This is a genomic window from Staphylococcus arlettae (genome assembly GCF_002902345.1).
Taxonomy (GTDB): domain Bacteria; phylum Bacillota; class Bacilli; order Staphylococcales; family Staphylococcaceae; genus Staphylococcus; species Staphylococcus arlettae.
Window position 1 is genome coordinate 151185 of sequence record NZ_PPQB01000010.1, and the last position, 105814, is coordinate 256998.

The 105814-nt window shown below is 32.6% G+C and carries 116 protein-coding genes, 1 tRNA gene, 1 other RNA gene and 1 riboswitch; of the genes, 88 read left to right on the top strand and 30 right to left on the bottom strand.

The annotated features are described in order from the left end of the window. Positions 1-227: 227 nt before the first annotated feature. From CD036_RS04430 to CD036_RS04445, 4 genes are all read left to right on the top strand, one after another. Positions 228-1196 (top strand): ABC transporter permease, encoded by a 969-nt coding sequence (locus CD036_RS04430; RefSeq protein WP_002509864.1) that lies wholly within the window; start codon positions 228-230, stop codon positions 1194-1196. Next, positions 1186-2145, top strand: coding sequence for an iron chelate uptake ABC transporter family permease subunit (locus tag CD036_RS04435; RefSeq protein ID WP_002509863.1), 960 nt, complete (start codon positions 1186-1188; stop codon positions 2143-2145). The genes CD036_RS04430 and CD036_RS04435 overlap by 11 nt, the downstream gene beginning before the upstream one ends. Beyond that, positions 2142-2936: an iron ABC transporter ATP-binding protein gene (locus tag CD036_RS04440; RefSeq protein WP_103388064.1), complete on the top strand. Its 795-nt coding sequence runs from the start codon at positions 2142-2144 to the stop codon at positions 2934-2936. Before CD036_RS04435 ends, CD036_RS04440 begins: the two co-directional genes overlap by 4 nt. 104 nt (positions 2937-3040) lie before the next feature. Then, positions 3041-4084 (top strand): ferrated catecholamine ABC transporter substrate-binding lipoprotein SstD, encoded by a 1044-nt coding sequence (locus CD036_RS04445; protein ID WP_002509862.1) that lies wholly within the window; start codon positions 3041-3043, stop codon positions 4082-4084. 379 nt (positions 4085-4463) lie between these two features. Here the strand turns inward: CD036_RS04445 and CD036_RS04450 are convergent, their stop codons facing one another. From CD036_RS04450 to CD036_RS04460, 3 genes are all read right to left on the bottom strand, one after another. Beyond that, positions 4464-4778, bottom strand: coding sequence for a CHY zinc finger protein (locus tag CD036_RS04450; protein ID WP_002509861.1), 315 nt, complete (start codon positions 4776-4778; stop codon positions 4464-4466). An 11-nt stretch (positions 4779-4789) separates the two neighbouring features. Continuing rightward, positions 4790-5713, bottom strand: a complete 924-nt coding sequence (gene murB / locus CD036_RS04455) for a UDP-N-acetylmuramate dehydrogenase (protein WP_021459140.1) — start codon at positions 5711-5713, stop codon at positions 4790-4792. A gap of 129 nt (positions 5714-5842) precedes the next feature. Then, positions 5843-6358: a GrpB family protein gene (locus tag CD036_RS04460; RefSeq protein ID WP_002509858.1), complete on the bottom strand. Its 516-nt coding sequence runs from the start codon at positions 6356-6358 to the stop codon at positions 5843-5845. 116 nt (positions 6359-6474) lie between these two features. On the opposite strand from CD036_RS04460, the gene CD036_RS04465 reads away from it, so the two are divergent. From CD036_RS04465 to CD036_RS04475, 3 genes are all read left to right on the top strand, one after another. Further along, a complete protein-coding gene (locus tag CD036_RS04465) occupies positions 6475-7356 on the top strand; it encodes an EMYY motif lipoprotein (RefSeq protein ID WP_103388065.1) in 882 nt (293 codons plus the stop codon). 167 nt (positions 7357-7523) lie between these two features. Beyond that, positions 7524-7844, top strand: coding sequence for a bacillithiol system redox-active protein YtxJ (gene ytxJ / locus CD036_RS04470; protein WP_002509856.1), 321 nt, complete (start codon positions 7524-7526; stop codon positions 7842-7844). Between the two features lie 259 nt (positions 7845-8103). After that, the gene (locus CD036_RS04475) at positions 8104-9219 is read left to right on the top strand and encodes a glycerate kinase (protein ID WP_103388066.1); all 1116 of its coding nucleotides are present in this window, start codon (positions 8104-8106) and stop codon (positions 9217-9219) included. Between the two features lie 69 nt (positions 9220-9288). Here the strand turns inward: CD036_RS04475 and pepT are convergent, their stop codons facing one another. From pepT to gdpS, 4 genes are all read right to left on the bottom strand, one after another. After that, complete coding sequence (pepT, locus tag CD036_RS04480; protein ID WP_103388067.1) at positions 9289-10524, bottom strand: peptidase T; 1236 nt, start codon at positions 10522-10524, stop codon at positions 9289-9291. 12 nt (positions 10525-10536) lie between these two features. Then, positions 10537-11031 (bottom strand): threonine/serine exporter family protein, encoded by a 495-nt coding sequence (locus tag CD036_RS04485; protein WP_103388187.1) that lies wholly within the window; start codon positions 11029-11031, stop codon positions 10537-10539. Positions 11032-11049: 18 nt separating this feature from the next. After that, positions 11050-11811 (bottom strand): threonine/serine exporter family protein, encoded by a 762-nt coding sequence (locus tag CD036_RS04490; protein WP_002509852.1) that lies wholly within the window; start codon positions 11809-11811, stop codon positions 11050-11052. Between the two features lie 165 nt (positions 11812-11976). Then, positions 11977-13047: a GGDEF domain-containing protein GdpS gene (gene gdpS / locus CD036_RS04495; protein WP_002509851.1), complete on the bottom strand. Its 1071-nt coding sequence runs from the start codon at positions 13045-13047 to the stop codon at positions 11977-11979. 391 nt (positions 13048-13438) lie between these two features. On the opposite strand from gdpS, the gene CD036_RS04500 reads away from it, so the two are divergent. Further along, entirely contained in the window at positions 13439-14491 is a 1053-nt protein-coding gene (locus CD036_RS04500) for a glycosyltransferase family 4 protein (protein ID WP_002509850.1), read from the top strand. A gap of 105 nt (positions 14492-14596) precedes the next feature. On the opposite strand, the gene CD036_RS04505 is transcribed toward CD036_RS04500, so the two are convergent. Then, on the bottom strand, positions 14597-15235 hold the full coding sequence (locus CD036_RS04505; RefSeq protein WP_002509849.1) for a YigZ family protein: 639 nt from the start codon (positions 15233-15235) through the stop codon (positions 14597-14599). A gap of 211 nt (positions 15236-15446) precedes the next feature. On the opposite strand from CD036_RS04505, the gene fakB1 reads away from it, so the two are divergent. From fakB1 to CD036_RS04635, 26 genes are all read left to right on the top strand, one after another. Next, positions 15447-16310 (top strand): fatty acid kinase binding subunit FakB1, encoded by an 864-nt coding sequence (gene fakB1 / locus CD036_RS04510; RefSeq protein ID WP_002509848.1) that lies wholly within the window; start codon positions 15447-15449, stop codon positions 16308-16310. Positions 16311-16455: 145 nt separating this feature from the next. After that, complete coding sequence (locus tag CD036_RS04515) at positions 16456-17691, top strand: DEAD/DEAH box helicase family protein (protein ID WP_343283664.1); 1236 nt, start codon at positions 16456-16458, stop codon at positions 17689-17691. After that, positions 17684-18355 carry a ComF family protein gene (locus CD036_RS04520; RefSeq protein ID WP_103388069.1) on the top strand — a complete coding sequence of 224 codons (672 nt, stop codon included), beginning with the start codon at positions 17684-17686 and terminating at the stop codon, positions 18353-18355. Before CD036_RS04515 ends, CD036_RS04520 begins: the two co-directional genes overlap by 8 nt. Before the next feature lie 66 nt (positions 18356-18421). Further along, complete coding sequence (hpf, locus tag CD036_RS04525) at positions 18422-18991, top strand: ribosome hibernation-promoting factor, HPF/YfiA family (protein ID WP_002509845.1); 570 nt, start codon at positions 18422-18424, stop codon at positions 18989-18991. A 277-nt stretch (positions 18992-19268) separates the two neighbouring features. Next, a complete protein-coding gene (gene secA / locus CD036_RS04530) occupies positions 19269-21800 on the top strand; it encodes a preprotein translocase subunit SecA (RefSeq protein WP_103388070.1) in 2532 nt (843 codons plus the stop codon). A 250-nt stretch (positions 21801-22050) separates the two neighbouring features. Further along, positions 22051-23167, top strand: a protein-coding gene (prfB, locus tag CD036_RS04535) for a peptide chain release factor 2 (protein WP_103388071.1) whose coding sequence is annotated in 2 segments (ribosomal slippage) — positions 22051-22122 and positions 22124-23167 — 1116 coding nt in all. Because the reading frame shifts where the segments join, the coding sequence is not laid out codon by codon here. A gap of 295 nt (positions 23168-23462) precedes the next feature. Beyond that, a complete protein-coding gene (locus CD036_RS04540; protein WP_002509842.1) occupies positions 23463-24104 on the top strand; it encodes a YfbR-like 5'-deoxynucleotidase in 642 nt (213 codons plus the stop codon). A 5-nt stretch (positions 24105-24109) separates the two neighbouring features. Continuing rightward, positions 24110-24343: a CsbA family protein gene (locus CD036_RS04545; protein ID WP_002509841.1), complete on the top strand. Its 234-nt coding sequence runs from the start codon at positions 24110-24112 to the stop codon at positions 24341-24343. A gap of 297 nt (positions 24344-24640) precedes the next feature. Next, positions 24641-26623, top strand: a complete 1983-nt coding sequence (gene uvrB / locus CD036_RS04550) for an excinuclease ABC subunit UvrB (protein WP_021459135.1) — start codon at positions 24641-24643, stop codon at positions 26621-26623. An 8-nt stretch (positions 26624-26631) separates the two neighbouring features. Further along, the gene (gene uvrA / locus CD036_RS04555; protein ID WP_103388072.1) at positions 26632-29475 is read left to right on the top strand and encodes an excinuclease ABC subunit UvrA; all 2844 of its coding nucleotides are present in this window, start codon (positions 26632-26634) and stop codon (positions 29473-29475) included. 134 nt (positions 29476-29609) lie between these two features. Then, positions 29610-31733 (top strand): BglG family transcription antiterminator, encoded by a 2124-nt coding sequence (locus CD036_RS04560; RefSeq protein ID WP_103388073.1) that lies wholly within the window; start codon positions 29610-29612, stop codon positions 31731-31733. Positions 31734-31750: 17 nt separating this feature from the next. Then, positions 31751-32215, top strand: coding sequence for a PTS sugar transporter subunit IIA (locus CD036_RS04565; protein ID WP_002509837.1), 465 nt, complete (start codon positions 31751-31753; stop codon positions 32213-32215). A 94-nt stretch (positions 32216-32309) separates the two neighbouring features. Beyond that, a complete protein-coding gene (locus CD036_RS04570; protein ID WP_002509836.1) occupies positions 32310-32588 on the top strand; it encodes a PTS sugar transporter subunit IIB in 279 nt (92 codons plus the stop codon). A 119-nt stretch (positions 32589-32707) separates the two neighbouring features. After that, on the top strand, positions 32708-33967 hold the full coding sequence (locus CD036_RS04575; RefSeq protein WP_002509835.1) for a PTS galactitol transporter subunit IIC: 1260 nt from the start codon (positions 32708-32710) through the stop codon (positions 33965-33967). A 17-nt stretch (positions 33968-33984) separates the two neighbouring features. Beyond that, entirely contained in the window at positions 33985-35016 is a 1032-nt protein-coding gene (locus CD036_RS04580; protein ID WP_002509834.1) for a zinc-binding dehydrogenase, read from the top strand. A gap of 23 nt (positions 35017-35039) precedes the next feature. After that, entirely contained in the window at positions 35040-35195 is a 156-nt protein-coding gene (locus tag CD036_RS13130; RefSeq protein WP_002509833.1) for a hypothetical protein, read from the top strand. Between the two features lie 53 nt (positions 35196-35248). After that, complete coding sequence (locus tag CD036_RS04585; RefSeq protein ID WP_103388074.1) at positions 35249-36289, top strand: galactitol-1-phosphate 5-dehydrogenase; 1041 nt, start codon at positions 35249-35251, stop codon at positions 36287-36289. A 290-nt stretch (positions 36290-36579) separates the two neighbouring features. Then, positions 36580-37524 (top strand): HPr(Ser) kinase/phosphatase, encoded by a 945-nt coding sequence (gene hprK / locus CD036_RS04590; protein WP_021459130.1) that lies wholly within the window; start codon positions 36580-36582, stop codon positions 37522-37524. Further along, the gene (lgt, locus tag CD036_RS04595) at positions 37521-38354 is read left to right on the top strand and encodes a prolipoprotein diacylglyceryl transferase (RefSeq protein WP_002509830.1); all 834 of its coding nucleotides are present in this window, start codon (positions 37521-37523) and stop codon (positions 38352-38354) included. The genes hprK and lgt overlap by 4 nt, the downstream gene beginning before the upstream one ends. Before the next feature lie 8 nt (positions 38355-38362). Then, positions 38363-38842: an acyltransferase gene (locus CD036_RS04600; protein WP_002509829.1), complete on the top strand. Its 480-nt coding sequence runs from the start codon at positions 38363-38365 to the stop codon at positions 38840-38842. Between the two features lie 29 nt (positions 38843-38871). Continuing rightward, the gene (locus CD036_RS04605) at positions 38872-40308 is read left to right on the top strand and encodes a tetratricopeptide repeat protein (RefSeq protein ID WP_021459129.1); all 1437 of its coding nucleotides are present in this window, start codon (positions 38872-38874) and stop codon (positions 40306-40308) included. Between the two features lie 62 nt (positions 40309-40370). Continuing rightward, positions 40371-41315 (top strand): thioredoxin-disulfide reductase, encoded by a 945-nt coding sequence (gene trxB, locus CD036_RS04610; protein WP_002509827.1) that lies wholly within the window; start codon positions 40371-40373, stop codon positions 41313-41315. A 190-nt stretch (positions 41316-41505) separates the two neighbouring features. Beyond that, positions 41506-42426: an RNase adapter RapZ gene (gene rapZ, locus CD036_RS04615; RefSeq protein ID WP_002509826.1), complete on the top strand. Its 921-nt coding sequence runs from the start codon at positions 41506-41508 to the stop codon at positions 42424-42426. Continuing rightward, positions 42413-43414, top strand: a complete 1002-nt coding sequence (locus CD036_RS04620; protein WP_002509825.1) for a gluconeogenesis factor YvcK family protein — start codon at positions 42413-42415, stop codon at positions 43412-43414. The genes rapZ and CD036_RS04620 overlap by 14 nt, the downstream gene beginning before the upstream one ends. A 30-nt stretch (positions 43415-43444) precedes the next feature. Next, on the top strand, positions 43445-44386 hold the full coding sequence (gene whiA / locus CD036_RS04625) for a DNA-binding protein WhiA (RefSeq protein ID WP_002509824.1): 942 nt from the start codon (positions 43445-43447) through the stop codon (positions 44384-44386). 633 nt (positions 44387-45019) lie between these two features. After that, complete coding sequence (locus CD036_RS04635; protein ID WP_002509822.1) at positions 45020-45244, top strand: hypothetical protein; 225 nt, start codon at positions 45020-45022, stop codon at positions 45242-45244. Between the two features lie 502 nt (positions 45245-45746). Here the strand turns inward: CD036_RS04635 and CD036_RS04640 are convergent. Then, a tRNA-Arg gene (locus CD036_RS04640) sits at positions 45747-45818 on the bottom strand. Positions 45819-45967: 149 nt separating this feature from the next. On the opposite strand from CD036_RS04640, the gene clpP reads away from it, so the two are divergent. Next, positions 45968-46552 (top strand): ATP-dependent Clp endopeptidase proteolytic subunit ClpP, encoded by a 585-nt coding sequence (clpP, locus tag CD036_RS04645; protein ID WP_002509821.1) that lies wholly within the window; start codon positions 45968-45970, stop codon positions 46550-46552. A 64-nt stretch (positions 46553-46616) separates the two neighbouring features. Here clpP and CD036_RS04650 read toward each other — a convergent pair whose 3' ends face one another. Continuing rightward, positions 46617-47510, bottom strand: a complete 894-nt coding sequence (locus CD036_RS04650) for a TIGR01777 family oxidoreductase (protein ID WP_002509820.1) — start codon at positions 47508-47510, stop codon at positions 46617-46619. A gap of 232 nt (positions 47511-47742) precedes the next feature. Then, positions 47743-47931: a hypothetical protein gene (locus tag CD036_RS04655; RefSeq protein ID WP_002510692.1), complete on the bottom strand. Its 189-nt coding sequence runs from the start codon at positions 47929-47931 to the stop codon at positions 47743-47745. 315 nt (positions 47932-48246) lie between these two features. Between CD036_RS04655 and CD036_RS04660 the strand changes: the two genes are divergently transcribed. Then, positions 48247-48876, top strand: coding sequence for a DUF4887 domain-containing protein (locus tag CD036_RS04660; RefSeq protein ID WP_031266603.1), 630 nt, complete (start codon positions 48247-48249; stop codon positions 48874-48876). A 41-nt stretch (positions 48877-48917) separates the two neighbouring features. Here the strand turns inward: CD036_RS04660 and CD036_RS04665 are convergent, their stop codons facing one another. Further along, positions 48918-49136 (bottom strand): hypothetical protein, encoded by a 219-nt coding sequence (locus tag CD036_RS04665; RefSeq protein WP_002510535.1) that lies wholly within the window; start codon positions 49134-49136, stop codon positions 48918-48920. A 331-nt stretch (positions 49137-49467) separates the two neighbouring features. On the opposite strand from CD036_RS04665, the gene CD036_RS04670 reads away from it, so the two are divergent. From CD036_RS04670 to CD036_RS04735, 13 genes are all read left to right on the top strand, one after another. After that, complete coding sequence (locus tag CD036_RS04670) at positions 49468-50496, top strand: sugar-binding transcriptional regulator (RefSeq protein ID WP_002510534.1); 1029 nt, start codon at positions 49468-49470, stop codon at positions 50494-50496. Positions 50497-50536: 40 nt separating this feature from the next. Continuing rightward, positions 50537-51544 carry a type I glyceraldehyde-3-phosphate dehydrogenase gene (gap, locus tag CD036_RS04675; RefSeq protein ID WP_002510533.1) on the top strand — a complete coding sequence of 336 codons (1008 nt, stop codon included), beginning with the start codon at positions 50537-50539 and terminating at the stop codon, positions 51542-51544. Positions 51545-51677: 133 nt separating this feature from the next. Continuing rightward, entirely contained in the window at positions 51678-52868 is a 1191-nt protein-coding gene (locus CD036_RS04680; protein ID WP_002510532.1) for a phosphoglycerate kinase, read from the top strand. A 71-nt stretch (positions 52869-52939) separates the two neighbouring features. Next, positions 52940-53701, top strand: a complete 762-nt coding sequence (gene tpiA / locus CD036_RS04685) for a triose-phosphate isomerase (protein ID WP_002510531.1) — start codon at positions 52940-52942, stop codon at positions 53699-53701. 1 nt (position 53702) lies between these two features. Beyond that, complete coding sequence (gene gpmI / locus CD036_RS04690; RefSeq protein WP_002510530.1) at positions 53703-55226, top strand: 2,3-bisphosphoglycerate-independent phosphoglycerate mutase; 1524 nt, start codon at positions 53703-53705, stop codon at positions 55224-55226. A gap of 194 nt (positions 55227-55420) precedes the next feature. Next, on the top strand, positions 55421-56725 hold the full coding sequence (eno, locus tag CD036_RS04695; RefSeq protein WP_002510529.1) for a surface-displayed alpha-enolase: 1305 nt from the start codon (positions 55421-55423) through the stop codon (positions 56723-56725). Positions 56726-56885: 160 nt separating this feature from the next. Next, positions 56886-57347: a hypothetical protein gene (locus tag CD036_RS04700; protein WP_002510528.1), complete on the top strand. Its 462-nt coding sequence runs from the start codon at positions 56886-56888 to the stop codon at positions 57345-57347. A 68-nt stretch (positions 57348-57415) separates the two neighbouring features. Continuing rightward, on the top strand, positions 57416-57649 hold the full coding sequence (gene secG, locus CD036_RS04705; protein WP_002510527.1) for a preprotein translocase subunit SecG: 234 nt from the start codon (positions 57416-57418) through the stop codon (positions 57647-57649). 134 nt (positions 57650-57783) lie between these two features. After that, positions 57784-58524, top strand: coding sequence for an alpha/beta hydrolase (locus tag CD036_RS04710; protein ID WP_031266601.1), 741 nt, complete (start codon positions 57784-57786; stop codon positions 58522-58524). A gap of 36 nt (positions 58525-58560) precedes the next feature. Further along, entirely contained in the window at positions 58561-60948 is a 2388-nt protein-coding gene (gene rnr, locus CD036_RS04715) for a ribonuclease R (protein ID WP_103388075.1), read from the top strand. 22 nt (positions 60949-60970) lie between these two features. Further along, complete coding sequence (gene smpB / locus CD036_RS04720) at positions 60971-61435, top strand: SsrA-binding protein SmpB (RefSeq protein ID WP_021459122.1); 465 nt, start codon at positions 60971-60973, stop codon at positions 61433-61435. A 101-nt stretch (positions 61436-61536) separates the two neighbouring features. Further along, positions 61537-61897: a transfer-messenger RNA gene (ssrA, locus tag CD036_RS04725) on the top strand. Positions 61898-62583: 686 nt separating this feature from the next. Continuing rightward, a complete protein-coding gene (locus CD036_RS04735; RefSeq protein WP_021459120.1) occupies positions 62584-62799 on the top strand; it encodes a hypothetical protein in 216 nt (71 codons plus the stop codon). Positions 62800-62897: 98 nt separating this feature from the next. On the opposite strand, the gene CD036_RS04740 is transcribed toward CD036_RS04735, so the two are convergent. Continuing rightward, positions 62898-63251 carry a DUF3969 family protein gene (locus CD036_RS04740; RefSeq protein ID WP_103388076.1) on the bottom strand — a complete coding sequence of 118 codons (354 nt, stop codon included), beginning with the start codon at positions 63249-63251 and terminating at the stop codon, positions 62898-62900. Between the two features lie 166 nt (positions 63252-63417). Continuing rightward, the gene (locus CD036_RS04745; RefSeq protein WP_103388077.1) at positions 63418-63732 is read right to left on the bottom strand and encodes a hypothetical protein; all 315 of its coding nucleotides are present in this window, start codon (positions 63730-63732) and stop codon (positions 63418-63420) included. 399 nt (positions 63733-64131) lie between these two features. Here CD036_RS04745 and CD036_RS04750 point away from each other — a divergent pair, with 399 nt between their 5' ends. After that, on the top strand, positions 64132-64563 hold the full coding sequence (locus tag CD036_RS04750) for a GNAT family N-acetyltransferase (RefSeq protein WP_103388078.1): 432 nt from the start codon (positions 64132-64134) through the stop codon (positions 64561-64563). A gap of 95 nt (positions 64564-64658) precedes the next feature. Here CD036_RS04750 and CD036_RS04755 read toward each other — a convergent pair whose 3' ends face one another. Next, complete coding sequence (locus CD036_RS04755) at positions 64659-65339, bottom strand: HAD family hydrolase (protein WP_103388079.1); 681 nt, start codon at positions 65337-65339, stop codon at positions 64659-64661. Positions 65340-65435: 96 nt separating this feature from the next. Between CD036_RS04755 and CD036_RS04760 the strand changes: the two genes are divergently transcribed. The 3 genes from CD036_RS04760 to CD036_RS13015 all read left to right on the top strand — a co-directional run bounded on the left by CD036_RS04760 (position 65436) and on the right by CD036_RS13015 (position 66636). Continuing rightward, positions 65436-65906, top strand: a complete 471-nt coding sequence (locus CD036_RS04760) for a GNAT family N-acetyltransferase (RefSeq protein WP_103388080.1) — start codon at positions 65436-65438, stop codon at positions 65904-65906. A 26-nt stretch (positions 65907-65932) separates the two neighbouring features. Further along, positions 65933-66355 carry a FosB/FosD family fosfomycin resistance bacillithiol transferase gene (gene fosB, locus CD036_RS04765; RefSeq protein ID WP_103388081.1) on the top strand — a complete coding sequence of 141 codons (423 nt, stop codon included), beginning with the start codon at positions 65933-65935 and terminating at the stop codon, positions 66353-66355. 107 nt (positions 66356-66462) lie between these two features. Then, positions 66463-66636 (top strand): VraH family peptide resistance protein, encoded by a 174-nt coding sequence (locus tag CD036_RS13015; protein ID WP_142385141.1) that lies wholly within the window; start codon positions 66463-66465, stop codon positions 66634-66636. Positions 66637-67046: 410 nt separating this feature from the next. Here the strand turns inward: CD036_RS13015 and CD036_RS04775 are convergent, their stop codons facing one another. Continuing rightward, complete coding sequence (locus CD036_RS04775; RefSeq protein ID WP_232192378.1) at positions 67047-67391, bottom strand: hypothetical protein; 345 nt, start codon at positions 67389-67391, stop codon at positions 67047-67049. Between the two features lie 357 nt (positions 67392-67748). Between CD036_RS04775 and CD036_RS04780 the strand changes: the two genes are divergently transcribed. The 7 genes from CD036_RS04780 to CD036_RS04810 all read left to right on the top strand — a co-directional run bounded on the left by CD036_RS04780 (position 67749) and on the right by CD036_RS04810 (position 71827). Continuing rightward, entirely contained in the window at positions 67749-68087 is a 339-nt protein-coding gene (locus CD036_RS04780; RefSeq protein ID WP_142671756.1) for a hypothetical protein, read from the top strand. A gap of 36 nt (positions 68088-68123) precedes the next feature. Continuing rightward, positions 68124-68411: a DUF3885 domain-containing protein gene (locus tag CD036_RS04785; RefSeq protein ID WP_103388084.1), complete on the top strand. Its 288-nt coding sequence runs from the start codon at positions 68124-68126 to the stop codon at positions 68409-68411. A 208-nt stretch (positions 68412-68619) separates the two neighbouring features. Beyond that, entirely contained in the window at positions 68620-69105 is a 486-nt protein-coding gene (isaB, locus tag CD036_RS04790) for an immunodominant staphylococcal antigen IsaB family protein (protein ID WP_103388085.1), read from the top strand. Between the two features lie 254 nt (positions 69106-69359). Then, a complete protein-coding gene (locus CD036_RS04795; RefSeq protein WP_103388086.1) occupies positions 69360-69701 on the top strand; it encodes a hypothetical protein in 342 nt (113 codons plus the stop codon). Positions 69702-69813: 112 nt separating this feature from the next. Further along, the gene (locus CD036_RS04800) at positions 69814-70263 is read left to right on the top strand and encodes a GNAT family N-acetyltransferase (protein ID WP_103388087.1); all 450 of its coding nucleotides are present in this window, start codon (positions 69814-69816) and stop codon (positions 70261-70263) included. 119 nt (positions 70264-70382) lie between these two features. After that, entirely contained in the window at positions 70383-70748 is a 366-nt protein-coding gene (locus CD036_RS04805; protein ID WP_103388088.1) for a DoxX family protein, read from the top strand. Between the two features lie 353 nt (positions 70749-71101). Next, on the top strand, positions 71102-71827 hold the full coding sequence (locus CD036_RS04810) for a sulfite exporter TauE/SafE family protein (protein WP_103388089.1): 726 nt from the start codon (positions 71102-71104) through the stop codon (positions 71825-71827). A 172-nt stretch (positions 71828-71999) separates the two neighbouring features. On the opposite strand, the gene CD036_RS13390 is transcribed toward CD036_RS04810, so the two are convergent. Next, positions 72000-72116 carry a hypothetical protein gene (locus CD036_RS13390; protein ID WP_115291416.1) on the bottom strand — a complete coding sequence of 39 codons (117 nt, stop codon included), beginning with the start codon at positions 72114-72116 and terminating at the stop codon, positions 72000-72002. A gap of 495 nt (positions 72117-72611) precedes the next feature. Between CD036_RS13390 and CD036_RS04815 the strand changes: the two genes are divergently transcribed. From CD036_RS04815 to CD036_RS04830, 4 genes are all read left to right on the top strand, one after another. Further along, on the top strand, positions 72612-73610 hold the full coding sequence (locus tag CD036_RS04815; protein WP_172606424.1) for a DUF418 domain-containing protein: 999 nt from the start codon (positions 72612-72614) through the stop codon (positions 73608-73610). Between the two features lie 455 nt (positions 73611-74065). After that, positions 74066-75067: a Delta(5) desaturase DesA gene (gene desA / locus CD036_RS04820; protein WP_103388091.1), complete on the top strand. Its 1002-nt coding sequence runs from the start codon at positions 74066-74068 to the stop codon at positions 75065-75067. Positions 75068-75337: 270 nt separating this feature from the next. Further along, positions 75338-76612, top strand: a complete 1275-nt coding sequence (locus tag CD036_RS04825; protein WP_002510407.1) for a cation:dicarboxylate symporter family transporter — start codon at positions 75338-75340, stop codon at positions 76610-76612. Positions 76613-76733: 121 nt separating this feature from the next. Beyond that, on the top strand, positions 76734-77204 hold the full coding sequence (locus CD036_RS04830; RefSeq protein ID WP_002510408.1) for a GNAT family N-acetyltransferase: 471 nt from the start codon (positions 76734-76736) through the stop codon (positions 77202-77204). Positions 77205-77495: 291 nt separating this feature from the next. Here the strand turns inward: CD036_RS04830 and CD036_RS13135 are convergent, their stop codons facing one another. Then, positions 77496-77645: a hypothetical protein gene (locus tag CD036_RS13135; protein ID WP_172606423.1), complete on the bottom strand. Its 150-nt coding sequence runs from the start codon at positions 77643-77645 to the stop codon at positions 77496-77498. Between the two features lie 590 nt (positions 77646-78235). Between CD036_RS13135 and CD036_RS04835 the strand changes: the two genes are divergently transcribed. From CD036_RS04835 to CD036_RS04850, 4 genes are all read left to right on the top strand, one after another. Next, positions 78236-79048 carry an oxidoreductase gene (locus CD036_RS04835; RefSeq protein ID WP_103388092.1) on the top strand — a complete coding sequence of 271 codons (813 nt, stop codon included), beginning with the start codon at positions 78236-78238 and terminating at the stop codon, positions 79046-79048. A 171-nt stretch (positions 79049-79219) separates the two neighbouring features. After that, positions 79220-79420 carry a cold-shock protein gene (locus CD036_RS04840; RefSeq protein WP_002510410.1) on the top strand — a complete coding sequence of 67 codons (201 nt, stop codon included), beginning with the start codon at positions 79220-79222 and terminating at the stop codon, positions 79418-79420. Between the two features lie 173 nt (positions 79421-79593). Continuing rightward, the gene (locus tag CD036_RS04845; RefSeq protein ID WP_002510411.1) at positions 79594-80025 is read left to right on the top strand and encodes a VOC family protein; all 432 of its coding nucleotides are present in this window, start codon (positions 79594-79596) and stop codon (positions 80023-80025) included. A gap of 424 nt (positions 80026-80449) precedes the next feature. Continuing rightward, positions 80450-80884: a GNAT family N-acetyltransferase gene (locus tag CD036_RS04850; RefSeq protein ID WP_103388093.1), complete on the top strand. Its 435-nt coding sequence runs from the start codon at positions 80450-80452 to the stop codon at positions 80882-80884. Between the two features lie 174 nt (positions 80885-81058). On the opposite strand, the gene CD036_RS04855 is transcribed toward CD036_RS04850, so the two are convergent. The 3 genes from CD036_RS04855 to CD036_RS04860 form a co-directional block, all read right to left on the bottom strand. Further along, the gene (locus CD036_RS04855; RefSeq protein WP_002510413.1) at positions 81059-82021 is read right to left on the bottom strand and encodes an arsenic resistance protein; all 963 of its coding nucleotides are present in this window, start codon (positions 82019-82021) and stop codon (positions 81059-81061) included. A 127-nt stretch (positions 82022-82148) separates the two neighbouring features. After that, entirely contained in the window at positions 82149-82277 is a 129-nt protein-coding gene (locus tag CD036_RS13280) for a hypothetical protein (protein WP_021459111.1), read from the bottom strand. Positions 82278-82656: 379 nt separating this feature from the next. Beyond that, the gene (locus tag CD036_RS04860) at positions 82657-82905 is read right to left on the bottom strand and encodes a hypothetical protein (RefSeq protein WP_002510414.1); all 249 of its coding nucleotides are present in this window, start codon (positions 82903-82905) and stop codon (positions 82657-82659) included. Between the two features lie 180 nt (positions 82906-83085). Here CD036_RS04860 and CD036_RS04865 point away from each other — a divergent pair, with 180 nt between their 5' ends. Beyond that, complete coding sequence (locus CD036_RS04865; RefSeq protein WP_002510415.1) at positions 83086-83295, top strand: hypothetical protein; 210 nt, start codon at positions 83086-83088, stop codon at positions 83293-83295. Between the two features lie 119 nt (positions 83296-83414). Here CD036_RS04865 and tsaT read toward each other — a convergent pair whose 3' ends face one another. Next, positions 83415-83597: a type II toxin-antitoxin system toxin TsaT gene (gene tsaT, locus CD036_RS04870; RefSeq protein ID WP_002510416.1), complete on the bottom strand. Its 183-nt coding sequence runs from the start codon at positions 83595-83597 to the stop codon at positions 83415-83417. Between the two features lie 191 nt (positions 83598-83788). Between tsaT and CD036_RS04875 the strand changes: the two genes are divergently transcribed. The 3 genes from CD036_RS04875 to CD036_RS04885 all read left to right on the top strand — a co-directional run bounded on the left by CD036_RS04875 (position 83789) and on the right by CD036_RS04885 (position 84991). Then, the gene (locus CD036_RS04875) at positions 83789-84286 is read left to right on the top strand and encodes a hypothetical protein (RefSeq protein ID WP_103388094.1); all 498 of its coding nucleotides are present in this window, start codon (positions 83789-83791) and stop codon (positions 84284-84286) included. Positions 84287-84311: 25 nt separating this feature from the next. Next, the gene (locus tag CD036_RS04880) at positions 84312-84518 is read left to right on the top strand and encodes a TM2 domain-containing protein (protein ID WP_002510418.1); all 207 of its coding nucleotides are present in this window, start codon (positions 84312-84314) and stop codon (positions 84516-84518) included. A 263-nt stretch (positions 84519-84781) separates the two neighbouring features. Next, complete coding sequence (locus tag CD036_RS04885; RefSeq protein WP_002510419.1) at positions 84782-84991, top strand: YozE family protein; 210 nt, start codon at positions 84782-84784, stop codon at positions 84989-84991. A gap of 5 nt (positions 84992-84996) precedes the next feature. On the opposite strand, the gene CD036_RS04890 is transcribed toward CD036_RS04885, so the two are convergent. The 5 genes from CD036_RS04890 to CD036_RS04910 form a co-directional block, all read right to left on the bottom strand. Continuing rightward, positions 84997-85233: a hypothetical protein gene (locus CD036_RS04890; RefSeq protein ID WP_021459109.1), complete on the bottom strand. Its 237-nt coding sequence runs from the start codon at positions 85231-85233 to the stop codon at positions 84997-84999. Positions 85234-85440: 207 nt separating this feature from the next. Further along, entirely contained in the window at positions 85441-86736 is a 1296-nt protein-coding gene (locus tag CD036_RS04895) for a CitMHS family transporter (RefSeq protein WP_103388095.1), read from the bottom strand. Between the two features lie 166 nt (positions 86737-86902). Continuing rightward, positions 86903-87166: a hypothetical protein gene (locus tag CD036_RS04900; protein ID WP_002510422.1), complete on the bottom strand. Its 264-nt coding sequence runs from the start codon at positions 87164-87166 to the stop codon at positions 86903-86905. A gap of 169 nt (positions 87167-87335) precedes the next feature. Beyond that, a complete protein-coding gene (locus CD036_RS04905; protein ID WP_103388096.1) occupies positions 87336-87860 on the bottom strand; it encodes a GNAT family N-acetyltransferase in 525 nt (174 codons plus the stop codon). Positions 87861-88198: 338 nt separating this feature from the next. Further along, complete coding sequence (locus CD036_RS04910) at positions 88199-88624, bottom strand: organic hydroperoxide resistance protein (RefSeq protein ID WP_002510424.1); 426 nt, start codon at positions 88622-88624, stop codon at positions 88199-88201. Positions 88625-88792: 168 nt separating this feature from the next. On the opposite strand from CD036_RS04910, the gene aroD reads away from it, so the two are divergent. Next, the gene (gene aroD / locus CD036_RS04915; RefSeq protein WP_103388097.1) at positions 88793-89512 is read left to right on the top strand and encodes a type I 3-dehydroquinate dehydratase; all 720 of its coding nucleotides are present in this window, start codon (positions 88793-88795) and stop codon (positions 89510-89512) included. A 65-nt stretch (positions 89513-89577) separates the two neighbouring features. Then, positions 89578-90117, top strand: a complete 540-nt coding sequence (locus CD036_RS04920) for a nitroreductase family protein (protein ID WP_103388098.1) — start codon at positions 89578-89580, stop codon at positions 90115-90117. A 407-nt stretch (positions 90118-90524) separates the two neighbouring features. Here CD036_RS04920 and CD036_RS04925 read toward each other — a convergent pair whose 3' ends face one another. Further along, entirely contained in the window at positions 90525-90845 is a 321-nt protein-coding gene (locus CD036_RS04925; RefSeq protein ID WP_103388099.1) for a thioredoxin family protein, read from the bottom strand. Positions 90846-90983: 138 nt separating this feature from the next. On the opposite strand from CD036_RS04925, the gene CD036_RS04930 reads away from it, so the two are divergent. The 7 genes from CD036_RS04930 to CD036_RS04960 all read left to right on the top strand — a co-directional run bounded on the left by CD036_RS04930 (position 90984) and on the right by CD036_RS04960 (position 95628). Further along, the gene (locus CD036_RS04930; protein WP_002509392.1) at positions 90984-91337 is read left to right on the top strand and encodes an arsenate reductase family protein; all 354 of its coding nucleotides are present in this window, start codon (positions 90984-90986) and stop codon (positions 91335-91337) included. A 181-nt stretch (positions 91338-91518) separates the two neighbouring features. Then, positions 91519-91899, top strand: coding sequence for a glycine cleavage system protein GcvH (gene gcvH, locus CD036_RS04935; protein WP_002509391.1), 381 nt, complete (start codon positions 91519-91521; stop codon positions 91897-91899). Between the two features lie 249 nt (positions 91900-92148). Continuing rightward, positions 92149-92541 (top strand): toprim domain-containing protein, encoded by a 393-nt coding sequence (locus CD036_RS04940; RefSeq protein WP_002509390.1) that lies wholly within the window; start codon positions 92149-92151, stop codon positions 92539-92541. After that, positions 92538-92840 carry a thioredoxin family protein gene (locus CD036_RS04945; RefSeq protein WP_002509389.1) on the top strand — a complete coding sequence of 101 codons (303 nt, stop codon included), beginning with the start codon at positions 92538-92540 and terminating at the stop codon, positions 92838-92840. Before CD036_RS04940 ends, CD036_RS04945 begins: the two co-directional genes overlap by 4 nt. Before the next feature lie 55 nt (positions 92841-92895). Continuing rightward, positions 92896-93003, top strand: a riboswitch (SAM riboswitch). A gap of 78 nt (positions 93004-93081) precedes the next feature. After that, positions 93082-94107, top strand: a complete 1026-nt coding sequence (locus CD036_RS04950) for a methionine ABC transporter ATP-binding protein (RefSeq protein WP_002509388.1) — start codon at positions 93082-93084, stop codon at positions 94105-94107. After that, positions 94100-94795 (top strand): methionine ABC transporter permease, encoded by a 696-nt coding sequence (locus tag CD036_RS04955; RefSeq protein ID WP_002509387.1) that lies wholly within the window; start codon positions 94100-94102, stop codon positions 94793-94795. Before CD036_RS04950 ends, CD036_RS04955 begins: the two co-directional genes overlap by 8 nt. 20 nt (positions 94796-94815) lie before the next feature. Further along, positions 94816-95628, top strand: coding sequence for a MetQ/NlpA family ABC transporter substrate-binding protein (locus CD036_RS04960; RefSeq protein ID WP_002509386.1), 813 nt, complete (start codon positions 94816-94818; stop codon positions 95626-95628). A gap of 307 nt (positions 95629-95935) precedes the next feature. On the opposite strand, the gene CD036_RS04965 is transcribed toward CD036_RS04960, so the two are convergent. Both CD036_RS04965 and popT read right to left on the bottom strand, forming a co-directional pair. Beyond that, a complete protein-coding gene (locus CD036_RS04965) occupies positions 95936-96961 on the bottom strand; it encodes a hemolysin family protein (RefSeq protein WP_002509385.1) in 1026 nt (341 codons plus the stop codon). Positions 96962-97142: 181 nt separating this feature from the next. Next, complete coding sequence (gene popT / locus CD036_RS04970) at positions 97143-97979, bottom strand: polyprenyl-phosphate transporter PopT (protein ID WP_031266508.1); 837 nt, start codon at positions 97977-97979, stop codon at positions 97143-97145. A gap of 340 nt (positions 97980-98319) precedes the next feature. Between popT and sufC the strand changes: the two genes are divergently transcribed. From sufC to CD036_RS13285, 7 genes are all read left to right on the top strand, one after another. After that, positions 98320-99081, top strand: coding sequence for a Fe-S cluster assembly ATPase SufC (gene sufC, locus CD036_RS04975; RefSeq protein WP_002509383.1), 762 nt, complete (start codon positions 98320-98322; stop codon positions 99079-99081). Between the two features lie 97 nt (positions 99082-99178). After that, entirely contained in the window at positions 99179-100486 is a 1308-nt protein-coding gene (sufD, locus tag CD036_RS04980) for a Fe-S cluster assembly protein SufD (protein ID WP_002509382.1), read from the top strand. Between the two features lie 139 nt (positions 100487-100625). Then, on the top strand, positions 100626-101873 hold the full coding sequence (locus CD036_RS04985; RefSeq protein ID WP_021458896.1) for a cysteine desulfurase: 1248 nt from the start codon (positions 100626-100628) through the stop codon (positions 101871-101873). Next, positions 101863-102312: a Fe-S cluster assembly sulfur transfer protein SufU gene (gene sufU / locus CD036_RS04990; RefSeq protein ID WP_002509380.1), complete on the top strand. Its 450-nt coding sequence runs from the start codon at positions 101863-101865 to the stop codon at positions 102310-102312. Before CD036_RS04985 ends, sufU begins: the two co-directional genes overlap by 11 nt. Before the next feature lie 195 nt (positions 102313-102507). After that, on the top strand, positions 102508-103905 hold the full coding sequence (gene sufB, locus CD036_RS04995) for a Fe-S cluster assembly protein SufB (protein ID WP_002509379.1): 1398 nt from the start codon (positions 102508-102510) through the stop codon (positions 103903-103905). Positions 103906-104127: 222 nt separating this feature from the next. Beyond that, positions 104128-105156, top strand: a complete 1029-nt coding sequence (locus tag CD036_RS05000; protein ID WP_167868010.1) for a hemolysin family protein — start codon at positions 104128-104130, stop codon at positions 105154-105156. Between the two features lie 12 nt (positions 105157-105168). Beyond that, positions 105169-105814, top strand: a 646-nt coding sequence (locus CD036_RS13285; RefSeq protein WP_373364867.1) for an NAD(P)H-dependent flavin oxidoreductase, incomplete at its 3' end; no start/stop codon positions are given.

The window sequence follows — 105814 nt, forward strand, 5'->3', positions numbered from 1 at the left end:
ATCGATATTATTGAGCGATATAAAGAAATTATTTAAAAAAATTAGTGACAATTTCCAGATACAGGTACTTTGTAAATACTGTAAAAAATACATCTACTCTAAAATTATGTTATAAGCTATTGAAATTATTGATAAAGATGATAAAATTTTAAATATACATATGATAATGATTATCAACATCATTGATTGCAATTATCATTAGATTTTGGGGGAAGAGGTACCATGATATGAAATTTTTACTAAATGGTATGAGCTTAGCGATTATGTTGATATTACTAACAATATTGTCATTGTTTGTTGGTGTTAGTAAAGTTTCCATTACTGATATTTTTCATTTAACGCAAGAACAACGTAATATCATCATCTCTAGTAGAATACCTAGGACAGTCAGCATTATCATCTCAGGAAGTACACTGGCATTATCTGGACTTATTATGCAACAAATGATGCAAAATAAGTTTGTAAGTCCCACAACAGCGGGAACAATGGACTGGGCCAAATTAGGTATCTTAATCTCACTTATTTGGTTCCCACAAGAAAATATTATGATTAAATTGGCATTTGCAGTGCTTCTAAGTGTAGGAGGTACATTTTTATTTGTTAAATTAGTCCAACTGATTCGCTTTAAAGATGTAATTTTTATTCCGTTATTAGGGATTATGTTAGGTGGAATTGTATCCAGTTTTGCTACATTTATTGCCTTGAAAACGAACACCGTACAGAGCATAGGCAACTGGTTAACAGGCAATTTTGCCATTATTACAAGTGGACGCTATGAAATTTTATACTTAAGTATACCTTTGTTAATACTTACATATATATTTGCTAACCATTTTACTATTGCAGGCATGGGCAAAGATTTTAGCAATAATCTAGGTGTCAATTATGACAGAATTATCAATCTAGGACTATTCATTTCAGCTACAATTACAGCTTTAGTAGTTGTAACTGTAGGCACATTACCGTTCTTAGGTTTAATCGTACCTAATATTATCTCTATCTTTCGTGGTGATCATTTAAAAAATGCTTTACCACACACAGCAATGTTAGGCGCTATATTTGTCATGTTTTCAGATATCATTGGTAGATTAATTGTGTATCCTTATGAAATTAATATTGGTTTAACGATAGGGGTCTTTGGCACAATTATCTTTTTAACTCTACTTATGAAAGGAAGACATCATTATGCAAATTAGTGCGAATAAAAAAATAATGATTATGCTTGGTGTGACAGTACTAATTGGTGCATTATATCTAGTTGCAGGCATTGATTTCGAAATATTTCGATATCAATTGTCGAGTAAATTACGAAAATTAGTTTTAATGTTGATTGTAGGTGCTGCCATTGGCGCGTCAGTCGTAGTCTTTCAAGCAGTGACTACTAATAGATTATTAACACCATCAATTATGGGGTTAGATGCAGTTTATCTATTTATCAAAGTATTGCTAGTTTTTGCATTTGGTGTGCAATCTTTCTTAGTGACAAATTTATATGTGAACTTCTTTATTACATTAATTGTTATGATTATATTTTCATTATTGCTATTTCAAGGTGTATTTCGAATTGGCAATGTTTCGGTATATTTTATTTTGCTCATTGGTGTAATATTAGGAACTTTCTTTAGAAGTATTACTAGCTTTTTAGAATTGATTATTAATCCAGAAGACTTTTTAGCAGTCCAAAGTTCAATGTTTGCTAACTTTGATGCTTCTAATGAAAAACTAGTAACAGTAAGTGGTATTTTATTAATCATTTTAATTATTATTGTTGTGATGTTGATACCGTATTTAGATGTTTTACTGTTAGGTAGATCCCAAGCCATTAATTTAGGTGTTTCTTATGAAACGATGACACGTATCCTTATGATTTTAGTAGCTGTATTAGTATCCGTGTCTACAGCATTAGTTGGTCCGATAACATTCTTAGGGTTATTAACTGTGAACTTAGCACATGAGATTATGAAAACTTATGAACACAAGTATATTTTACCGGCAACGATTTGTTTAAGTTGGATTAGTTTATTTTTAGCACAAGGCATAGTCGAAAATTTATTTGAAGCAACGACGCAAGTGAGTATTATCATTGATTTAGTAGGTGGAAGTTACTTTATTTACTTACTAATTAAAAGGAGAAATGCAAATTGATTAGTGTACATAACGTTAATAAAACAATTCAAGATAAACAAATACTAAGCGATATTTCTGTAGATATACAACCAGGACGTTTAACAACTATGATTGGACCCAATGGGGCAGGGAAAAGTACATTGTTATCGGCAATAACACGTATGATTGAACATGATGGTGGCGATATTGCTATTGAAGGTCGTGATATTCATAGTTATAAAAGTAACGATTTAGCAAAAAAACTGTCCATTTTAAAACAAACGAATCATACAGAATTGAATATAACGGTAGAACAACTTGTTAATTTTGGGCGTTTTCCTTATTCGAAAGGGCATTTAAAACAAGAAGATAAAGATCAAGTAGAATATGCCTTAGATTTATTGAAATTACAAGATATACGATATCAATCAATAAAAACACTTTCTGGAGGTCAACGTCAACGCGCATATGTTGCTATGACCATTGCACAAGATACAGAATATATTTTATTAGATGAACCATTAAACAATTTAGATATGAATCACTCTGTTCAAATTATGCAGACGTTACGTCGTTTAACACGTGATTTAAATAAAACGATAGTAGTTGTCATTCATGATATTAACTTTGCTTCATGTTATTCCGACGATATTATTGCCTTAAAAGATGGTGAGTTAGTCAAAGCTGGTACAAAAGATGAAGTTATTCAAGAAGAAGTGTTAAGCACACTATATGATATGGACTTGAGTATAGAAAATATTAGAGGTCAACGTATTTGTATCTATTTCGATGAACTGACAACAGTGAAAGAATATGAAATGGCCTTGTAACAGTTTTTAATTCTTTGAAGGGAGTGATGTAACCATTAAAGCAACAAAGTTTTTTTGGTGTATAAAAGGAAGGAATAATTATTTAATAGGAGGATTTAAGTAACATGAAAAAAATCGCTTTAGTAATCTTAGTAGGTTTAATGTTTTTATTAGTAGCTTGTAGTAATTCAGAAGATCAAAAGAGTTCGGACAGTAAGTCTGATGATAAATCATCAGATAAAACAGTAACTGTTAAAAATAGTTATGAAGCAAGTGGTGAAGAACGCGATGGTAGTGATGCAGAAAAAGTAAATGATACAGTGAAAGTGCCAGTAAATCCGAAAAATGCTGTAGTCTTTGATTACGGTGCATTAGATACTATGAAAGAACTAGGACTAAAAGATAAAGTTAAAGCTGTACCAAAAGGTGAAGATGGAGAATCATTACCTGATTTCTTAAGTGATTTTAAAGATAAAAAATATCTTAATACTGGAAGTTTGAAAGAAGTTAATTTTGATAAAGTTGCAGCAGCAAAACCTGAAGTAGTCTTTATTTCTGGTAGAACAGCTAATCAAAAAATTCTAGATGAACTTGAAAAAGCAGCTCCAGATGCAAAAGTAGTTTACATAGGTGCTGATGAAGAAAATTCAGCAAAATCAATGAAGAAAAACACTGAAATCTTAGGTAAAATATACGAAAAAGAAGATAAAGCCAAAGAATTGAACAAAGAATTCGATGATAAAGTTGCAAGCATTAAAGATAAAACAAAAGAATTCAAAGATCAAACAGCAGCATTCTTGTTAGTGAATGAAGGAGAATTATCAACTTTTGGTGCTAATGAACGTTTCGGTTCAATGATCTTTAATACTATGGGCTTTAAACCAGTCGATGAAAGTATTAAAAATAGTCAACATGGTCAAAACATTACAAATGAATATCTTGTAGAGAAAAACCCTGATATGATTTTTGCCATGGATAGAGGACAAGCTATTGGTGGTAAATCAACAGCGAAAAAAGCACTAGGTAATGATGTCATTAAAGATGTCGATGCAGTTAAAAATGACAAAGTTTATGAATTAGACCCTAAATTGTGGTATTTTGCTAGTGGTTCAACAACAACTTCTGTAAAACAAATTGAAGAAGTAGAAAAAGCTATAGATAAAAATTAATTACTCTACCGTGGGGGTTCAATAATTAATGATTAAACTAAACCGAATGACTTATGGCGTTGAAACGTTCATAAGGCATTCGGTTTTTTAATTTCGATTGAAGGTAAAGTGCCATTGACTGATAGAACTAAAAGTGGAAAAGTGAATAAGCCGTTGTTTAATAGAGACTAAATGAATTTTATAGTTATGGTTCAATATTATAAACGTTCATTCATATACTACTCCCAGTTGGCTAGCACGTGACTAAAATGTTATCAATGATTCAAATAAACTACAAAGGTCTATATAAACAAAGAAAACGTCAATTTCTATTTGAATAAAATAGAAATTGACGCTTTTATTTAACTAAAGTTATTTATATCTCAATTCGTTAAATTAATTAAACTGAAAAATAGTGATGATAATGAAATTTACATCTATTATTAAAATGTGCATCACAAGAAGGACAAGTTTCGGTCATCATATATTCGTTAATAGTCAACTCGTGGTGACAGACACCACAAAGTATAGCCCGCTCATTAAACTGATCTGTTGACCATCGTTGAATATTATGAGATTCATGTTCATTGTGACATTTGAAGCACGGATAGTATTTATTGCAACATTTAAACTTGATGGCAATAATGTCTAATGGTGTTTGGTAATGCGTACAACGTGATTCGTCGTCAACGAGTGAACCGTATAGTTTAGTCATATTAAATACTCCTATTGTTTTGAAGGATACTCTCCGATAATGCGAACTTCAGGATGTAAATCAATTTCAAATTTGTCTTTTACTACTTGTTGGACATAGTGTATTAGATCTTCATAATCTGTTGCTGTTCCGTTATCAACATTTACCATAAAACCAGCATGCTTTGTAGAGACTTCTACACCGCCAATACGATGGCCTTGTAACTCACTATCTTGGATTAATTTACCAGCAAAGTGACCTGGTGGTCTTTGGAAAACACTACCACAAGAAGGGTACTCTAAAGGTTGCTTAGTTTCACGACGTTCTGTTAAATCATCCATTTTAGTTTGGATTTCGTGCTGATTACCAGGCGTTAATGAAAATGAAGCTTCGAGAACTACTAAATGTTGTTTCTGAACAATACTATTTCGGTAATCTAATTCTAATTCTTGGTTAGTTAATTGGATTAAGTCACCTTGTTCGTTAACACATAGGGCATAGTCGATACAATCTTTGACTTCGCCACCATAAGCGCCAGCGTTCATAAAAACAGCGCCACCAATTGAGCCGGGAATGCCACAAGCAAATTCTAAGCCAGTCAACGCATAATCTCTAGCTTTACGTGAGACATCGATGATTGCAGCACCGCTACCAGTAATAATGACGTTGTCGGAAACTTCAATATGATCGAGTGATAATAAACTAATGACGATACCTCTAATACCACCTTCACGGATAATTATATTAGAGCCATTGCCTAAATAAGTAATCGGAATTTCATGGTGATTGGCAAATTTTACAATAGCTTGAACGTGTTCATATTTTGTCGGTGATAGATAATAGTCAGCTTGTCCGCCAGTTTCAGTGTAAGTATAACGTTTAAGAGGTTCATCCACTTTGATAATATTTGATGGAACAATTGCTTCTAACGCTTTTAAGATGTCTTCTTTATGCAAGTGTAGTACATCCTTTCTTCTTGAATTCATTTTTTATTATATCAAGTATTTCCATAATTTGCTAAATAGTCTAATACAAATATACAATGATTTATAATAGCGCATAGCATTGTATTAGTATAGGTATATTTATAATTGTTGATATAAGTGTGCAAATATTTGTTGTTTACCATTTTCATAATCTCGAATGGTATGAGTTGTTTGAGTTAATTCTAATTTCTGTTGCTCAAACTGTTGGATAATATATTGATTATGTTCGAGTGCATCATCCATAGCTAAGTATTGATTGTATAGGTCGCTATCTCTTTGGATAATGTGTAGTCTAGTCTGTTGTTTTAAATCAATTAAATTATTGAATTGGGCCATGACTACTTTTTTCTTATAATGATGATGAAGGCGATAAAAATTTTCATAATTTAAACGTTTTTCATCTAAAGCAGTAATATCATGCAAATTATTAACACCTACGAGAATATCTAATATTGGTTCTGTTTGATAGTTGAAATGACGTGTACCACCAATGTGATAAGTCGTTTTTACTGGGGTGTCTAATAGTTGTTTCAGTGTACGTGCAATATGATTATAACATTGGTGATAAGTTGCTTCACTATCGGAAATAATAAAGGGTTGGACTGTACTGTACATACTACATCTATGCTCCTTAAAATAATTGTGATTTAAAAAGTCTGAATTAATATATCATATATCATTTTCAATATAAATATCTTTATGTATAATACGTTATGATAAGGAGTGCAGAAATGAAAAAAATATTATATCTTGTATTATTATGCTGCATTGTTTTTTCCTTAGCGGCATGTGGCAATAAAGAAGATTCAAGCATTAAAGATTTTGAATCAACCTTAAAGCTATCACAAAATAAAGGCCATGCATTAAAAACAACGGTTGATGAACTGAACATTGAACAATTAGATGAGTTAAGTAATAAAGAAACAACTGATAAAAATAAACGTGAAATTAATCAACTACAAAATGATATTAATAATAAACTTGTGCCGAAAATGACTGCTTATGAAGATTCTATTAAAAATATCAAAGCTTCATCTGAACAGGCAAAATCATTAAAAAAATCATATCGTAAAACGGTTGAACAACAAATAAATGCGTTAAAAGAGTTACAAACTTTTGTTAGTCTATGTAATCAATCTATTAAAGCAAATGAAGATATTTTAGATTATACAAGGTTATTTGAAAAAAATCGTTCTAAAGTAGAAAAAAATATGGATAATGCCTCCGCTGCTGGAAGTACTACTGAGGTACATATTCTCACTAAAAAATTGGAATCAAATAGTCGTGAGCTGAAAGCAACAGCTCAAAAAAATGTTGATACAAATAATGATAAAGAAGCTAAAGCACAAATTGAAAATGACATTATGCCTTTGATAGAAAGTCAAATTAAAGATTTAAATCAAACAACAATTAGCGATAGTAATGTGAATGCAGCACGTAAAAATACTATAGAAATGTATTATAGTTTGCAAAATTATTATGAAACACGAAAAGAAACGATTACTATAGGTGAGAAACTCGATAAAATTGACTATAACAAATTACCTAAAAATGGGAAGGATTTAGAACAATACGAAAAACCATTTGAGCAAGAGCTTAAAGAAGTTGAGTAGGGTGCAATTAAATAATTCCCCAAGATTAATAAAACGATTTTCGAATAAGTGGTTAACAATAAAAAGTTATTTGTGTATAATGGGAACCATTGATAAGAATATTATCGAGTCGCTTACACCTAGAAATTAACTAGGGTGTGTGTTAAATACTTTTAGAGGTGAATAGAATGGCTATAAAGCTGAGTTCGATTGACCAGTTTGAACAAGTTTTAAATGAAAATAAATATGTATTTGTATTTAAACATAGTGAAACATGTCCAATTTCGGCAAATGCATATGATCAATTCAACAAATTTTTATATGAGAGGGACATGGATGGTTATTATTTAGTAGTTCAACAAGAACGCAAACTATCCGATTATATTGAAGACAAAACTAATATAAAACATGAATCACCACAAGCATTTTATTTTGTGGACGGTAAAGCAATATGGAATGCAAGTCATAATGATATTAATGTTTCATCATTAGCGACAGCAGAAGAATAACAATTAAATAGATAACAGGGCGCTGGTTATGTACACAAAAAGATTTGTCGATAACAAGCGCCCTTTTAATGTGAAATATTTCTGTAAGGCATGTATAATGTAACAATGAATGTTAATGTAGAATGCTACATAAAATCTAAACGCTTAAATATTGCGATACATGTATGATTGTGGAATGTAAGATGTTTTGGGAATGTTTGAAGGTAATAATAATCATACTGCATATTTAAATGAGTATTAATTTATGAGGTGACAAGAAATGAAAGTATTAGTTGCTATGGATGAATTTAATGGAATAATCTCTAGTTATCAAGCTAATAGATATGTTGAAGAAGCTGTCGCAAGTAAAATACAATCCGCAGACATAGTTCAAGTGCCGTTATTTAATGGTCGCCATGAGTTGATGGATTCGGTATTTTTATGGCAGTCAGGTACTAAATATAAAGTGATGGCACATGATGCGGTAATGAATCCAGTTGAAGCAATATATGGTATTACAGAAAGTAATATGACCGTCATCGAAGGAAATTTGTTTTTAAAAGGTGAAGGTGATATCACGCATTGCTCAAGTTATGGTTTGGGAGAAGTAATGTACGATGCATTAGAAAATCAAGCAAAACATCTAGTCATATCATTAGGTGGTATTGATAGTTTCGACGGCGGTGCAGGTATGCTACAAGCTTTAGGAGCTAAGTTTTATGATGATGAAGGTGAAGAAGTTGATACAAGACAAGGAAGTCGTGTATTAAAATTTATACGAACTGTTGATTTTAAAGGCTTGCATCCGCGTTTACAAGAAGTGCGATTACAATTGATGTCAGATTTTGATAGTAAACTTTATGGTAAGCATAGTGAAATTATGCAAATTTATAAAAATAAACAAGTGACATATACAGAAGCGGTGGAGATTGATAACCTCATTTGGTATTTTAGTGAAATTGTGAAAAATGAAGTTCAACAATCTTTAGGACTCATTGAACGTGGAGGTGCTGGGGGTGGCATAGCCGCAGTCCTACATCAATTATATCAAGCAGAAATTTTAACTAGTCATGAACTTGTCGATCAAATAACCCATTTGGAATCATTAATTCAACAAGCAGATTTAATCATCTTTGGTGAAGGGGTAAATGAAGAGGATCAAATTTTAGAAACAACTACGATACGTATAGCTGAATTAAGCACAAAATATGATAAACCAGCAATTGCTATTTGTGCTACAAGTGATAAATTTGACCAATTTGAATCCTTAGGTGTTACCGCTATGTTTAACACATTTATTGAAATGCCAGAAAGCTTTACTGACTTTAAAATGGGCATTCAAATTAGACATTATACTGTCCAAGCGCTTAAACTATTACAGCGAGCATTTGATTAAATTTATATAAAGCAATCGCCAATGTCAGTGTTCTAAGAACCTCGGCATTGGCGATTTTTATGTTAGTTATTAATTTTCTTCATAATAGTGAACGACTTCTTGAGCGATATTAACGACTACATGTACAGCTTGTTCCATAACATCAATTGAAGCGTATTCGAAAGGTCCATGGAAATTTGCACAACCTGTAAAAATATTTGGCGTAGGTAAACCTTTGAAGGATAGTTGAGATCCGTCTGTGCCGCCTCGAATAGGGTCTGTATTTGGTACTATGTCTAAGTTGTTAAAAGCACGTTTAGCGATCTCTATTACATGTGGATTTTGGTTTATTTGCTCGCCCATATTATAATATTGATCATTAATAGTGACCGTAATCGGATCATCTTCAAAATGGTCATTAATCGTCTCTTTAAGTTCAATCATATGTTTTTTTCGCACATCGAAATTTTTACTATCATGGTCACGAATAATATAATGTAAAGATGCTTTTTCAACATCACCATTAAATTGCATTAAATGATAAAAGCCTTCATAACCCTCTGTGCGTTCTGGCACTTCATTTTGCGGTAATAGCGAATGATATTGGTGTCCAAGAGACAGTGCATTAATCATCGCATTTTTAGCTGAACCAGGGTGGACATTAACGCCGTATGCAGTGACAATCGCTTCAGCTGCATTAAAGCTTTCATATTGTAATTCTCCTAATTCGCTACCGTCCATAGTAAAAGCAAATGCCGCATTAAAACGATCGACATCAAATTTGTGTGGGCCACGGCCAATTTCTTCGTCCGGCGTAAATCCTACACGAATAGGGCCATGTTTAATCTCTGGATGGTCAATTAAATACTTGAGTGCTTCCATAATTTCTACTACGCCAGCTTTGTCATCTGCACCTAATAACGATGTACCGTCAGTAATCATTAATGTATGACCTTCAACATTTTTCATAGCAGGGAAGGTTTCTTGGCTTAATACCCGATTTGTATCTCCCAATTTAATCGGTGTACCATCATATTCTTGGATAATTTGAGGATTAACATTTGTGGCATTGAAATCTGGTGACGTATCGACATGTGCTAAGAAACCGACAGTAGGTAACTCATATGAAACATTGCTGTCGAGTGTTGCAAATAAGTAACCATTGTCATCTACATCTGTAGTTAAGCCAAACGCTTGTAATTCGCTTTCCAGCACGCGCAATAAGTCCCATTGTTTTGCTGTTGACGGTGTTGTTGTGGACTCTGGGTCTGACTGTGTGTCTATTGTGACATATCGCGTTAATCGTTCAATAATTTGTGATTTCATGTAAAACACCCCTTAAGCTCTGTTGTTTATATCATAAGATTTCTTATATGTTTTGCCTTTCATTTTACCATAATATTGTTTAATACGCGTATAGAGAAAATACAATATTTCAGCACATAAAATTCCAAAAGCGATAGCTCCTGATATTAAAGTAACTTCTAAAAAGGTATTTACAGCATGTGTATATTGATTGGTAACGAGTAGGCGTGTTGCTTCATACGCAAGACCTCCGGGGACCAAAGGGATAATACCTGGAACGATAAAGATAATAACCGGTCGTTTATAGTGACGACTCATAGTGTGACTCATAATACCTAAGATGAGGCTACCAAGAAATGCAGCCATAACTTTACCTAAATCCATATCTACTGTAAATTTATAAATTGTCCAGCCCATCGCACCTACAAAACCACAGGCAAATAGGAGACGTCGAGGTGCATTGAAAATAATAGAAAATAGTGTGGTAGCAATAAAACTAATAGCAAATTGTGCTAAGTAATATAGCAATATCATGACTGTCACCTCCTAAAATAAAAGTAAGACTATAGCAACACCAGCTCCGATGGCGAAAGCTGTAATTGCTGCTTCGACACCACGTGACATACCTGCAAGCAATTCACCAGCAAGTAAATCACGTATTGCGTTGGTGATTAATATACCAGGTACTAAAGGCATAACACCGGCAATAGTTATAGTATCCTGATTGATTGCTAATCCGAGTTTAGTACTAATAGCTGCAATACTTATTACCACTGCAGCACTAATAAATTCTGAAAAGAACTTGATTTGTATAAAACGTTGGACAAAATCAAAAGTTAAAAAGGCGCCGGCTCCTGCTAAAACTGCAAAGATAAAGTCATGTGCAACGCCACCGAACATGAATAAGAAAAAACCACAGGCAACCATCGCAGCAATAAATTGTGTTACAAATGAGTATTGTAACGAGGCGTGGTGTAGTTGAAACAATTCCTCTTTGGCTTCATCTATTGTAAGTTCATTATTCGAAATTTTTCGAGATAAACTATTAGTTAAAGCAATTTTTTCTAAATCTGTCGTACGTTCTCGAATACGTATTAAGCGAGTATTGGTACGATCGTTTAAAGAAAAGATAATTGCTGTTGAAGTTACAAAACTATATGTATCATCTAGGCCATAACTTGCTGCCATACGATTCATTGTATCTTCAACACGATATGTTTCAGCACCACTTTCAAGTAAAATTCTACCTGCAATGAGTACTAAATCAATCACTTTATTTTCATCAATAATTGTGATTGAGTCAGACATTGTCGCCACCTCCAAATAATGTGTTGAACAATTGAAAGTTTACAGTCTCTTTGTACAACTTTCAATAGTTAATGTGGTTAGTCATATAGATTTAATATTATATTTGACAATATATAAAAACAATCCGTAAATTTTATAATTACGGATTGTTTATACATTAAATAATTAAAGTTTAATGATTGGGTTGAACATAACTTGATTTCGGCCTTCTTGTTTAGCTACATGCAACATATCATCTGCATCTTTAAAGACTTTACGTTGTGACTTATAATCATCTTGTGTTAAGAAACCAACACCAATAGATACAGATAATTTTATTACTTCTTTATTTGGCAAGTGGAATGATGATTGCTCTACACCATTGCGTATAGCTTCACTTAACTTAACGCATTGATCTAAACTATAATCTCTCAGTACGATTGAAAATTCTTCGCCACCATTGCGGTAAATATTGAAATGTGTTGGAACGTAATTAATAAGTAACTGTGACATTTGTCTTAACACTGCATCGCCAGCTTGATGAGAGTATTGGTCATTCACATCTTTAAACCCATCAATATCAATAAGTAACAGTCCCAAGCTTTCTTGATGTTGCTCCGCTTCACGTGAAACTTTATTCAGATGACGATCAAATTCTTTTACGTTTCCAAGTCCGGTTAGATAATCGATACTGTCTTCATTTTCATAGCGGTTAACTAACGAAAAGAAATGCCAAATATCAACAAAGGTAACTGATGAAGTAATAGTTAATACAAAGGATATAGGAATTAAGAATAAGACTTCCATCCAATCGACATATGGGCTTATAAGTGCTAACATTGCATAAATGATTAGACTAATTGTGTTTAATATCTGGATAGAAACAATGTCGCTTTGTTTTAAAAATGGGCCGATCATACTGACAATAATTGCAATTACAAGTAAGATAACCCCATTTATAATAGAGTGGTCAAATATAAAAATGCTTACTAAGGAAACAATAATTGCAGCTAGTACAGTATATATTAAGTTGGTATACCTACCTATGAAGAGTAACGGTATAAACGTTAATTCAATGATATATGCATCAAATAATGGGATAGGGTAGGCAGACAGTAATAAAGCAACAATTGTCATTAATACTGTAACGTAAGCTTTGGAAAATATCATGATTCTATTTTCTGAGTATTGTAAACGGTGAAATAAATAGATACCGGCTACAGTAACAGAAATATTATATATTATTGCTTCAAACATTTTATTAAACGCTCCTTTAAAATAACACTTTGTCATTGTAAGTGAAAACTTACAATTTGTCATCATCATTTCTATACAAATTCACAAAAAACCCGTTTTTTAATGTTAAAATGAACTAGCGAATGATATTATAATAAAATGAATAAACATTCGAGAAATCTGATAAAAAGGTTTTGTTAATATTATACTTATTTCGATTTGTAATCTTAAATAGTTTTAAGGTATGATTACTAAAGTAAATATTAAACGTAAATTAAATGTATACACTTGTTATGTATATTAAATTATTATACAGTAATAAGCATTATACAACTGTTATAAATAGGACATACAGATGTTGGATTCAGAGTGAAATTACAACATTTAGAATTAAATTAATGAAGGTGAACTGATGTATACATTATTATTAATCATTTTTTCAATGATAGTCAGTTTAATACTTACACCAATAATAATCAAAATTTCACATAAAATGGGGATTGTTGATAAACCAAACTTCAGAAAAGTGCACACGAAACCTGTTTCTGTGTTAGGTGGTACTGTCATATTGTTTTCGTTTTTACTTGGCATATGGTTGGGTCACCCAATTGAAACTGAAGTTAAGCCTCTAGTGATTGGCGCTGTAATAATGTATCTTGTTGGATTAGTCGATGATATTTATGACTTGAAACCCGTAATTAAATTACTTGGTCAAATTATTGCAGCATTAGTCGTTGTTTATTATGGTATAACTATTGATTTTATATCGCTACCCATAGGTCCTACAATTCATTTTGGTGTTTTAGGTATTCCTATTACTGTAATTTGGATTGTAGCTATTACAAATGCAATTAATTTAATAGATGGTTTGGACGGTTTAGCATCAGGCGTATCTGCCATAGCATTAGCAACAATCGGTTTTATAGCTATACTTCAAGCGAATGTGTTAATTATTATGATATGTAGCGTCCTGATAGGTGCTTTATTAGGCTTTTTATGCTTTAATTTTCACCCTGCTAAAATATTTTTAGGTGACAGTGGTGCACTTTTAATTGGCTTTATTGTTGGCTTTTTATCATTACTTGGGTTTAAAAATATTACATTCGTTTCGTTATTCTTCCCAATTGTTATTTTAGCGGTACCGTTTATCGATACGCTATTTGCAATGATACGTCGTGTGAAAAAAGGTCAACATATTATGCAAGCAGATAAGTCGCACCTACATCACAAACTGCTAGAACTAGGTTATTCACATAGACAAACTGTAACCTTAATTTATTCCATCGCACTATTATTTAGTTTATCCAGTATTATTTTGTATTTATCACAACCATGGGGCGTTGTAATGATGTTAATCTTAATAGTTGTTACGATTGAACTAATTGTGGAATTTACTGGCTTAATTGATGATGACTATAGACCGATATTGAAACTGATTGAAAAGAAAGATCACAACGAAAAATAGCATAATAAAAAGAGTTCTGAGACTAAATGATTGCTCGACCTATGTATTCTTACTTAGTTTAGATTACGTAGCCCAAGTTAATGATTTAATCTCAGAATTTTTTAGTTATGTGGTTATATCAAATGGTAGGTGTTTAACCTCACCTTCGATTAAATCGAATTTGCCAGCAGTCGTGCGATTTAAGAATGCTAAAAATGCGTCATATTCTGTGGCAACAACGTCAATGCTATAACTTACTTTATCAGTATATTGCGTATCACGTAACAGAAATGAAGTAGAAGCTAGTTCATATTCAAATTTACCAGTTAAATCATAATTAATCGCAACTGTAACAGGGACTGCCTCTTTTAGCGCTACGCGGCCGATATCATAAATTACATCTCGTACTGCGCCACTATATGCACGAATCAGTCCGCCTCCACCTAATTTGATACCTCCAAAATAACGTGTTACTACGACACAGACATTATGAGTCTCTAATTTTTTAAGTATATCCAACATAGGAACACCAGCCGTACCACTTGGTTCACCATCATCATTTGCTTTTTGGATATTCATTTGATTACCTATCGTATAAGCTGAACAATTATGAGTTGCCTCTTTATGTTCTTGTTTAACCTCAGCTATGAATGACTTTGCTTCGTCTTCATCCGCTACTGGTTTAATATGGGCTATAAATCTAGATTTATTTATAACATTTTCGATTTGATGTTCAGCTTTTATCGTAATAATTGGTTCTTCCATGTATGATTCCACCTCTATTTTTGACGCTCTAAATTTGGAAATTCTAATCTTTATACCACTAGAATGCTATAAAGGTAGTAGAATTACAAAAGCTAAATGTGTTACTTTCTATTATACTATAATACAAACAACAATTATAATTACATAAAGGAATTTTCTTTTGTTAGAAATTACGGTATGATAAATGTGAGTATAATTGAGGAGGATTATGATGAAGATTGCTGTCTTGACAGATTCCACAAGCTATCTATCTCAATCAATGATTGATAAATATAATATTAAAGTAGCTCCGTTAAGTGTAACTTTTGATAATGGTGATAATTTTATTGAAAACGAAACTATTTTTGCACCTGAATTTTATGAACGAATGAAAACATCTAAAACGATACCAACAACGAGTCAACCTGCGATAGGTGTCTATTTAGAATTGTATGAAGCCTTGCGTGAAGAAGGGTATACTGATGTTGTTGCTGTAATGATGTCATCAGGAATTAGTGGTAGTTATCAAACTGCAACACAAGCCGCTGAAATGGTTGAAGGTATTAAGGTGCATACGTTTGATTCCAAATTAGCTGCAATGGTTGAAGGTGCTTATGTATTAAGAGCAATAGAATTAATTAAGCTAGATTATAAACCTGAAGCTATTATTGCTGATTTAGAAAATATGCGTGAGCAAACTGGAGCAGTTTTAATGGTAGATGATTTAAAAAATTTACAAAAAAGTGGACGTATCACGGGTGCTCAAGCATGGATTGGTACAATGTTAAAAATGAAGCCTGTACTAAAATTCGAAGATGGTAAAATTTTACCAGAAGAGAAAGTACGTACCAAAAAGCGTGCTTTAAAGGCGTTAGAACAAAAAGTATTGGACCAAGTTAATGGACTTGAAGAATTTACACTATTTATTATTGGTGGAGATAAAAAAGAAGATTCAAAATGGCTTTACGAAGATTTAAAAGCGGCGCATCCAGATTATAATATTATTTTTTCTGAATTTGGGCCGGTAATCGCAGCGCATTTAGGTTCTGGCGGTATAGGTTTAGGATATACTTGCCGTACAATTACAGAAAAATAAATATAAGACGTTATTAGAGACTAGAACAATATGAGGGTGTTACAGTAGTTAACATTTAATATGGCTCTAGTCTTTTTTGAGGTGATGAACAATCAAACTATATGGTAGGTTAGTTACCAATCATGCTTTGCTGACAACTGAAAAGGTGATTTATTGTGGGCCAGGCATTACGCAAGAACGAAGTGTAACGACTTGTTTGCAGTGCGGTTCTATCTATAGACGTCACATTCACAGTTATTACTCACCACTATTACAACGTGATATATTATATTGTCGCTATTGCCTCCAATTAGGACGTATGGATAGTCTGTCGGATGTTTATATAACACAAACATATAATGTAGCTACATCTGCAGAATTTAATATACCTTTTAAGTTATCTCCACAACAACATTATGGTGCAACAGCGTTATTAGAAGCTGTTAAGTCAAGGCAAGATCAACTGTTACACGCTGTGACTGGAGCGGGTAAAACAGAAATGATGTTTCCAGCATTGCAATATGCAAGGCAACAAGGACTAAATGTTGCAGTAGTATCACCACGCACTGACGTAGTTATAGAGCTTACTCTGAGGTTACGAGCAGCATTTCAACAAGAATGCATAGATGTACTGTATCGAGGGCAACCTCAACGATTTAATGGTCATTTTGTTATTGCTACTGTGCATCAATTGCTACGTTTTAAACAGCATTTTCAACTAGTTATTGTAGATGAGGTAGATGCGTTTCCACTAGCAATGGATAGAGTATTGCAACATTCAATAACGTTAGCATCGACACACGACCGATGTCATATTTATATGACTGCAACGCCTCCCAAATCACTTTTAAGACAATTTAAAGCTTCGAATATAATTACATTACCTGCACGTTTTCATCGACAACCATTACCGATACCACAATTTCAATATTTTAAATTGACACCACAACGACCGCAAACCAACCTTGTACGACTACTATGTCGACAACAAGCAGCGGGGAGAATAACACTTGTATTTGTTCATAGTATTAAGCTATTAAGACAGTTAGAGCATACGTATCAAAAGGTGCTAGTACAGTCAGCATTTGTGTCGAGTGACGATGCACTACGCATGACCAAAGTACAAGAATTGAGAGCAGGGAAATATGTTAGCGTGTTTACTACTACTATCTTAGAAAGAGGGTTTACACTAGCTAAGTTAGACGTTGTTGTATTAAATAGCCACACTTTTACACAGCATGTATTAATTCAAATGTCAGGACGTGTAGGACGTAAAACTGAAGCTCCTACAGGTAATGTTTGGTTTTATCATCAAGGAATATCTACACAGATGTTAAAAGCAAAGCACGCGCTAAAACGAATGAATCGCATAGCACAACAACGGGGATGGATTGATGGTTAATTGTCTATGGTGTGATGCGCAAATTAATGAGGCGTTAACGATTACAAACTTTTACGCCCGTCCTGTACTAATATGTGAGGCGTGTGACGATGCTTTGCAACAATGTAAAATTCAGACAAAAGCGTGTTGTACTACTTGTTTAAAACCAATATCAGATAATCAAAGCCAATGTATGGATTGTGCTATGTTGGCTAAGCGCTATCAACGCATCAATCAACTATATTGTAATTTTCAGTACAAAGGAATGATGAAAGCAGTGTTACAACAATACAAATTCAACAGAGATTACGTACTTTGTACATTGATAGCACGATATATACAGTTACCGCGTATGCATTATGACTATATTATCCCGATTCCTTCTCATAGCTCTAGAGATCGTTGGCGGACATTTAATCCAGTGACTGCAGTGTTAGCATGTATGCATGTTAAATATACTAACTGTTTAACAATGCAGTATGATCGTAAACAATCATCTTTAACCAAACGTCAACGTTTAAGTCAGCCTAATCCATTTATAATTACAGCAGATTTGGACTTTACTAATAAAAATATTTTGTTAGTAGATGACATCTATACTACTGGAATTACTGTTCATCAAGCAGCATGTAAATTTTTTGTAAGAAAAATCAGAAAATTCGATGTCTTTACATTTGCACGCTAACGTAAACGTGGTATTATGAGAGTAAGCAACATTACCAATATAGAGGTTTTAAAGGAGTCGATTACTATGTTTAGATTTGAAATTCACGGAGAGAACCTCACTATTACAGATGCAATCCGTAACTATATTGAGGATAAAATTGGTAAACTCGAACGTTACTTTAACAATGTTCCAAACGCTATCGCACATGTTAAAGTCAAAACGTATCAAAACTCAGCTACTAAAATTGAAGTAACAATTCCATTAAAAAATGTAACATTAAGAGCTGAAGAAAGACATGACGACTTATATGCGGGTATAGATTTAATTAATAATAAACTTGAACGTCAAGTAAGAAAATATAAAACTCGTGTGAATCGTAAAAGTAGAGACAAAGGGGATCAAGAAGTTTTTGCTGAAATTGTAGAAGATAATAAAGCAGATGCTTTAGATGATACAAGTCAGGAAAATGACTTCGAAATTATTCGTTCTAAACAATTTAGCTTAAAGCCAATGGATTCTGAAGAAGCGGTGTTGCAGATGGATTTATTGGGTCATGATTTCTTTATTTTTACAGATCGTGAAACTGACGGAACAAGTATTGTTTATAAACGTAAAGATGGAAAATATGGTTTAATAGAAACAACAGAACAATAACTAACTATAAGTGTTGAAGCGTTCATGATTAAGTTAAATCGTGGACGCTTCTTTTATGTTATGTTAGTATGAAATAATTTGATAGCACAAAGACTAAGTTGTGCTAGGATAAGCGAGTTATTATATAGAACAGTATGAAATGTAAAGTATATTAACAACAGCAAAGGAAATGTAAATATATTTATAACAATAATCCTATAAGTGTAATTTTAAGCTAATTAATGGTATTATAAATTGTTGTAAGTAATAGAGTTATTAAGCTAAAGGAGCGAACAGAATGGGTTTTTTATCAAAGATAGCTGATGGTAATAATAAAGAAGTAAAGCGCCTTGGTAAATTAGCAGACAAAGTTCTCAAGTTAGAAGAGGACATGTCTATATTAACTGATGAAGAAATAAAAGAAAAAACAAAATCGTTTCAAGATAAAGTACAGGCAGAAGAAGATGTACAGAAGCAAAATAAAATATTAGACGAGATTTTACCAGAAGCTTTTGCCTTAGTAAGAGAAGGTTCAAAACGTGTCTATAATATGATACCGTACCGTGTTCAAATTATGGGTGGTTTAGCAATCCATAAAGGTGATATTGCTGAAATGCGTACAGGTGAAGGTAAAACGTTAACCGCTACAATGCCGACATATTTAAATGCCTTAGCAGGTCGTGGTGTTCATGTTATTACAGTCAATGAATACTTAGCGAGCAGTCAAAGTGAAGAAATGGCAGAACTATATAATTTCTTAGGGTTGTCAGTAGGCGTAAATTTAAACAGCAAAACAACAGCTGAAAAACGAGAAGCATACGCATGTGATATCACTTATAGTACGAATAATGAATTAGGATTTGACTATTTGCGTGATAATATGGTGAATTATGCTGAAGAACGCGTTATGCGTCCACTACATTACGCTATTATTGACGAAGTCGATTCTATTTTAATTGATGAAGCACGTACACCATTGATTATTTCAGGAGAAGCTGAAAAATCAACGTCATTATATACACAAACAAACGTCTTTGCGAAGATGTTAAAAAGTGAAGATGACTTTAATTATGATGAAAAAACTAAAGCAGTGCAATTAACAGAACAAGGTATTGATAAAGCAGAACGTATGTTTAAAATCGATAACCTTTATGACGTTAAGAATGTTGATATTATTAGTCACATTAATACTGCTTTACGTGCACACGTGACACTTCAACGCGATGTTGATTATATGGTCAATAATGGAGAAGTATTAATTGTCGACCAATTTACTGGTCGTACGATGCCTGGACGTAGATTCTCTGAAGGCTTACATCAAGCGATTGAAGCTAAAGAAGGCGTTAAAATTCAAAATGAATCTAAAACTATGGCGTCAATTACTTTCCAAAACTACTTCCGTATGTATAATAAATTAGCTGGTATGACCGGAACAGCTAAAACGGAAGAAGAAGAATTTCGTAACATTTACAATATGACAGTGACACAAATTCCAACGAATAAACCTGTACAACGTGTCGATAAACCTGACTTAATTTACATTAGTCAAAAAGGTAAGTTTGATGCAGTTGTAGATGATGTCATTGACAAACATAAACAAGGACAACCTGTATTGCTAGGTACAGTTGCAGTTGAAACAAGTGAATATATTTCTAACTTACTAAAAAAACATGGTATTCGTCATGATGTGTTAAACGCCAAAAACCATGAACGCGAAGCCGATATAGTTGCAGGTGCTGGTCAAAAAGGTGCAATTACTATTGCGACAAATATGGCTGGACGTGGTACAGATATCAAGCTTGGTGATGGCGTAGAAGAATTAGGTGGTTTAGCAGTCATTGGTACGGAACGACATGAATCACGTCGTATTGATGATCAATTACGTGGTCGTTCTGGTCGTCAAGGTGACAAAGGTGATAGTCGATTTTATTTATCGCTACAAGATGAATTGATGGTCCGCTTCGGTTCAGAAAGATTGCAAAAAATGATGAATCGCTTAGGTATGGATGACTCTACTCCTATTGAATCCAAAATGGTATCACGTGCTGTAGAATCTGCACAAAAACGAGTAGAAGGTAATAACTTTGATACTCGTAAACGTATTCTTGAATATGATGATGTACTACGTAAACAACGTGAAATTATTTATGGCGAACGTAATAATATCATTGATAACGAGAATAGTTCAGAGTTAGTCAATGCCATGTTGCAATCAACATTACAACGTAGCGTGACATATTATATTAATGATGATGAGGAAGAACCAGATTATGAACCATTTATCAACTACATTGATGATGTGTTCCTTAATGAAGGTGAACTTAAAGTATCTGATGTTAAAGGAAAAGACAGTGAAGATATTTATAATCTTGTTTGGCAAAAAGTTGAAGCTGCATTGGCAGAACAAAAAACAGAGATTGGCGATCAATTCCCTGAGTTTGAACGTATGATTTTATTACGTTCAATTGATACGCACTGGACTGATCATATAGATACTATGGATCAATTAAGACAAGGTATTCACTTACGTTCCTATGGTCAACAAAACCCATTACGTGACTATCAAAACGAAGGTCATCAATTGTTTGATAGCATGATGGAAAATATTGAAGAAGATGTAAGTAAATACATCTTGAAATCTGTAGTATCGGTTGAAGATGATATTGAAAGAGATAAAACAACAGACTTCGGTAAAGCGGAGCATGTTTCGGCAGAAGATGGTAAAGAAAAAGCTAAAGCACAACCATTTGTGAAAGATGAACATATTGGTCGTAATGACCCTTGTCCATGTGGTAGTGGTAAAAAATATAAAAATTGTCACGGTGCTTAATGCTGTCGTGTAGAGCCTGGAGCATATTATTGTTCTAGGTTCTTTTGTATCGTTGAAAGTTATCACTAAACAAGAAATTGATGACACAGAGTGTCATGCACAAGCAACGTTAGAGGCATCATCAATGCTAATTACAGTAATAATTTATTGACTGAGGGACTAGGAGAATAAACTTACACAATGTAGACTATAATTAGAAGTGACAATTTATGTTAAAATATTAATAAAACGTTATTTAGGAGCGATGACTATGGAATTATCAGAAATAAAACGTAATATAGAGCACAATGCTGACAAGTTAGAACAACTTAGGGGGTCTCTTTGACTTAGAAGAAAAAGAGACAAATATTCAAGAATATGAAGAAATGATGACTGACCCTAACTTTTGGGATGACCAAAATACGGCGCAGAGCGTCATTGATAAAAATAATGCTCTAAAATCTGTAGTAACCGAATTTAGAAAGTTAGAATCACAGCTAGAGGATATGGATGCTACACGCGAATTACTTGCAGAAGAACAAGATGAAGATATGCAAGCAGACCTAGTAACGCAAGTTCAAGCATTTAAAGGTGATTTAGATCAATTTGAATTACAATTATTATTAGATGGACCTTATGACGCAAATAATGCAATCTTAGAATTACATCCAGGTGCTGGTGGTACTGAATCACAAGATTGGACGAGTATGCTATTAAGAATGTACCAACGTTATTGTGAACAAAAAGGCTTTAAAGTTGAAACTGCCGATTATTTACCCGGTGATGAAGCGGGCGTGAAAAGTGTAACAATAGTCGTTAAAGGTCATAATGCTTACGGCTATTTGAAAGCAGAAAAAGGCGTTCACCGACTCGTTCGTATATCACCGTTTGATTCTTCAGGTAGACGTCATACGTCATTTGCATCGTGTGATGTAATTCCAGAATTTAATAATACAGAAATTGAAATTGATATTAATCCAGATGATATTACCGTAGATACGTTCCGTGCATCAGGAGCTGGTGGTCAGCACATTAACAAAACTGAATCAGCGATACGTATTACTCATCACCCTACAGGTATAGTAGTAAATAACCAAAATGAACGTTCACAAATTAAAAACCGTGAAGCTGCTATGAAGATGTTAAAATCTAAATTATATCAACTTAAATTAGAAGAACAAGAGCAAGAAATGGCAGCAATTCGAGGAGAACAAAAAGAAATAGGCTGGGGCAGTCAAATTCGTTCTTATGTTTTCCATCCATATTCTATGGTTAAAGACCATCGTACAAATAAAGAAACAGCTAAAGTAGATGCTGTGATGGATGGTGACATAGGGCCATTTATCGAAGCATACCTAAGAAGTCAAATGGATCAAGCTGAAGAGTAATACATTAATAGTTCCAACAGTAGACTTTGAAATATAGGATTAACAATTTACCTTATAGCGATAAACGACTATGTAAGTGCAATACTTTGCGATGACATACGTGATGATGGATTTAATAATTAAGCAAGCAATATATTGCTTGCTATGACTTTTCCACTTTTAAATTTTTGAAATATCAATGAATAGAAGGCATAATTTAAGTAACTTTAATAATTAAGTTGGTATGAAAATTGATTTTCTTGTTTGTTATAATAAAAGCAAGTATAATCATTGTTTAAACAAGGAGGCGTATGTCATGGGTGTACATCAATATTTTAAACGCTTATCCGATTTGGAAAAGTTAATCAGACTACCAGGAAAATTTAAATATTTTGAGCATAATGTAGCTGCGCATTCATTTAAAGTTACAAAAATCGCGCAATATTTAGCAACTGTGGAAGAGTATAACGGCAACGAAGTGGATTGGAAAAGCTTATATGAAAAAGCATTAAACCATGACTTTGCTGAAATTTTCACAGGAGATATTAAAACTCCGGTGAAATACGCTAGTGGCGAATTGAAAAAATTGTTTTCTCAAGTTGAAGAAGAAATGGTAGATACTTTTATTAGTGAAGAAATACCTACACCTTATCAAGATGTTTATCGAGAACGATTACAGGAAGGTAAGGATGATTCATTAGAAGGACAAATATTATCAGTTGCTGATAAAATTGACTTATTATATGAAACTTTCGGAGAAATTCAAAAACGTAACCCGGAACAGCTCTTCTTTGAAATTTATGAAATGTCTTTAGAAACAATTATGCAATTTGACCATTTAAGTTCGGTACAAGATTTCATAGACAACGTAATTCCTGAAATGTTAACTGAGAAATTTATTCCAAAATCTGAATTGCGTGAAACAACAATGGCAATTTTAAATAAAAGAAATGAGTGACATATATGATTTGGTATATACTCGCATCATTCTTCCCGTGTATACTTGTCATTTTATTTAGTGTGGTGACTAGAAGTAAATGGGTTGGTACAATTTTAGTACTCGTCTTAATCGGTGCATCGATTCAAAAAGGTTTTTTTCATAATGAGTGGATTATCTTTATTGATGTAGTATCCATACTTGCAGGGTACGTGATTATTGACCAATTACAATTGCATAAAAAAGAAGATGAAGATTAACGGGTATATACAATGTATAAACAGTTCGATTGCAATAAATGCTGTTTAATAAGTATACTTATATAACTCAATAACAAACATGAAAAAACAAACATAGTGTGAACTGTGTTTGTTTTTTTCTATGTGTGAGTGAGAGTAATCATTTTAAACGAACAAATGTTTGTATATTTCGAACAGAATCTGTTAAAATAGTATGCAAGTGAAATAGATTTTAAACAATTGATATAATTAATAATCTACAGTATGAGCAATGAATTAACTAACGTTAAACGTAATATATAGGAGGAATGTGTCACTATGGAACATTATCCATTCAAATTAGTTTCCGACTTTGAACCAGAAGGTGACCAACCGGAAGCAATTCGAAAAATTGTCAATGGTGTGAATGCAGGAGAACGACATCAAACCTTACTAGGTGCTACAGGTACAGGAAAAACATTTACGATGAGTAATGTAATTAAGGAAGTGGGCAAACCGACCTTGATTATTGCCCATAATAAAACCTTAGCAGGACAATTATACAGTGAATTTAAAGAATTTTTTCCAGAAAATAGAGTAGAGTATTTTGTAAGTTATTACGATTATTATCAACCAGAAGCATATGTACCTTCTACCGATACATTTATTGAAAAAGATGCTTCAATCAATGATGAAATAGACCAATTGCGACATTCTGCAACAAGTGCCTTATTTGAACGTGATGACGTTATAATTATTGCCAGTGTTAGTTGTATTTATGGTTTAGGTAATCCAGATGAATATCGTGATTTAGTTGTGAGTGTACGTGTTGGTATGGAAATGGATCGTAGTGAACTATTGCGCAAATTAGTAGATGTACAATATACGAGAAATGATATTGATTTTAGACGTGGAACATTTAGAGTGAGAGGCGATGTTGTAGAAATTTTCCCAGCCTCACGTGAAGAAATGTGTATCCGCGTTGAGTTTTTTGGAGATGAAATAGATCGCATTCGTGAAGTGAATTATTTAACAGGTGAAGTATTGAGAGAACGAGATCATTTTGCGATTTTCCCAGCTTCTCACTTCGTTACACGTGAAGAAAAAATGAAATCAGCAATACAACGTATCGAAAATGAATTAGCTGAACAATTAGAAAAATTACGCAGTGAAAATAAATTATTAGAAGCACAGCGTTTAGAACAACGTACCAATTATGATTTAGAAATGATGCGAGAAATGGGCTTTTGTTCTGGTATTGAAAACTATTCGGTGCACTTAACATTGAGACCGTTAGGCTCCACACCATACACATTATTAGATTATTTTGGAGACGACTGGTTAGTTATGATTGATGAGTCTCATGTTACTTTGCCTCAAATAAGAGGTATGTATAATGGTGACCGTGCACGTAAGCAAGTATTGGTGGATCATGGATTTAGACTACCTAGTGCACTTGATAATAGACCGCTCCAATTTGAAGAATTTGAGTCTAAAACACGTCAACTCGTTTATGTTTCTGCTACGCCAGGGCCATATGAATTAGAACATACCGATGAAATGGTCGAACAAATTATTAGGCCAACTGGTCTATTAGATCCAAAAATTGATGTACGCCCTACAGAAAATCAAATTGATGATTTATTAGGTGAAATCCAAGGACGTATTGAAAATGATGAACGTGTACTTATTACGACATTGACTAAAAAAATGAGTGAAGATTTAACGACCTATCTGAAAGAAGCGGGTATTAAAGTAAACTATCTTCATTCAGAAATTAAAACATTAGAACGTATTGAAATAATACGAGATTTACGTATGGGTACGTATGATGTCGTTGTAGGTATTAACTTATTACGTGAAGGTATAGATATACCAGAAGTATCCTTAGTTGTTATATTAGATGCTGATAAAGAAGGGTTCTTGCGTTCTGAACGTTCCCTTGTACAAACGATAGGTCGTGCAGCACGTAACAGTAAAGGTGAAGTTATTATGTACGGTGATAAGATAACGGATTCTATGCAATATGCTTTAGATGAAACAGAACGTAGACGTCAAATACAAATGGCTTACAATGAAAAACATAATATTACACCGACGACAATCAATAAGAAAATTCATGATGTTATTAGTGCTACGGTAGATTCAGATGAAACAAATGAACAACAACAAACAGAAGTACCGAAAAAACTTACGAAAAAAGAACGCGAAAAAACGATTCAAAATATCGAAAAAGAAATGAAGCAAGCAGCTAAAGACTTAGACTTTGAAAGAGCAACAGAATTACGTGACATGTTATTCGAATTAAAAGCAGAAGGGTGACATAAAGTATGAAAGAGCCATCAATTGTAGTAAGAGGGGCGAGAGCCCATAATTTGAAAGATGTTGATATCGAGATACCGAAAAATAAATTAATAGTGATGACAGGCCTTTCAGGTTCAGGTAAATCATCATTAGCATTTGATACGATTTATGCAGAGGGACAAAGACGTTACGTAGAATCATTAAGTGCTTATGCACGTCAATTTTTAGGACAGATGGATAAACCAGATGTAGATACGATTGAAGGTTTGTCACCAGCAATTTCAATCGATCAAAAAACAACAAGTAAAAATCCTAGATCTATCGTTGCAACTGTTACTGAAATTTATGATTATATTCGTTTACTTTATGCACGTGTAGGCAAGGCATACTGTCCAAATCATCATATCGAAATTGAATCGCAAACCGTACAACAAATGGTGGATCGTATTTTAGAATTAGAAGAACGTACAAAAATTCAACTATTAGCACCAATTGTCAATCATCGCAAAGGATCCCACGAAAAATTAATTGACGATATAAGTAAAAAAGGTTACGTGCGTGTGCGTGTAGATGGCAACATTATAGATGTAAATGATGTTCCTCAATTAGATAAAAATAAAAATCACACGATAGAAGTAGTCATTGACAGATTAGTGGTCAAATCAGGTATTGAAGCACGTCTTGCCGATTCAATTGAGACAGCATTAAATTTGGCGGAAGGGAATTTAGTCGTTGATATTATAGATGGCGATGAACTTAAGTTTTCTGAAAACCATGCTTGTCCGATTTGTGGATTCTCTATCGGTGAATTAGAACCACGTATGTTTAGTTTTAATAGTCCTTTCGGTGCTTGTCCTACCTGTGATGGTTTAGGTCAAAAATTAATGGTGGATTTAGATTTAGTAGTGCCAGATAAAAACGCTACATTAAATGATGGCGCAATTTTACCGTGGGAGCCTACTAGCTCTGATTATTACCCAACATTGTTAAAACGTGTATGCAAAGTTTATAAAATAAATATGGATAAACCATATAAAAAGTTAACAGATAGACAAAAAGATATTTTGATGTATGGTTCGAAAGGTAAAGAAATTGAATTTACTTTTGAACAACGTAACGGTCAAAAGCGTACACGTACGATGGAGTTTGAAGGGGTAGTTAACAACATCAATCGTCGTTATCACGAATCACCTTCAGAATATGTGAGAGAAATGATGAGTAAATACATGACTGAGTTACCATGTGAAACTTGTCATGGTCAACGTCTAAGTAAAGAAGCATTAGCAGTCTATGTAGCTGATTTAAATATCGGTGAAGTTATAAATAAATCAATTAAAGATGCATTGCACTTTTATGAAACGATTGAATTGTCAGCACAAGATCGTACAATTGCTGACCAAATATTAAAAGAAATCATTTCAAGATTGAAGTTTTTATTTAATGTTGGCTTAGAATATTTGACGTTAAATCGTTCTTCAGGCACTTTGTCTGGTGGTGAGGCGCAACGTATTAGATTAGCGACTCAAATCGGTTCACGACTATCAGGTGTCTTGTATGTATTAGACGAACCATCCATCGGTTTGCATCAACGAGACAATGATCGATTAATTGAGACATTGAAAGAAATGCGTGATTTAGGTAATACTTTAATCGTGGTTGAACATGATGATGATACTATGCGCGCAGCAGATTATTTAGTAGATGTTGGTCCGGGTGCTGGTAATCATGGTGGTGAGATTGTTGCGAGCGGTACACCGCAACAAGTTATGCAAGAAGCGCAATCTTTAACTGGTCAATATTTAAGTGGTAAAAAACAAATCGATGTACCTGAACATCGTCGAGAAATTACGCAACGACAAATTCACGTTACTGGTGCACGTAGTAATAACTTAAAAAATGTAGATGTATCATTCCCATTATCAACAATGACTGTAGTTACAGGTGTATCTGGTTCTGGTAAGAGTTCATTAGTTAATGAAGTTTTATATAAATCTTTAGCTAAAGAAATTAATAAGTCAAAAGTTAAACCGGGTGATTGTGACGCAGTGACTGGTATTGAAGAATTAGATCGTATTATAGATATTGACCAATCACCTATTGGGCGTACACCACGTTCAAACCCTGCTACTTATACAGGGGTTTTTGATAATATCCGTGATATTTTTGCACAAACTAATGAAGCCAAAATACGAGGTTATAATAAAGGACGCTTCAGTTTTAATGTCAAAGGTGGACGTTGCGAAGCATGTAAAGGTGATGGTATTATCAAGATTGAGATGCACTTTTTACCGGATGTATATGTTCCGTGCGAAGTTTGTGATGGTTCCCGTTATAATCGTGAAACATTAGAAGTAACATATAAAGGGAAAAATATCGCAGATGTATTGAACATGACCGCGGAAGAAGCGACTTATTTCTTTGAAAATGTACCTAAAATTCATCGCAAATTAAAGACACTTGTAGATGTTGGTTTAGGGTATGTGACTCTGGGTCAACCAGCTACGACGTTATCTGGCGGGGAAGCACAACGTGTGAAATTAGCTTCAGAGTTGCATAAACGTTCTACTGGTCGTTCGATTTATATATTAGATGAACCTACGACTGGATTACATGTAGATGATATTAGTCGACTTTTATCTGTACTTAATACGTTAGTTGAAAATGGCGATACAGTTGTCATTATTGAACATAATTTAGATGTCATTAAAACTGCTGATCACCTGATTGATTTAGGACCTGAAGGTGGCGATGGCGGTGGTACAATTATTGCTACTGGTACACCTGAAGATATAGCGGAAGTATCAGAAAGTTACACTGGACATTATTTAAAAACAGTATTAGCACGTGATAAAGCTAACCAAAAATCATAAGAATTTTAATTTAGAGCAAAGTAGTCATTTGATATAGCAAATGGCTACTTTGCTCTTTTTATGTGTCAGGACAAGGTTTATGAGACAAGGTCACAACGATGTACAACGCGAAAGCGCCTTTTTGTGACTAATCCATGTACCACCGTTGGTTGAATTATGGTAAGTTGAATTTAACCAATAAAGGGGGGATAAAAATTATAGAAACAGAAAATTATAAAATTATTCTTCAAATTGTCAAGAACCCCGCAATTAAAAGTAAAACCTTAGAAACGCAATTTAATTTGTCACGTCGGCAATTAAGTTACAGAATTGACAAAATTAATCAATGGCTTAGTAAAGCTTCATATGAACAAATAACACGGACGAAGCAAGGTCATTTTATCGTTGATCCTACTGTTAAGGAAGCGCTCAACATTGATGATGTCGATATATCTGTAAATGACAAAGAATTTTACAATGTAGAGCAACGTCAGTACATTATTTTATTAATGTTATTTAACTCTACACCTTATTTATCATTAGATCATTTTGCGTTAGATCTTAAAGTAAGTAAAAATACTGTGCTTAATGATATAAAAAAAGTGAAAACACAGTTAGCTCAATACAATTTAACGTTACGTTATTCTCGAAAACAAGGATATGCCTTAATGGGTGATGAATTACAAACACGTAAATTGGCGATCAAACTTATTATTAACAGTACACATACACAATTGTCTAGTCACGAGATGAGACATTTTCTAGGTGTAACTGAAGATGATATGACGATAATTAATAAGCAAATGACCAAGATTGAAAGTTTTTTACGGAAAAAGTATGTAGATCATAGTTTAAATCTGTTCCCATATTTACTGAATATATTTTTTAATCGTATTGAACAAGGTTACATCATTAACCATTTTAAAATAGATTATAGTGCTTTGTCAGATACACAAGAATACAAAGCTACAGAAATTTTATTGGAGCCATTTTCTGATGTACCTATGGAAGAAAGGTTATATGTTACTTTGCACTTACTATCAACGAGCATGCAATGGTCAGAACAGCCAGAAACTACTGCTTTTCCACAATTGAAGTCAGTGCTTATTACTACACTACAACGATTTGAACAAATAACCTGTATTCAATTTGAGAATAAAGATCAACTTTTGAAACAATTACTATGGCATATGAAACCCGCATTTTATCGTATTAAATATCAATTATCTGATATCCAAGAGTTAGAAAATCCATTACATGGAGAATATCGAGAGCTGTTTCATTTAGTAAAGCAATCGATCCAACCGCTTGAACATTATTTAGGTCAAACATTGCCTGATAATGAAATTGCATATTTAACAATGCTTATCGGTGGCAGTCTGAGACGACAAGATATTGATATTGAACAAAGCTTAAAAGCAGTTGTAGTGTGCACGCAAGGGCATTCTGTATCACAGATGATGTTGCAAGAACTTAGAGGCCTATTTCCAGAAATTATCTTTTTAGATGCTTTGTCATTATCAGCATTTAATAATTATTCTTTAGATTATGATATCGTCTTTGCGCCCATGCATGTGATGACTACAAAAACATTATTTATTACAAAATCGTTTTTAAATGCGCAGGAGAAAAAATTATTGCGACAAGAAGTGTTGAAAACGTTTGGAGATTCTACGGAAAATACAATGAATGTTGAAGCCTTTATGGAAACGATTAAAGCACATGCCAATGTGTTTGATGAGGAAGGATTATACGAACGTATTAAAGATCATTTAGCTTATCTCCAACCAATAAGTACGATTAATTCAGCAACATTATCTTTAAATAATGAATTGAATTTAAAAGATTTATTACCTACAACACATATAAAGCAATGTAATGAAGTTAAAACGATGGACGAAGCGATTGCATTAGCAAGTGAGCCATTATTAAGCGCACAATATATAGAACCTCAATATGTAGAAGCAATGCAACAACATTTTGATGATACTTATATGGTAATTCAAAATAACATCGCTATTCCACATGCCATGAGTGACGGTGGTGTAAAACGTACAGCTATGAGTATGCTCGTATTACAAGAGCCACTCATTATTAATAAGCAACATCCAATTCATATTATTGTTGTGATTGCTGCAACGGATAAGGTAAAACACTTGAGACCTTTGTTACAGCTAAGAGATTTGGCACAAAGCAACCAAGATATCAACTGTATTCAAGAAGCACAAACAATACAAGAAATCGTTCAAATTATTGAACAGTATTCCAAAATTGAATAAAAATGAGGTGCGCTTAGATGACAAAAATAAGTATTGAATCATCTAATGTTTTATTAGATGTACAAGTAGAATCAGCGTCTGAAGCTTTGCAGCAATTATCGCAAACGCTTTTTCAAAATGGTTATGTCAAAGCAAGTTATGAGTCAGCCGTAATAGCACGAGAACAAGAATTTCCGACAGGTTTGCCAACGAATTATTGTGGTGTTGCTATTCCACATACAGACCCACAACATGTAAATGATAAAGCAATCGGTATTGCTGTATTGGCAGAAGCAGTTCCTTTCGTAATGATGGGGGAAACTGAAGCAACAACACCAGTAAAAATAATTTTTATGTTAGCTATGGACAAAGGTGATGCACAACTAACATTATTACAAAAACTCATGTCCCTTTTGCAAAATGATGAAACATTAGCAACGTTAGCCGAAGCAACAAATAAGGAAACGATTGTCAGAGTGATAGAACAACAATTAGCAGAATAATTTATTATGTTCTGGTGATACAACACCAGAAAAAATATTCGAATATTCTGAAATTAAATTATCAATAAATAGTTAATATTAGGAGGAGTTATTTATGAAACAAGTATTAGTAGCATGTGGTGCAGGTATTGCAACTTCAACGGTGGTAAATAATGCAATTGAGGAAATGGCAAAAGAACACAATATCAAGGTGGATTTGAAGCAAATTAAAATTACCGAAGTTGGACCTTATGAAGATACAGCAGATTTATTAGTTACTACTGCAATGACGAAAAAAGAATATCATTTCCCAGTAATTAATGCACGTAATTTCTTAACAGGTATTGGTGTTGAAGATACTAAAAAAGAAATTTTAGAAGTGTTAAAACAATAACAACTCAATAAATTAGTAAAAAGGATCATTCAAAAATCATACTAGATAAACATAACGCATTATATTGTGATACAACCTAGTAAAAATGATCCTTTTTTATAAAGGGATGGAGCGATTATATGGATACTTTTGTAGATTTTATTAAAGGGTTTTTAGATTTAGGAGCAACAGTAATTTTGCCTATCGTTATATTTTTATTGGGGCTCTTCTTTAGACAAAAGGTTGGCGCAGCATTTCGTTCAGGTTTGACGATTGGTGTAGCATTTGTCGGTATCTTTTTAGTAATTGATTTACTTGTGAAAAATTTAGGTCCTGCAGCACAAGCGATGGTTAAGAATTTAGGTGTTAGCTTAAATGTAATTGATGTAGGTTGGCCTGCCACTTCATCTATAGCATGGGCATCTAGTATTGCAGCCTTTATTATACCTTTAGGTATTTTAATCAATGTGGCTATGTTACTTACGAAAACAACTAAAACAATGAACGTTGATATTTGGAACTTTTGGCATTATACATTTTGTGGTGCCATGGTGTATGCAGTGTCGGGTAGTATTTGGCAAGCCTTAGTGGCAGCTGTAATTTTCCAAATTGTCTGCTTAAAAGTAGCAGATTGGACAGCGCCAATGATGAGTGAATTCTTTGATTTACCGGGAGTGTCATTAGCTACTGGTAGTACAATTTCATACGCTCCAGGAATCTTCTTAGTTAAAGGGCTTCAAAAAATACCTGGCTTAAAAAAATTAGAAGCAGACCCGGATACAATTCAAAAACGTTTTGGTGCTTTTGGTGAATCTATTTTTGTTGGACTGGTATTAGGTCTAGCTATTGGTATTTTGGCCGGTTATGATCCAGGTAAAGTTATTAATTTAGGGATGTCAATGGCAGCAGTAATGGTATTAATGCCACGTATGGTAAAAATTTTAATGGAAGGTTTAATGCCTGTCTCGGAATCTGCACGTACTTGGTTGAATAAGCGATTTGGAGAACGTGAAATCTATATCGGACTAGATGCGGCAGTAGCACTCGGTCATCCAGCAGTCATTTCTACAGCATTAATTTTAGTGCCAGTTACAGTATTACTAGCAGTTATATTACCTGGTAACCAAGTATTACCTTTTGGTGACTTAGCAACGATACCTTTTGTTGTAGCGTTTATCGTAGGAGCTGCACGTGGAAATATTATACATTCAGTTATTGTAGGTGCAATTATGATTGCAATCTCTTTATATATTGCTACAGATGTTGCTCCGATATTTACAGAAATGGCAAGTGGCACAAATGTTGAAATGCCTAAGGGTAGTTCGCAAATTTCAAGTATTGACCAAGGCGGTAACATACTAAATTGGATTATTTATAAATTCTTCAATTTATTTAACTAGTGGAGGAGTGAGACATAATGAAAGGTTTAGTAAAAACGCAAGCTGGGTTTGGACATTTAGCATTACAAGAGCAAACAATTGCTGCTCTAGGTGACGACGAGATTAAAATAAAAGTACATTATGCGGGTGTATGTGGTACAGATATTCATACGTATGAGGGACACTACAACGTAAATTATCCAGTGACATTAGGTCATGAATTTGCTGGTGAAATTGTGGAATTAGGCAACAATGTAGAAGGCTTTAACATTGGTGACCGTGTGACATCAGAGACAACGTATTATATTTGTGGACAATGCCAATATTGTGCTACAGGTGACTATAATTTATGCAGTAAAAGAAGGGGACTAGGAACGCAACAAGACGGTGCATTTGCTCCGTTTGTTATTGCACGAGCGGCAAGTGTACATCGATTACCAGACAACGTCACTTATCAAGCTGCTGCAATGACTGAACCACTAGCTTGTGCACATCATGCCGTTGCTAAAATTGATGTTAAAAAAGGTGATAAAGCGGTAATTATGGGGCCCGGACCGATTGGATTATTAGTTGCTCAAGTTGTGAAAAGCAAAGGTGCAGAGATTATTATTACTGGCTTAGACAATGATCAAGCGCGATTAGATAAAGCAGCTGCGTTACAACTAGACCATGTTGTAAATTTGCAACATACCAATTTGCAACAATACACTGACGATCTAACTTCAGGTTATGGTGTTGACATAGTTATTGAATGTTCAGGTGCGGTTCCAGCAGCTAACCAAGGATTATCCTTATTAAGAAAAAAAGGTAGTTTTGTACAATTAGGTATATTTAAAGACGATAAAATTGAATTTGATATGGATAAAGTAATTCAAAAAGAGATTACGGTGGTAGGTAGTCGAAGTCAAAAGCCAGCGGATTGGGAGCCATCATTACAATTACTTAGCGATGGTTCGGTCAACGCTGAGACTTTAGTTACTAAAATTTTGAACATTAGTGAATGGGATACCGCATACCAACATATAAAAAGTGGAGAAGGAATTAAAGTTTTACTCAAACCAGTGGAATAATACGTTAAGAGGGAGACGATACTATGGTCGAAGCTATGTTAGATTTTATGATTGGACCGATGAGACAGCTTACAGACGTCTATATGGAACATCAATTGATATGTAATACTGCTGTGATTGCGAGTTATTTTGCAGCTATATTTGTGAAAAAACAAAGGGTAAAGCAAGATAATAGTTAAAATAAGATAGCACCGGTGTGTTTTAAGCTACCTTTTAGGGAAAGAGGGATGATATGAAGGCTTTGAATTTATATGGTGTTGAGGATATCAGATGCGAAGAGACAGTAATGCCAACGATTGTTAATCCAGATGATATACTGATAGAGGTTAAAGCAACGGGTATTTGCGGTTCTGATAGTTCAAGATATAAAAAATTAGGACCTTATATTAAAGGTATGACGTTTGGTCATGAATTTTCAGGGGTTGTCGCTGCTGTAGGGGCAGATGTGTCAACGGTGAATAAAGGTGATGCAGTCGTTGGTTGTCCTGCCATCGTTTGTTATGAGTGTGAATACTGTGAAAGAGGTGAGTATGCACGCTGTAACAATTTATTTGTGACAGGCTCATATCGACCAGGATCATTTGCTCAATATATTTGCTTGCCAGAAAGTAATGTCTTACCTATGGATGAAGCTATTGGATTTGAGCAAGGTGCTATGATAGAGCCGTCCGCAGTGGTGGCACATGGTTTTTATCAGTCACAAATTAAACCTGGAGATACAGTTGCGATAATAGGTTGTGGTAGCATTGGCTTACTTGCAGTACAATGGGCAAAAATATTTGGTGCAGCACAAATCATTGCCATAGATATTGATGATAATAAATTGACGCTTGCACAACAATTCGGTGCCGATATTTTAATTAATTCACACACACAATCATTGGCACAACAAAAAGAGCAATTGTTTCCCTCTGGTGTTGATTTAGCTGTTGAATCTGCGGGGGCGCCACAAACGATAAACGATGCCTTGATGTTGCCCCAAAAAGGTGGCGAAGTAATCTTAATAGGTATTCCTTATGCTGATATGGTTATTGAACGTCAATACTTTGAAAAAATATTACGCAATGAATTAAATGTTATAGGTTCTTGGAATGGTATATCTAGTCCGTTTCCAGGTAAAGAATGGAAAGTCACATTACATTATATGGCTACAGGTGACTTAAATGTAAAACCAATGATTACCACAAGAGTGGCTTTAGATGAAGGACCAGAAATATTTGATAAACTCGTAAATCATAAAGAAAAGTACAATAAAATTATGTTTATTCCATAACTAACAAAAAACCAGTGCTATATTTTATCATTATAAAATGTGGCGCTGTTTTTTATTGTTATAAAGAGGATGATTGCTAAATCTTAAAAAATTTTATAATTTAGAAGTTAGTTTGTATAAAGCATATTTTTTTATGTATAATGAAGTGTCTAATAACGTTACCATTTACGATGCACATTGATTTATAATAAATAGAAAATTTTAAAGATAGTTTTTTATATGGATAATCGCATCTTTTTGATATGATATTAACATGATAAGAATAGGAAAAACATTATTGAGGTGAACCTATGTTAACGACTAAAAATTTAGTGGAACGGTTTGATTTGGAATTAATTGCAGGGGAAGCGGGTTTAGAAAATCAGATTAAAAACACTGATATTTCCAGACCAGGATTAGAAATGGCAGGTTATTTCTCTCACTATGCATCAGATCGTATTCAATTATTAGGAACAACTGAATTGTCATTTTATAATCTATTGCCCGATGAGGAACGTAAAGGCAGAATGCGCAAATTGTGCCGTCCAGAAACACCAGCAATTATTATAACACGTGACTTAGAACCACCAGAGGAATTAGTAGAAGCAGCGAAAGAATTAGATACGCCGTTAATTACATCAAAAGATGCGACAACACAATTGATGAGCCGTCTAACGACTTATTTGGAGCATGAATTAGCACGTACAACATCACTACATGGCGTGCTTGTTGATGTTTATGGTGTAGGAGTTTTAATTACAGGTGATTCTGGTATTGGGAAAAGTGAAACTGCATTAGAGCTTGTGAAGCGCGGTCACCGTTTAGTAGCAGACGATAATGTTGAAATTAGAGAAATTAGTAAAGATGAATTAATAGGAAAGCCACCGAAATTAATCGAACATTTATTAGAAATCCGAGGTTTAGGTATTATTAATGTTATGACATTGTTTGGTGCAGGTGCCATTTTAACGGAAAAACGTATTCGTTTAAATATTCATTTGGAAAATTGGCATGAAGATAAATTGTATGATCGTGTTGGTTTGAATGAAGAAAAATTACAAATTTTAGATAACGAAATTACTAAAAAGACGATACCAGTTCGACCGGGCCGAAATGTCGCTGTTATTTTAGAAGTTGCAGCTATGAACTATCGTTTGAATATTATGGGGATTAATACTGCTGAAGAATTTAACGACCGTTTAAATGCAGAGATTTTACGAAATGGTAATCAGAATGAGAGGGACTCAAAAGAATGATGTTAAGCTATATAGATCCCATTGCATTTGAACTAGGGCCATTAGCTGTACGATGGTATGGTGTGATAATTGCTGTAGGCATATTACTAGGCTATTTTATTGCACAGGCAAGTGTGCAACGTGTTGGCCATGATAAAGATACACTTGTAGATATAATCTTTTGGAGTGCTATTTTTGGATTTATAGTAGCACGTTTATACTTTGTTATATTCCAATGGCCGTATTATATACAAAACCCTATAGAAATACCGATGATTTGGCATGGTGGTATTGCAATACACGGTGGATTAATAGGTGGTTTTGTTACCGGTATTATTTTATGTAAAATTAAAAATTTAAATCCTTTTCAAATTGGTGATGTTATAGCGCCAAGTATGATTTTAGGTCAAGGTATAGGTAGATGGGGAAACTTTGTAAACCATGAAGCACACGGTGGTCCAGTGTCACGTACATTTTTAGAAAATTTACATATACCGGATTTTATAATCAACAACATGTATATTGATGGTAAATATTACCATCCTACATTCTTATATGAATCTGTATGGGATATTTTAGGTTTCATAGTATTAATTGTATTACGCAAACATTTAAGAGTTGGAGATACATTCTGTCTATACCTTATCTGGTATTCAATTGGACGATTCTTTGTAGAAGGTATGAGAACGGATAGTCTGATGTTGACAGAAGGTATACGTGTAGCGCAATTGATGTCTGTTATATTAATTATTGTTGGCATTGCAATCATGATTATCAGACGTGTGAAATACGACTCACCGCGTTATCGTGAAGCGGGAGCACTAAGTTGGCCAACTAAAAAGGCGAAGTGAGATAAAACATGAGAAATGTTAAAAAAATAGCTGTATTAGGGAAAAATCCACTATGGCACATGTATCGATATGTTAAAAAAGTTAAGATCTTTAAACAAACTATAGTCATTGAACTATGTCGCTTTGTACCAAGTGTACGTTTGAAACATTTTCTTTATCGACATGTCTTGCATATGAAAGTAGGTGCTAATACTGCATTTGCTTATAAAGTGATACCGGATATTTTGTACCCAGAATACATTACAATTGGAAAAAATTGTGTTGTCGGTTACAATACTACAATTTTAACGCATGAATTTTTAGTAGATGAGTTTAGAACAGGTAAAGTAATTATCGGGAACGATACTTTAATTGGTGCGAATTGTACGATATTGCCTGGTGTGGTCATAGGTTCAAATGTTAAGGTGGGTGCTGGAGCTGTTGTAAGTAAAGACATACCTGACAATGCATTTGCCTATGGAAATCCATTGCATATTGTGAAACAATAAAAAGAACTTGCTAAAGGAGGTGAGCATGGATGGCACATAACGACAAAATTATATCAATGAAGTTAGACGCTGATTTTTATAAACGCAGAGGCGAATCAAAATTTGAACAACAGGATTATAATAAAGCGGCAACGTTTTTTAGAAAAGTGCTTGAAATGTCACCTCAAGATTTTGATGTTAAAGTCAGTTATGCCACGTGTTTAGTGAAATTAGGTCAAGGCCAAAGAGCTGAAAGACTGTTTTATGAAAGTGTTGCACAAAATGAATTTGTTGCCGAAAGTTTCTATCAATTAAGTCAGTTAAACATTGAGTTAAATGAACCAAACAAGGCTTTCTTGTTTGGTATTAATTATGTATTAGTTTCAAATGATGACGAATACCAAACGCAACTAGATGAAATGTTTGAAGTGTCGTATAGTTCAGAGCACGATATTGAACAAGAAAGTCAACTCTTTGCAATACAACTAATTTTTCAATATTTATTTTCACAAGGACGTTTACCAGAAGCGAAAGCATATATTCTACGTCAGAATGCAGTGATTCAACAACATAAAATTATTCGTAATTTATTAGCAATGTGTTATTTGTATTTAAACGAATATGATATAGCTAAGACTATGTTTGAACAATTATTATCTGAAGATGCTACAGATATGCACGCGTTGTGTCATTACACGTTGTTACTATACAACACTAAAGAAAAAGAAAAATATCAACAATATTTAAAGTTACTAGGAAAAGTAGTGCCAATGAATGAAGATGAAGCTTTTAAATTAGGCATCGTCTTAAGTTATTTGAAAGAATATCAAGCTTCGCAAAACCTCTTATTGCCTCTTTATAAAAAAGGTAAGTTTCTGTCGATTCAAATGTATAATGCTTTAAGTTTTAATCATTATTATTTAGATCAGTTAGAGGATAGTAAATTCTTTTGGTCAAAACTTCAAGAAATATCAAAAGTAGACATGGGCTATGCCCCGTGGAAAATTGAAGAAAGTAAAGATTATTTTAACAATCAAATTCTACCTTTATTGTTGAATGATGATAGTCATCATCGATTATATGGCATATTTTTACTAAATCAATTAAAGGGCAGAGAAGTATTGCTCACGGAAGAAATATGGTCGATTTTAGAAACAATGAATGATTATGAAAAATTGTATCTCACATATTTAATCCAAGGATTGAAATTAACAAAATTAGATTTTATTCACCGTGGATTGTTAAAACTATATGAAACACAACACTTGAAACAAGATGAAGAATTGTTTATTGTATGGATTGATCAAGCCGAAGCAATAATCGCAGACAATAAAGATTTAACACATGTTGAATGGTATCTTGCAGCATTTGCATATATACATTATCAACATAAAAATAAAAAATTAACGAAACAACAAGTTATGGATTGGTTCGAAGTGACACGCTATCGCTTAGATCAAACCATTCAATATCTCATGAGCATATAAGTTTAAGAAATGCAAGAAATAATATATAATGCGCATAATGAATATAAATAGGAGGCAATGAAATGACTGAACAAGTAGACTTTGATGTTGCTATAATTGGTGCAGGACCAGCTGGTATGACTGCAGCTGTATATGCATCACGTGCGAATTTAAGTACAGTAATGATAGAAAGAGGTATGCCAGGCGGTCAAATGGCAAATACAGAAGAAGTAGAAAATTTCCCAGGTTTTGAAATGGTTACGGGACCAGATTTATCTACTAAAATGTTTGAACATGCGAAAAAGTTTGGTGCTAAATACCAATATGGTGATATTAAATCAGTCGAAGACAAAGGTGACTATAAAGTTGTAGATTTAGGCAATAGCCAAATTACAGCACACGTAGTTATCATCACTACTGGTGCCGAATACAAAAAAATTGGAGTACCAGGTGAACAAGAGCTTGGAGGTCGTGGTGTCAGCTATTGTGCAGTATGTGACGGAGCATTCTTTAAAGGTAAAAAACTATTCGTTATCGGTGGCGGAGATTCAGCAGTTGAAGAAGGTACATTCTTAACTAAATTTGCTGATAGTGTTACTATCGTACACAGAAGAGATGAATTACGTGCACAAAAAATATTGCAAGATCGTGCATTCAAAAATGATAAAATTGATTTCATTTGGAGTCATACGCTAAAAACAATTAATGAAAAAGATGGCAAAGTAGGTTCAGTTACGTTAGCATCAACTGTAGATGGAACTGAACAAACATTAGATGCTGACGGTGTATTTGTTTATATCGGCATGAAGCCACTAACTGCACCTTTCCAAAATCTTGGTATTACCAATGATGTAGGATATATCTTAACAGACGAAGAAATGCAAACATCTATACCAGGTATTTACGCGGCTGGCGATGTACGAGAAAAAGGTTTACGTCAAATCGTAACTGCGACTGGTGACGGTAGTATTGCTGCACAAAATGCGCAAGCATATATTGAAGAATTAAAAGATCGAATTGAAGCGTAATTAGCAACTAAGAAATAGCTAGTGTGAGGACTTACAGTTAAAGTAACGTAAACTTGCACTAGCTTTTTTATGTTTTGCTGTCCATCATGTAGTAAAATTACTATCGTGCAATTGAAATTTGTTGTAAAATATATTACGATAGCATGATTGTGTCCAAATAACATATTAAACAATGGATGGTGTATAACAAATGCAACATAAAGAAAAGGAAATCGTAAAAAGTGAATTATTAGTGATTACTGGCTTATCCGGAGCTGGAAAGTCTTTAGTAATTCAAAGTTTAGAAGATATTGGTTATTTTTGTGTCGATAATTTACCGCCGATATTATTGCCTAAATTTGTAGAATTAATGGAACAAGGTAATCCATCACTACAAAAGGTTGCCATCGCCATTGATTTAAGAGGAAAAGAACTGTTCAAATCATTAGTGCAGGAAATGGACCAAATTAAAAGTCGTGGAGACGTTATTGTTGATTTAATGTTTTTAGAAGCTACTACGGAAAAGTTAGTATCTCGTTATAAAGAAACCCGTAGAGCGCATCCACTTAATGATAACGGTCAACGCCCACTTATGGAATCTATTGAGGAAGAACGCTATCTGCTTACTGAAATTCGCAGCTTAGCGAATTACATTATTGATACATCAAATATTAAACCTAAAGAACTTAAAAGTCGTGTGAATGATTATTTTAATAATGATAATTTTGAAACGTTTAGTATTAATGTAACGAGTTTTGGTTTTAAACACGGTATGCAAATCGATGCTGATTTAGTGTTTGATGTTCGCTTTTTACCTAATCCGTACTATGTAGAATCTTTAAGACCACTAACAGGTGAAGATGAGGCAGTTTATAAATATGTTATGAAATGGAAAGAAACAACTATTTTTTATGAGAAATTGATGGACTTATTAAAATTTATGATTCCAGGATATAAAAAAGAAGGGAAGACACAGCTTGTGATTGCTTTAGGTTGTACAGGCGGACAGCATCGCTCCGTCGCTTTAGCGAAACGTATTGGAGAATCGCTAAGAGAAAGTTTTGACTATAACGTTTATGTTCATCATAGAGATGCACATATTGAAAGTGGCGAACAAAATGGAAAAAATTAAGCTCGTACTCATCGGTGGCGGTACAGGACTTTCTGTCTTAGCACGTGGACTTAGAGATTACAATATAGATATCACAACTATTGTAACTGTGGCAGATGATGGGGGAAGCACTGGTAAAATTCGTAATGAAATGAATATTCCTGCACCCGGTGACATCCGAAATGTAATTTCAGCGTTAAGTGAAGCAGAACCTATGATTGATGCTTTATTTAAATACCGTTTCCAAGAAAATCAAATAGAAGGTCACGCACTAGGAAATTTACTTATTGCTGCCTTGACAAATATAACGGATGACTTTGGTCATGCGGTTAAAGAATTGAGTAAAATTTTAAATATTAAAGGTCAGGTTATCCCATCAACTAACGAAAGTGTGCGTTTAAATGCAGTGATGGAAGATGGCGAAATTGTCCATGGAGAGTCTAATATACCAAAGAAAAATAAGAAAATTAAACAAGTTTTTCTTGAACCTCAAGATGTAAAACCTATGGCAGAAGCAACTCAAGCATTAAAAGATGCTGATTTAATTGTATTAGGACCTGGTTCACTTTACACCAGTGTGATATCTAATTTGTGTGTTGAGGGAATTGCGCAAACATTGGTGGAAAGCGAAGCGCCAAAACTTTATGTTACTAATGTGATGACGCAAGCTGGTGAAACGAATGATTACACGGCGTATGATCATATTAAAGCTATACATGATCATGTTGGACAGGCATTTATTGATAGTACGATTTGTGGACCGCAAACATACAATAAAGAAGTATTAGAACGATATATCCAAGAGAATGCAACGCCGGTAATATGTGATTATGAAGTATTAGAGAATGAAAATATTGCAGTCTACACACATCCCGACTTAGTGCAAATTTCATCTGAGTATTATGTTAGGCATAATACTAAAGTATTGTCGAAAATGATTTATGAAATTGCCTTAGATACAACAAGAACGATTAAATTTAATCCCAAAAAAGAAGACGATGAATTGTAATATGTAATATAAGAAAAGGAATGGATAGCTATGAGCTTTGCATCAGACATGAAAAATGAATTAACAAGAATTGAAGTTGATATAGACAACGCAAAAGCAGAGCTCAGTGCTTTGATCCGAATGAATGGTGCGTTGAGTCTAGCAAATCAACAGTTTGTAATAAATGTGCAAACTGAGAATGCTACAACTGCAAGACGTATATATTCATTAATAAAAAAAGTATTCCAAGTAGAGGTTGAAATCCTTGTAAGAAAGAAAATGAAATTAAAGAAAAATAATATTTATATTTGTCGAATAAAAATGCAATCACGTAAAATATTGGCAGACTTAGGTATATTGAAAGATGGTGTCTTTACCCACGAAATAGATGAATCTATGATAGCAGATGATGAAATGCGTCGTAGTTATTTGCGAGGAGCATTTTTAGCAGGTGGTTCGGTAAATAATCCTGAAACATCATCGTATCATTTAGAAATATTTTCATTATATGAAAGCCATTCAGAAGGATTAACGAAATTAATGAATGAATATGACCTTAATGGTAAACATTTAGAACGTAAAAAAGGAAGTATCGTTTATCTGAAGGAAGCTGAAAAAATATCTGATTTTCTTAGTTTAATTGGTGGTTACCAAGCGCTACTTAAGTTTGAAGATGTTAGAATTGTGCGTGATATGAGAAATTCAGTAAATAGGCTTGTGAACTGTGAAACTGCGAACTTAAATAAAACCGTAAGTGCTGCAATGAAACAAGTTGAAAGTATTCAATTGATAGACAAGGAAGTCGGTTTAGATAATTTACCTGATCGCCTAAGAGAAATAGCTAAATTACGTGTTGAGCATCAAGATGTGTCGTTAAAAGAATTAGGTGAAATGATGTCTACTGGTGCCATTTCAAAATCTGGAGTTAACCATCGTTTAAGAAAATTAAACGAAATGGCTGATAAAATACGCAGTGGCGAACAGATTGATTAAATAATAGTGCAATAGAGAAATCTACAGAGAGAGTAATAATATGGCTAATTTACTAATGTATCTAGCTTTCGTGTTATTTTTCGTATTAATCATACTTATTGTTTTGAGTGAGATTTTTACCATGACACCCGCCGGGAAAATTTTCGTAACTATGTTAATGATAGTATTAATTATTGGCATAGTCGTTTCCTATCAAAAGGGTTCAGATATGAGGAAACATGAAATCGATCCAATAGAATATCACAAAGTTTAATAGTTTAAATATAAACAAAGATACTTCCATAAAATGAAGATATCTTTCAGACTGTCGACAAAATTTCTGACTTTGTTGGCAGTTTTTTTTATGCACGCTTTCCGCGGGCACTGCCTTAGCCTGTAGTCTTCGGCAAGTGCTCTTCCCGCAGGAGTTGGCATAAATCGTTAGCCAATATAATACTAAAATATTACTTATTCAATGATTGTTTGTCATCAAGTCAATGAGACAAACAATCAAAGCAATAAAAACATCTATTCCTTTAGTATAAAAATTAATTGTCATAGTAAAACATAAAATATATCAATTATAGGTATACATGTTAGAATTGATATTAAGTTATTATAAAAGGAATTAGTTGTATAAGGAGCGTTAACGTAGTGAAAATTTTAGCTTATTTAAGACTTATCGCGATGGTGCTCATCATTTTTTGGGTTGTACGCGGCGTCATCATGATGATAGGTGATTTTATGGGAGTTGTTGCTTATAATCAACAACTTGTCATCGTAGGTTTAGCAACAATATTATTAAGTGAGTTTTATAGAGGGCGAAAGGCTTCGACTGCATTATTTGCAGTTGGCTTTTTATTAATCATTTTTGGTTAAGTAAAATATAAGAACGAAAAAGCAGAAACAAACATGTAATCAATTATGTGTTTGTTTTTTATTTATATGTCGCAGTTATATTGTATTTATAAAAAACAGTACAATCGGTACTTTTAAATATGTCTATTTAGCGCACTTACAGCATTTGTCAGAATGAGTGCAGAGTGGTTTCTAGCTATGAATTTAGTACCTGTAGCTTATCTTTAGTGAAATATTATATGCCGTATTGAAAAGTAAAAAGAAAGTTAATTTGGTATATAACTTATAAGCTACATGCTATAATCACTTTTATAAGGTATAGTAGTTGTGTTATATAAATAATAAAATGGATTAAACTACTTTTTAAGTTAATGTTATTAATAAAAAAACTACCTAAAAAATAGGTAGAAATTAAATGTTTTGATAGCATCTCAAATGTATAAATATATAAAGTGCCCAACGACGATTAATAAAACTTCTTAAAGCTTGTGGTAGCAAGAAGTAACGTTGAACACTAACTTAGCCCCCTCGAAGGGAATCGAACCCCTATTGTAAGAACCGGAATCTTAAGTGTTATCCATTACACTACGAGGGGTAAAATAAACAATACTTTAAGTTTACAAATCTTCAAAGTAATGGTCAATACACTTTTTAAAAAGAATAAAAAACATGAGTTTATTTTTTGACCATTTTTGACTTTTAGGTTAAAATAAATTCAACAGTTATAAATAAGGAGGAAATATTATGAATTTAATTCCTACAGTAATCGAAACAACAAATCGTGGTGAACGTGCTTATGACATTTACTCACGTTTATTAAAAGACCGCATAATTATGTTAGGTTCACAAATTGATGACAATGTTGCAAACTCAATTGTTTCTCAATTATTATTCTTACAAGCACAAGATGCTGAAAAAGATATTTACTTATATATCAATTCACCTGGTGGTAGTGTAACAGCTGGTTTTGCGATTTATGATACAATTCAACATATTAAACCAGATGTACAAACAATTTGTATTGGTATGGCTGCATCAATGGGTTCATTCTTATTATCAGCTGGTGCTAAAGGTAAACGTTTTGCGTTACCTAATGCTGAAGTTATGATTCACCAACCATTAGGTGGTGCCCAAGGTCAAGCGACAGAAATAGAAATTGCTGCGAACCATATCTTAAAAACAAGAGCTAAATTAAATAAAATTTTAGCTGAACGTACAGGTCAATCAATTGAAAAAATTGAAAAAGACACAGACCGTGATAATTTCTTATCTGCTGACGAAGCAAAAGAATATGGTTTAATTGACCATGTTATGGAACCAGAAGCATAAATAATTAAAACCAGTCCTATATAGGACTGGTTTTTTAATGTTTTATTCAATGATAATTAACTATTTAAATTAACTCTTCCACAGCTAATTTTAAATTTGGATAATTAAATTCAAAACCTAAAGCTTCTAATTTTGTTGGAATTACTTTTTGAGTATCTAAAGCGATTGTTGACATTTGACCTAACATGAGACGTATTAATGGTGATGGCACCCAAGTCCAATGTGGCTTATGACTAATTCTTGCTATCGTATAACCAAAAAGATTTTGACGTTCAACAACTGGTGCGGTTAAATTGAATGGTCCGCTTGCTCGTTCGTTATTAATGAGATATAAAATCGCACGTGTTAAGTCGTTAATATGAATCCATGAATACCATTGTTGGCCGGAACCTAACTTACCACCAACATTTAAATCATATGGTAATTTCATAAGTGGGAATGCACCACCTTGATTAGATAACACCATTCCAAAACGACCAATAACGACACGTGTACCAAACGACTCAAACTGTTTAGCTATACGTTCCCATTGATATACTACTTCTGATAAAAAATCAAAAGGTAATGACTGATATAATTCAGTGTAAGTTTGGTAAGCGTCAGGGCGGTAATAACCGACGGCACTCGCATTGAAGAATATCTCTGGTTTATGAGATCTATTACTAAATAAATTTACTAATGCTTGTGTTGATTGAATTCTACTTAGCATAATCGTTCTTTTGTATGATGGCGTCCAACGTTTATTTAACGTTGCGCCAGCTAAATTGATAACAATATCAATATCAGGCACGTTATTTTCCCAATTAGATTTAGACCAATTAACATAACGGATGTTAGAGTGAGTTGCACGTTGATCATGGCGAGTGAGGATAGTTATGTGTGCATCACTTTCGACGATTGCGTTCACGAGTTGGGTACCGATCATACCAGTACCACCTGTGATTAAATAGTGTTTCATAATATCACCTCTTATGTAGTTTGACGCTAATATTTCACTATTACAAGAATCACATAATATTTTGAATGAAAATTAGGTATATTTCAAATTGCTTAATTAATAAATATTGTAAAAGCGATGATTTTTATTAAAGTCATCGTGAAATTACTTGATTGTTTTAGTATACATTATATTTTTAAAGATAAGTTAAAGATTTGTTTTATAAGATATGATATTTGTAGATTTATGTAAATTACGTCAAAATTAAAATAATACCAATTATAAAGAAAACAATAAAAATAAATAGTATAAGTGTAATGACGAATTTAACAGTTGACGATTTGTGATTATCATTTGCCTCATTTTCAAGCATCATAGTTTTTACATTATTATGTTTTTTATTTGTATGTTGTGAATCATTGAAAGGATCTATTTGTTTCAAAATAAGCACCTCGCATTTAGATTAATGAATGACATAGTGAAAAATATTTAAATTTAGTTGTGTAGTCTTTGTATTATTAATAGTACTTCAACTCGTTTGTTAATTTATTTTACTACAAAATGTTTTGAAAATAAGCCAGGAGGTAATTTTAAATTAAAGAGTTTAATAAAATCCCTGAATAGTGTAAAATATAGTTTCGTACTTCAATAATCAAATACGCATAAAATGCATAGCATAAACGCAATATAATACTGAAAAGTGAGGGGGAAGTAAATGCACATCAAAAATTAATTTTGATGATAAGCATAAAAAAATATGAGTAATTTGTCGAAAATTATAAGTGGAATAATTGTATTGTTATTACTTGGTGGCCTGATTTTTGCAATTTTTGCTTTTGTAGATCATTCTAATAAAGCTAATGAACGCTTATCTGATCAAAAACAAGAACAACAAGACAAAGATAAGAAAAAAGATAAAGATAAAGAAAAAAAGAAAAAAGATACTGAAGAGTCTACTCAAGAAACGCAACAAACACAACAAACGCAACAAACACAGCAAACTCAGCAAACACAACAAGTTCCTCAAACTACAGAAGAGACGAGACAGCCAGCGACAACAGAAGAACGTACGTCTGAGCCAAAAACAAAAGAACCAAAGACCGAAGAACCTAAGACCAAAGAGCCATCTACAGAGGAACCAAAGACAGAAGAGCCAAAGACCAAAGAGCCGTCTACTGAAGAACCAAAGACAGAGGAACCAAAGACCGAAGAACCTGAAACAGAAGAACCATCTACAGAAGAGCCGTCTACTGAAGAACCGTCTACCGAAGAACCAAAGACCGAAGAACCGAAAACTCAAGATAAACCATCAACAAATAATAGTTCCCAAAACAGCGAAGGTTCATCACAACAAAGTAATCAGTCTAGCTCATCAGAAGATGATTAATAATAAACGCCTTAAGCAATCTGCTTAGGCGTTTTTTTGAATTAAAATATCCAATTTAAAATATAACTTACTAATGATGAAATTAGGAATAAGAGAAAAATGAGTGTGAAACAGCCGCAACCAATTGGACCACAACCACAATTAAAAGTTTTAATATAACCTCTTGATTGATAGTGACCGTTTTGGTTATTAAAATAATCATCATTTCGATATCGTTGATCACCTGGTTCAATAACTTCATTTTGTTTTTCTTTGGACAAATTATGCCCCTCCACTTCACAAGAATAAAAATTTAATTATACTTAAATTATGATGGACAGTGTCTCTGTGGGTCAATTTATTTCACTGCAAATTTGTAGTTTAGTGATGATTAGATTTAAGTAATAAGGGTATTATTGATAACGTAAGACCTTATAGCAATGATGTAAGCACATTCATTTTAAAGGGGTAGTTCTTATGCTTGCAATTCTCTAGATATAGTAGTAGTATTGCAATTGTAAATGGTTATATTTTTTTGTCCCACTAGGGACGGAAAAAGTCAACCTATGGTTGTAAGATGACCCTTTATTTTGGAATTGGAGGAGGATAGTAGTGAAAGACTTGATAAATATTCAACAGAAGTTAGTGCCTGAAATTGTTGAAAAAATGTATCGTCGTTTTTCTATATTAACTACTATCGCTAAAAATCAACCTGTAGGTAGACGAAGTTTAAGTGAGTATATGGATTTAACAGAGCGGGTATTGCGTTCCGAAACAGATATGTTAAAGAAGCAAGAACTTATCAAAGTTAAACCAACAGGAATGGAAATTACAGCTGAAGGTGAACTGACAATACAACAATTAAATAGTTATTTTAATGTGTATTCAGATAGTCATCATTTAGCACAAGGCATTAAAGAGCAATATGGTATTCGCGATGTTTATGTGATACCTGGTGATACAGATAATGAGCGTTCCGTTAAAATTGAGTTAGCAAGACAAGCTGGTCAATTATTGGAAAATAGTCTGTATGAAAATTCAGTTGTATCAGTTACGGGTGGTTCCACAATGGCTTATGTCAGTGAAGCTATGCATCAACAACCATACAATGTCTTTTTTGTTCCAGCTCGAGGTGGTCTCGGTGAAAATGTTGTGTATCAGGCAAACACCATTGCTGCAAGCATGGCTCAGCAAACAAATGGTGAATATACCACACTTTATGTACCGGATAATGTAAGTGAAACAACGTATAATACATTATTAAATGAACCATCAGTAATTCATACACTTGAAAAAATTAGAGAATCAAATATTACAATTCACGGTATTGGTGATGCGCTGAAAATGGCTAAAAGACGCCAGTCTCCGCAAGAAATTGTGGATAAACTTCAACATCATAATGCCGTCGGAGAAGCATTTGGTTATTACTTCGATGATCGAGGCGATGTAGTGCATAGAGTTAAAACAATTGGACTACAGTTAGAAGACCTTGAGTCAAAAAGGTTTATTTTTGCCGTCGCTGGGGGTAAGTCAAAAGGAGAAGCAATTAAAGCTTACCTATCAATTGCCCCTGCCAACACTGTATTAATTACAGATGAAGGTGCGGCAGAAGTTATTTCAGATTATAGTAATAAAAAGTGATTTCACTTTTTAAATATCATTTTTAAAGGAGGCCATTATAATGGCAGTTAAAGTAGCAATTAATGGTTTTGGTAGAATCGGTCGTTTAGCATTTAGAAGAATTCAAAACGTTGATGGAATCGACGTTGTAGCAGTAAACGACTTAACAGATGATGAAATGTTAGCACACTTATTAAAATATGACACTATGCAAGGACGTTTCACAGGAGAAGTTGAAGTAGAAAATGACGGTTTCCGTGTAAATGGTCAAGAAGTTAAATCATTCTCAGAACCAGATCCAAATAAATTACCATGGGGCGACTTAGATATCGATGTTGTTTTAGAATGTACTGGTTTATTCGCAGACAAAGATAAAGCATCAGCTCATATCGACGCAGGTGCGAAAAAAGTATTAATCTCTGCTCCAGCATCAGGTGATTTAAAAACAATCGTATTCAACACTAACCACAATGAATTAGATGGTTCTGAAACAGTTGTATCAGGTGCTTCATGTACTACTAACTCATTAGCTCCAGTTGCTAAAGTATTAAACGATGACTTCGGTTTAGTAGAAGGTTTAATGACTACTATCCATGCTTACACTGGTGACCAAAGCACACAAGACGCTCCTCACAGAAAAGGTGACAAACGTCGTGCGCGTGCAGCTGCTGAAAACATTATTCCTAACTCAACAGGTGCTGCTAAAGCAATCGGTTTAGTTATTCCTGAAATCGATGGTAAATTAGATGGTGGCGCTCAACGTGTACCAGTAGCTACTGGTTCATTAACTGAATTAACAGTTGTATTAGACAAAGAAGTAACTGTTGAAGACGTTAATAGTGCAATGAAAAATGCTTCAAACGAATCATTTGGTTACACTGAAGACGAAATCGTTTCTTCTGACGTAATCGGTATGACTTACGGTTCATTATTCGATGCTACACAAACTCGTGTAATGACTGTTGGTAACCAACAAATGGTTAAAGTAGCAGCTTGGTATGACAATGAAATGTCTTACACTGCACAATTAGTTCGTACTTTAGAACAATTAGCATCACAAGCTAAATAATTTTAGTTTAAATATTAATTTAGCAAGCTTGTTGTGCTGTTAAATTTTAACTATAAGCTTAGGAGTAAGCGGGGAGCACAAACGCTTCTCCGCTTATTTTACTGTATTGTCCCATTAAAAGGAGGTAGTTTAAATGGCTAAAAAAATCGTTTCTGATATAGAATTAAAAGGTAAAACTGTACTTGTTCGTGCTGACTTTAATGTTCCTATGAAAGATGGAGAAATTACTGACGATAACCGTATCGTTCAAGCCTTACCGACAATTAATTACATTGTTGAACAAGGTGGTAAAATCGTCTTATTCTCACACTTAGGAAAAGTAAAAGAAGAAAGTGATAAACAAGAATTAACATTAAAACCTGTAGCCGAAGCATTATCAACAAAATTAAATAAAAACGTGGTTTTTGTTCCTGAAACACGTGGAGAACAATTAGAACAAGCTATTCAAGAATTAAATGAAGGCGATGTACTATTAGTCGAAAATACTCGTTTTGAAGATGTTGATGGTAAAAAAGAATCAAAAAATGATGCTGAATTAGGTAAATATTGGGCTTCATTAGGCGATGTTTTTGTAAATGATGCGTTTGGTACAGCACATCGTGAACATGCATCTAACGTAGGTATTGCAGCTAATTTAGAAACAGTAGCAGGTTTCTTAATGGAAAAAGAAATTAGATATATCGGTGGCGTTGTAGAAAACCCTGATAAGCCTGTAGTAGCTATCCTTGGTGGTGCGAAAGTTTCAGACAAAATAGGTGTGATTACTAACCTATTGAAAATCGCTGATAAAGTACTTATTGGTGGTGGCATGTCTTATACGTTCTTTAAAGCACAAGGTAAAGAAATTGGCTTATCATTATTAGAAGAAGATAAAGTCGATTTTGCTAAAGAATTACTTGAGCGTGCTGGTGACCAAATCGTTTTACCAGTTGATTGTAAAATCGCTAAAGAATTTTCAAATGATGCTGAGATTACGGTAGTATCAACAGATGACATTCCTGCTGATCAAGAAGCGATGGATGTTGGTCCTAAAACTGTCGACTTATTTAAAGAACAACTACAAGGTGCTCATACTGTAGTATGGAATGGACCTATGGGTGTCTTCGAATTGAGTAACTTTGCTAAAGGTACAATTGGTGTCTGTGAAGCAATCGCTGAATTAAAAGATGCAAATACTATTATTGGTGGCGGCGATTCAGCAGCTGCAGCAATTTCATTAGGCTATGCAGATGATTTCAGTCACATTTCAACAGGTGGCGGAGCATCTCTAGAGTATCTTGAAGGTAAAGAATTACCTGGCGTTGTAGCAATTGCCAATAAATAAATTCCGCACTAAGTATGACTGATAGTTATATTAAAGGATAATTATAAATCAATTAATAGGAGTGTATTGTAATGAGAAAACCAATTATTGCTGGTAACTGGAAAATGAACAAAACAGTTCAAGAAGCTAAAGATTTTATCAATGAATTACCAACATTACCAGATACTAATGAAGTTGAATCAGTAATCTGTGCACCAACAATTCAATTAGATGCTTTAGTATCATTAGTAAATGAAGGGAAAGCACAAGGATTACAAATCGGTGCGCAAAATGCATATTTTGAAGATAATGGTGCATTTACTGGCGAAACATCACCAGTAGCATTAGCAGATTTAGGTGTGAAATTTGTTGTTATTGGACATTCAGAACGTCGTGACATTTTCCACGAAACTGATGAAGAAATTAACAAAAAAGCACATGCAGTATTTAACCACGGCATGACTCCAATCATTTGTGTAGGTGAAACAGATGAAGAACGTGAAAGTGGTAAAGCAAATGAAGTTGTAGGTAATCAAGTGAAAAAAGCTATTGAAGGTTTATCAGACGAACAATTGAAACAAGTTGTAATTGCTTATGAACCAGTATGGGCAATTGGAACAGGTAAATCATCTACAGCTAAAGATGCAAATGAAATGTGTGCATTTGTAAGAACAACAATCGCTGATGCTACAAGCCAAGACGTAGCAGACGCAACTCGTATTCAATATGGTGGTAGTGTGAAACCTAACAACATTAAAGAATACATGGCTGAAACAGATATCGACGGCGCATTAGTAGGTGGAGCATCTCTTAAAGTCGACGATTTTGTACAATTGTTAGAAGGTGCTAAATAATATGGCTAAACAACCAACTGCATTAATCATTTTGGATGGTTTTGCAAATCGTGAAAGTGAACATGGAAATGCTGTCAAACTAGCTAACAAACCGAACTTTGATCGTTATTTTGACCAATATCCAACGACACAAATCGAAGCAAGTGGTTTGGATGTAGGACTTCCAGAAGGCCAAATGGGTAATTCAGAAGTTGGTCATATGAATATTGGTGCTGGACGTATTGTCTATCAAAGCTTAACTCGTATTAACAAGTCTATTGAAGACGGTGACTTTTTTGACAATGAAGTGTTAAATAATGCGATAACACACGTACAAGATAATAATTCTGCGCTACATGTCTTTGGATTATTGTCAGATGGTGGTGTGCACAGTCATTACAAACACTTATTTGCAATATTGGAATTAGCTAAAAAACAAGGTCTCGATAAAGTATATGTTCATGCATTTTTAGATGGACGTGACGTTGATCAAAAATCAGCATTAAAATTTATCGAAGACACAGAAGCTAAATTTGCAGAAATTGGTATCGGTCAATTCGCATCTATTTCAGGTCGTTATTATGCAATGGATAGAGACAAGCGTTGGGACCGTGAAGAAAAAGCATATAATGCGATTCGCAACATTGATGGACCAACATTTGCTACTGCAAAAGAAGGTGTCGAAGCAAACTATGCTAAAGACCTTACTGATGAATTCGTAGAACCATTTATTATTGCTGACCAAAACAATGGTGTGAATGATGGAGATTCAGTGATTTTCTTCAATTTCCGTCCAGACAGAGCTGCACAGCTTTCTGAAGTATTCACAAATAAAGTATTTGATGGTTTTAAAGTAGAACAAGTGAAAGACTTATACTATGCTACTTTTACAAAATACAATGATAATGTTGCGGCAGAAATTGTCTTTGAAAAAGTAGATTTAACAAATACTATCGGTGAAGTAGCACAAGATAACGGTTTAAAACAATTACGTATTGCTGAAACTGAAAAATTCCCACACGTGACTTACTTTATGAGTGGTGGACGTAATGACGAATTTGAAGGGGAACGTCGACGCTTAATCGATTCACCTAAAGTTGCAACGTATGATTTAAAACCTGAGATGAGTGCTTATGAAGTAAAAGACGCTTTAATCGAAGAGTTAAACCAAGGTGATTTAGATTTAATTCTATTGAACTTTGCGAATCCAGATATGGTTGGACATAGTGGAATGTTAGAACCTACAATCAAAGCAATTGAAGCTGTAGATGAATGTCTAGGAGAAGTCGTAGATAAAATTATCGACATGGGTGGTCATGCGATTATTACAGCAGATCATGGTAACTCAGACATGGTACTAACTGACAACGATGAACCTATGACAACACATACAACTAACCCAGTACCAGTTATTGTTACTAAAGAAGGTGTCACATTACGTGAAACAGGTCGCTTAGGTGACTTAGCACCAACATTATTAGATTTATTAAATGTTCAACAACCAGAAGATATGACTGGTGAAACGTTAATCAATCATTCTAAATAACAGTAAGAAAACAACCAAGATTTAAGAATAATAAGCTATGACTATCTTCTTAGATAAGGTAGTCATATGACTTGTTTTCATAATCACAGTTTGTTTCAATAATTAAATTATTTTATATTTACGTTGAATCAAGCTATAATGAAAGTGCAAAAATAAAAACTCTAAACTACTTAGGAAAAAGGAGATTAACAAACATGCCAATTATTACAGATGTTTATGCTCGCGAAGTCTTAGACTCACGTGGTAATCCAACAGTTGAAGTTGAAGTATTAACTGAAAGTGGTGCATTCGGACGTGCATTAGTACCTTCAGGTGCTTCTACAGGTGAACACGAAGCAGTTGAATTACGTGATGGAGATAAATCACGTTATTTAGGTAAAGGTGTTACTAAAGCTGTAGAAAATGTAAATGAAATTATTGCACCAGAAATCGTTGAAGGTGAATTCTCAGCTTTAGATCAAGTATCTATTGATAAAATGATGATTCAATTAGACGGTACTGAAAACAAAGGTAAATTAGGAGCAAACGCTATTTTAGGTGTATCTATCGCTGTAGCGCGTGCAGCTGCTGATTTATTAGGACAACCACTTTATAAATATTTAGGTGGATTTAACGGTACAGAATTACCAGTTCCAATGATGAATATCGTAAATGGTGGTTCTCACTCAGACGCACCAATCGCATTCCAAGAATTTATGATTTTACCAGTAGGCGCTGCTACATTTAAAGAATCATTACGTTGGGGCGCAGAAATCTTCCACAACTTGAAATCAATCCTTAAAAACCGTGGTTTAGAAACTGCAGTAGGTGACGAAGGTGGCTTTGCACCTAAATTCGAAGGTACTGAAGATGCAGTAGAAACTATTTTAGAAGCAATTAAAGCAGTAGGCTTAGAGCCAGGTAAAGATGTATTCTTAGGCTTTGACTGTGCTTCATCAGAATTCTTTGAAGATGGCGTATATAATTATGCTAAATTCGAAGGTGAAAACGGTTCGAAACTTACTGCTGAACAGCAAGTTGATTACTTAGAAGAATTAGTTAATAAATATCCAATCATTACTATTGAAGACGGTATGGATGAAAACGATTGGGACGGCTGGAAAGTTCTAACTGATCGTATTGGTGACCGTGTACAATTAGTAGGTGACGATTTATTCGTTACAAATACTGTTAAATTAGAAGAAGGTATCGAAAAAGGAATTGGTAACTCAATCCTTATCAAAGTTAACCAAATCGGTACATTGACTGAAACATTTGAAGCTATTGAAATGGCTCAAAAAGCTGGATACACAGCTGTAGTTTCTCACCGCTCTGGTGAAACAGAAGATACAACAATTTCTGATATTGCAGTTGCTACAAATGCAGGTCAAATCAAAACTGGTTCATTATCAAGAACAGACCGTATTGCGAAATACAACCAATTATTACGTATCGAAGATGAATTATTCGAAACAGCTAAGTTCAAAGGACTTAAAGCATTCTATAATTTATCTAAATAATATAGCTTAAATTAAATGAGTTCACGCTGATAAACACGTAGGTCAATCGACTTACGTGTTTATTTTTGCATCAATATGGAAAGTTTCTATCAGAATAATTCATCTTTAACTTTGAAACTGATATAATAAAGTATGGAAATATCTTAAGGAGTACTTGGAAATGGATGAAAATCAAAAGTCTAGAGTAACAAAGACAGCACACTTTATCGCATATAGTTCGCTAATATTGGCAATACTTTCTGCTATTCACAATTTCATAGTTTTAGATGATAGTGTAGTGCGACAATTGTTGACAAATAGTGGGCAAAAAGCGACTGACAATGCAATTGGTACTATCCGTAATAGTTTTCAATACACAGGTGTTATGTATGTATTAGCATATTTAGCAGGTATTATAGCTATTTGGAATCGTCACACGTATTTATGGTGGTTTATGTTTGCGGCATTCACGACTAATGTTTTATATAATTTGATTAATGTTTCTGTAGTCTTACAAGCTATCAGTGATGCTAAGTCAGTATTAAGTACTTTACCACTGATTATTGTGTTAGTTGCTTCTACGCTTATCGCAATATATATGTTAGTAGTATCAATCAAACGAAAAAGTACGTTTAATCGATAGGTATTTGATAAAATAGACGAACGTGTGATATAATGCGTTTTGTATATAATGAATGGAGGACAATGTTTATGCACTCGTTAATAATAGTTCTATTAATTATAGATTGTATTGCATTAGTAACTGTTGTATTACTCCAAGAAGGAAAAAGTAATGGACTTTCTGGCGCAATTAGTGGTGGTGCAGAGCAGTTATTTGGTAAACAAAAGCAACGCGGTGTCGATTTATTCTTGCATAGATTAACAATTGTATTGTCTATCATTTTCTTCTTGTTAATGTTAGGCATAACATATTTGGGTATATAAGGTCCGACAATGTTAAAGTCGGGCTTTTTTATTTATAATAGTACTTGAGAAGCTAAACAGCTCATCATGATGATAAAACATAAAGTGCCAAGGTGGCAAAACTATGTGACATGACAGTGAAAGGATTGAACAAAATGCAAATTAAACTTCCAGAACCTTTCTTATTTGAAGAAAGTAATCGTGCTGTTTTATTATTACATGGCTTTACTGGTAACTCTGCAGATGTTAGACAGATGGGGCGTTTCTTACAAAAACAAGGTTATACTTGTTATGCACCTCAATATGAAGGACATGCAGCTCCCCCAGAAGAAATTTTAAAGTCCAGCCCACATGTTTGGTATAAGGATGCCTTGGATGCATACGATTATTTAGTCGATAAAGGCTATGATGAAATTGCGGTAGCAGGTATATCACTAGGTGGGTGTTATGCATTAAAAATAAGCTTAAATCGAGATGTAAAGGGTATTGTAACCATGTGTTCGCCTATGTACATTAAGACTGAAGGTTCTATGTTTGAAGGTGTATTAGATTATGCACGTACCTTTAAAAAGTATGAAGGTAAAGATGCTTCAACGATAGAAGCTGAAATGTCCGCTTTCAAACCAACTGAGACATTGAAAGAATTACAAGGACAAATTCAAGATGTACGCGATCATGTTGATGAAGTGATGGATCCAATCTTTGTAGCACAAGGCGAATTGGATCAAATGATTAATACTGATTCAGCTAATATTATATACAATGAAAGCGAATCGGATGATAAAACAATAAAATGGTATGCCAACTCTGGTCATGTCATTACTATTGATAAAGAAAAAGAACAACTTTTTGAAGATGTTCTCAAGTTTTTAGAATCGTTAGATTGGTCTGAATAATTATTTTAAAATTAAAATATAGAAAGGAGGGGCATGATGAATTTAAAGCAATCTATTGAAACAATCATTAAACAACCTGACTATGAACCAATGTCAGTGTCAGATTTCCAAGATGCATTAGGTTTAAGCAGTGCCGACTCATTTAGAGATTTAATAAAGGTGCTAGTTGAACTAGAACAAACTGGTTTAATAGAAAGAACTAAAACAGATAGATACCAAAGAAAAGTAGCTTCGAAACAAAAAACGAAGGCATTATTAAAAGGTAAGCTAAGCCAAAATAAAAAAGGATTTGCCTTTCTACGCCCAGAAGATAGTGAAATGGATGATATCTTTATTCCACCTACTAAGATTAACAGAGCGATGGATGGTGACACGGTCCTTGTAGAAGTACAAAACTCACGTGGTGAACATAAAGGGAAAACTGAAGGTGAAGTAAAATCTATAGAAACACATTCAGTTACACAAGTAGTAGGTACTTACAGTGAAGCACGTCACTTCGGCTTTGTGCTACCAGATGATAAACGTATTATGCAAGATATCTTTATTCCTAAAGGTCAAAATTTAGGTGCTATTGATGGTCATAAGGTGTTAGTACAAATTACTAAATACGCCGATGACAATTCTAATCCAGAAGGTCATGTTTCTGCTATTTTAGGACACAAGAATGATCCAGGTGTAGATATTTTATCTATTATTTATCAACATGGTATAGAAATTGAATTTCCTGATAAAGTGTTAGAAGAGGCAGAAGCAGTACCAGATGAAATTAAACCGTCAGAAATTACTGGTAGACGTGATTTACGAGATGAACTCACTATAACGATTGACGGTGCAGATGCCAAAGACTTAGATGATGCGATTAGTGTGCAGCAATTATCTAATGGTAATACTCAATTAACGGTTAGTATTGCGGATGTTAGTTACTATGTCACTGAAAATTCCGCATTAGATAAAGAAGCATATGATCGTGCTACAAGTGTCTATTTAGTAGATAGAGTAATACCGATGATTCCACATCGTTTAAGTAATGGTATTTGTTCATTGAATCCAGATGTAGACCGCTTAACATTAAGCTGTCGTATGGAAATAGATGCGCATGGTGATATCGTTAATCATGAAATCTTCGACAGTGTTATTCATTCTGATTATCGTATGACATATGATGCAGTAAATGAAATTATCACAGATAAAAATGAAGCTACACGAAGTAAATATAGTGAAGTAACACCAATGCTAGATTTGGCTCAAGATTTGTCACAACGTTTTATCCAAATGCGTAAACGTCGTGGTGAAATTGATTTTGATATAAATGAAGCTAAAGTGTTAGTTAATGAGGAAGGTCTACCTACCGATATTCAAGTGCGTAATCGTGGAGAAGGTGAACGCTTAATTGAATCATTTATGTTAGCTGCTAACGAAACTGTAGCAGAACATTTTGATAAGTTAGATGTACCATTTATTTATCGTGTACATGAGCAACCAAAATCAGATAGATTACGCCAATTCTTCGATTTTATTACGAATTTCGGCTTGATGATTAAAGGTACAGGAGAAGACATCCATCCTTCAACATTACAAAAAATTCAACAAGAAGTAGATGGTTTACCAGAACAAATGGTTATCTCTACCATGATGTTAAGATCAATGCAACAAGCACATTATGATGACACCAATTTAGGTCATTTTGGTTTGTCAGCAGAATATTATACACATTTCACGTCACCTATACGTCGTTATCCAGATTTAACTGTACACCGTCTCATTCGTAAGTATTTAATCGATAATGCAATGGACGAAAAAGAGTTAAGAAAATGGGAAGATAGCTTACCAGAAATTGCAGAACATACATCTCAAAGAGAACGTCGTGCGATTGAAGCCGAACGTGACACAGATGAACTGAAGAAAGCAGAATTTATGGTACAGCATATTGGTGATGAATTTGAAGGTATTATTAGTTCTGTTGCTAATTTTGGTATGTTTATTGAATTACCAAATACCATTGAAGGAATGGTACACGTTGCCAACTTAACAGATGACTATTATCATTTTGATGAACGCCAAATGGCGATGATTGGTGAACGTCAAGCTAAAGTTTTCCGCATAGGTGATGCAGTGAAAATTAAAGTTATCCATGTCGATGTGGACGAACGTATGATTGATTTCCAAATCGTAGGTATGCCATTGCCCAAAAATGAACGTAGTCAAAGACCAGCACGTGGAAAAACGATTCAAGCCAAAACACGTGGTAAGTCGTTAGATAAGTCAAAAGATGACCGTCAGCAAGGTAAAGGTAATAAAAAGAAAAAATCACGTAAAGGTAAAAACCAGCGTAATCGTGATAGCCAAAAAAGTGGTAACACTAAACACAAACCGTTTTACAAAGATAAAAAAGTCAAAAACAAAGCACGTAAAAAGAAAAAATAAATCAGCGAAGAGGTGAAACTCAATGCCAAAGAAAAAATCACCAGGTACATTAGCAGAAAATCGTAAAGCCAGACATGATTATAATATCGAAGATACGATTGAAGCGGGCATTGTGTTACAAGGAACAGAGATCAAATCCATTCGTCGTGGTAGTGCCAACTTAAAAGATAGCTATGCACAAGTAAAAGGTGGAGAAATCTATCTGCAAAATATGCATATTGCGCCTTATGAAGAAGGCAATCGCTTTAACCATGATCCACGACGTTCACGCAAATTACTATTACACAAACGTGAAATTATTAAATTGGGTGAACGTACGCGTGAGATTGGATATTCTATTGTTCCATTAAAACTTTATTTAAAACACGGTAACTGTAAAGTCTTGTTAGGTATTGCACGTGGTAAGAAAAAATATGATAAACGTCAAGCATTAAAAGAAAAAGCAGTGAAACGTGACGTAGATAGAGCAATGAAAGCCCGTTATTAAGCTAATCTATTGCTAAAGTAAGCAATTTTTGTTAGTATTAAATGTACTTTCTGTAAAACATAAGGTATCAGTGAGATGCAGGAAGTACATTCATTCATCGAGGGGACGTTTATGGATTCGACAGGGGTCCCCAGAGCTCATTAAGCGTGTCGGAGGGTTGTCTCCGCAACAACACACACAGTTTATAATAACTGGCAAAGAAAACAATAATTTCGCAGTAGCTGCCTAATCGCACTCTGCATCGCCTAACAGTGTCGCCTATGCACTGTTAACGCGATTCAACCTTAGTAGGCTACGCTAAACACTGCCGTTTGAAGTCTGTTTAGAAGAGATCTAATCAAACTAGCGTAATGTTGGTTGTCTATTACCTCTCATTACGCGAAATTGACTAATAGACTACACACGTAGAAAGATGTGTATCAGGACCTTTGGACGCGGGTTCAACTCCCGCCGTCTCCACTATATAGCTCTCAACCATAAAGGTTGAGAGCTTTTTTGATTTTAAATAAGGAAAGCAATGACAAATAATAGATTTTCTAAAAATAGTTAAGGTGGAAACTTCACAAATATCTAGTTTAGGGAAAGAGTTTTAGGGATGAGATAATTTAAAGCTAACGGCAGTAACAAGCCATTTAAGACGATTGATAAGTTACAGGAAGTACATCATCATAAGTGTTTAGAGCGTAATAAGCAGCATGAAAAAGAGAACGAAGTCACATTTCAAAACTTTGTAGTAGAAGTTAAAAAATCATTAAATAACGAACGTGAGGAGCTAATTGTATAATTGGAAATTTAAACAATGTGGATTTTCCTATATTAGAACGTTATATGCGCAATTATATGGTATGTCTTACTCTATCGTCTTAAAATTAGGTAACAGGTATTATCACAATATAACTATTAGTCACAGCTAAAAGTATGACTTAACAATCGAATTGAATTGAAAGTTATTCGGTAGTGTTTATGTACAAATGAGGTTTAGTAAGTTCGCACAGGTGTATTATAAAAATGGTGACAACCATTACAACGTGGAAAATAACTCACTTTAATAAGTGGAGTGTTTTTCGTTCTGTGAGAGCGTCTTTGTTGCGTTGAGAAGTGGTTAATTGGATAATCGTAACTATAATGTTTACATGGGGTGAGTGTAATTGAAGGAAATTTTTGTTTTTATAATAGAAATGAATGACGGTAATATTTTTCGTGAGTATGTAGAAAATGTTTGGAAAATAGATGAAAGTATAGCTTTAAAACGTTTTGAAAAAGCGATTAAAAAACATCATTACTTTTATTTAAAAGAAAGTGATAGATATATTAAGGTTAGTAATATAAGCACAATAAAAATAGAAATTATAAGGAATTCTTAGGATAATGTATTTAATTTATCAAAGGAAGATGTGTTTAAGTGATTTCAGCTCTTAGCATTTTATATTCGAAGTTGCTTGAGTAGGCTAAATTAATAGTACTATTCCGGTGAAATTTCTTTCTTTATAATAAATTCAGTCAACTTCTCTTCTGTAAATTCAACATTTTTATATTCTAGCAATAATTTTTCGGTTTGTTTGATTAGTCGATCCGTTTCTTTTTCGACAGAAATATTAAAAGCTTCGAAATCTTCTAATTCTGTACCTTCATGTACTAAATCGATGATATCTTGTCGAACATTGTATTTTTTTAGCTCTCCCATAATATACGGGCTGAAAAACATGCGTTCAGCATTTTCTATACTTATTAACCCTAGATTTACTTGCTTAAATAATCCATATATCGTTATGAGTGAAAATTTTTCAATTTCTAATTTGTTTTCAAAAGCGATCATTAAAATTAACTCCAACCTTTTTTAGTTTTTACATCAAATACATAGCCAGATTTACTTTGAAAGTAATGAACAGAAACCTTTTTCCCTTTTACATAACCATTTTTGTATACTTTAACCCATCTACCAGATTCGATTTTCCACAAATCTTTGAGCAACGGTTTATTGTTTACAGTGGAATGTTTTGTTCCATTTGAACTGGTTTAAATCCTGCTGGGTATTTTGGAGCATATTTTATACTTTTATACGCCTTCATTCCATGTTTAATAATGAACCTAACTATCGCATTTCGATTTTCATAGTGTTGTGTCGATTTTACAGGAACATAATCTGGTAAATTATCCTGTTCAGCTTGATTTATACTTTCGTCTAAAGTTCCAATCGAATCAACATCTTCATATTCATTTCCGAGCACTGAAATGAGGGAAGAAATAAATGTAATTAATAGTATTAAGACTAAAAAAGATATAAATTTATTTTTCAATTTATAGTAATACCTCCTAATATATAATTGTTTATATATTAGCGTGGTAATAAATCAAAATTGAAGTCTAATATGGAATAAGGTAAAAAATAATAACTTAAGAAGTAAAAAAGCGTTTGTTCTAGCCTTGATACTACTAAAATAACCACACATGTTACTGTGTGGCTGTTTTAGTAGTATATATACAAATGGAGTATTATATTTATGAGAAAACAAATTGAAAGACTGTATAAGTAAATATTGACGCAATAGCAATCGTTATATAAGATGTGCTTTAATATAAGCGTTACATAAATAGAAAACCTATTGGTATATTGCAGCTTCAAACAGACACAGACATAGAGTTAAATAAAATTTAAAAAATAGTCGTAAATAATAAATTAAGACTAGGGGAAAAATATGAATCTTTCAAAAATAGCACTTCAGGAAAAAGATTATCAAAAAGCATTAGAAATATGGGAAAGCTCTGTTACTGCAACCCATGATTTTTTAAAAGAAAAAGATAGATTGGAATTTAAATCTGAAATTCCAAAGTATTTTAAACGTGTCGAAGTCTATTTATGGTTTGAAAATGATGAACCAATTGGTATTTCAAGTACAAACGAACAAAACTTAGATATGTTATTTATAGATCCTAAATATTTTAAAAAAGGATACGGTACAAAAATACTTCAATATCATATTCAAGAAAATAAAGTTCAATACGTCGATGTCTATAAAGATAATCATAACGCAGTAAATATTTATATCAAAAATGGATTTAAAAAATATAAAGAATCACAAACCGACGAACATGGTAAAGACTATCCTATATTACACCTTAAATTATAAATTATTACATGATGATACTAATATAAAACCCACCTAAATGAATAGTTGGGTTTTATGTGAAAATTGCATGAATTTTAAAACTGCAAGTAATTCTCCTAAAACATATTCTTCTTAGAATTTTGATTTAGTATAATATCAGTTAGTTCATACAAATTTTTAATTTGATTTGTTTCGTTATGTAGTTCATTTTCATTATTCAATCGATAAATACTATGCATTCCAGCTAATCTAGATGCCTCGTAATCATTTTTAAAACTATCACCAACAAATAGACATTCACTTAAGTCTACCTCCAATTTCTTAGCCGCTCTTTCAAAAATAAGAGGATTAGGCTTTTTTATGTTTTCTTTGTCAGAAACTAAAATCACATCCATGTATTGTTCAATGTATAATGCTTTAATATTATTGAGTTGAAAAGGATATTTACCATTCGTGATTATGCCTAATTTGTAACCATTTGATACCAGCCAGTCTAATGTAGCCTTTAGATTTGAATAGGGCAAACAATGATTACAAAAATTATTTATATAATCATTTAGTAAATCATCAGCACTTATATGAATAATATTAAATACATCAATTAATTGTTTATAAACTCTATCTTTCCATACATAACCATTTTGATCTAATTCTATAAATTTACTTTTGAAAGTTTCTTTTTCAATATGATTTAAGTAATTTTTGAATTTGTCATATTGATAATCAATAAATTTAATTAACGAAGATTGTCTGTCTAAAATTGTTCCATCTAAATCAAATAAAATTGCTTTTATCATAATATACCTCTTAAATAATTATTATTTGAATATTCAATCAATTAGAAATAATGATATCATATAATAAGCATTTTTGAGGTGAGGGGGATATAAAATATGTGTGTTTATTTAAAACAGATGAATAAAAAAGTTTTCGAATCGTTTTATGAAGAAAGTATTGTTGACTATGCGAATGAACATGTGAAGAGTGGTGATTGGGAGGCAGAGGGTTCTACAGAAAGAGCAAGGTCAGAGTTTGAAAATTTATTGCCTGAGGGATTAGATACAAGTAATCAATATTTACTGTCTGCTATTTATAATAATGTTGAAATAGGTTATGTATGGTTACATATCTATGATGGTAAAGACCAAAAGAAATGTTTTATTTATGATATTAACATTAAAGATGCATACCGAGGACAAGGTTTAGGTACAAAAACGATGCGCTCCATAGAAGAATATTGCAAAGATACAGATGTAGAAACTATTGGATTGCATGTGTTTGGACATAATAAACGAGCTGTAGCTTTATATAATAAGATGGGATTCGAAACTACAAATTATCGTATGGAGAAAAAATTAAAGTGATAATGTATTAGGAAGTGAATTTTACAATGATTCAATCTATAAACCACGTTACTTATTCAGTAACAGACATTAAGCAATCTATTGCTTTCTATAAAGATATTTTAAAAGCTAATATTTTAGTTGAGAGTGACAAAACTGCGTATTTTACGTTAGGTGGTCTATGGCTAGCATTAAATGAAGAAAAGGATATACCTAGAAATGAAATTCAATATTCATATACACATATGGCCTTTACAATTGACGAGAGTGAATTTGATGAATGGTATCAATGGTTAAAAGAGAACAATGTGAATATACTAGAAGGTCGTACGAGAGATGTAAAAGAAAAGAAATCAATATATTTCACTGATCCAGATGGCCACAGGTTAGAACTACACACTGGTACATTAGAAGATAGGATAGACTACTATAAAGAAGAAAAGCCACATATGAAATTTTACAAAAAATAAAATCGCTTTATGTAATGTCTAATCAATGGGGTTTTTATGATGTCAGATTTTATGATAATGTAAGTATATAAAAATAAAATTGACCAAAACATAAGAGGACGATTGTTATGAGTATAAAAGAAATGTGGCATTATTTATTAAATAAAAAGTGGGAATCTAATGATATTTGGTTGTTAATTTTATATGTGCTAATTGCAAGTTGTTTTGTAACACCTTTGTTAGGTATACCAATTGGTATAATTGCATTCTTAATACTAAATGAAAATGTCTTTAAAAAATAATAGGTCAATATTGTGCAGTGAAATAGATAAGCAATACCAATTTAGAAAGGTAAGTGTTTATATATGGCTAAGTATTTTACTACTAAAAAAATAGCTTTATACTTGTTTGCTATATTAATAATTTTACGCCCAATAGTGATTAATATCTTTGATTTGGATAGGTCACTTACGGTTCAAATTACAATTGATAGTATATTTATAATCATTGGTCTCATAATTCTTTTTTTAAATTATTATTTCCATAAAAGAGGAAACAACAACTAATACAAATGAATTTAAAATTGCACATAGTAAAGCAAACATTGAAGGTGTAATTAATGTTTTAAATGTTAATACTTAAATATAAAATATTTTATGCAAACTAAAATAAAAGAGCAATGAATTTTAAGATTCATTGCTCTTTTTATTTATTAATGGTCTAGAAATTTAATAGTTAGTTTATTATTTGGATCCTTTTCAATAACTTTTTGGGCAATTGATTTGAGATCCTGCTTATTAATAATATCGAAGTCTGGTTCGTCTATAATTTTTAAAAACTCAACTAAAAGGTTGTAATCTTCAAAATTAGAAAGTTCTAATGATTGCCAATAATGATAATATGCTAAATCATAAGCATGATCTATATAATTAAAGTGGAAATGATAAATACTGGCAACCATTTCATGGCATTCAATAGTATTAACTTGGTTAGCAAGCGTTGATAAATAAAGTGCTATTTTTTCATCAGAAATATCATTTGACATAAAATATATCAAAACTTCATCAATATCATTATTTTCTAATATATTTTGAAGTTCACTTGGTTATAAATTTATTAATATATTAATGCTTTTCATAAGGCTCACTCAACCTTTCGATATATATTTGAGAAAAAGATGACTTGTACAATTAAGTATAGAACGTAATTTTCAAAAGGAAAGTGACTCTTTTATCTATGTAATTAAAAAGTAAAGAAAAACTATAAATTAGTATAATACAGCGATTGCTTTTGTTAATGAATTATTAAATAATATTAACAAGTAGAATAAGTAAATGTGAGAAACTTGCAACATTCAAGGGTTCAATATCTAAATGGATATTTCAAAGAGCTATTGCAAGTCATGGGTGAATTGATGGAAATTAAAGTAGCTTTAGATAAAACGGAGGAAAAAATGATTCAATTACCTATTTATAAAAAGGAGTTTTTTCGAGATAAGTTAACATTTGATGTAGATCTTACTGAAGGGCTTTATCAATTTGTAGAGAGAGCTGAACATATTAGCGTCGATTATTTTTCAGAATATAATCCTTTGTATTTTGAAACAGTAAATAGAAATGCTATTGATATATTTAATTATTTGTTTTCAAATTATAAAAAATTAATCTTCGTTACAGCCATTATGTCTTTTGACAACATACCAAAAGAGCGAACTAATTTTATGTCGAAATACATTAGAAATCATCATAAATGAAAGTATCGTTTACATAGACAAGCATTTAAAAATGATATGAGTATTGATGAGGATTTTGTAAATTGTGAATATTATGTTGTAGAGATAGATAAAAAAGATTTACGTCACCAATATTTAATTCAAAGTATCGCTAATCTTGATTTTCCGGGGAGAACACCAAATATCAATAAAAGGTGGAAATGGCTAGATTTTTTTATTATAAGTGAAGACCAGAATATTACATTTTTCATGCACGATGATACAGGTATAGGTGTTCAATTTAAAAATAAACAGGATTATGAAAATTTTAAAAATAAATTCGGTTATTTAAAATATGAAGTATGATAGAAAACTAAGTTACTTTTGGCAATTGATAGTTTTTAGTTTAATAGTCATTAGACAGTTGAATAGGTAAGAAAAGATATAGTTAAGACAAGCACATCAGTGTTTGTCTTTTTTAATACACCTTGAATTTAGTTGACTTATTGCAATATAGATGTAACATTACAATTGAGTCGAGTATGATTCAAAATTCATACAGGGAGTGTTTAATATGAATAATGTGTCAAAGGTTTTGTTATCGTGCGGCCTCGTATTTAGTACAGCTATAGGTGCAGCAGCCATTTATTCACATCAACCACATGCCCAAGCAGCAGAAACGCCTCATTATAACTTTACTGGTTATACGTCTGCTAACAGTGAATTTATTTTGGATGAAGATTTTATTAACGCAATTAAACATGACAATTTAACTATGAATGGTTACAGCATCACTAAAGGAACTACAGATACAGTACAATTGGTAGATATTTACGATCAACAATTCCGTGAAAGAGGAGAAAATAACGCGGATTTTGTTCTTTTTGAGTTAGATGGTAAAACAGTGTCACAAAATGATTTATTAGAAGTATATGGTCCATCTGATGTTTATGAAACACCAGATGGGAATATGTATGAACGTGATTATAATGGAACATTGATTCAATTTTACGAAAATGATGGATATATAACTAAAGTAAAAATCCAGGCATATGAATAATTCAGGAATTCTAAATAGCTCATTAAAATTTAACTAGGGTAGGCACGACAGTGCTTACCTTAGTTTTTTGTTGGGGATAATATTAAGATTCAATGGTAGTTATGGTTGAAAATAATTGTTATATATTGATAAAAAACCAAATAATTTTATATTGTTCAAAATACAATTTTAATGATAGGCTATTGGTAACAACGTTGTACGCATTATAGTTATTAATGAGGTTTTAAGTTCAGTGATACAGAAAGGGGATAACTATGAAAAAAGTAAAATTAGTGGTAGGAACAAGTATTATAGCAGGAGCATTATTATTTAGTAATAATGTGGCTGATGGGTCACTTAATAAAGAAAAATTAACAGACGCTGCAGTTAAGACAGTTATTGAAAATACCAGTTATAAAGAAGGTGGCATAAATCATACTGAGAAAATAACAGATAAAGGTGATTTTTATGAGATTCCAGTTTACCAAACTAATGGTGTTGGTGGATTAAAAATTATAAAAATTAATAAAGAAAATGGTGCTATTCAATATGGAGATAATGATCTTAAAGATTTTGAATCAGCAGGTTCGTTAAATCTAGATAACTATGAAGATTAAAGGTGTTATGAGATTGATAAGGTAGAGGATTAAGTGTTAACTCTATTATTGTATGAGATAAATTTAATGAAACACCCTTAAACTTTGACATATTAAAAAGGGGTAGATTTGTGTGTTTGAAAAATTGAAATCTATAGATGATGCGCCATTTAATCTTTTATTATTAGCCGATCCATCTATGGATATGGTTTTAGAAAAGCTCAATAAAGGAGAATGTTTTCTTTATAAAGTGGAATCAGAAGTTATAGGTTGTTATGTATTGAATAGAGTTACAAGGAATAGAGTTGAACTTGTTAATATCGCTGTTAGTGAGAAAAACCAAGGATGTGGAATGGGTAAACAATTAATATTACATGCTTTCGACTATACTAAAGAAAGTGGTTATAGTGAAATTGTGGTTGGTACAGGCAATTCTAGTATTGGACAAATCGCTTTTTATCAAAAAGCAGGGTTTAGAATGCTTGAGATAAATAAAGGTTTTTTTGAAAGACATTACAAGGAAAAAATTTATGAGAATGGAATTTTATGTAGAGATATGATTATGTTTTTGAAACAATTGTGAACGGATTTTAAGTTGTTAAATATAATACTGTTCGGGTTAGTAAACCAAATTGGTTTGATTAACTGGTGTGAGTCATCGTGTTACAATGAACTAAAAGTAATGTGAAGGGTGTTTTTAGAATGAAAATGGTATTTCGGTTGTTATATTCTTTGCTACTTATAATTGCAGGCATAGGGCACTTTACTAAAAAAGACGGCTTTGTAAGAACGGTTCTAGATATTTTGCCAGCTAAATCTTTTATCGTACAATTTACTGGAGTTCTCGAAGTTTTATTTAGTGTATTCTTGTGGATTAAAAAAGGTCAGGCAGTCACAAGTAAATTGTTAGCTACATTTATGATTGCGGTATTTCCTGCAAACGTCAATATGGCTATTAAAGAAATTCCATTTCAACCAGGTGCAAGTCCTAATAAAATAATTTTATGGTTAAGATTACCATTACAAATCCCATTAATAGTAGGTGCACTTAAATTAGGTAGAAAGTAAATTTCTACAAAATGCATAGACTATTAGCACATTAATAATGCGAGTAACTACTGGTATTTACCACTCTTAAATAGTGAATTAATGATTGAATGCGATGGTTAATTAAAAATAGACGGTTTGAAAAAACAACTACAGCTCTCAACTTTTATAGTTGAGAGCTGTTTATTTATGATTAGAGATAAATTGCATTCCTGAAAAATGTAACTGGTCGCAACATTATAGATGAAGGTACAAAATTAAAAGAATAATATAAACTTTCCATATATAACAGATAGTTAGTGTGTCAGAATCATAAGAAGAATTGTATTAATTATTTTATAGTATGTTTGATAATTGTCGGGGGCGGTGAAAGAATGGACATTTATATATTAGTAATAATTTCAATTTTGTTTGGAGCCCTTGTTAGAACTGTATTTGGTTTTGGTGAAGCACTGGTAACGATGCCCATTCTTGCTTTATTGGGAATAGATTTAAAGTTGGCTATAGCTTTAGTTGGTATTATCGGGGTCCTAGTAGCTATGCCAAAATTTATAACCAATTATAAAGTAGTCAATTGGAATATTGTTAAAAGATTACTTATTGGATCTATAATAGGGACACCACTTGGTATAGTGTTAATTCTATTTATCGACGAAAATATTGTTTTAAATATCCTCGGAAGTTTACTCGTGCTCTATGGCGCTATTAATATACTCGGTATACAGTTAATGACTAAATATAATATAAAGGATATGTTTGATTATGTAGCTGGTTTATTTTCAGGAGTGTTAGGGGCAGCATACAATAGTCATGGTGTACCGATAGTAGTATATGGGACTTTGAAAAAGTGGGATATAGTGAAATTAAAACAGATTTCACAGGTTCACTTTTTTATTGTAGGTCTAGTAGTTATTACCAATCATGCTGTAACTGGATTTTGGACTATGGAAATGTTTTATATCATAATTGTAACGTTGCCATTTCTAATAATTATAATAAAACTTGGTGATGTTATTGCTGAAAAAATAGAACAGCAAATTTTAATCAAATATGTATATTTGTTGTTAATCATTTTTGGCATTTTAATGATCGTTAAATAAATTGATACTGATTGAGTATTGAGTTGTAACTCTGAGATACATATTTAATAATACAGTTTGTTGTACATATTAGTGGATAGGATTACAAAACGCTTGTGTCAGTAATCTAATGTTATTAAAAATAGTTGGAAATAAATGTATTATAAATTAGTGCTATGGCGCTAAAGTTATTTTAAATTACTTGGTTTTTCATCAATACTTTAGTGTTATTTCTAATTAATTCATCTTGCTTCATGTTAAAAACCTCACTTGTTTTTGTTGATGTAGTTAGAATTGATTGAAGCAACATTATGTAGAAAATTTAACGCATTATTGTCGTATCGTTTGTGTAACTATAATATTTATTATATATTAGCATTTCAGACAAAAATTCTATCTATTTTCGGGGTAAGTATTACAGGTGCTTGCCCTTGTTTCAGATACAATTTAATGTTGACTTAAATATAATTCATTTTAAATATAAAATTATAGATTAAAATAATTAAAAATGATGTAAAATTAGTGTTTTTGTTTTACTATTCTGAATTTTATGATATTATACAGTTATATTTAGTTGATACATAGCAACTAAATAGACAATAATTTTATTTTTGTGCAGGCGCCATTCTTATATTAAGGGTGGCGTTTTTGTGTTGAGTTTTATATGTTGCTAAGAATTTTAATATATAACTTTGAGCAGCATAATATGTGACAATTTTGTTCGTATTTATTTGTGAGTAATGGTGCTAAACTTTCAATATTAAATAATGAAAGGACAACGATTATGAAGCAGAGGATTTACGAATTGGATTATTTAAGAGGATTTGCTTTATTAGGCATTCTGTTAGTGAATATTGAGGTCTTATTGCATCTCAATATTCATTATGATGCTAATGAAGTACTGTATAGAAATTTTTTGAACTTTATGATAGAAGATAAATTTTTTACAATTTTTTCTTTTTTATTTGGTATTGGTTTTTATATTTTTATGACTAATGCTGTTAATAAAGGTTACAATGCATACTTACGCTTTGTTTTACGCTTAGTTTTTTTAGCAATTGCTGGAATGTTACATCAATTGTTACAGCCGGGTGAAGCATTATCGGTATATGCTGTTTTTGGAATAATATTGATACCATTTTTTAAATTTAATAAGTACTTTAATTTGTTATGTGGTGTCATTTTGTTGTTGGTTATTTTATATTTAAATTCTAAACTACTGTTACCATTACCTTACTTTATATTAGGTGTAGCTGCTAGCCAATTTAAACTTTTAGACAAGATGAAGCAACACCAAGGAACATTAATGATATCTTCCTTGGTTATATTCATGCTGGCGCTATGTGCGTTCTATATACTGTATCATTATAATACAGTGCCAACTTACAAATTATTACCAGATATTTCGAGTAATATTATAGCGCAATATACAGAGAGACGTGAATTGTTTGATTGGTTAGTATTAGCAACCAGTCCCATAATTTCACTGTGTTACGTTAGTTTATTTGTATTATGTATTCAAACTTCAATTGGTAAATGGATGTTGAAACCACTACAATATTATGGTCAAATGGCGTTGACTAATTATATTGGTCAATCAGTTACCATAATAAGCATTGCACAGTTAGTGGAATTACAGCATATTGAATTATGGTTTACAGGTATTATCTGTATAGCTGTTTATATGTTGCAATTAATCATAAGTTGGCTGTGGTTAAAATATTTTAATTATGGACCATTAGAATATTTATGGAAAATCGTTACATACCAACAGTTTTTTCCATTATTGAAAAAAGCAGAATAACTTATTGAGAATTACTGTTGTTATGTGTAATATATTGTTAATTCAATAAACAACAATGACTATATAATTTCTATACAAAGCAAGATTGCAAAAATCGTTGAGAGACGAATTGCTATCTTGCTTTGTTAAGTTGATGAGCAAGTATTACATTATGCATTACGTCAAGGTTATATTTGAAATTTAATTTATACATAATAAAGTATTTAAATAAAAAGACAAAATATGTTCAAATTTCACTAAATCGAGAGAGTGTAATTTTGTAATAATTTGGTTTTTTATAACTTTTGTGTTCCAATGAGAGATAGAATTTAATGTGTGGCAAATTAGTATTATAAAGAATTTGAGAGGCAGTTAATGAAGGCTGTCATTAATTCCAATAACAATAGATGTAGCATTAAATTTTGAGCTTGATGGTGGTTAAATAGAAAATAATTTAAACAAAAGGGTATGATTAATTGGAAAAACCAAATATTAAAACGTTAAGGAAATTTGTTAGACCGTTTGAAAAAGCAGATGATAAGCGTAGCACGGTACAAATAATTAATACGATTGTACCGTTATTCATTTTAGTAGTATTAAGTATAGTCAGTTATAAGTATCATTGGACGATATCACTAGTGTTAAGTACTATAGCTTCAGGATTTTTAGTTAGAACTTTCATTATTTTTCATGACTGTTGTCATGGATCATTTTTTAAGAAGAAAAAGTATAATGAAGTATTGGGAAATATTACGGGATTTTTAACATTTTTTTCGTATCGCAAATGGCGTAGAGAACATCTAATTCATCACGCAGGAAGCGGGAATATTGATAAACGCGGTATTGGAGACATTTGGGTTATGACAGTTGATGAATATCAAGTGGCGACTAAGGGTGAACGTTTGAAGTATCGTATGTATAGAAATCCGATAGTAATGTTTATTTTAGGTCCTATATTTTTAGTGTTAGTGTCTAATCGTTGTAATGCTAAGGATAGTAGACAAAAAGAACGTTACAATACTTGGTTAAATAATATTGCTTTAGTATTAGTTTATGGTAGCTTGTTGTATTTTATGGGTGTAAGTATGTTCTTTGTAGTATTTGGACCTATCGTCTTTTTTGCTGCAATGGCTGGTATATGGTTATTTTATATTCAGCATACATTCGAAGATTCATACTTTGAAGAAAGTTCAGAATGGGATTTTGTCAAAGCAGCAATAGAAGGAAGCTCATATTTTAAATTGCCACTTTTACTGCAGTGGATTACAGGAAATATAGGTTATCATCATGTTCATCATTTAAGTCCTAAAATACCGAATTATCAGCTGGCAAAAACACATAACAATGTCACTTTATTGCACAATGTAACTACTATTTCATTTAAAAAAAGTTTTGAGTCTTTGAAATATAAATTATACGATGAACAAAGAAAGTGCTTCATAACTTTTAAAACTTTTAAATTACGATATGGCTATTAAAACAAGGTTATGTTATAACCTTGTTTTTTCAAATTAAATAAGGATATTATCATTTTTATTAGTATAAATATGTAAAAAAATCAATAGATATTTTTAACAGACACTAAAATGTCAAAATTTAACATAGTTGTAATCAATTCAGAATTGCCAAAAATGTATTTATTATGATAAATTTAATTGATGTTAAAAACTGAGGGATGTATATTTATTGCATCTTTTGGTTTTTTCATTTTGTTTGTTATTTGTAAGCAAGAAAAAGGGGGTTAAATAGTGCGACTATTTAAGAAAATAAGTTTACCAATGCAAATAGTTATTGCTTTGGTACTTGGGGTTATTCTTGGCAGTATATTACATGGAAATAAGGACGTAATTAATTACATACAACCTATCGGAGATGTATTTATAAATTTAATTAAAATGATCGTTGTGCCGATTGTATTTTGTTCATTAGCATTATCTATTTCTAATGTTGGTGATACAAAAACGATTGGACGTTATGGTGGAAAGACTTTACTATATTTTGTTATTATGACAAGTTTTGCTATATTTATGGGACTTGTGTTTGGTAATTTATTTAAACCTGGTACAGGACTAAATCCAGATTTGTTACCTAAAGGTGATATTTCTAAATATGAAGAAACTGCGAAAGGTGCAGAAGAAACTACATATGGAAACCATCTAATCGATACAATTGTAAACATTATACCTACGAATATTTTTGATGCGCTTGCAACAGGAGAGTTATTACCTATAATTTTCTTCTCAGTATTCTTTGGTCTTGCTTTAGCTGCAATTGGCGAAAAAGCAGCTCCTGTAAAAGACTTTTTAGGCGGCGTATTAGAGGCAGTATTCTGGATGATTGGTAAAGTATTATTATTAGCGCCATTAGCTGTATTTGCATTTATTACAACAACAATCATTACATTTGGCTTATCAGCGCTAATTCCTTTATTCAAATTATGCCTAACTGTAGTAGTAGCTATGTTCTTCTTTATATTTGTAGTATTAGGCATTGTGTCTAGAATTTGTGGTGTTAAAATCACACAAATTATTAAATTATTGAAAAATGATTTAATGTTAGCATTTTCAACTGCAAGTTCTGAAGCTGTACTACCTACAGTTATGAGAAAAATGGAACGTTTCGGTGTGCCAAGAGATATCGCATCATTTGTATTGCCTACAGGTTATTCCTTTAACCTAGATGGTGCTGCTATGTATCAATCAATTGCAGCTCTATTCGTAGCGCAATTATACGGTGTAGATTTAAGCATACCAGAACAAATTATTTTAATGGTTACGTTAATGTTAACTTCAAAAGGTATGGCAGGTGTGCCTGGAGCTTCAATCGTTGTATTATTAACAACATTGGGTTCAGTAGGATTAAATCCTCAAGGCCTTGCACTAATTATTGGCGTAGACCGTATTTTAGAAATGTTACGTACTTGTGTAAATGTATTAGGTAACTCTGTAGCGTCTATCTATATTGCTAAGACTGAAGGCGTTTACGATAAAAAAGAAGGTCAAGAATATTTGAAAACGATTTAATTTAAGCTGTGAAAAAGACGACGAAAATGTCGTCTTTTTTTTGTGTTAAACAGTTGATAATTGCTACTTTTTATAGTAAATTTATGTGCTGATATTTCTTTAAAAAAGGAGCAATTTAAAAATGGAGATGAGAATCGCAAATAAAAATGATATAGAAACAATTATTGAATTAAGAAAAGCTCAATTATTAGATCAAGGTATGTTACCAACGGTCAATATTGATGATAATATGAAACAATATTTCGAAGAAGTGTTTGAGAAGGAACATATATATCAAATATTTTTAATAGATAATGGAGAAATTGTATCTACAGGCGCTGTGGTTATTCAACAAATTCCACCAGCATATGATAATTACACTGGTCAAGAAGGTTATATAACAAATGTATATACGAAACAAGCATATAGAGGTTTAGGACTAGGAAAGCAAGTTATCGACCAATTAATAAAGCAATGTAAGATGTTAGATGTTAACGTAGTGAACTTAAAAGCATCAAGTGATGGTGCGCATTTATATTCAAAAATTGGCTTTTTCAACAATCCTACGTCTATGACGCTAGAATTAGCTGAAGATGATCAACAAGCAAATTAAACGTAATAAATAACAAAGCATGTATCCGTAAATCAACAGTGCAGTTACGAATACATGCTTTTTCTCTTTTTTATATTTAATGTTATTCATGTAATGGTTTGATATAGAACAATAGGTGGTATGTGATTAACAACACCTATAGAGTAATAATAATAATTTATGATTCAATTTGCAGCGCCACTTAACTGTGGCTTTTTTATGTTGTTAGACCTATTATGGTACGAACAAAAACTGGTGTAACACTTTCGTACAACGAGTTACACCAGTTAAAATGATACGTGATTTATTAGACTAAAATTGATCATCTGAGCGATCTTCATCTGCCTCTTCGTGATCTACTCCTTCAAATTCGTCAAATTCTGTTGATGGATTAGCAACTAAAAAGCGAAATCCTAAAAAACTTAATGTTGAGACAATACCAATTAATACGTACTTTTTCATAATTTTCCACCTTTGTTTTTAACAATAACTTATACAAAAGCTTTTAGCTCTATATCAATGTGAGGTTTTATTAATATATAAGACAATTTAGTAATGACTTGTTATAGAGTGTTATTTACAATATAACTTTTGGATAATTTATTATTTTATAATTTGTATTATACATTTGAGCTAGATATCGAACAATTATTTTAATGATTTATGTAAGCGATATAAATATGTATCGTAAGTACTATTATTCCACTGTGAAAGTAACATAAACATAATTCAGAATAATTCTCTATAAAAAACAGCTATTTTTATTAATAATTAAAATAGTAATTGTATTGTACCGTATATTTATTGATGTTGCTAGTGGATTTTGTAATTTTGTATTGCTGTAATGATCTTTACAATACTGTAATAAAGGAAGCTTAAAAAATAGTGGCACAAAGAATATAACTTGGGTGAGTTATAACATAATATTAAAATTATTTTACAGTAGGGTTATAATGCGACTGAATTATATGCAAATGCTATAATGCATCCATGAAAGATTTATTATTAAGTTATTAAAATGGGATGTAACAACTATAAAGGATGATTATAAAATGAAAGTAGTATTAATAACTGGTGCAAGTAGTGGTATAGGATTTGAAACTGCCAAATTACTTGCGCAAAAGGGGTATAAAGTTTATGGTGCTGCGCGTCGTGTCGAAGCGATGAAAGTATTAGAAAAATTCGGCGTCACACCAATTAAATTAGATGTTACAAATAATGACTCGATACACAATACGATTGATACATTAATTGAAAAAGAACATCGTATAGATGTGTTAATTAATAACGCAGGGTATGGTTCGTTTGGAGCAATTGAAGATGTAGAGGAAGAGGAAGCAAAAAGACAATTTGAAGTGAATCTATTTGCTGTTGCTAAGCTGATTAAATTAGTACTACCATATATGCGCCAACAACGTTACGGAAAGATTATCAATATTTCTTCAATGTCCGGAAAGATTCCAGCTTATTTAGGTGGTTGGTATAGTGCTACAAAGTATGCTTTAGAAGGATTTAGTGGTAGTTTACGGTTAGAAGTTTCTGATTTTGGAATAGACGTTGTACTTATAGAACCAGGTTCTGTTAAAACAGATTGGGCAATCATCTCTGCAGATAATTTAGAGCGTTCAGCACGTGGTGGCGCTTATGAAGTGACTGCGACAAAAATTGCTCAAGGTTTACGAAAACGATATGAGAAAGATATGATGTCTGATCCGGCAGTTATTGCAAAGTATATAGTGAAGTCAATTGAAAGTAAAAAAAGCAAAGCGCATTATCTAGTTGGATTTGCAGCAAAACCATTAGTTTTTTTACATGCTGTTTTACCAACTAAAATATTTGATGTGTTATTGAAAAAATTTAGTTAATTTTTCGAAAAGGTAAACAGTTGTTTGACATGTCCTACAAATACTGTATACTAAAGATAAGTAATTCGAGTTCGTTATATATGTATGTAGTTTTATTCGTAAGAATTTTACTCCTATGTGTTATTGAACGATTACAAATATTTTGTGCAAAAGCACAAGGAGGTATTTTTTATGAATAAAGGTACAGTAAAATGGTTTAACGCAGAAAAAGGATTTGGCTTCATCGAAAGAGAAGATGGTAACGATGTATTCGTACATTTCTCAGCTATTTCTGAAGAAGGTTACAAATCATTAGAAGAAGGACAAGCAGTAGAATTCGAAATCGTTAATGGCGACAGAGGCGACCAAGCTGCTAACGTTATTAAATTATAATTTAATAGCTTTTAAAACACTTATCTCCGGATAAGTGTTTTTTTGTGTTATGAGCTGGGTAAGTTATTTAACAGGATGACCATAAAACAAGAAAATTACATCATCCTTAATAGCAACATATTATGTATTTAAGTTGATAAAAATTTAATTCTATAGCTCTGGAGGATATTAATATGAGTTCATTAATACCGTATTTAACATTTGATAACACTAAAGAAGCCTTAGCATATTACGAAGCAGTTTTTGGTGCTACAGATATCCAACGTCTACCTGTAGATGCTAATCAAGCGAGCAATTTTGGTCTTGCAGAAACAGAAGCAGAAAATGCAACTATGCATGCTGAATTTAAAATTGCTGGTACTACTGTCTTAGCTTCAGATGCGTTTGGAGGGAATTCAAAGATTAATGATAGTATTGCTTTATTAATTGATTATGATCTTAATAATGAAGCGGATACGAGAGAAGTAGAAGCCTTATATGAACGTGTAAGTCAACATGAATCTATTGAGGTAGCCATGCCATTAGCAGAACAATTTTGGGGTGGTAAAATGGCTGTTTTTACTGACAAATACAATGTGAAATGGATGTTACATGGTCAACACTAATGCTACATTTGTATGTTGAATATGAAAAATATAATAAATAGTACATTTTAAATTTAAGTTAATAACAGAATAGAACAATCCTCGCAAAATAAAATTGCGAGGATTGTTCTACTCTGTTATTAGTCATTTTCTAAGTGAAACAGCATTGATTGAAGATTTAATCCGATTATTAGATAAATATGAGGGCACACGCTCAAATGATGCAATATGGTCAAAATTTACCATTCAAATTACGCACTTATTTGCTGCATATAATCTTAGCCAACGTAATTACAGCAAGACAAAGATAATGTCATTGTACAGTTGGGATAGACTAGTGATAATAATGAACAAGATTTTGCTAAAACAATGAAATCAAACATGGAAAACTGCTAAACTTATATTAAGTTACCGCATGTTAAATTAACGAGATAGGGGAATAATGATGGAATTGCATGTAAAATCATATGAGATGTTATCAAAAGATGAACTATTTAATATTATATGTGAACGAATTAATGTTTTTGTAGTCGAACAACAATGCAGTTATCAAGAAGTAGATAGTATTGATAAACAAGCACTACATGTTTTTTATAAAAATGGGGAAACAATTGTTGCATATACACGAATATATAAACAAGATGACGCTGTACATTTTGGCCGTGTTTTGGTAAACCAACAATATCGAGGACAAGATATTGGTCGACAAATCGTCAGCCAAACAATCAATGAAATTAATATAAGGTATCCACAAGAAATAATTAAAATAGCGGGGCAAACTTATTTGAAAGCATTTTATACTTCGTTTGGTTTTCAAATCGTTTCAGAAGAATATTTAGAAGATGGTATACCACACTACGATATGGAATTAAAGCTATAATATGGCGTGGTTATTATGTCAATTATAACTAATACTGCGCTGTGCTATCTTAGTAAGTGACAAAGGTATACAACATTAACAAAGCATGTTTTCAATGCAAATTTTAAATGACATAAGCGTGGTATATAACATTAAAGCTATATGCCACGCTTATTTTAATGATCTATAATGACGTTAGTTAATCACTTTAGGGAACACTCGAATATAAACTAATTCGCCAATAAGTTCAATTATCGTCTGGGTAATGATAACCGTTGAGGTAATGAGCGCTATTTCACTCGGTAATGCTAAGGCAAGCGGTAATACTACAAGTGAATTTCGGGTACTCGTACTAAATGTCAAAGTACGTTGTTCAATAATAGATAAGCCAAAAAGCTTTCCAGTCAATAGTGCTAAAATAGGTGCGCATAATAAAAAACAGACGTAAATCGGAATTACTGTGAATACTATTTCTGCGGAAGCTAAAACTTTATTGATTTGAGAGCTGATAACTGCAATTAAAACCAATGACATCATAGGTACTGGAAGCCATGATGTTAGTTGTTGCGTACGAAGTATTAACGGTTGCCACTTACTAAAATATTGTAATAATATCGCTAAGCATAACGGTACCACTATGATGACTACGAAAGATGTGACAAAAGGTTCAAATACGATTAGCTCTTGCAAGGGGTAATCTAACATCAGTGTTAAGTATATAGGCAGTAATAACATTTGAACAATTAATAATATCGGCGTTGCTATAGTTATGAGTGAAGCATCTCCCTTACCAAGATGAGTAAATACAATGACATAATCAATACAAGGTGTAAGCAATACTAAATAAATACCTAGCTCTAGTGGTTTAGTTTCTATTTGAAATAGCTGGATTAAGATGAAAACTAGAATTGGAATTGCTACAAAATTAGTAAGTAGTAACACGCCAATGAATTTTGTATGGTTTAACGCTTGCTTTAATTTTGTAAAAGGAATTTGTGTAAACATAGAAAACATTAAAATGGCGAGCAATAACGTAATCCATGACTCCAATAGCTGGCCAATTTCGACAGAGCTTAAACCTAAAATAATTGCGATAATAATAGAAATAAAATAAATATAAATTTGGTTGTTTTCTAGTGAATCTTTAATGTGGTGCATAACTTTTCTGCTCCTCAATTTACTTAAATTAATCGTATCATACAAAGAAGTGCATAGCACAATTAATGTGCTATGCGCTTAAACCGTTCCAAAGTAAATATAGATTGATTAGGAGGCTAAAATAGTTCTATTTTTTGGCTTCAATATTGACTTTATTTTCGATTTTCCCTTCATTTTGTTCGTTTACATTTAACAACAGTGCGCGTACTACGATGAGACCAGTGACAATTAGTAGAATATGTTTTAAATATTTCATTGTTTTCACGTCCCTAATATAGTTATAACTGGATTTTATTCGTTAGTTAACTGTACCCGTTTCACTCAAGTTAAATGTCAAAGAAATAAAAAAGGTGAAGTAAGCAATTTAAGCTTACTTCACCAATGTTAATACTTAGATTAATTATGCAAATGCATCTACAATAGCTTTCACAACTTGGATAACACCATTAACAATTTCTGCCCAATTCATTTGTACAACCTCCTTTGTGTAACAATGTACTTATAGTATATGTGGAAGTTATACATTTTTGTGTTGCAGTCCCTATATTATAAAAAACAATGCTTAATTGTACGAAATTTAAAATTAGACAACAGTTAGGATGCGTAATTGAATGATGCACAACTTATTATTGGTATTATGCATCATTAATGGTGATCGTACGTTGTGCCAAATCATATGAGATATGTAATTCTGTACTATTATTTTCGAGTGTTATTTGTTGAATCTCGTTATTTTCTGTTGTGAAATGCAATTGATTTAATATACCAAATGCATACTCATTTATAGGGCTAACAATAGATAAAGAAGTTTTATCTTCTTGAATCATAAAGTGCTTGTTACTATTATTGATCACTTGCCATAAAGGATAATTTTGTAAATACATTTAGGTACAACCTTTCATTTTTTAGTGAATTATCATCAGTATAAAACATAATAATATAGAAGTGTGTAGTGTAAAAGTGCTAGTGACTGAAAAGTAGATATTTAGAACATGGTAGGTATTAAAATATTCAAAAAGGGAATAACACTATTAAACTATAGATTGCATTGAAAGGATGAAATCATGAATTTGGTAATCATATTTGTTTTAAGTTTGGTGTTTGCCATTTTGGCTACGTTACCATTTTTATTTGTTAATACACAGTTATATGAACATAAAAATCAATCTTCAGCTGATAGAAAAACAGAAAAGCGAAGTGCGGTTAAACGTTTTTGTTATCATTTTATATTAGCATTTATAATGTTAGTAATTTATCACTTTCTTACTGATTAATAGTTCTATTTACACTAGTACTTACAATATCGCTAAAACGTTATATTGATTGTGTAAAGACACTTACTGACTAAGTTGTTGTTAGTGTCTTTACATTGTTATAGTTACTTACTAATGCTTTAAAATATAGTTAAAACAACACTGACTAAGATGCCTGCAATCCCTAAAAAGATTAGCATGACAGTTAAACCTAATAATGATTCTTGATATGCTTTCTTTTTTTTATAAAGAAATAAAGAAAGAATGCCGGATAATAAAAATATACAAGATAACCAAAATACTATTGCGAAATGTAAATTCAAGAGTGTCACCCCCCTTAATTTTCCTTAAACTTTAAATAATTGTTAATTATAAGAATGATGATAATTGTATTATATTGATTTTAGCATTTATTTAGTAAGAGCAATAGATATTTTTACGATTAACTCTTGTCTACGTTTTAATTTACTAATAAAGGTGAATAATATAAGAAGCGGTGAATGGGGGAATGTCTATGCATAATACAATATCTGCCATCGAACATGATATTGAGCAGCTTGAATCACCAAATTCTAATATATCTGATGAGGCGTTACAAGACATAGAACGACGTATTGTAGACCAAAAAACAAAAATTAGAGAATCACTGTCACCTAGCAAATCACGTGAAGCGGAGCGTTTGAATGAAATTGCAGGTAAAGTAAACAGCAATATTAGTAGTGCATTTGATAGATTTGATTCAGTAAAGCAATTAAAAGATTATTTGGAACCAATTTTTCAACGAGGAAAAATTGATACGACTTATGGTCGTGCGTTAGTATTGATTGAAGAAACTAAATTGATTGAATATGTAAAAGATTATTTTAATAAACCCGAAGATGATTATGAACTATGTCACTATATTGTATCTAAAGCAATAGAGTTGAGTGACAAGATTATGACAGATCAATATACGGCACTTTTAAAATTAGAATTACGCTTTTTTGAGCAAAAGTTTGCTGGATTAAAATAATCTTTAAAAAGGAGGAAACGAAATAATGAATGAAGTTAACAAAGTGATTTATATTGTTTTAGCCTTATTTTTAGGCGGTTTTGGTGTTCATAAATTTTATGCTCGTAAAACGGGTATGGGGCTATTATATCTTGTGTTTTGTTGGACAGGGATTCCTCAAATTATAGCAATTATTGGCGGCATTTTAGCAATTTTCAAACCTGCTGACCAGCATGGCAATATTTTAGTATAAATTAAATATTATAAATAAAAAAGATGGCAAACTTAGGAATTTTAAAAGTTTGTCATCTTTTTTATTTACAAAAAGTTAAAAAAATTATAAAAATTTAACATTTGTTGTTAAACATTGACATAGCTTGAATTCCAAGCTATATAGACGTTGTATAAATCAAAGTGACGTGTAGACAAAACTTTGAAATTTGATATGATTAAAAAAAAGGCATTACACACATAATGAAAGCGCTATTAAAATATATAAAGTCGAGGTTGATGCTTATGACATTTTATGATTTTGTTATTAGTTTTATTGAAGATGATACACCATTAGGTAGTCTAGCCAATAATGTACGACGTGACAAAGACTTTCCTAAAAATGAAACGTGCCATGCGACTTTACGTACTTACTTCCATAATCACTACATTGATCATGAGATGTTAGAGTCTGCAAACAGAGCATTAAGTTTATATCGCTTAAATTATAAGTGATTATTCTAACTTGTGTAATACCAATTCTGTGTTTTTAATGCATCCAAAATATCTTTAGTTTTGAAATTAATTTCATTATTTCTAATTGAAAAAGGTTCAATAATATCTTGAGCCAACCACGTTTGTATTAGTTCATGTGGTAATCCATCCAATTGCATTTCGCTTTCACTTACAATAAAACATTCCCAATCAAGTGAAAGTTGTGAAGGATTAACATAATTACATCCATTAAGTTGATTCATTTCCAAACACTCCTTAATATTGTAAATCCGACGTTAAGTTTTACCCACAATGTAAGAGTATAAAACGAAATTTTGCTCAATTTGTTGAAATTATACAAGATAAATATGTGTGATAGTAGCCACAAATTATTGTTTATATGCATAAAAATATGACGTAATATCATGTCGATACTACGTCATATTTTTGTTTTTAAAAATCAAACGTTGTTACCAAGGTATAATTCCGAATAGACAAGCTATTAAAATCATGAAGAGGCTAGAGCCAATTGCCCACTTAATAACAATACGTTGGTTAGTTCCATATTCTATGTCTAACATACCAACTAGTAAATAACCAGCTGCATATAATGGACTTAAAACGTGTAATGGCTGACCTAAAACAGATGCTCTGGCCATTGCTACTTTTGAAATACCGAATTGTTCTGCTGATTCTGCAAGAATTGGCAAAATACCATAATAGAATGGATCATTAGCCATAAAGTAAGTAAATGGACCACTTAAAATTGCAGTTATCAATGCGAAATGATTACCCATTGCATCTGGAATAATATGTACTAAGGCAGTTGCCATTTCATCTACCATTTTAGTTCCATCCATGATACCTGTAAAAATACCAGAAGCAAATACTAAACTAATAACAGCTAATACGTCACCCGCGTGTTTTTTCACTACAGAATTTTGAATGCTTAAGTTAGGATAGTTAATTAAAATTGCAACACCAAACCAGACCATGAAAAGTGCTGGTATAGGTAGTAATTCCATTACTAAACAAACGATTAATGACACTGTTAAAAAGGCATTAGGTATAAGCATTTTAGGTCGTTTAAGTAAACTTTCTTCTTTAGTTTCTTCTTTTTTAACATCTTCTATATCTATATCAGTTGCAGAAGTAATATGTCTTTTTGATCGTTTACCTAAAATATAAGCTACTACAAAAGCAAAAAGAATACCCGCTGCCATAGCTGGCATAATAGGAATAAAGACGTCTTCAGTACTTAAATGTAATGCGGAAATTGCACGTGCAGTTGGACCACCCCAAGGTAACATGTTCATTACACCAATTGACAGTAACGCTAGCGTGGATAAAACATATAAACTCATGCCAATTTTTTTATAAAGTGGCATCATCGCTGTAACTGTAATGATGAATGTAGTTGTACCGTCACCATCTAATGCTACTAGTGAGGCTAGTATAACTGTACCAATTGCTATTTTGACTGGGTCTCCTTTAACTATTTTTATAATTTGATTGATGACCGGTTCGAATAATCCAGCGTCAATCATGACACCAAAGTATAAAATTGCAAATGTTAACATAATTCCTGTCGGTGCAACTGTTTCTATCCCCTCTAACATATATTTCCCTAAACCGGCGTAAAATCCACCGATTAAAGCGAAAACAGTTGGCACGATAATTAATGCTATTAATGCTGACATTTTTCTTGTCATTATTAATACCATAAAGACAATAATCATAATGAATCCTAATAATGCTAAATTCATAGTATTAAATTCCCCCCCCTTATTCAAATAATTATAGCGCTTTCAATTCATTAAAGACAATAAATACATAAATTTCATAATAAAATTTTATTATGAATCAATATAAGAAAAAACAATAGTTTTATTGATGTTAAAGTCGTCAATAAAACTATTGTTTATGTAAGGATTAAATAAAATTAAGTACGAACGTTTTAATTACGGGAATCCCAGATAAAATTATAGCAATACAAGTCACTATAAGTGCAAAGATATTGGCAATACGATCTCCTTGTAATAGGGCGTAAATATTAAATAGTAAAACCCCGACTAAAAATAGTCCGGCAGCAATTACAATTGCTGTGCTGTCATAAATAGTGCTTAAAATGATAATTGGTATAGTTAATGTGATAAGTGACAACAATAAAGAGAATAGAGTTGTTGTGAATTTCAAATTATGCCACCTCCCAGAATGTTAGGTATTTATAGTATATTAATTTACCACTTAGTACGTAATAAAAATAATATGTTGTTATTTTATGTATTGCAAGTCATTTTTATTATTAAAATAAAAAGTATGAACCACAAGGCATGTGCTGTCCATACTTACCATAAAAATATTTTTATAACATTGTGCTATCTAAGTAGTATATGAGCCAATGTTGATCGATATATTTGTCATGATATTTACGTGCATGTTGTTCAACTGCTAACACATCAAAGTCTAAATCACTAAAGAATACCTTAGCTGTAATATTATTAGAAGCAACTGAAGCAATAACTATCTCTATATTTTTTTCTTCACAAGTATTAAAAATATAGTTTATGAGGAGTGCGGCATTTTCTTTACGTTCTTCTGCATTAATACCTGTAACGCACATGTTTTCCAAATAAGCTTTATGTGCGAGACCATGTATTGGGAAGTGTGCCATTGTACTGACTGCTATTAAAGATTGATTTGAAAACAATCCAAATACGATATAGTTTTTATTTTGAGGTGATAACGTTGTTTTTAAATAGGGGGCTGTAACAATTTCATTATCATAAATGCCCCAAATAAATGCATTGCTCTTATTGTGCAAAGCTTGCAATAAAAATTGTTGATATAAATCAATATCGTTAATAGATAAAATGCGTGTATGCAACATTGAATTCCTCCTTTAATAAAACTTTGTGAACAATCGTAATTTTTTGAAGATATTACATTAATAGTAAATGATTGTGTAAGCGTTGGCAATATTATTTATAAATAAATATAAAAAATAAAGAAGTGTGTTTATTATAATTTTTCAATATAAAAAAATTATCTACTTATTTATATTGAAAAAATTGTATAAATAAATAGACTTTGTATTTTAATGTTGTAATCATTATATTGCTTTTGGAGGAAGGATATTTTAGCTATTATCAAGCAAAAAAAGTCGAGAGCAGAAGCAAAGTAAATACTTCGCCTTCATGCTCTCGACTATTAGTAAAACCAATTGAATTAGTCAGCAACTTCAACATTTAAGTTAACATCAATGTTGCCTTTTGTTGCTTTAGAATATGGACAAAACTCATGTGCGTCTTGTAAATATTTTTCAGCATCAGCTTGAGATAAAACATTTTTAACTTTTGCATCAATGTCAACGCTTAGCTTAGGACTTTCTGCCTCTGGATCATCTTCTAAACGTACAGTTAAGGTAACTTCTGGTTCGGCATCTCTAACTTTGTTTTGTTTTAAAATTAAATCAAAAGCACCATTAAAACAAGATGCATAACCTGCAGCAAATAGCTGTTCAGGATTTGTACCTTTTTCAGCATCAGCTTGAGCTGGTGGAATGACTGCTACATCAATTGCTTTATCATCTGTGTGGACATGTCCATTACGTCCACCTGTATTCGTTGCTTTTGTTTCATAATTAACTGCCATATTTATTACCTCCTAAATTAAATCATATAATTTGCATACCCTTTAATATAAAAACTAATCATCAATTTCAAAATGATAAAATAGTAATTCATTAAAGTTATTGTTTTCATGGAATTGATTAAGATACAATAAATGCTAAATAGAATAACTAAAATAGAGGTGTGAATAATGGCACAAGTGAAAATAGCGGTAACCATTGCTCCGGAAAATGAATTATTACCAGCTACAATTGAAGACTTAAAACGATATCAATCGGACTTCGATATAATTGAATTACGTATAGATCAATGGCAACAAATAGAAACAACAACAGTACGTGCAGTATTACAACAGCTAAAAGACTTAGCGTTAAATAAACAAATATTAGTGACATATCGTACGGCCAACCAAGGTGGTTTAGGAACGTTAGCGTCAAAAGAATATCTTGAATATTTAACCACATTAATAACACAAGAAACATTTGACGTTATTGATCTTGAATTTGATAAAAAGCAAAATCCTGAGGAATTAACAACAGTAATCAATCTAGCGCAAAATAATAATAAAGAAGTAGTATTGTCCTATCATGACTTTGATCAAACCCCACAATTAGATGAGTTAAAGCATTTGTATTATAAAATGCATTTGTTGGCTCCAGATTACTTGAAGGTAGCAGTAATGCCTAAAGGGAAAGAAGATGTCACTAATTTATTAAATGCTATGTCTGTAACAGCAGATTCAATAAATGAACGTGTTGTAGGCATTGCTATGGGTAAAATAGGGATTGTTTCACGTACTGCGCAAGGCGTGTTTGGTGGAACAATTTCATATGGCTGTATAGACACTCCAAAAGCACCTGGACAAATTCACGTAGCAACGTTGCGTCAACAGTTAGATTTTTATAACTAGTTTGAAAATTCCCTGATAGTATTTTATAATTGAAAATAATTATCAATACGAAAGGGCGTTGTTTCATGGAATTACAAGATGCAATCGCGAATAGAAGAAGTATTAAAATGTTTAAAAGAGATATGGTGATTGATGATCAAGTATTATACCAAGCGATTGAACAATCTACGTATGCGCCTAATCATGGTATGAGACAGCCATGGCGTGTTGTGCATATCGCTAAAAATAGATTAGGTGAAATGAGTAAGCAAGTATCGCGTATTGCTTTTCATCACCAACCCGATAAACAGCAAGATCACTATAATGCTGTGACAAATTTAGGTGGTATGTTGGCATTAATTGTACAAGAAGATCCACGCCAAAAAGAAAATTTGGAAAATTATTTGGCTTTTGGTGCCTTTGCTCAAAATTTAATGCTTTTACTACATGAAGCGCAAATAGGTACGTGTTGGAAGACACCTCAATATATCTTTTTACCACAAATAAGAAACGTTTTCGGCGTGAAAGATAATGAAAGTTTAGTCGGTTTTATGTATTTAACAGATATGGAAGATGAAATGCATCATCCACCACGTCAAACTCAAAATATAATGACACAATTTTAATTTATAAAGGGGAGTGGGACAGAAATCTGATTTTGAAAAAATGATTTCGTCGTCCCACCCCGGCAAGGCTGACTAGCGTTGAAAAAAGCTTGGTTTGAAGCGCATTTTCAATGCAGACAGCTACTGCCAATATGAAAAGAGACTAGAACAAATCAATATTGTCCTAGCCTCACCAGACTGCCGACAAAGCTACTGAGTTTGTTGGCAGTTTTTTTTATGCACGCTTTCCGCGGGCACTGTCTTAGCCTATAGTCTTGGCAAGTGCTATTCCCGCAGGAGTCGGCATAAATCATTACTATTTTGAAAAACTATATAAATAAAACGTAAACAAGCCCTTCGCAAATTACTGTGAAGGGCTTGTTTACGTTTTGAAGCTAGCATATCAAATTAATGTGCTAGTTTTTGTATTACTGAAATGTTTCAGCTAAGAATGACTCAACTTGTTCTGGTGATTTAGCATTTGCTGAATGTAGGTGAGCAAGTTTTTCACCATTTTTGAAGACTAAAAGACTTGGAATACCCATAACGTCATTATTTGCTGCAACATCTTCTAGTTCGTCTCTATTGACTGTATACCAATTATAATTATTGTATTTTTCTACAATAGGATCAATCCACATATCCATTGCTTTACAATCTGGACACCATCCTGCTTCGAATTTTACAATGACAGGTTGATCACTATTTATAGTTGAATCAAAATTACTTGTTGAGTTAATTTTTTCCATATTAACGCTCCTTTGATTATTAATTGATTACATTATAACTAAAAAAACTAGGGAAATAAAAATTTTAGCTTAAAAATTGAAGCGTTTTAATCGTAATTCTGCTATATTAGTGATAACAACGTATAGGAGGTACAGTACATGATTAAATTTTACCAATATCCTAATTGTACGACATGTAAAAAAGCTGCTAAATTTTTACAATCGTACGGTGTGAGTTATGAACCTATCGACATCGTTCAACATACACCAACTAAAAATGAGTTTAAAGATATTTTAGAACGTACTGGCATTGAAATTAACAAAATGTTTAATACACATGGTGCCAAATATCGCGAATTAGGTTTAAAAGATAAAATAGGGACGCTTTCTGATGATGAAAAGCTAGATTTACTTGCTTCTGATGGTATGTTAGTAAAACGACCACTAGCTGTGCTAGGCGATAAAGCAACTGTTGGTTTCAAAGAAGAAGAGTATAAAGCGACATGGTTATAAAGATTTTCACTTTATAACGATCGCTAAAGTTTTCAAAAATGCAGTCAAAATCAATTTATGAAAACGCTTAATGATGCTGTGTAAAAGTAACATAAATTTTTGATTATTAAAGGCAAACAGTTGCCAGTTATACATTCATATGGCATCATAAATATGTAAAATCATATAGGAGGGGATTCTCGTGGCAGTACCAAGTGAATTAAAATACTCAAAAGAACATGAATGGATAAAAGTTGAAGGAAATACGGTTACAATTGGTATCACTGAATATGCGCAAAGTGAATTAGGTGATATTGTATTTGTTGAATTACCAGAAGTTGATGATGACATCCAAGAGGGGGATACTTTTGGCAGTGTTGAATCTGTAAAAACTGTCTCTGAATTGTATGCACCTGTTACTGGTAAAGTAGTAGAAGCAAATGAAGAATTAGAAGATAGCCCTGAATTTGTAAATGAATCACCATATGAAAAAGCTTGGATGGTGAAAGTTGAAGTTAGTGATTTAGATCAATTGAATGAACTACTTTCAGCTGAACAATATTCTGAAATGATTGGTGAATAGAATAAGTGATTTTAAACTCCATGATATTTACTGTCTTGGAGTTTTTAACTTATCTATGGCGCTAAAGTTTACCAAAATTTAATAAACCCTCAAAATCATGGAAAATTAATGCTGTAACAATGAATTTGACAAGTAAAGACGCCATTTTTACAATATTGATACAAAATTATAATATGTTTATAACCTCGTGTCTTTGTGAAAAACCAAATATAGTATAAGTTTATTATCAACTTTTAGAAGGTGGATGTCATGACGATTCTTAATAAAGTTATCATTGTTGAAGGCAAATCTGATAAAAAGAGAGTTAAACAAGTAATTGATGAACCAATTGAAATTATTTGTACTCATGGAACTATGGGTATTGATAAAATTGATGAAATGGTGGAATCTTTGTACGATAAACAAGTTACAATTTTAGTTGATTCAGACGATGAGGGAGAAAAGATTCGTAGATGGTTTAAACACTATTTAAGCGAAAGTAAACATGTTAGAGTGGATAAACAGTATTGTGAAATTGCGAGATGTCCAAAACGATATTTAGCTAAAGTATTGAAAAAAAACGGCTTTGTAGTTAAAGACGAAGAGCATATCAATAAAGCTAAACTAGATTATATAGCTGAAAGGGTAAGTTTATTAACATGAATGCAACGACAAAACAACACGTAGCAAATGTACGTGAACATTTTGATAAAGATAAACATTTAGTTTTTGGTTATACACCAACTTGCGGTACATGTAAAATATCTGAAAGAATGTTAGATATCGCAAATGAAATCTTAAAATTACCAATTACTAAAATTGATTTGAATTTTCACCCTGAGTATTCACAGGACAATGAAATACAATCGGTTCCTGTGTTACAACTAATGTCTAAAGATAAGGAAATAAAGCGTATTTACGCTTTTCAATCTGTGCCATATCTTTTAGAAAATTTGCAATAATATATTGACGAATCATTAGTGCAGTGGTAGGATTAAAAATAATTAAATAATGTAACTCTTATCGAGAGAGGTGGAGGGATGTGCCCTATGAAGCCCGGCAACCGTCTAAGTATAGAAATGGTGCCAATTCACATAAAGTCGACCGAACTTTAAAAGATGAGAGAGGGTGTTATTGCTTTCTCTATCTTTTAAGATGAGAAAGCATTTTTTTAATTTATAAGCAATACAAGGAGGACAAACAATGATTGAGTTAAATCAAATCGTCAAGCGTTATAAGACGAAAAAGCAAGATGTGCTTGCGGTAGATCATGTTGATTTAAGTATTCAATCAGGCTCAATTTTTGGAGTTATTGGTTTTTCAGGTGCGGGCAAAAGTACATTAGTTCGACTGTTTAACAATTTAGAACAACCAACTTCAGGTGACGTAACAATCGATGGTGACAATATAGGACAATTGTCTAAAAAAGATTTAAGAAAAAAACGTCAAAAAGTGAGTATGATATTTCAACACTTCAACTTATTATGGTCACGTACTGTATTAAATAATATAACATTCCCATTAGAAATTGCTGGGGTACCGAAGCAAGAAGCAAAACAACGGGCTGCAGAACTTGTTGAGTTAGTAGGATTAAAAGGACGAGAAGACGCATACCCATCTGAATTATCTGGTGGTCAAAAACAACGTGTTGGTATTGCACGTGCTTTAGCAAACGAACCGACTGTGTTGTTATGTGATGAAGCGACAAGTGCACTAGATCCACAGACTACAGATGAAATTTTAGATTTATTACTTAAAATTAAAGAACAGCGAAATTTAACTATTGTGATTATCACTCATGAAATGCATGTTATACGTCGTATTTGTGATGAAGTCGCAGTAATGGAAAATGGCAGTGTTATAGAACAAGGATCTGTGACGAATGTATTTGAAAATCCAAAACATGAAGTAACGAAACGCTTTGTTAAAGAAGACTTAAATGATGATTTTGAAGATGCATTTGCAGACATAGAGCATTTTGGCAAAGATGATTACATAGTAAGATTGAATTTTACTGGTAATAACACTACTGAACCTATCGTGTCATACATTACGCGAGCGCATCAAATAGACGTAAATATTTTAGAAGCAAATATAAAAAATACTAAAAGTGGGTCAATTGGCTTTTTAGTGTTACATCTTCCGAATATAAATTCTGAAAAATTCGAAGATTTCAACAGTGATTTAGCAAAACAACAAGTATCAGTGGAGGTGTTACGTCATGACTAGTTCATTTAGTGAAATCCTCCAAGAAATGATTACGATGCCCAATGTACAATGGTCACAAGTGTGGGTAGCAACTTATGAAACGTTATATATGACAGTGATAGCAACTATTTTTGCTTTTATTTTTGGTATTATTTTAGGAGTGTTGCTCTTTTTATCAGCTAAAAGTGACGCTAAAGCAGCTAGAATTTTTTATAGCATTGTCTCTTTTGTCGTTAATTTATTCAGAGCAATTCCTTTCATCATTTTAATATTATTACTTATACCGTTCACTAGTTTAATTTTAGGTACAATAAGTGGACCAACAGGTGCCTTACCAGCATTAATTATTGGTTCTGCTCCATTTTATGCTAGATTAGTTGAAATCGCATTTAAAGAAATTGATAAAGGTGTAATTGAAGCGGCGTGGTCAATGGGTGCCAATACATGGACAGTAGTAAGAAAAGTATTGTTACCTGAAGCTATGCCAGCGTTAGTATCAGGAATTACAGTTACAGCAATCGCCTTAGTAGGTTCTACGGCAATTGCAGGTGTTATAGGTGCAGGTGGATTAGGGAACCTTGCATATTTAACAGGTTTTACACGAAATCAAAATGATGTCATTTTAGTTTCGACAATTTTAATTTTAATTATTGTGTTCATTATTCAATTCATTGGTGATTGGGCTACAAATAAATTAGACAAACGATAACATGAAATGGGGAGAAAAACATGAAAAAAATACTTAGTTTAGCTTTTGTATTAGTTTTATCTGTAGTATTGGCAGCTTGTGGTAATAGTGAAGGTAAAGATAAAAAAATAACTGTTGGTGCGTCACCTTCACCACATGCTGAAATCTTGGAACAGGCAAAACCATTGTTAGAAGATAAAGGTTATGATTTAGAAATTAAAACTATCAATGATTACACAACACCTAATAAATTATTAGATAAAGGCGAATTGGACGCTAACTATTTCCAACATACACCATATTTAGAAACTGAGAAAAAATCTAAGAAATATAAAATTGAGTCAGCAGGTGATGTACATTTAGAACCAATGGCTGTATATTCTAAAAAGTATAAGAATTTGAAAGATTTACCGAAGGGCGCAACAGTATATGTATCTAACAACCCTGCAGAAGAAGGTCGTTTCTTAAAATTCTTTGTAGATGCTGGATTAGTTAAAATTAAAGACGGTGTTAAAATTGAAGATGCTAAATTTGATGATATCGTAGAAAACAAAAAAGATATTAAATTTAATAATAAACAATCAGCTGAGTATCTACCGAAAATTTATCAAAATGAAAAAGCAGATGCCGTTATTATCAATTCTAACTTTGCAATTGATCAAAAGTTAGATCCTAAAAAAGATTCAATTGTTTTAGAAAAACCTGAGGATAATCCATACACGAATTTAATTGCGGTCAAAGAAGGTCACAAAGATGATGAGAAAATTAAAGCGTTAATGGATGCTTTAAATTCTAAAGATATTAAAGACTATATTAAGAAAGAATATAATGGTTCAGTTGAACCTGCAAAATAATTTTAAAAACCGCCTCTTAACGTAATAAGTTAAGAGGCAGTTTTTATGTAGTAACATTATATTTTTTGAAACACAATATTTGAAATTTAAACTTGGTGCTCTGTATAATAATGGTAGCACTGAGCAGTGCTGAAATGGGAGAACAATATAGGGTTTCTTTAATTCTGTGTTGTCTTATTAATCACTAAAACCCTAACGCTAAGGGTGAATCTTGTAAATTCTTATATTTATATATAATAAAACTCGGATAACACAGAATACTTATAGTGTAAGTTAAACTATCAAGTACCTGGCTACCCGAGCTTTATTAATGTTGGTCGTGTTCGTCTTGAATATCGCCAACTATATTTTCTAATATATTTTCCATAGTAATAATGCCATGAATTTGGTTTGATGATTTAACTAAGGCAATGTGGACATGGAGTTGTTTCATTTGTTCTAGCACAGTATGACATTTGGTAGATAGGTCTACTGTTAAAATATCATGAGTGATTTCTGATAATGACTCCACAGATTCGTTTAATAAATCTTTAGCATGCACATAGCCAATAATATTATCAGGTTGATTGACATAGACAGGATATCTTGAATAATGAGAGTCGTTAATGATTGCTTTTGCCTCGCTCAATGGTGTATCTGAAGAGAACGTTGCTGTTTGTGACAAAGGTATATAGCCGTCTTGTACGATCATATTGTCAAAGTCAAATGCTCTATTTATATGTGTCAATTCACCTTTTGTTATTTCTCCGCCATCGTGACTTTCTTTTAATAATAGTTTTAATTCTTCTTCAGAATGGTAAATTTCACTTTCTTTCGCAGGTTGCATTCCGAATAATCGCAAAATAATACGTGCAGAACCGTTAAGAATATATATGAATGGATAAAATAATTTGTAAAACATGATAATTGGTTTTGCAATATATAATGTGATTTGTTCAGCTTTTTGAATTGCGATAGTTTTTGGTGCCATTTCACCGATAACTACGTGTAAATAAGTAGCTATAACAAAGGCACTAATTAAAGTGAAGACATGAATCAATGTATCAGACATACCAAACAAACTGAAAAATGGATGTAGGATAAATTCAAAAGTAGATTCACCAACCATACCGATTCCTAGTGCAGTAATTGTAATTCCTAATTGACAGGCTGCTAAGTATTCATCGAGATGAGTTACAACTTTTTTGGCAGCTATCGCTTGACGATGATTAGCTTCAGCCAATTGATTGATTCTTGATGTGCGTACTTTAACAATTGCAAATTCTGTAGCTACAAAGAATGCCGTAAGTGCTAACAGTAAAATAAACGTAAGTAAACTAAATAAGGTCCCCAAAGGTTAATAAATTCCTCCAATATAATAATAGATCAATCTTTTTATAGATTGATTTACTATTATATAAAAAAATAAGACACAATTCTAATAAAAAGCATAATTTTATTTGTTGCAAAATAAACAATTAAAACCCCTGTTAAAGATTACCTTAAAGCAAACTTCAACAGGGGATAGATTAATATTATTCTGAGCTTAGTTTTTGACTAATAAACACTCCGATACATAATACGATTAATGAAATTAGCCATTCTAAACCATGAGTAGGTATGCCAGGAAATACCGCATACAATGAACCAATCACTAAACCGATAATTAATGCGTAAGTTGTGATCGTATGTTGAGAGAGTAAATATTGAATAAGTTTACTACTGAACATAAAGCCAAAAATGACACCACAACCTACTGTAATTAAGAGTGGAATAGCAGCAAAATTGAATGAAACAAACTCAGAAATAGCAAACATAATAGTACCATAAACGCCGAATACTAATAACATAAAAGAACCTGAAATTCCTGGTAACAGCATGGCGCTAGAGGCACACATTCCGGCAAGAAAATATTTAATAATAAGACCAAAATCTAATGTGAAATGTGAATTGTTAACAGATTCTTCACCACTTAATGACGATATAATAAGTATAATTGCTATTCCTAATATTAATAGTAAGTAATGTTTTATTGAAAAAGTAGCTTTAAAGTTTGCTGATTTCAATAAGAAAGGAATAATACCAATGATTAAGCCAGTGAAAAAGAACATTGTAGGTATATGAAATTCACTTAATAGGTAATTAATCAATTTACTTAAACTACCAATGGCTAAAACCATACCTAATCCAATCGGAATTAAAAAGCGAATACTAGCTACAAAATGTTTGGAAAACAAACCACTTATTGCACGGATAAAATCATTATATATTCCTAAGAGTAAAGCAATAGTACCACCACTAATACCGGGGACTAAATCAGAAGTACCCATTGCGAACCCCTTAAAAATATTAGACCATTTAATATTTGACATATTTCGTTCCCTTCTTTATACAAAATATGTTATTAGCATAGCAAAAATTAGTATAGAGTTAAAATGAACTAAAGTAATTTGCATCATTATTAGAAAATTCAATAAATAAAAGAGATTGAGAACCAAGCACAATTTATTATCAGTTGCTATAAAAACATAACCGATCATAAAAATTATTGTATTATAATAATTATTATAAATAAGCACCTGAAAAGGTTTATATTACCTAGTATTTAAGTTATAATAAATCGGTGTAATGCGTTTGCAGTTTTTTGACTGCAGATTAAAATTATTATAAACTAGTAAAGAAAACATATTATTTATGACGGAGGGAATATGTATGCCATCAACATTAGAAATTAAAGACCTACATGTGTCTATTGAAGATAAAGAAATATTAAAAGGTGTGAATTTAACAATTAACACTGGTGAAGTTCATGCTGTAATGGGGCCAAATGGTACTGGGAAATCAACATTATCATCTGCGATTATGGGACATCCAAGCTACGAAGTAACACAAGGTGAAGTATTATTAGACGGTGTGAACGTATTAGAATTAGAAGTTGATGAACGTGCAAAAGCAGGTTTATTCCTAGCAATGCAATATCCATCAGAAATTACTGGCGTTACAAACGCTGACTTTATGCGTTCTGCTATTAATGCTAAACGTGAAGAAGGCCAAGAAATCAACTTAATGCAATTTATTAAAAAATTAGATAAAGAAATGGAATTCTTAGACATCGACCAAGATATGGCTCAACGTTATTTAAACGAAGGCTTTTCAGGCGGTGAAAAGAAACGTAACGAAATTTTACAATTAATGATGTTAGAACCAAAATTTGCAATTTTAGATGAAATTGACTCTGGTCTTGATATTGACGCATTAAAAGTTGTATCAAAAGGTATTAATGAAATGCGTGGAGATCAATTTGGCTCATTAATTATTACGCACTATCAAAGATTATTAAATTATATTACTCCTGATCACGTACATGTTATGTATGGTGGCGTTATTGTTAAATCCGGTGGACCTGAATTAGCTAAACGTTTAGAAGAAGAAGGTTATGAGTGGGTTAAAGAAGAATACGGTGCGACAGAATAAATCTCAATTAGGTAAAAAGATATACTAGTTTGAGAGCTAAGGTTTTAATTGATACCTAAAATGAAATCAATGAATCATCAAATGGGAGGAAAATAGTATGACAACTGAAACTTTAAACATTTCTGAAGCACAACTTGTTGAATATTCACAAGCCCATAATGAACCTTCATGGATGACAGAGTTACGTAGAGAAGCGTTAAAATTAACAGAAACTTTAGAAATGCCAAAACCAGATAAAACTAAAATTAACAGATGGGACTTTGATTCATTTAAGCAACATGAGACAACAGGAGAAGTCTACAGTAGCTTAGATCAATTACCTGAAGAAGTTAAAAACATTATTGATGTTGAAAAATCAGAAAACTTGATCATCCAACATAATAATACACTTGCTTTTTCACGTGTATCGGATTCTGCTAGTAATGACGGTGTCATTGTTGAAGGCTTATCAGAAGCATTAGTTAATCATCCGGAATTAGTACAACAATACTTTATGACTGAAGCGGTAACAGTAGACGAACATCGTTTAACTGCTTTACACACAGCATTAGTTAACGGTGGGGTCTTTGTATACGTACCAAAAAATGTTGTTGTTGAGCATCCTATTCAATATGTAGTACTACATGATGATGAAAATGCTAGCTTCTACAACCATGTTATTATTGTTGCAGAACAAAGTGCAGAAGTAACATATGTAGAAAACTATCTATCTGGTGTTAGTGGCGAAGGAAATCAAATTAATATTATTTCCGAAGTAATCGCAAGCGCAAATGCTAATATTACTTATGGCTCAGTTGATTATATGGATAAAGGTTTCACTGGCCACATTATCCGTAGAGGTACAACTGAAGCAGATGCTTCAATTAATTGGGCATTAGGTCTAATGAATGAAGGAAGTCAAATTATCGACAATACTACAAACTTAATGGGTGATCGTTCAACGAGCGCCTTAAAATCTGTAGTTGTAGGTACTGGCGATCAAAAGATTAATTTAACTTCAAAAATTGTTCAATATGGTAAAGAAACAGATGGTTATATTTTAAAACACGGCGTTATGCGTGAAAATGCTTCATCTGTCTTTAATGGTATTGGTTATATTAAACATGGTGGTACGAAATCAATGGCTAACCAAGAATCTCGTGTATTAATGTTATCTGAAAATGCACGTGGAGATGCCAACCCAATCTTATTAATTGATGAAGATGACGTAGAAGCTGGACACGCTGCATCTGTTGGTCGAGTTGACCCAGAACAGCTATATTACTTAATGAGTCGTGGTATTTCACAAACAGAAGCAGAACGTTTAGTAATACATGGCTTCCTTGATCCAGTAGTAAGAGAATTACCTATTGAAGATGTTAAGCGTCAATTACGTGAAGTAATTGAACTTAAAGTAAATAAATAACCTTAGATGCTAATCAACGTAACTGTCTCTTTACATGAGTTCAATGAGGCAGTTTCGTCTTAATAGAGTATTCAATTTAGTTATTGTTATGTAAGACTCAACTAAGGTCGAATCAGAAATTCTTAACTAAGAAAGGTCTGTGAATAAAGTGACCGAATCATTAAATGTACAAGAAATTATTAAAGACTTTCCTATTTTAAATCAAAAAGTTAATGGAAAACGTCTTGCATATTTAGATACGACTGCAACAAGTCAGACACCAATACAAGTCATCAATGTACTAGAAGACTATTATAAAAGATATAATTCTAATGTTCACCGAGGTGTGCACACATTAGGTTCTTTAGCTACAGATGCCTATGAAAGTGCACGTGAGTCAGTACGAAGATTTATCAATGCCCAATACTTTGAAGAAATTATTTTCACGCGTGGTACTACTGCTTCTATAAATTTAGTGGCACGTAGTTATGGAGATGCTAACCTGACAGAAGGCGATGAAATAGTAGTCACTGAAATGGAACATCATGCGAACATCGTACCGTGGCAACAATTGGCGAAAAGAACTAAAGCAGAATTGAAATTTATCCCGATGACTCCAGACGGTGAATTAGATATTGAAGATGTAAAAGCGACGATCAATGATAAAACTAAAATTGTAGCAATTGCACATGTTTCTAACGTCTTAGGTACGATCAATGATGTTAAAGCTATAGCTGAAGTTGCGCATCAACACGGTGCTATTATTAGCGTTGATGGTGCACAATCTGCACCACATCTTGCATTAGATATGCAAGATTTAGACGTGGATTTCTTTAGTTTTAGTGGTCATAAGATGTTAGGACCAACTGGTATAGGCGTATTATATGGTAAACGTGAATTGCTGCAAAATATGGAACCTATTGAATATGGTGGCGATATGATAGATTTTGTCAGTAAGTATGATGCTACATGGGCTGACTTACCAACAAAATTCGAAGCAGGCACACCACTAATTGCACAAGCTATCGGTTTAGGTGAAGCTATTAAATATCTTGAAAACATAGGTTTTGAAGCCATTCATAACTATGAAAAAGAGTTAACAGCGTATGCCTTTGATCAATTATCTAATATAGAAGGTCTTGAAATTTTTGGTCCTCCAAAAGAACGTAGAGCTGGTGTTATTACATTTAATTTAACGGACATTCACCCACATGATGTCGCTACAGCAGTTGACACTGAAGGCGTTGCGGTAAGAGCAGGGCATCATTGTGCTCAACCATTAATGAAATGGGTGGACCAATCATCAACTGCTCGTGCAAGTCTTTATATCTATAATACAAAAGAAGATATAGATCAATTGGTTAACGCGTTGAAACAAACGAAGGAGTTTTTCTCATATGAATTTTAACAATTTAAATCAATTATATCGTTCTGTAATTATGGATCATTATAAAAACCCTAGAAATAAAGGGAAATTAGATAATGGCACTATGACTGTAGATATGAATAATCCTACATGTGGGGATCGTATCCATTTAACGTTTGATATTGAAGATAGTGTTATAAAAGATGCCAAATTTGATGGAGAAGGCTGTTCTATATCTATGTCTAGCGCATCTATGATGACCGAATCTATAAAAGGTCATACGCTAGCAGATGCGATGCAAATGAGCCAAGAATTTACTAAAATGATGTTAGGTGAAGATTATAAAATCACTGAAGATATGGGAGATATTGAAGCGTTACAAGGTGTTTCGCAATTCCCAGCGCGCATTAAATGTGCAACATTAGCGTGGAAAGCGTTAGAAAAAGGCACAGTAGAAAAAGAAGGCAAAACTGAAGATTAAAGTAATCTAATGCGTTGACAAAGTGTAATATTCCATTCAGACTGTAACTAACAGCAGTTGTAATATAGAAATTATTATTTTCTATAATTAGTTGATCATAGTCTTAGCTAGTTCAACTCAGACAATCATCCGATGGAATACAAAATAAAATATTGCGCGTATAGCAGTTTTAAATATATATAAGGAGTGATTGAAATGGCTAAAAAAGCACCTGATTTAGGAGATTATAAATATGGTTTCCATGATGAAGACGTGTCCATTTTTAGATCAGAACGTGGTTTAACAGAAAATATTGTTAAAGAAATTTCAAACATGAAAGAAGAACCAGAATGGATGCTTAATTTCAGATTAAAAGCATTGAAACTATTCTATAAAATGCCAATGCCACAATGGGGTGGAGATTTATCAGAATTAGACTTTGATGATATTACGTATTACGTAAAACCATCAGAAAATACTGAACGTTCTTGGGACGAAGTACCTGAAGAAATCAAACGTACATTTGATAAACTAGGTATCCCAGAAGCAGAACAAAAATATTTAGCTGGTGTTTCTGCTCAATATGAATCTGAAGTAGTATACCACAATATGGAAAAAGAATTAGAAGATAAAGGCATTATCTTTAAAGATACAGACAGCGCATTAAGAGAAAATGAAGAGTTATTTAAAGAGTACTTTGCATCTGTAGTTCCAGCAGCAGATAATAAGTTCGCAGCGTTAAACTCAGCTGTATGGTCAGGTGGCTCATTTATTTATGTTCCTAAAAACATTAAATTAGATACGCCATTACAAGCTTATTTCCGTATTAACTCTGAAAACATGGGACAATTCGAACGTACATTGATCATTGCAGATGAAGGTGCATCAGTAAACTATGTTGAAGGTTGTACTGCGCCAGTGTACTCAACAAGTTCATTACACTCAGCTGTAGTTGAAATTATTGTACACAAAGACGCACACGTACGTTATACAACAATTCAAAACTGGGCGAATAACGTATATAACTTAGTTACAAAACGTACTTTAGTGCACGAAAATGGTAACATGGAATGGGTTGACGGTAACTTAGGATCTAAGTTAACTATGAAATATCCAAACTGTGTCTTAATGGGTGAAGGTGCTAAAGGTAGTACTTTATCTATTGCATTCGCAGGTAAAGGACAAGTCCAAGATGCTGGTGCGAAAATGATTCATAAAGCGCCAAATACATCATCAACGATTGTATCTAAATCAATTTCAAAAGATGGTGGTAAAGTTGTATACCGTGGTATTGTACACTTCGGTAGAAAAGCAAAAGGCGCACGTTCAAACATTGAATGTGACACTTTAATTTTAGATAACGAATCAACATCAGATACAATTCCATATAACGAAGTATTTAATGACAACATTTCATTAGAACATGAAGCAAAAGTTTCAAAAGTTTCTGAAGAGCAATTGTTCTACTTAATGAGTCGTGGTATTTCTGAAGAAGAAGCGACTGAAATGATTGTTATGGGCTTCATTGAGCCATTTACAAAAGAGCTACCAATGGAATATGCGGTAGAAATGAATCGTCTAATCAAATTCGAAATGGAAGGTAGTATCGGATAATAACTATCACCATGCCAATATGATTTTGATTTGACTACAAGCACGAGTGATACCATGTTGATACCATTTACTGTTAAATGATATCGAATATGTGTATGAACTCGTGCTTTTTTAATTAATATACAACGATATATTATTAACTATGTTGCGTTTCATGTTTTATAAACATGGGAATATTAATTTTAATATGACATTAACAATAAGGGGATATGCAGTGTGATTATAGCAATAACCATAGCTATTCTATTAATTATATCTTTCTTTTTTTCGAGTAGTGAAACAGCGCTCTCCGCAATTAATAGAATTAGATTAACTGAAGAAGCAAAGCAAGGGGATAAGCAAGCTCAAAAATTATTAGACTTACTACAAAAGCCAAGTAATTTTATTACCACAACTTTAATAGGCAATACTATAGCGAATATATTAATTCCGATATTAGCGACAATCTATGCAGAAAAGCACGATATACATATTGTGTGGGCAATTATCATTGCTATCGTAATCGTGTTGTTTATAGGTGAAGTTATTCCTAAGTCGATTGCAGCGTCAATTCCATATCAAGTTGCTAAATTAAGTTATATACCATTACAAATATGTATTTTTATTTTTAAACCATTAACAATGATTTTAAACGGGATAACAGATAGTATTCATCATGCATTAACTAAAAATGAAGAAAGTTCTCAACGTTATTCAAAAGAAGAAATTAGACAAATGGTAACAATTGCAGGTAGTGAAGGCGCATTTAACGAAATGGAAAGTAAACGATTGCAAGGCGTAATGGATTTTGAACAATTAAAAATTAATGATGTTAACACCACACCGCGTATTAACGTCACAGCATTTTCTAAAGAAACTACATATCAAGAAGCATACGAAACAGTTATCTCTAATCCATTTACTCGGTATCCGGTGTATGATGAAGATATTGATAACATTATAGGTATTTTCCATTCAAAATATTTATTAGCTTGGAGCCAAGAACAACAGAAACAAATTACAGATTATATTTCTGTTCCACTGTTTGTCAATGAACATAACAAAGCAGAATGGGCATTAAGAAAAATGACAGTGACACGTAAACACTTAGCTGTTGTTTTAGACGAATACGGTGGGACTGATGGTATCGTCTCACATGAAGATTTAATTGAAGAAATGTTAGGAATGGATATTGAAGATGAAATGGATGAAGAAGAAGAGGAAAAGGTGTCATTAAATAGAAAGCAATCCTCTCATAATTCTAATACATAAGAGGTGTTGAAAATGAATTTAACTTCAAGTGTAACGAATCAATTAAAGATAAAATATCCAATTTTCCAAGCAGGTATGGCTGGCAGCACATCACCTGAGCTTGTAGCTGCAGTTAGTAACTCAGGTGGTTTAGGAATCATTGGTGCAGGTTATTTTAACGCTGAACAATTAGAACAACACATCCAAGAAGTTAAAATGCTAACTTCAAGACCTTTTGCTGTAAATCTTTTTGTACCCGGAAATCAAGAAGTCGTCACTGAACAAGTTATGCATATGAATGCGTGGCTAAAGCCGTATCGTAGAGCATTTAATTTAGAAGAACCAGTACTGAACATTCAAGAACAAACACAATTTGAATCAGCAATCGAAATTGTAATTGCGCAATCGGTACCTATTGTGACGTTTACGTTTGGCGTGCCAGAAAAAGATCTTATCGATAAACTACATCGTCATAATATAACTGTGGTAGGTACTGCGACGTCTGTAGAAGAAGCAATCGAAAATGAACGTGCGGGTCTTGATATGGTAGTAGCTCAAGGCAGTGAGGCAGGAGGGCATAGAGGTTCGTTCTTGCAAACGTCTGGCCAATATGGTGCTTTAGTAGGTACCATGTCACTTGTGCCTCAAATTGTAGACAATGTGACTATTCCGGTTATCG

What these genes read in the sequence shown, in the direction of transcription:
- clpP (WP_002509821.1), top strand. Translation starts at nt 45,968, where the DNA reads ATGAATTTAATTCCTACAGTAATCGAAACAACAAATCGTGGTGAACGT.
- aroD (WP_103388097.1), top strand. Translation starts at nt 88,793, where the DNA reads ATGGCACAAGTGAAAATAGCGGTAACCATTGCTCCGGAAAATGAATTA.
- CD036_RS04835 (WP_103388092.1), top strand. Translation starts at nt 78,236, where the DNA reads ATGAAAGTAGTATTAATAACTGGTGCAAGTAGTGGTATAGGATTTGAA.
- CD036_RS04460 (WP_002509858.1), bottom strand. Translation starts at nt 6,358, where the DNA reads ATGTACAGTACAGTCCAACCCTTTATTATTTCCGATAGTGAAGCAACT.
- CD036_RS04540 (WP_002509842.1), top strand. Translation starts at nt 23,463, where the DNA reads ATGGGTGTACATCAATATTTTAAACGCTTATCCGATTTGGAAAAGTTA.
- CD036_RS04910 (WP_002510424.1), bottom strand. Translation starts at nt 88,624, where the DNA reads ATGGCAGTTAATTATGAAACAAAAGCAACGAATACAGGTGGACGTAAT.
- popT (WP_031266508.1), bottom strand. Translation starts at nt 97,979, where the DNA reads ATGTCAAATATTAAATGGTCTAATATTTTTAAGGGGTTCGCAATGGGT.
- CD036_RS04605 (WP_021459129.1), top strand. Translation starts at nt 38,872, where the DNA reads ATGGCACATAACGACAAAATTATATCAATGAAGTTAGACGCTGATTTT.
- CD036_RS04465 (WP_103388065.1), top strand. Translation starts at nt 6,475, where the DNA reads ATGAAAAAAATATTATATCTTGTATTATTATGCTGCATTGTTTTTTCC.
- CD036_RS04580 (WP_002509834.1), top strand. Translation starts at nt 33,985, where the DNA reads ATGAAAGGTTTAGTAAAAACGCAAGCTGGGTTTGGACATTTAGCATTA.
- rapZ (WP_002509826.1), top strand. Translation starts at nt 41,506, where the DNA reads ATGCAACATAAAGAAAAGGAAATCGTAAAAAGTGAATTATTAGTGATT.
- CD036_RS04940 (WP_002509390.1), top strand. Translation starts at nt 92,149, where the DNA reads ATGACGATTCTTAATAAAGTTATCATTGTTGAAGGCAAATCTGATAAA.
- gdpS (WP_002509851.1), bottom strand. Translation starts at nt 13,047, where the DNA reads ATGTTTGAAGCAATAATATATAATATTTCTGTTACTGTAGCCGGTATC.
- pepT (WP_103388067.1), bottom strand. Translation starts at nt 10,524, where the DNA reads ATGAAATCACAAATTATTGAACGATTAACGCGATATGTCACAATAGAC.
- CD036_RS04780 (WP_142671756.1), top strand. Translation starts at nt 67,749, where the DNA reads ATGGAAATTAAAGTAGCTTTAGATAAAACGGAGGAAAAAATGATTCAA.
- CD036_RS04490 (WP_002509852.1), bottom strand. Translation starts at nt 11,811, where the DNA reads ATGTCTGACTCAATCACAATTATTGATGAAAATAAAGTGATTGATTTA.
- CD036_RS04840 (WP_002510410.1), top strand. Translation starts at nt 79,220, where the DNA reads ATGAATAAAGGTACAGTAAAATGGTTTAACGCAGAAAAAGGATTTGGC.
- CD036_RS04845 (WP_002510411.1), top strand. Translation starts at nt 79,594, where the DNA reads ATGAGTTCATTAATACCGTATTTAACATTTGATAACACTAAAGAAGCC.
- CD036_RS13130 (WP_002509833.1), top strand. Translation starts at nt 35,040, where the DNA reads ATGGTCGAAGCTATGTTAGATTTTATGATTGGACCGATGAGACAGCTT.
- CD036_RS13280 (WP_021459111.1), bottom strand. Translation starts at nt 82,277, where the DNA reads ATGAAATATTTAAAACATATTCTACTAATTGTCACTGGTCTCATCGTA.
- CD036_RS04885 (WP_002510419.1), top strand. Translation starts at nt 84,782, where the DNA reads ATGACATTTTATGATTTTGTTATTAGTTTTATTGAAGATGATACACCA.
- CD036_RS04520 (WP_103388069.1), top strand. Translation starts at nt 17,684, where the DNA reads ATGGTTAATTGTCTATGGTGTGATGCGCAAATTAATGAGGCGTTAACG.
- tpiA (WP_002510531.1), top strand. Translation starts at nt 52,940, where the DNA reads ATGAGAAAACCAATTATTGCTGGTAACTGGAAAATGAACAAAACAGTT.
- CD036_RS04505 (WP_002509849.1), bottom strand. Translation starts at nt 15,235, where the DNA reads ATGGAAGAACCAATTATTACGATAAAAGCTGAACATCAAATCGAAAAT.
- fosB (WP_103388081.1), top strand. Translation starts at nt 65,933, where the DNA reads ATGATTCAATCTATAAACCACGTTACTTATTCAGTAACAGACATTAAG.
- CD036_RS04830 (WP_002510408.1), top strand. Translation starts at nt 76,734, where the DNA reads ATGGAGATGAGAATCGCAAATAAAAATGATATAGAAACAATTATTGAA.
- sufB (WP_002509379.1), top strand. Translation starts at nt 102,508, where the DNA reads ATGGCTAAAAAAGCACCTGATTTAGGAGATTATAAATATGGTTTCCAT.
- CD036_RS04710 (WP_031266601.1), top strand. Translation starts at nt 57,784, where the DNA reads ATGCAAATTAAACTTCCAGAACCTTTCTTATTTGAAGAAAGTAATCGT.
- CD036_RS04925 (WP_103388099.1), bottom strand. Translation starts at nt 90,845, where the DNA reads ATGGAAAAAATTAACTCAACAAGTAATTTTGATTCAACTATAAATAGT.
- CD036_RS04875 (WP_103388094.1), top strand. Translation starts at nt 83,789, where the DNA reads ATGCATAATACAATATCTGCCATCGAACATGATATTGAGCAGCTTGAA.
- CD036_RS04565 (WP_002509837.1), top strand. Translation starts at nt 31,751, where the DNA reads ATGACAAAAATAAGTATTGAATCATCTAATGTTTTATTAGATGTACAA.
- CD036_RS04850 (WP_103388093.1), top strand. Translation starts at nt 80,450, where the DNA reads ATGGAATTGCATGTAAAATCATATGAGATGTTATCAAAAGATGAACTA.
- isaB (WP_103388085.1), top strand. Translation starts at nt 68,620, where the DNA reads ATGAATAATGTGTCAAAGGTTTTGTTATCGTGCGGCCTCGTATTTAGT.
- CD036_RS04575 (WP_002509835.1), top strand. Translation starts at nt 32,708, where the DNA reads ATGGATACTTTTGTAGATTTTATTAAAGGGTTTTTAGATTTAGGAGCA.
- CD036_RS13135 (WP_172606423.1), bottom strand. Translation starts at nt 77,645, where the DNA reads ATGAAAAAGTACGTATTAATTGGTATTGTCTCAACATTAAGTTTTTTA.
- CD036_RS04445 (WP_002509862.1), top strand. Translation starts at nt 3,041, where the DNA reads ATGAAAAAAATCGCTTTAGTAATCTTAGTAGGTTTAATGTTTTTATTA.
- CD036_RS04950 (WP_002509388.1), top strand. Translation starts at nt 93,082, where the DNA reads ATGATTGAGTTAAATCAAATCGTCAAGCGTTATAAGACGAAAAAGCAA.
- CD036_RS04450 (WP_002509861.1), bottom strand. Translation starts at nt 4,778, where the DNA reads ATGACTAAACTATACGGTTCACTCGTTGACGACGAATCACGTTGTACG.
- CD036_RS04805 (WP_103388088.1), top strand. Translation starts at nt 70,383, where the DNA reads ATGAAAATGGTATTTCGGTTGTTATATTCTTTGCTACTTATAATTGCA.
- CD036_RS04945 (WP_002509389.1), top strand. Translation starts at nt 92,538, where the DNA reads ATGAATGCAACGACAAAACAACACGTAGCAAATGTACGTGAACATTTT.
- CD036_RS04795 (WP_103388086.1), top strand. Translation starts at nt 69,360, where the DNA reads ATGAAAAAAGTAAAATTAGTGGTAGGAACAAGTATTATAGCAGGAGCA.
- lgt (WP_002509830.1), top strand. Translation starts at nt 37,521, where the DNA reads ATGATGTTAAGCTATATAGATCCCATTGCATTTGAACTAGGGCCATTA.
- CD036_RS04585 (WP_103388074.1), top strand. Translation starts at nt 35,249, where the DNA reads ATGAAGGCTTTGAATTTATATGGTGTTGAGGATATCAGATGCGAAGAG.
- sufC (WP_002509383.1), top strand. Translation starts at nt 98,320, where the DNA reads ATGCCATCAACATTAGAAATTAAAGACCTACATGTGTCTATTGAAGAT.
- CD036_RS04430 (WP_002509864.1), top strand. Translation starts at nt 228, where the DNA reads ATGAAATTTTTACTAAATGGTATGAGCTTAGCGATTATGTTGATATTA.
- CD036_RS04660 (WP_031266603.1), top strand. Translation starts at nt 48,247, where the DNA reads ATGAGTAATTTGTCGAAAATTATAAGTGGAATAATTGTATTGTTATTA.
- CD036_RS04865 (WP_002510415.1), top strand. Translation starts at nt 83,086, where the DNA reads ATGAATTTGGTAATCATATTTGTTTTAAGTTTGGTGTTTGCCATTTTG.
- CD036_RS04895 (WP_103388095.1), bottom strand. Translation starts at nt 86,736, where the DNA reads ATGAATTTAGCATTATTAGGATTCATTATGATTATTGTCTTTATGGTA.
- CD036_RS04860 (WP_002510414.1), bottom strand. Translation starts at nt 82,905, where the DNA reads ATGTATTTACAAAATTATCCTTTATGGCAAGTGATCAATAATAGTAAC.
- CD036_RS04650 (WP_002509820.1), bottom strand. Translation starts at nt 47,510, where the DNA reads ATGAAACACTATTTAATCACAGGTGGTACTGGTATGATCGGTACCCAA.
- CD036_RS04755 (WP_103388079.1), bottom strand. Translation starts at nt 65,339, where the DNA reads ATGATAAAAGCAATTTTATTTGATTTAGATGGAACAATTTTAGACAGA.
- CD036_RS04785 (WP_103388084.1), top strand. Translation starts at nt 68,124, where the DNA reads ATGAGTATTGATGAGGATTTTGTAAATTGTGAATATTATGTTGTAGAG.
- CD036_RS04560 (WP_103388073.1), top strand. Translation starts at nt 29,610, where the DNA reads ATGTACCACCGTTGGTTGAATTATGGTAAGTTGAATTTAACCAATAAA.
- fakB1 (WP_002509848.1), top strand. Translation starts at nt 15,447, where the DNA reads ATGAAGATTGCTGTCTTGACAGATTCCACAAGCTATCTATCTCAATCA.
- CD036_RS04810 (WP_103388089.1), top strand. Translation starts at nt 71,102, where the DNA reads ATGGACATTTATATATTAGTAATAATTTCAATTTTGTTTGGAGCCCTT.
- CD036_RS04475 (WP_103388066.1), top strand. Translation starts at nt 8,104, where the DNA reads ATGAAAGTATTAGTTGCTATGGATGAATTTAATGGAATAATCTCTAGT.
- CD036_RS04880 (WP_002510418.1), top strand. Translation starts at nt 84,312, where the DNA reads ATGAATGAAGTTAACAAAGTGATTTATATTGTTTTAGCCTTATTTTTA.
- CD036_RS04435 (WP_002509863.1), top strand. Translation starts at nt 1,186, where the DNA reads ATGCAAATTAGTGCGAATAAAAAAATAATGATTATGCTTGGTGTGACA.
- eno (WP_002510529.1), top strand. Translation starts at nt 55,421, where the DNA reads ATGCCAATTATTACAGATGTTTATGCTCGCGAAGTCTTAGACTCACGT.
- CD036_RS04955 (WP_002509387.1), top strand. Translation starts at nt 94,100, where the DNA reads ATGACTAGTTCATTTAGTGAAATCCTCCAAGAAATGATTACGATGCCC.
- secG (WP_002510527.1), top strand. Translation starts at nt 57,416, where the DNA reads ATGCACTCGTTAATAATAGTTCTATTAATTATAGATTGTATTGCATTA.
- CD036_RS04600 (WP_002509829.1), top strand. Translation starts at nt 38,363, where the DNA reads ATGAGAAATGTTAAAAAAATAGCTGTATTAGGGAAAAATCCACTATGG.
- CD036_RS04920 (WP_103388098.1), top strand. Translation starts at nt 89,578, where the DNA reads ATGGAATTACAAGATGCAATCGCGAATAGAAGAAGTATTAAAATGTTT.
- CD036_RS04740 (WP_103388076.1), bottom strand. Translation starts at nt 63,251, where the DNA reads ATGATCGCTTTTGAAAACAAATTAGAAATTGAAAAATTTTCACTCATA.
- hprK (WP_021459130.1), top strand. Translation starts at nt 36,580, where the DNA reads ATGTTAACGACTAAAAATTTAGTGGAACGGTTTGATTTGGAATTAATT.
- smpB (WP_021459122.1), top strand. Translation starts at nt 60,971, where the DNA reads ATGCCAAAGAAAAAATCACCAGGTACATTAGCAGAAAATCGTAAAGCC.
- CD036_RS04760 (WP_103388080.1), top strand. Translation starts at nt 65,436, where the DNA reads ATGTGTGTTTATTTAAAACAGATGAATAAAAAAGTTTTCGAATCGTTT.
- CD036_RS04930 (WP_002509392.1), top strand. Translation starts at nt 90,984, where the DNA reads ATGATTAAATTTTACCAATATCCTAATTGTACGACATGTAAAAAAGCT.
- secA (WP_103388070.1), top strand. Translation starts at nt 19,269, where the DNA reads ATGGGTTTTTTATCAAAGATAGCTGATGGTAATAATAAAGAAGTAAAG.
- rnr (WP_103388075.1), top strand. Translation starts at nt 58,561, where the DNA reads ATGAATTTAAAGCAATCTATTGAAACAATCATTAAACAACCTGACTAT.
- gap (WP_002510533.1), top strand. Translation starts at nt 50,537, where the DNA reads ATGGCAGTTAAAGTAGCAATTAATGGTTTTGGTAGAATCGGTCGTTTA.
- CD036_RS04890 (WP_021459109.1), bottom strand. Translation starts at nt 85,233, where the DNA reads ATGAATCAACTTAATGGATGTAATTATGTTAATCCTTCACAACTTTCA.
- hpf (WP_002509845.1), top strand. Translation starts at nt 18,422, where the DNA reads ATGTTTAGATTTGAAATTCACGGAGAGAACCTCACTATTACAGATGCA.
- CD036_RS04545 (WP_002509841.1), top strand. Translation starts at nt 24,110, where the DNA reads ATGATTTGGTATATACTCGCATCATTCTTCCCGTGTATACTTGTCATT.
- CD036_RS04855 (WP_002510413.1), bottom strand. Translation starts at nt 82,021, where the DNA reads ATGCACCACATTAAAGATTCACTAGAAAACAACCAAATTTATATTTAT.
- CD036_RS13015 (WP_142385141.1), top strand. Translation starts at nt 66,463, where the DNA reads ATGAGTATAAAAGAAATGTGGCATTATTTATTAAATAAAAAGTGGGAA.
- sufU (WP_002509380.1), top strand. Translation starts at nt 101,863, where the DNA reads ATGAATTTTAACAATTTAAATCAATTATATCGTTCTGTAATTATGGAT.
- CD036_RS04620 (WP_002509825.1), top strand. Translation starts at nt 42,413, where the DNA reads ATGGAAAAAATTAAGCTCGTACTCATCGGTGGCGGTACAGGACTTTCT.
- CD036_RS04750 (WP_103388078.1), top strand. Translation starts at nt 64,132, where the DNA reads ATGAATCTTTCAAAAATAGCACTTCAGGAAAAAGATTATCAAAAAGCA.
- gpmI (WP_002510530.1), top strand. Translation starts at nt 53,703, where the DNA reads ATGGCTAAACAACCAACTGCATTAATCATTTTGGATGGTTTTGCAAAT.
- ytxJ (WP_002509856.1), top strand. Translation starts at nt 7,524, where the DNA reads ATGGCTATAAAGCTGAGTTCGATTGACCAGTTTGAACAAGTTTTAAAT.
- CD036_RS04570 (WP_002509836.1), top strand. Translation starts at nt 32,310, where the DNA reads ATGAAACAAGTATTAGTAGCATGTGGTGCAGGTATTGCAACTTCAACG.
- CD036_RS04905 (WP_103388096.1), bottom strand. Translation starts at nt 87,860, where the DNA reads ATGTTGCATACACGCATTTTATCTATTAACGATATTGATTTATATCAA.
- CD036_RS04700 (WP_002510528.1), top strand. Translation starts at nt 56,886, where the DNA reads ATGGATGAAAATCAAAAGTCTAGAGTAACAAAGACAGCACACTTTATC.
- CD036_RS13390 (WP_115291416.1), bottom strand. Translation starts at nt 72,116, where the DNA reads ATGTTGCTTCAATCAATTCTAACTACATCAACAAAAACAAGTGAGGTT.
- uvrA (WP_103388072.1), top strand. Translation starts at nt 26,632, where the DNA reads ATGAAAGAGCCATCAATTGTAGTAAGAGGGGCGAGAGCCCATAATTTG.
- trxB (WP_002509827.1), top strand. Translation starts at nt 40,371, where the DNA reads ATGACTGAACAAGTAGACTTTGATGTTGCTATAATTGGTGCAGGACCA.
- CD036_RS04960 (WP_002509386.1), top strand. Translation starts at nt 94,816, where the DNA reads ATGAAAAAAATACTTAGTTTAGCTTTTGTATTAGTTTTATCTGTAGTA.
- uvrB (WP_021459135.1), top strand. Translation starts at nt 24,641, where the DNA reads ATGGAACATTATCCATTCAAATTAGTTTCCGACTTTGAACCAGAAGGT.
- CD036_RS04500 (WP_002509850.1), top strand. Translation starts at nt 13,439, where the DNA reads ATGTATACATTATTATTAATCATTTTTTCAATGATAGTCAGTTTAATA.
- whiA (WP_002509824.1), top strand. Translation starts at nt 43,445, where the DNA reads ATGAGCTTTGCATCAGACATGAAAAATGAATTAACAAGAATTGAAGTT.
- CD036_RS04680 (WP_002510532.1), top strand. Translation starts at nt 51,678, where the DNA reads ATGGCTAAAAAAATCGTTTCTGATATAGAATTAAAAGGTAAAACTGTA.
- sufD (WP_002509382.1), top strand. Translation starts at nt 99,179, where the DNA reads ATGACAACTGAAACTTTAAACATTTCTGAAGCACAACTTGTTGAATAT.